The sequence below is a fragment of the Pseudomonas sp. R28(2017) genome (genome assembly GCF_002112505.1).
Lineage (GTDB): Bacteria > Pseudomonadota > Gammaproteobacteria > Pseudomonadales > Pseudomonadaceae > Aquipseudomonas.
The window spans coordinates 172,221-283,741 of the sequence record NZ_NEHW01000007.1 but is presented as its reverse complement, the minus strand read 5'-3'; the positions used below and the strand labels follow the sequence as shown (position 1 = coordinate 283,741).

At 63.8% G+C, this 111,521-nt stretch carries 105 protein-coding genes, 1 tRNA gene and 1 other RNA gene (2 of these 107 cut by a window edge); 74 read left to right on the top strand and 33 right to left on the bottom strand.

What is annotated here, in order from left to right:
• From rho to CAF78_RS14905, 4 genes are all read left to right on the top strand, one after another.
• On the top strand, positions 1 to 838 hold the 3' portion of the coding sequence (rho, locus tag CAF78_RS14920) for a transcription termination factor Rho (protein ID WP_003253661.1). The gene continues 422 nt to the left of window position 1, outside the view; only the last 838 of its 1,260 coding nucleotides appear in the window; its start codon lies beyond the left edge, outside the window; the stop codon is at positions 836 to 838.
• A 204-nt stretch (positions 839 to 1,042) separates the two neighbouring features.
• Entirely contained in the window at positions 1,043 to 2,509 is a 1,467-nt protein-coding gene (ubiD, locus tag CAF78_RS14915; RefSeq protein ID WP_085676409.1) for a 4-hydroxy-3-polyprenylbenzoate decarboxylase, read from the top strand.
• Positions 2,509 to 3,477: a CDP-6-deoxy-delta-3,4-glucoseen reductase gene (locus tag CAF78_RS14910; RefSeq protein ID WP_085676408.1), complete on the top strand. Its 969-nt coding sequence runs from the start codon at positions 2,509 to 2,511 to the stop codon at positions 3,475 to 3,477. Before ubiD ends, CAF78_RS14910 begins: the two co-directional genes overlap by 1 nt.
• A 246-nt stretch (positions 3,478 to 3,723) precedes the next feature.
• Positions 3,724 to 4,383: a gamma-glutamylcyclotransferase gene (locus CAF78_RS14905; protein WP_085676407.1), complete on the top strand. Its 660-nt coding sequence runs from the start codon at positions 3,724 to 3,726 to the stop codon at positions 4,381 to 4,383.
• An 84-nt stretch (positions 4,384 to 4,467) separates the two neighbouring features.
• Here CAF78_RS14905 and CAF78_RS14900 read toward each other — a convergent pair whose 3' ends face one another.
• Positions 4,468 to 5,445 (bottom strand): NADPH:quinone oxidoreductase family protein, encoded by a 978-nt coding sequence (locus CAF78_RS14900; RefSeq protein ID WP_085676406.1) that lies wholly within the window; start codon positions 5,443 to 5,445, stop codon positions 4,468 to 4,470.
• A gap of 169 nt (positions 5,446 to 5,614) precedes the next feature.
• Between CAF78_RS14900 and CAF78_RS14895 the strand changes: the two genes are divergently transcribed.
• Positions 5,615 to 6,019, top strand: coding sequence for a flagellar basal body-associated protein FliL (locus CAF78_RS14895; RefSeq protein WP_085676405.1), 405 nt, complete (start codon positions 5,615 to 5,617; stop codon positions 6,017 to 6,019).
• A 172-nt stretch (positions 6,020 to 6,191) separates the two neighbouring features.
• Here CAF78_RS14895 and CAF78_RS14885 read toward each other — a convergent pair whose 3' ends face one another.
• Positions 6,192 to 6,644 carry an EVE domain-containing protein gene (locus CAF78_RS14885; RefSeq protein ID WP_085676403.1) on the bottom strand — a complete coding sequence of 151 codons (453 nt, stop codon included), beginning with the start codon at positions 6,642 to 6,644 and terminating at the stop codon, positions 6,192 to 6,194.
• A 178-nt stretch (positions 6,645 to 6,822) separates the two neighbouring features.
• Here CAF78_RS14885 and CAF78_RS28580 point away from each other — a divergent pair, with 178 nt between their 5' ends.
• On the top strand, positions 6,823 to 6,972 hold the full coding sequence (locus tag CAF78_RS28580; protein ID WP_177408540.1) for a hypothetical protein: 150 nt from the start codon (positions 6,823 to 6,825) through the stop codon (positions 6,970 to 6,972).
• 20 nt (positions 6,973 to 6,992) lie between these two features.
• On the opposite strand, the gene CAF78_RS14880 is transcribed toward CAF78_RS28580, so the two are convergent.
• The 4 genes from CAF78_RS14880 to CAF78_RS14865 form a co-directional block, all read right to left on the bottom strand.
• Complete coding sequence (locus CAF78_RS14880; protein ID WP_085676402.1) at positions 6,993 to 7,601, bottom strand: 5-formyltetrahydrofolate cyclo-ligase; 609 nt, start codon at positions 7,599 to 7,601, stop codon at positions 6,993 to 6,995.
• Between the two features lie 56 nt (positions 7,602 to 7,657).
• A non-coding RNA gene (gene ssrS / locus CAF78_RS14875) (6S RNA) lies at positions 7,658 to 7,837 on the bottom strand.
• Positions 7,838 to 7,854: 17 nt separating this feature from the next.
• The gene (locus CAF78_RS14870) at positions 7,855 to 8,175 is read right to left on the bottom strand and encodes a cell division protein ZapA (RefSeq protein WP_085676401.1); all 321 of its coding nucleotides are present in this window, start codon (positions 8,173 to 8,175) and stop codon (positions 7,855 to 7,857) included.
• Complete coding sequence (locus CAF78_RS14865; protein WP_029886233.1) at positions 8,172 to 8,354, bottom strand: TIGR02449 family protein; 183 nt, start codon at positions 8,352 to 8,354, stop codon at positions 8,172 to 8,174. The genes CAF78_RS14870 and CAF78_RS14865 overlap by 4 nt, the downstream gene beginning before the upstream one ends.
• 182 nt (positions 8,355 to 8,536) lie before the next feature.
• Here CAF78_RS14865 and CAF78_RS14860 point away from each other — a divergent pair, with 182 nt between their 5' ends.
• The 10 genes from CAF78_RS14860 to gcvP all read left to right on the top strand — a co-directional run bounded on the left by CAF78_RS14860 (position 8,537) and on the right by gcvP (position 20,940).
• On the top strand, positions 8,537 to 9,091 hold the full coding sequence (locus CAF78_RS14860; RefSeq protein WP_027920874.1) for a YecA family protein: 555 nt from the start codon (positions 8,537 to 8,539) through the stop codon (positions 9,089 to 9,091).
• Positions 9,092 to 9,113: 22 nt separating this feature from the next.
• Positions 9,114 to 10,448 carry a Xaa-Pro aminopeptidase gene (gene pepP / locus CAF78_RS14855; RefSeq protein WP_085676400.1) on the top strand — a complete coding sequence of 445 codons (1,335 nt, stop codon included), beginning with the start codon at positions 9,114 to 9,116 and terminating at the stop codon, positions 10,446 to 10,448.
• The gene (gene ubiH / locus CAF78_RS14850; RefSeq protein ID WP_085676399.1) at positions 10,445 to 11,644 is read left to right on the top strand and encodes a 2-octaprenyl-6-methoxyphenyl hydroxylase; all 1,200 of its coding nucleotides are present in this window, start codon (positions 10,445 to 10,447) and stop codon (positions 11,642 to 11,644) included. Before pepP ends, ubiH begins: the two co-directional genes overlap by 4 nt.
• The gene (locus CAF78_RS14845) at positions 11,641 to 12,123 is read left to right on the top strand and encodes a DUF4442 domain-containing protein (RefSeq protein ID WP_085676398.1); all 483 of its coding nucleotides are present in this window, start codon (positions 11,641 to 11,643) and stop codon (positions 12,121 to 12,123) included. The genes ubiH and CAF78_RS14845 overlap by 4 nt, the downstream gene beginning before the upstream one ends.
• Positions 12,124 to 12,132: 9 nt before the next feature.
• Positions 12,133 to 13,350: a 2-octaprenyl-3-methyl-6-methoxy-1,4-benzoquinol hydroxylase gene (locus CAF78_RS14840; RefSeq protein ID WP_177408545.1), complete on the top strand. Its 1,218-nt coding sequence runs from the start codon at positions 12,133 to 12,135 to the stop codon at positions 13,348 to 13,350.
• A 117-nt stretch (positions 13,351 to 13,467) separates the two neighbouring features.
• Positions 13,468 to 14,469, top strand: coding sequence for an extracellular solute-binding protein (locus CAF78_RS14835; protein ID WP_085676396.1), 1,002 nt, complete (start codon positions 13,468 to 13,470; stop codon positions 14,467 to 14,469).
• A gap of 141 nt (positions 14,470 to 14,610) precedes the next feature.
• A complete protein-coding gene (locus CAF78_RS14830; RefSeq protein WP_085676446.1) occupies positions 14,611 to 16,233 on the top strand; it encodes an iron ABC transporter permease in 1,623 nt (540 codons plus the stop codon).
• 123 nt (positions 16,234 to 16,356) lie between these two features.
• Entirely contained in the window at positions 16,357 to 17,439 is a 1,083-nt protein-coding gene (gene gcvT, locus CAF78_RS14825) for a glycine cleavage system aminomethyltransferase GcvT (RefSeq protein ID WP_085676395.1), read from the top strand.
• Positions 17,440 to 17,487: 48 nt separating this feature from the next.
• Positions 17,488 to 17,871: a glycine cleavage system protein GcvH gene (gene gcvH, locus CAF78_RS14820; protein ID WP_085676394.1), complete on the top strand. Its 384-nt coding sequence runs from the start codon at positions 17,488 to 17,490 to the stop codon at positions 17,869 to 17,871.
• A gap of 195 nt (positions 17,872 to 18,066) precedes the next feature.
• Positions 18,067 to 20,940: an aminomethyl-transferring glycine dehydrogenase gene (gene gcvP / locus CAF78_RS14815; RefSeq protein ID WP_085676393.1), complete on the top strand. Its 2,874-nt coding sequence runs from the start codon at positions 18,067 to 18,069 to the stop codon at positions 20,938 to 20,940.
• 118 nt (positions 20,941 to 21,058) lie between these two features.
• On the opposite strand, the gene CAF78_RS14810 is transcribed toward gcvP, so the two are convergent.
• The 3 genes from CAF78_RS14810 to CAF78_RS14800 all read right to left on the bottom strand — a co-directional run bounded on the left by CAF78_RS14810 (position 21,059) and on the right by CAF78_RS14800 (position 23,555).
• Positions 21,059 to 21,373: a DUF2388 domain-containing protein gene (locus CAF78_RS14810; protein WP_085676392.1), complete on the bottom strand. Its 315-nt coding sequence runs from the start codon at positions 21,371 to 21,373 to the stop codon at positions 21,059 to 21,061.
• Between the two features lie 89 nt (positions 21,374 to 21,462).
• Positions 21,463 to 23,139 (bottom strand): GspE/PulE family protein, encoded by a 1,677-nt coding sequence (locus tag CAF78_RS14805; protein WP_085676391.1) that lies wholly within the window; start codon positions 23,137 to 23,139, stop codon positions 21,463 to 21,465.
• 98 nt (positions 23,140 to 23,237) lie between these two features.
• Complete coding sequence (locus CAF78_RS14800) at positions 23,238 to 23,555, bottom strand: hypothetical protein (RefSeq protein WP_085676390.1); 318 nt, start codon at positions 23,553 to 23,555, stop codon at positions 23,238 to 23,240.
• 127 nt (positions 23,556 to 23,682) lie between these two features.
• Between CAF78_RS14800 and CAF78_RS14795 the strand changes: the two genes are divergently transcribed.
• Positions 23,683 to 24,153, top strand: coding sequence for an Lrp/AsnC family transcriptional regulator (locus tag CAF78_RS14795; protein ID WP_079230134.1), 471 nt, complete (start codon positions 23,683 to 23,685; stop codon positions 24,151 to 24,153).
• A 101-nt stretch (positions 24,154 to 24,254) separates the two neighbouring features.
• Here the strand turns inward: CAF78_RS14795 and CAF78_RS14790 are convergent, their stop codons facing one another.
• Positions 24,255 to 25,631, bottom strand: coding sequence for an inorganic triphosphatase (locus CAF78_RS14790; RefSeq protein ID WP_085676389.1), 1,377 nt, complete (start codon positions 25,629 to 25,631; stop codon positions 24,255 to 24,257).
• Between the two features lie 114 nt (positions 25,632 to 25,745).
• Between CAF78_RS14790 and argE the strand changes: the two genes are divergently transcribed.
• Both argE and argA read left to right on the top strand, forming a co-directional pair.
• Positions 25,746 to 26,888 (top strand): acetylornithine deacetylase, encoded by a 1,143-nt coding sequence (gene argE / locus CAF78_RS14785; protein ID WP_085676388.1) that lies wholly within the window; start codon positions 25,746 to 25,748, stop codon positions 26,886 to 26,888.
• A gap of 125 nt (positions 26,889 to 27,013) precedes the next feature.
• Positions 27,014 to 28,312 (top strand): amino-acid N-acetyltransferase, encoded by a 1,299-nt coding sequence (gene argA, locus CAF78_RS14780; protein WP_085676387.1) that lies wholly within the window; start codon positions 27,014 to 27,016, stop codon positions 28,310 to 28,312.
• A gap of 150 nt (positions 28,313 to 28,462) precedes the next feature.
• On the opposite strand, the gene CAF78_RS14775 is transcribed toward argA, so the two are convergent.
• A complete protein-coding gene (locus CAF78_RS14775; protein ID WP_085676386.1) occupies positions 28,463 to 29,839 on the bottom strand; it encodes a glutamine synthetase family protein in 1,377 nt (458 codons plus the stop codon).
• 574 nt (positions 29,840 to 30,413) lie between these two features.
• On the opposite strand from CAF78_RS14775, the gene CAF78_RS14765 reads away from it, so the two are divergent.
• From CAF78_RS14765 to CAF78_RS14735, 7 genes are all read left to right on the top strand, one after another.
• Positions 30,414 to 31,772, top strand: a complete 1,359-nt coding sequence (locus CAF78_RS14765; protein WP_027920892.1) for a glutamine synthetase family protein — start codon at positions 30,414 to 30,416, stop codon at positions 31,770 to 31,772.
• Between the two features lie 46 nt (positions 31,773 to 31,818).
• Positions 31,819 to 33,180 (top strand): aspartate aminotransferase family protein, encoded by a 1,362-nt coding sequence (locus CAF78_RS14760; RefSeq protein WP_085676385.1) that lies wholly within the window; start codon positions 31,819 to 31,821, stop codon positions 33,178 to 33,180.
• A 168-nt stretch (positions 33,181 to 33,348) separates the two neighbouring features.
• Entirely contained in the window at positions 33,349 to 34,446 is a 1,098-nt protein-coding gene (locus tag CAF78_RS14755) for a polyamine ABC transporter substrate-binding protein (RefSeq protein ID WP_085676384.1), read from the top strand.
• A 174-nt stretch (positions 34,447 to 34,620) separates the two neighbouring features.
• Positions 34,621 to 35,715, top strand: a complete 1,095-nt coding sequence (locus CAF78_RS14750; RefSeq protein WP_085676383.1) for a polyamine ABC transporter substrate-binding protein — start codon at positions 34,621 to 34,623, stop codon at positions 35,713 to 35,715.
• A 71-nt stretch (positions 35,716 to 35,786) separates the two neighbouring features.
• A complete protein-coding gene (locus CAF78_RS14745; protein ID WP_085676382.1) occupies positions 35,787 to 36,929 on the top strand; it encodes an ABC transporter ATP-binding protein in 1,143 nt (380 codons plus the stop codon).
• 35 nt (positions 36,930 to 36,964) lie between these two features.
• Positions 36,965 to 37,846: an ABC transporter permease subunit gene (locus tag CAF78_RS14740; protein WP_177408544.1), complete on the top strand. Its 882-nt coding sequence runs from the start codon at positions 36,965 to 36,967 to the stop codon at positions 37,844 to 37,846.
• The gene (locus CAF78_RS14735; protein WP_085676380.1) at positions 37,843 to 38,736 is read left to right on the top strand and encodes an ABC transporter permease subunit; all 894 of its coding nucleotides are present in this window, start codon (positions 37,843 to 37,845) and stop codon (positions 38,734 to 38,736) included. Before CAF78_RS14740 ends, CAF78_RS14735 begins: the two co-directional genes overlap by 4 nt.
• A gap of 106 nt (positions 38,737 to 38,842) precedes the next feature.
• Here the strand turns inward: CAF78_RS14735 and CAF78_RS14730 are convergent, their stop codons facing one another.
• On the bottom strand, positions 38,843 to 39,298 hold the full coding sequence (locus tag CAF78_RS14730) for a transposase (RefSeq protein WP_085676379.1): 456 nt from the start codon (positions 39,296 to 39,298) through the stop codon (positions 38,843 to 38,845).
• A gap of 290 nt (positions 39,299 to 39,588) precedes the next feature.
• Between CAF78_RS14730 and CAF78_RS14725 the strand changes: the two genes are divergently transcribed.
• The 18 genes from CAF78_RS14725 to CAF78_RS14640 all read left to right on the top strand — a co-directional run bounded on the left by CAF78_RS14725 (position 39,589) and on the right by CAF78_RS14640 (position 57,434).
• Positions 39,589 to 40,677 carry an efflux RND transporter periplasmic adaptor subunit gene (locus CAF78_RS14725; RefSeq protein ID WP_085676378.1) on the top strand — a complete coding sequence of 363 codons (1,089 nt, stop codon included), beginning with the start codon at positions 39,589 to 39,591 and terminating at the stop codon, positions 40,675 to 40,677.
• Complete coding sequence (locus CAF78_RS14720; protein ID WP_085676377.1) at positions 40,674 to 41,741, top strand: efflux RND transporter periplasmic adaptor subunit; 1,068 nt, start codon at positions 40,674 to 40,676, stop codon at positions 41,739 to 41,741. Before CAF78_RS14725 ends, CAF78_RS14720 begins: the two co-directional genes overlap by 4 nt.
• Entirely contained in the window at positions 41,738 to 44,803 is a 3,066-nt protein-coding gene (locus tag CAF78_RS14715) for an efflux RND transporter permease subunit (protein WP_085676376.1), read from the top strand. The genes CAF78_RS14720 and CAF78_RS14715 overlap by 4 nt, the downstream gene beginning before the upstream one ends.
• Before the next feature lie 225 nt (positions 44,804 to 45,028).
• Positions 45,029 to 45,211 (top strand): sulfur starvation response protein OscA, encoded by a 183-nt coding sequence (oscA, locus tag CAF78_RS14710; RefSeq protein ID WP_016712582.1) that lies wholly within the window; start codon positions 45,029 to 45,031, stop codon positions 45,209 to 45,211.
• A 50-nt stretch (positions 45,212 to 45,261) separates the two neighbouring features.
• Positions 45,262 to 46,269 (top strand): sulfate ABC transporter substrate-binding protein, encoded by a 1,008-nt coding sequence (locus CAF78_RS14705; RefSeq protein ID WP_085676375.1) that lies wholly within the window; start codon positions 45,262 to 45,264, stop codon positions 46,267 to 46,269.
• Between the two features lie 194 nt (positions 46,270 to 46,463).
• On the top strand, positions 46,464 to 47,282 hold the full coding sequence (gene cysT, locus CAF78_RS14700) for a sulfate ABC transporter permease subunit CysT (protein WP_085676374.1): 819 nt from the start codon (positions 46,464 to 46,466) through the stop codon (positions 47,280 to 47,282).
• A gap of 10 nt (positions 47,283 to 47,292) precedes the next feature.
• A complete protein-coding gene (gene cysW / locus CAF78_RS14695) occupies positions 47,293 to 48,165 on the top strand; it encodes a sulfate ABC transporter permease subunit CysW (protein WP_085676373.1) in 873 nt (290 codons plus the stop codon).
• 3 nt (positions 48,166 to 48,168) lie between these two features.
• Positions 48,169 to 49,158 carry a sulfate/molybdate ABC transporter ATP-binding protein gene (locus CAF78_RS14690; RefSeq protein ID WP_085676372.1) on the top strand — a complete coding sequence of 330 codons (990 nt, stop codon included), beginning with the start codon at positions 48,169 to 48,171 and terminating at the stop codon, positions 49,156 to 49,158.
• 400 nt (positions 49,159 to 49,558) lie between these two features.
• Complete coding sequence (locus tag CAF78_RS14685) at positions 49,559 to 50,347, top strand: energy transducer TonB (RefSeq protein WP_085676371.1); 789 nt, start codon at positions 49,559 to 49,561, stop codon at positions 50,345 to 50,347.
• A gap of 30 nt (positions 50,348 to 50,377) precedes the next feature.
• A complete protein-coding gene (locus CAF78_RS14680) occupies positions 50,378 to 51,097 on the top strand; it encodes a MotA/TolQ/ExbB proton channel family protein (RefSeq protein WP_085676370.1) in 720 nt (239 codons plus the stop codon).
• A gap of 1 nt (position 51,098) precedes the next feature.
• Positions 51,099 to 51,500 (top strand): biopolymer transporter ExbD, encoded by a 402-nt coding sequence (locus tag CAF78_RS14675; RefSeq protein ID WP_063912136.1) that lies wholly within the window; start codon positions 51,099 to 51,101, stop codon positions 51,498 to 51,500.
• 178 nt (positions 51,501 to 51,678) lie between these two features.
• On the top strand, positions 51,679 to 52,260 hold the full coding sequence (locus tag CAF78_RS14670) for an alpha/beta hydrolase (protein WP_085676369.1): 582 nt from the start codon (positions 51,679 to 51,681) through the stop codon (positions 52,258 to 52,260).
• A gap of 65 nt (positions 52,261 to 52,325) precedes the next feature.
• On the top strand, positions 52,326 to 53,156 hold the full coding sequence (locus CAF78_RS14665; protein WP_085676368.1) for a sigma 54-interacting transcriptional regulator: 831 nt from the start codon (positions 52,326 to 52,328) through the stop codon (positions 53,154 to 53,156).
• A gap of 175 nt (positions 53,157 to 53,331) precedes the next feature.
• Positions 53,332 to 54,117 carry a MetQ/NlpA family ABC transporter substrate-binding protein gene (locus tag CAF78_RS14660; RefSeq protein WP_085676367.1) on the top strand — a complete coding sequence of 262 codons (786 nt, stop codon included), beginning with the start codon at positions 53,332 to 53,334 and terminating at the stop codon, positions 54,115 to 54,117.
• A 372-nt stretch (positions 54,118 to 54,489) separates the two neighbouring features.
• A complete protein-coding gene (locus tag CAF78_RS14655) occupies positions 54,490 to 55,155 on the top strand; it encodes an amino acid ABC transporter permease (protein WP_085676366.1) in 666 nt (221 codons plus the stop codon).
• Positions 55,136 to 55,795: an amino acid ABC transporter permease gene (locus CAF78_RS14650; protein ID WP_085676365.1), complete on the top strand. Its 660-nt coding sequence runs from the start codon at positions 55,136 to 55,138 to the stop codon at positions 55,793 to 55,795. The genes CAF78_RS14655 and CAF78_RS14650 overlap by 20 nt, the downstream gene beginning before the upstream one ends.
• Entirely contained in the window at positions 55,792 to 56,565 is a 774-nt protein-coding gene (locus tag CAF78_RS14645) for an amino acid ABC transporter ATP-binding protein (RefSeq protein WP_085676364.1), read from the top strand. The genes CAF78_RS14650 and CAF78_RS14645 overlap by 4 nt, the downstream gene beginning before the upstream one ends.
• Positions 56,562 to 57,434 carry a transporter substrate-binding domain-containing protein gene (locus CAF78_RS14640; protein WP_085676363.1) on the top strand — a complete coding sequence of 291 codons (873 nt, stop codon included), beginning with the start codon at positions 56,562 to 56,564 and terminating at the stop codon, positions 57,432 to 57,434. Before CAF78_RS14645 ends, CAF78_RS14640 begins: the two co-directional genes overlap by 4 nt.
• 165 nt (positions 57,435 to 57,599) lie before the next feature.
• Here CAF78_RS14640 and CAF78_RS14635 read toward each other — a convergent pair whose 3' ends face one another.
• Complete coding sequence (locus CAF78_RS14635; protein WP_085676362.1) at positions 57,600 to 58,418, bottom strand: alpha/beta fold hydrolase; 819 nt, start codon at positions 58,416 to 58,418, stop codon at positions 57,600 to 57,602.
• Positions 58,419 to 58,487: 69 nt separating this feature from the next.
• Positions 58,488 to 60,851: a penicillin acylase family protein gene (locus CAF78_RS14630; protein WP_085676361.1), complete on the bottom strand. Its 2,364-nt coding sequence runs from the start codon at positions 60,849 to 60,851 to the stop codon at positions 58,488 to 58,490.
• 87 nt (positions 60,852 to 60,938) lie between these two features.
• Here CAF78_RS14630 and CAF78_RS14625 point away from each other — a divergent pair, with 87 nt between their 5' ends.
• Positions 60,939 to 61,505 (top strand): sugar O-acetyltransferase, encoded by a 567-nt coding sequence (locus CAF78_RS14625; RefSeq protein WP_085676360.1) that lies wholly within the window; start codon positions 60,939 to 60,941, stop codon positions 61,503 to 61,505.
• On the opposite strand, the gene CAF78_RS14620 is transcribed toward CAF78_RS14625, so the two are convergent.
• The gene (locus CAF78_RS14620; protein WP_085676359.1) at positions 61,484 to 62,053 is read right to left on the bottom strand and encodes a DUF6436 domain-containing protein; all 570 of its coding nucleotides are present in this window, start codon (positions 62,051 to 62,053) and stop codon (positions 61,484 to 61,486) included. The genes CAF78_RS14625 and CAF78_RS14620 overlap by 22 nt on opposite strands.
• 119 nt (positions 62,054 to 62,172) lie before the next feature.
• On the opposite strand from CAF78_RS14620, the gene CAF78_RS14615 reads away from it, so the two are divergent.
• Complete coding sequence (locus tag CAF78_RS14615) at positions 62,173 to 63,099, top strand: alpha/beta hydrolase (protein ID WP_085676445.1); 927 nt, start codon at positions 62,173 to 62,175, stop codon at positions 63,097 to 63,099.
• Here the strand turns inward: CAF78_RS14615 and CAF78_RS14610 are convergent, their stop codons facing one another.
• Positions 63,100 to 63,852, bottom strand: a complete 753-nt coding sequence (locus tag CAF78_RS14610; protein WP_085676358.1) for a DUF2059 domain-containing protein — start codon at positions 63,850 to 63,852, stop codon at positions 63,100 to 63,102.
• Between the two features lie 113 nt (positions 63,853 to 63,965).
• Here CAF78_RS14610 and CAF78_RS14605 point away from each other — a divergent pair, with 113 nt between their 5' ends.
• Positions 63,966 to 64,598: a 2OG-Fe(II) oxygenase gene (locus CAF78_RS14605; RefSeq protein ID WP_085676444.1), complete on the top strand. Its 633-nt coding sequence runs from the start codon at positions 63,966 to 63,968 to the stop codon at positions 64,596 to 64,598.
• Positions 64,585 to 65,094 carry a DUF523 domain-containing protein gene (locus CAF78_RS14600; protein WP_085676357.1) on the top strand — a complete coding sequence of 170 codons (510 nt, stop codon included), beginning with the start codon at positions 64,585 to 64,587 and terminating at the stop codon, positions 65,092 to 65,094. The genes CAF78_RS14605 and CAF78_RS14600 overlap by 14 nt, the downstream gene beginning before the upstream one ends.
• Here CAF78_RS14600 and CAF78_RS14595 read toward each other — a convergent pair.
• The gene (locus CAF78_RS14595; protein WP_085676356.1) at positions 65,033 to 65,548 is read right to left on the bottom strand and encodes an ABC transporter substrate-binding protein; all 516 of its coding nucleotides are present in this window, start codon (positions 65,546 to 65,548) and stop codon (positions 65,033 to 65,035) included. The two genes, CAF78_RS14600 and CAF78_RS14595, sit on opposite strands and share 62 nt — an antisense overlap.
• A 199-nt stretch (positions 65,549 to 65,747) precedes the next feature.
• Here CAF78_RS14595 and CAF78_RS14590 point away from each other — a divergent pair, with 199 nt between their 5' ends.
• Positions 65,748 to 66,224, top strand: a complete 477-nt coding sequence (locus CAF78_RS14590; protein ID WP_085676355.1) for a DUF4399 domain-containing protein — start codon at positions 65,748 to 65,750, stop codon at positions 66,222 to 66,224.
• A 47-nt stretch (positions 66,225 to 66,271) separates the two neighbouring features.
• Here CAF78_RS14590 and serA read toward each other — a convergent pair whose 3' ends face one another.
• The gene (gene serA / locus CAF78_RS14585; protein WP_027920925.1) at positions 66,272 to 67,501 is read right to left on the bottom strand and encodes a phosphoglycerate dehydrogenase; all 1,230 of its coding nucleotides are present in this window, start codon (positions 67,499 to 67,501) and stop codon (positions 66,272 to 66,274) included.
• Between the two features lie 171 nt (positions 67,502 to 67,672).
• Between serA and CAF78_RS14580 the strand changes: the two genes are divergently transcribed.
• From CAF78_RS14580 to CAF78_RS14570, 3 genes are all read left to right on the top strand, one after another.
• On the top strand, positions 67,673 to 69,070 hold the full coding sequence (locus tag CAF78_RS14580; RefSeq protein ID WP_085676354.1) for an FAD-binding oxidoreductase: 1,398 nt from the start codon (positions 67,673 to 67,675) through the stop codon (positions 69,068 to 69,070).
• A gap of 24 nt (positions 69,071 to 69,094) precedes the next feature.
• Entirely contained in the window at positions 69,095 to 69,760 is a 666-nt protein-coding gene (locus CAF78_RS14575; protein WP_085676353.1) for a fumarylacetoacetate hydrolase family protein, read from the top strand.
• Positions 69,761 to 69,942: 182 nt separating this feature from the next.
• On the top strand, positions 69,943 to 70,866 hold the full coding sequence (locus CAF78_RS14570) for an SdiA-regulated domain-containing protein (RefSeq protein WP_085676352.1): 924 nt from the start codon (positions 69,943 to 69,945) through the stop codon (positions 70,864 to 70,866).
• Positions 70,867 to 70,896: 30 nt separating this feature from the next.
• Here CAF78_RS14570 and rpiA read toward each other — a convergent pair whose 3' ends face one another.
• Entirely contained in the window at positions 70,897 to 71,571 is a 675-nt protein-coding gene (rpiA, locus tag CAF78_RS14565) for a ribose-5-phosphate isomerase RpiA (protein ID WP_060498103.1), read from the bottom strand.
• Positions 71,572 to 71,704: 133 nt separating this feature from the next.
• On the opposite strand from rpiA, the gene ilvA reads away from it, so the two are divergent.
• Positions 71,705 to 73,219, top strand: a complete 1,515-nt coding sequence (ilvA, locus tag CAF78_RS14560; protein WP_085676351.1) for a threonine ammonia-lyase, biosynthetic — start codon at positions 71,705 to 71,707, stop codon at positions 73,217 to 73,219.
• Between the two features lie 149 nt (positions 73,220 to 73,368).
• Positions 73,369 to 73,794 (top strand): DUF2269 domain-containing protein, encoded by a 426-nt coding sequence (locus CAF78_RS14555; RefSeq protein ID WP_085676350.1) that lies wholly within the window; start codon positions 73,369 to 73,371, stop codon positions 73,792 to 73,794.
• Between the two features lie 116 nt (positions 73,795 to 73,910).
• Here CAF78_RS14555 and CAF78_RS14550 read toward each other — a convergent pair whose 3' ends face one another.
• A complete protein-coding gene (locus CAF78_RS14550) occupies positions 73,911 to 74,567 on the bottom strand; it encodes an HAD family phosphatase (protein ID WP_085676349.1) in 657 nt (218 codons plus the stop codon).
• Positions 74,568 to 74,708: 141 nt separating this feature from the next.
• Here CAF78_RS14550 and CAF78_RS14545 point away from each other — a divergent pair, with 141 nt between their 5' ends.
• Both CAF78_RS14545 and ptsP read left to right on the top strand, forming a co-directional pair.
• On the top strand, positions 74,709 to 75,188 hold the full coding sequence (locus tag CAF78_RS14545) for an RNA pyrophosphohydrolase (protein WP_003249017.1): 480 nt from the start codon (positions 74,709 to 74,711) through the stop codon (positions 75,186 to 75,188).
• A 22-nt stretch (positions 75,189 to 75,210) separates the two neighbouring features.
• Positions 75,211 to 77,490, top strand: a complete 2,280-nt coding sequence (gene ptsP / locus CAF78_RS14540) for a phosphoenolpyruvate--protein phosphotransferase (RefSeq protein ID WP_085676348.1) — start codon at positions 75,211 to 75,213, stop codon at positions 77,488 to 77,490.
• A gap of 115 nt (positions 77,491 to 77,605) precedes the next feature.
• Here ptsP and CAF78_RS14535 read toward each other — a convergent pair whose 3' ends face one another.
• Positions 77,606 to 78,352 carry an NRDE family protein gene (locus CAF78_RS14535; RefSeq protein ID WP_085676347.1) on the bottom strand — a complete coding sequence of 249 codons (747 nt, stop codon included), beginning with the start codon at positions 78,350 to 78,352 and terminating at the stop codon, positions 77,606 to 77,608.
• 129 nt (positions 78,353 to 78,481) lie between these two features.
• On the opposite strand from CAF78_RS14535, the gene CAF78_RS14530 reads away from it, so the two are divergent.
• Genes CAF78_RS14530 through CAF78_RS14520 form a run of 3 tightly spaced genes read left to right on the top strand, consistent with a single transcriptional unit; the run spans position 78,482 to position 81,110 of the window.
• On the top strand, positions 78,482 to 79,264 hold the full coding sequence (locus tag CAF78_RS14530; RefSeq protein ID WP_085676346.1) for a sulfite exporter TauE/SafE family protein: 783 nt from the start codon (positions 78,482 to 78,484) through the stop codon (positions 79,262 to 79,264).
• Positions 79,265 to 79,280: 16 nt separating this feature from the next.
• The gene (lgt, locus tag CAF78_RS14525) at positions 79,281 to 80,087 is read left to right on the top strand and encodes a prolipoprotein diacylglyceryl transferase (protein ID WP_079230092.1); all 807 of its coding nucleotides are present in this window, start codon (positions 79,281 to 79,283) and stop codon (positions 80,085 to 80,087) included.
• 51 nt (positions 80,088 to 80,138) lie between these two features.
• A complete protein-coding gene (locus tag CAF78_RS14520; RefSeq protein WP_085676345.1) occupies positions 80,139 to 81,110 on the top strand; it encodes a thymidylate synthase in 972 nt (323 codons plus the stop codon).
• A gap of 117 nt (positions 81,111 to 81,227) precedes the next feature.
• Here the strand turns inward: CAF78_RS14520 and cadR are convergent, their stop codons facing one another.
• Positions 81,228 to 81,671 carry a cadmium resistance transcriptional regulator CadR gene (cadR, locus tag CAF78_RS14515; RefSeq protein ID WP_085676344.1) on the bottom strand — a complete coding sequence of 148 codons (444 nt, stop codon included), beginning with the start codon at positions 81,669 to 81,671 and terminating at the stop codon, positions 81,228 to 81,230.
• Between the two features lie 83 nt (positions 81,672 to 81,754).
• Between cadR and CAF78_RS14510 the strand changes: the two genes are divergently transcribed.
• From CAF78_RS14510 to CAF78_RS14485, 6 genes are all read left to right on the top strand, one after another.
• Positions 81,755 to 84,007 (top strand): heavy metal translocating P-type ATPase, encoded by a 2,253-nt coding sequence (locus CAF78_RS14510; protein ID WP_085676343.1) that lies wholly within the window; start codon positions 81,755 to 81,757, stop codon positions 84,005 to 84,007.
• A gap of 9 nt (positions 84,008 to 84,016) precedes the next feature.
• Positions 84,017 to 84,886 carry a LysR family transcriptional regulator gene (locus CAF78_RS14505; protein WP_085676342.1) on the top strand — a complete coding sequence of 290 codons (870 nt, stop codon included), beginning with the start codon at positions 84,017 to 84,019 and terminating at the stop codon, positions 84,884 to 84,886.
• 219 nt (positions 84,887 to 85,105) lie between these two features.
• Positions 85,106 to 86,164 (top strand): putative 2-aminoethylphosphonate ABC transporter ATP-binding protein, encoded by a 1,059-nt coding sequence (locus CAF78_RS14500; RefSeq protein WP_085676341.1) that lies wholly within the window; start codon positions 85,106 to 85,108, stop codon positions 86,162 to 86,164.
• A 1-nt stretch (position 86,165) separates the two neighbouring features.
• Positions 86,166 to 87,890, top strand: coding sequence for a putative 2-aminoethylphosphonate ABC transporter permease subunit (locus tag CAF78_RS14495; RefSeq protein ID WP_085676340.1), 1,725 nt, complete (start codon positions 86,166 to 86,168; stop codon positions 87,888 to 87,890).
• A gap of 30 nt (positions 87,891 to 87,920) precedes the next feature.
• The gene (locus CAF78_RS14490) at positions 87,921 to 88,946 is read left to right on the top strand and encodes a putative 2-aminoethylphosphonate ABC transporter substrate-binding protein (protein WP_085676339.1); all 1,026 of its coding nucleotides are present in this window, start codon (positions 87,921 to 87,923) and stop codon (positions 88,944 to 88,946) included.
• Positions 88,947 to 88,966: 20 nt separating this feature from the next.
• Positions 88,967 to 89,515, top strand: coding sequence for a phosphonate degradation HD-domain oxygenase (locus tag CAF78_RS14485; RefSeq protein WP_085676338.1), 549 nt, complete (start codon positions 88,967 to 88,969; stop codon positions 89,513 to 89,515).
• A 120-nt stretch (positions 89,516 to 89,635) separates the two neighbouring features.
• On the opposite strand, the gene CAF78_RS14480 is transcribed toward CAF78_RS14485, so the two are convergent.
• Complete coding sequence (locus CAF78_RS14480) at positions 89,636 to 91,000, bottom strand: GTPase/DUF3482 domain-containing protein (RefSeq protein WP_085676337.1); 1,365 nt, start codon at positions 90,998 to 91,000, stop codon at positions 89,636 to 89,638.
• Positions 90,993 to 92,384, bottom strand: a complete 1,392-nt coding sequence (locus tag CAF78_RS14475) for a DUF2868 domain-containing protein (RefSeq protein WP_085676336.1) — start codon at positions 92,382 to 92,384, stop codon at positions 90,993 to 90,995. The genes CAF78_RS14480 and CAF78_RS14475 overlap by 8 nt, the downstream gene beginning before the upstream one ends.
• Positions 92,385 to 92,438: 54 nt before the next feature.
• On the opposite strand from CAF78_RS14475, the gene CAF78_RS14470 reads away from it, so the two are divergent.
• Complete coding sequence (locus CAF78_RS14470; RefSeq protein WP_085676335.1) at positions 92,439 to 92,954, top strand: dihydrofolate reductase; 516 nt, start codon at positions 92,439 to 92,441, stop codon at positions 92,952 to 92,954.
• 120 nt (positions 92,955 to 93,074) lie between these two features.
• Here CAF78_RS14470 and CAF78_RS14465 read toward each other — a convergent pair whose 3' ends face one another.
• Complete coding sequence (locus CAF78_RS14465) at positions 93,075 to 94,466, bottom strand: L-cystine transporter (RefSeq protein ID WP_085676334.1); 1,392 nt, start codon at positions 94,464 to 94,466, stop codon at positions 93,075 to 93,077.
• A gap of 242 nt (positions 94,467 to 94,708) precedes the next feature.
• On the opposite strand from CAF78_RS14465, the gene CAF78_RS14460 reads away from it, so the two are divergent.
• Positions 94,709 to 95,764, top strand: a complete 1,056-nt coding sequence (locus CAF78_RS14460) for a phosphorylcholine phosphatase (RefSeq protein WP_085676333.1) — start codon at positions 94,709 to 94,711, stop codon at positions 95,762 to 95,764.
• A gap of 221 nt (positions 95,765 to 95,985) precedes the next feature.
• On the opposite strand, the gene ilvD is transcribed toward CAF78_RS14460, so the two are convergent.
• Entirely contained in the window at positions 95,986 to 97,827 is a 1,842-nt protein-coding gene (ilvD, locus tag CAF78_RS14455; RefSeq protein WP_054885517.1) for a dihydroxy-acid dehydratase, read from the bottom strand.
• A gap of 477 nt (positions 97,828 to 98,304) precedes the next feature.
• On the opposite strand from ilvD, the gene CAF78_RS14450 reads away from it, so the two are divergent.
• Positions 98,305 to 98,979 (top strand): magnesium transporter, encoded by a 675-nt coding sequence (locus CAF78_RS14450; protein WP_256573915.1) that lies wholly within the window; start codon positions 98,305 to 98,307, stop codon positions 98,977 to 98,979.
• 38 nt (positions 98,980 to 99,017) lie between these two features.
• Here CAF78_RS14450 and CAF78_RS14445 read toward each other — a convergent pair whose 3' ends face one another.
• The 6 genes from CAF78_RS14445 to CAF78_RS14420 all read right to left on the bottom strand — a co-directional run bounded on the left by CAF78_RS14445 (position 99,018) and on the right by CAF78_RS14420 (position 105,179).
• Positions 99,018 to 100,214 (bottom strand): class I SAM-dependent rRNA methyltransferase, encoded by a 1,197-nt coding sequence (locus CAF78_RS14445; RefSeq protein WP_085676332.1) that lies wholly within the window; start codon positions 100,212 to 100,214, stop codon positions 99,018 to 99,020.
• A 27-nt stretch (positions 100,215 to 100,241) separates the two neighbouring features.
• Positions 100,242 to 101,249 (bottom strand): polyphosphate kinase 2, encoded by a 1,008-nt coding sequence (gene ppk2 / locus CAF78_RS14440; protein ID WP_085676331.1) that lies wholly within the window; start codon positions 101,247 to 101,249, stop codon positions 100,242 to 100,244.
• Between the two features lie 193 nt (positions 101,250 to 101,442).
• Positions 101,443 to 101,518 (bottom strand) — tRNA-Phe (locus CAF78_RS14435).
• A 90-nt stretch (positions 101,519 to 101,608) separates the two neighbouring features.
• On the bottom strand, positions 101,609 to 101,881 hold the full coding sequence (locus tag CAF78_RS14430; RefSeq protein ID WP_085676330.1) for an oxidative damage protection protein: 273 nt from the start codon (positions 101,879 to 101,881) through the stop codon (positions 101,609 to 101,611).
• Positions 101,878 to 102,945 carry an A/G-specific adenine glycosylase gene (gene mutY, locus CAF78_RS14425; protein WP_085676329.1) on the bottom strand — a complete coding sequence of 356 codons (1,068 nt, stop codon included), beginning with the start codon at positions 102,943 to 102,945 and terminating at the stop codon, positions 101,878 to 101,880. Before mutY ends, CAF78_RS14430 begins: the two co-directional genes overlap by 4 nt.
• Complete coding sequence (locus CAF78_RS14420) at positions 102,942 to 105,179, bottom strand: AsmA family protein (RefSeq protein ID WP_085676328.1); 2,238 nt, start codon at positions 105,177 to 105,179, stop codon at positions 102,942 to 102,944. The genes mutY and CAF78_RS14420 overlap by 4 nt, the downstream gene beginning before the upstream one ends.
• A 466-nt stretch (positions 105,180 to 105,645) precedes the next feature.
• On the opposite strand from CAF78_RS14420, the gene CAF78_RS14415 reads away from it, so the two are divergent.
• The 6 genes from CAF78_RS14415 to hisF all read left to right on the top strand — a co-directional run bounded on the left by CAF78_RS14415 (position 105,646) and on the right by hisF (position 110,517).
• Positions 105,646 to 107,307, top strand: a complete 1,662-nt coding sequence (locus CAF78_RS14415) for an OFA family MFS transporter (protein ID WP_085676327.1) — start codon at positions 105,646 to 105,648, stop codon at positions 107,305 to 107,307.
• 170 nt (positions 107,308 to 107,477) lie between these two features.
• Positions 107,478 to 108,071 (top strand): imidazoleglycerol-phosphate dehydratase HisB, encoded by a 594-nt coding sequence (hisB, locus tag CAF78_RS14410; RefSeq protein ID WP_027917570.1) that lies wholly within the window; start codon positions 107,478 to 107,480, stop codon positions 108,069 to 108,071.
• Complete coding sequence (gene hisH / locus CAF78_RS14405; RefSeq protein WP_060512243.1) at positions 108,072 to 108,710, top strand: imidazole glycerol phosphate synthase subunit HisH; 639 nt, start codon at positions 108,072 to 108,074, stop codon at positions 108,708 to 108,710.
• On the top strand, positions 108,711 to 108,971 hold the full coding sequence (locus CAF78_RS14400; RefSeq protein WP_085676326.1) for a DUF2164 domain-containing protein: 261 nt from the start codon (positions 108,711 to 108,713) through the stop codon (positions 108,969 to 108,971). It abuts the gene before it with no gap.
• Between the two features lie 27 nt (positions 108,972 to 108,998).
• Positions 108,999 to 109,736: a 1-(5-phosphoribosyl)-5-[(5-phosphoribosylamino)methylideneamino]imidazole-4-carboxamide isomerase gene (gene hisA / locus CAF78_RS14395; RefSeq protein WP_023382794.1), complete on the top strand. Its 738-nt coding sequence runs from the start codon at positions 108,999 to 109,001 to the stop codon at positions 109,734 to 109,736.
• Positions 109,737 to 109,746: 10 nt separating this feature from the next.
• Entirely contained in the window at positions 109,747 to 110,517 is a 771-nt protein-coding gene (gene hisF / locus CAF78_RS14390) for an imidazole glycerol phosphate synthase subunit HisF (protein WP_011536177.1), read from the top strand.
• A gap of 135 nt (positions 110,518 to 110,652) precedes the next feature.
• Here the strand turns inward: hisF and choV are convergent, their stop codons facing one another.
• Positions 110,653 to 111,521: the 3' portion of a choline ABC transporter ATP-binding protein gene (gene choV, locus CAF78_RS14385; RefSeq protein ID WP_085676325.1), read on the bottom strand. The gene runs 310 nt beyond the window's last position; 869 of the gene's 1,179 nt are visible here — the last part of the coding sequence; the start codon falls outside the window, past its right edge — the gene reads right to left on this strand; it ends in the stop codon at positions 110,653 to 110,655.

Here is a 111,521-nt window from a genome sequence, read left to right as displayed (position 1 = left end):
GAACAAGCGCCTGAAGATGGAAGCCGGCAACGGCTCCACCGAAGACCTCACTGGTCGCGTCATCGACCTGTGCGCCCCGATCGGCAAAGGCCAGCGTGGCCTGATCGTCGCTCCGCCAAAAGCCGGCAAGACGATCATGCTGCAGAACATCGCGGCGAACATCACCCGTAACAACCCTGAGTGCCACCTGATCGTCCTGCTGATCGACGAGCGCCCGGAAGAAGTGACCGAAATGCAGCGCACCGTGCGCGGCGAAGTGGTTGCCTCGACCTTCGACGAGCCGCCAACCCGCCACGTGCAGGTTGCCGAAATGGTCATCGAGAAGGCCAAGCGCCTGGTCGAGCACAAGAAGGACGTGGTCATCCTGCTGGATTCCATCACCCGTCTGGCACGTGCCTACAACACCGTGATCCCGAGCTCCGGCAAGGTGCTGACCGGTGGTGTCGACGCCCACGCCCTGGAGAAGCCGAAGCGCTTCTTTGGCGCCGCGCGTAACATCGAAGAAGGCGGTTCGCTGACCATCATCGCCACCGCGCTGGTCGAAACCGGCTCGAAGATGGACGAAGTGATCTACGAAGAGTTCAAGGGTACCGGCAACATGGAACTGCCCCTGGACCGTCGTATCGCCGAGAAGCGCGTCTTCCCGGCCATCAACATCAACCGTTCCGGTACTCGCCGCGAAGAGCTGCTGACTGCTGACGACGAACTGCAGCGCATGTGGATCCTGCGCAAGCTGCTGCACCCGATGGACGAGATCGCCGCCATCGAGTTCCTGGTCGACAAGCTCAAGCAGACCAAGACCAACGACGAGTTCTTCCTGTCGATGAAGCGCAAGTAAGCGTTTCTAGCTGGAATTGATTGGGGCCGCTTCGCGCCCCTTCGCGGGCACGCCCGCTCCCACAGGTTCAGTGCGATCCTAATGGGAGCGGGCGTGCCCGCGAAGGGCTGCGAAGCGGCCCCAGTGCATTTTTGCCCCCCAACAAAGCCCGAACGGCGCTACACTCTGCACCCCCGACCGATACGGCCAACACGAGGCTCATGCATGCAGTATCGCGATTTGCGCGACTTCATTCGTGGCCTGGAGCAGCGCGGTGAACTCAAGCGCATCCAGGTTCCGATTTCCCCAGTCCTGGAAATGACCGAGGTCTGCGACCGCACCCTGCGCGCCAAGGGCCCGGCGTTGCTGTTCGAAAAGCCCACGGGCTTCGACATCCCGGTGCTGGGCAACCTGTTCGGCACGCCCGAGCGCGTGGCCATGGGCATGGGCGCCGAGTCGGTCGACGAACTGCGCGAAATCGGCAAGCTGCTGGCCTTCCTCAAGGAGCCCGAGCCGCCGAAAGGCCTGAAGGACGCCTGGTCCAAGCTGCCGATCTTCAAGAAGGTCGTGTCGATGGCGCCGAAGGTGGTCAAGGACGCGGTGTGCCAGGAAGTGGTCATCGAGGGCGATGACGTCGACCTCGGCCAGCTGCCGATCCAGCACTGCTGGCCGGGCGACGTGGCGCCGCTGATCACCTGGGGCCTGACTGTGACCCGCGGCCCGAACAAGGACCGCCAGAACCTGGGCATCTACCGCCAGCAGGTGATCGGCCGCAACAAGGTGATCATGCGTTGGCTGAGCCACCGCGGCGGCGCCCTGGATTATCGCGAGTGGTGCGAGAAGAACCCGGGCCAGCCATTCCCGGTCGCCGTGGCCCTGGGCGCTGACCCGGCCACCATCCTTGGCGCCGTGACGCCAGTGCCGGACACCCTCTCCGAGTACGCCTTCGCCGGCCTGCTGCGCGGCAACCGTACCGAGCTGGTCAAGTGCCGTGGCAGCAACCTGCAGGTGCCGGCAACCGCCGAGATCATCCTCGAAGGGGTGATCCACCCCGGCGAAATGGCCCCGGAAGGCCCGTATGGTGACCATACCGGTTACTACAATGAAGTGGACAGCTTCCCGGTGTTCACCGTCGAGCGCATTACCCACCGGCACAAGCCCATCTACCACAGCACCTACACCGGCCGGCCGCCGGATGAGCCGGCGATTCTCGGTGTGGCGCTGAACGAAGTGTTCGTGCCGATCCTGCAGAAGCAGTTCCCGGAGATCGTCGACTTCTACCTGCCACCGGAAGGCTGCTCGTACCGCATGGCGGTGGTGACCATGAAAAAGCAGTACCCGGGCCACGCCAAGCGCGTGATGCTGGGTGTGTGGTCGTTCCTGCGACAGTTCATGTACACCAAGTTCGTTATTGTCACCGACGACGACATCAACGCCCGCGACTGGAACGATGTGATCTGGGCCATTACCACGCGCATGGACCCCAAGCGTGATACGGTGATGATCGACAACACGCCGATCGATTACCTGGACTTCGCGTCGCCGGTATCGGGGCTGGGGTCGAAGATGGGCCTGGATGCCACGCACAAGTGGCCGGGCGAGACTACACGCGAATGGGGCCGGGTCATCGTCAAGGACGAGGCCGTCACCCGCCGTATCGATGAGCTGTGGGATCAGTTGGGAATAGATTGATGCAGGTAACGTTGCAGCCGTCCGGGGCGGTGCTGGCGCTCGAACCCGGGGAACGGATCCTGGATGGAGCGCGGCGGCTGGGCTATGACTGCCCGAACAGCTGCCGCAATGGCAATTGCCATGTCTGCGCCGCGTTGTTGGTCGAAGGAAGCGTGCGTCAGGACGGTGAAGTCCGTGACCATGGCGAGTTGTTCACCTGCATTGCCGAACCGCTGGAGGACTGTGTGTTGCTCTGGGATGGTGTGCTCGCCCTGGGCGAGCTGCCAGTGCGCAAGCTGGCGTGCAGCGTAAGCGAATGCGTCGAGGTCGGTGGCGACGTCTGGCGCGTGCGCCTGCGTGCGCCGGCCGGCAAACCGCCGCGTTACCACGCCGGGCAATACTTGATGATCGAGCGTGAGGGCGGCAAGCAGGCGGCCTTCTCGCTGGCCTCTGCGCCGCATTCCGGGCGAGATCTCGAGCTGCACGTGCTGGTTCGCGAACCCAGCGCCCAGCAACTGTTGGCACAGTTGCAGCGCGACCGCGTGGCGCGCATCGAAATGCCGTTTGGCGATACCCACCTGGCCGAGTTGCCTGACGGGCCGCTGGTGCTGATTGCCGCTGGTACCGGCATGGGCCAGATGCACAGCCTGGTCGAACATTGCCGCGCCCAAGGCTTCAAGCACCCGGTGCACCTGTACTGGGGTGTGCGTCGTCCGGAAGACTTCTACAGCATCGAGCATTGGGCCGAATGGCAGCGCTTGCCCAACCTGTTCCTGCACAAGGTGGTCAGTGACCTGTGTGGCTGGGAAGGGCGCTGCGGCATGCTGCATGAGGCGGTGTGCGAGGACGTTAAGGACCTCAACAGCGTGCATGTGTATGCCAGTGGCTCGCCGAACATGGTCTATGCCACGCTCGACGCCCTGGTCGAGGCTGGCATGGATGCGCATCGCATGCGTGCCGATGTGTTTGCCTACGCACCACGCGGTTAATAACCGAAGTTTCAACTAGTGGGTATAAGGCGGTAATTGTTACCGCCTGCGCCACTAACTTTCACCGCCCTCGAAACAATACTTCCCAGTCGTCGGAACTGTGCGTGAAACTTGCGCACAGGGGCTTGAGCATTCTCCTGTTTCTATCCTATGGTTAATGCAAGCGCCCCTGGCGCGGCGGCGCAGGCCGCATGGCACACGACTCTCGCTACGTCTGTAGTACACGGGGAATAATGGCGGCAGCTTATGTCGGCACTTGAAAGTTTGTCCTGGGAAGTTGCTTATCCACCGTCGCTCGACTTTGGTCAGCAACTGACCCGTGAGCAATTGCTCAACTCCATGCAAACGACCATGTCTCGCCATGAGGGTGGCCCGGTCTGGTTGTTCGCCTATGGCTCGTTGATCTGGCGCCCGGAATGCAACTCCGTGGAACGCCAGCGGGCGCGAGTGCATGGTTATCACCGCGGGTTGTACCTGTGGTCGCACGAGCACCGGGGCACGCCGGAAACGCCAGGCCTGGTGTTCGGGCTTGATCGCGGCGGCTCGTGCAGCGGTTTTGCCTACCGCCTGGATGAAAGCAACCTCGACGCTTCGCTGATGGCCCTTTGGCAGCGGGAAATGCCTTATCCGGCCTATCGGCCGCACTGGCTCACGTGCCGGCTGGGTGATGGCAGCAAGGTGCAGGCGCTGGGGTTCGTGCTGGAGCGGCACCTGCCGTGCTATGCAGGCAACCTGCCGGACACCTTGCTCAGCCAGATTCTGGCCAGTGCCAAGGGGCGTTATGGCACCACGCGGGATTATGTCGAGCAGACCCTGGATGCGCTGCGCAGCCACCAGATGCCGGATCGCAACCTCGAAGCTCGGTTCAGGCGTTGCCATAACCTGCACGGGCCTCTTCGCGGGTGAACCCGCTCACACGAAAGCACACAACCCTCAAGGCCTGTGCGGTCCATGTGGGAGCGGGCTTGCCCGCGAAGAGGCCGGACCTGCCTACTGGGCCAGTACCACCAACTTACCCACAGCCCGCCGCTGCCCAAGTGCTTCAATTGCAGCCCCGGCTTCAGCCAGTGGATAAGTCCTGGACACCAATGGCTTCAACTTGCCTTCGGCATGCCAGGCAAACAACTGACGGAAGTTCGCGGCATTGTCCTCTGGCTGGCGCTGGGCAAACGCGCCCCAGAACACCCCAAGTACCGCCGCACCTTTGAGCAGCACCAGGTTCGCCGCCATCTGCGGGATCGTCCCGCTGGCAAACCCAACCACCAGCAGCCGGCCCTGCCATGCCAAGCCGCGCACGGCCTGGTCGAACAGCTCGCCACCCACCGGGTCGTAGATCACATCGACGCCCTGGCCGCCGGTCAGGCGCTTGATCTCCTCCTTGAGGCTGGCCTGGCTGTAGTCGATCAGTTCGTCAGCCCCCGCAGCCTTGGCTACGGCGAGTTTCTCGGCGCTGCTGGCTGCGGCGATCACTTTTGCCCCCATGGCCTTGCCGATCTCCACCGCCGCCAGGCCAACCCCACCAGATGCACCGAGCACCAGCAGGGTTTCGCCGGGTTGCAGCTGGCCGCGCTGCTTGAGCGCATGCATCGAGGTGCCATACGTCATGCCGAACGCGGCGGCAGTGGCAAAATCCATGTGCTCGGGAATCGGCATCACGTTGTAGAACGGCACCGCCACCTGCTCGGCGAATGCCCCCCAGCCGGTCAGGGCCATCACCCGGTCGCCCACCTTGAAGGTGCCGGCCCGTTCGCCGACCGCAGCGACCACGCCTGCAGCCTCGCCACCCGGCGAGAATGGCAGGGGTGGCTGGAACTGGTATTTGCCTTCGATGATCAGCGTGTCGGGGAAGTTGACCCCGGCAGCCTGCACGTCGAGCAGGATCTCGTTCTTCTTCGGCACAGGGCTGGCCACGTCTTCCAGCACCAGGTCGCGGGCCGGACCCAGGGTTTTGCACAACACAGCTTTCATCGGGGCTATTCCTTTGCGTGTAGTGGCCGATAAGTGTAGGAGGGGCACCTGCCGGGTCAACGAGCATGCCCCGCCCTGATGTGCTGGTATAAGTGCTGGCACAAGCCCGGGCTTGGGTTTGGCCGGCATGCTGGGTAAGCTGGCGCCAACTGTTTCTAGGAGCGAATTCGTGAAAGCGTGGATCTTGATGGTACTGGCGCTGATGCTGCCAGCGGCGGCCATGGCCGAGGAAGCCAAGGAAGGGGAGCCGAAGGTTTCCTACATCACCCTGAGCCCGCCCTTCGTCGGCAACTATGCCCTCGATGGCAGCCCCAAGCTGCGCGTATACAAGGCTGATGTGGCCCTGCGCGTGACGGGCGATGCCGCAGCAGCTGCGGTCAAGCACCAGGAACCACTGATCCGCAACCAGTTGGTGGCACTGTTCACCCAGCAGACGGTAGATGCCATGAGCAACGTCGATGCCAAGGAGAAGCTGCGCCAGGAAGCGTTGAAGCAAGTGCAGCAGGTGATGGAAGCGGAAGAGGGCAAGCCGATTGTCGAGGATCTGCTGTTCAATAACCTGATCGTGCAGTGAGTCGAACCTCACGGGCTCCTCGGGGGATGTGGTCGAAACGCTGAAGCTAGCGCGATCACTGTGGGAGCGGGTTTACCCGCGAAGAATCCAGCGCAGTTTATGGCACCGGCTCCGCCGGTGTTCGCGGGTAAACCCGCTCCCACAGGAAATGCGTCGGGGCCGGCGAGTGCGTTCAGCGCGCCAGCGCGATGATCGCCGCCCACTGCTCTTCAGTCACCGGCATCACCGACAACCGCGTGCCTTTCTGCACCAGCGGCAACTCCGCCAGCGCACTCTGCTGCTTCAGCAAACCCAGCCCCAGCACCTGGCGGAATGTCTTCACGTGGGCCACGTCCACGGCGCTCCATGGGTTCTTCTCGGCATTGGCCTTGGCGTCGAAGTAGTGGCTTTCCGGGTCCAGTGCCGTCGGGTCCGGGTAGGCCGCTTTCGTGATCCGGGCGATGCCGGCAATACCCGGTTGTGGGCAGCTGGAGTGGTAAAAGAAGAACTCGTCGCCCTCGCTCATGGCCCGCATGAAATTGCGTGCCTGGTAGTTGCGTACGCCATCCCAGCGCGCCTCGCCCAGGCGACCCAGGCCTTCGATCGAGAGCTCGTCGGGCTCGGACTTCATCAGCCAATAGGCCATGGATACTGCTCCTGAAAAGGTTTGAAATAACCTGTTGCACGAAACCGACAGCCGGTTGGCGTCAACGTTTGCGTGACGACTCAGGTTGTCGGAAAATGCGCCGATTTTAAAGCTAGACGCTCCGGCGGCACCTAGAAGGTCGCCGAGCCTGAACGTATGCCTAGGGGGGCATTCTTCGATGAATCAACGCAAACCGGATCTACTGTGGATTCTGGTCTTCATCTTTGGACTTGGTGTGGTCACCACCGGTTATGCCCAGGGCATCTGGGAGAAAAAGCTGGATACTGCCTACCAGACGCCGGTCGACGCCAACCCGCAGCAACGCTGATGCCCCCTCGCTGACGCCGCTCAGTTCGGCGCCAGGTACCAGCCACGGTCGCTGACCGTGCCCTGCAGTGGTACATCCCAACTGGCCTGTGCCAGCCGCTCGACCTTCTGGCATTCATGCGCCAGCCCCAGCAGCAGTGGTTTCTTCCAGGTCTTGCGACGTGCCTGGTAGGCCAGGCTGCGGTCGTAGAAGCCCCCGCCCATGCCCAGGCGCCCCCCCACTTCATCGAAGCCGACCAGCGGCAACAGGATCAGGTCCAGTGACCAGATCGGGCGCTGACGCCGGCGATCGGTCAACGGTTCTGGAATACGGAAGCGGTTGCGCTTGAGTTTTTCGCCCTGTTCGAAACGCTGGAACACCATGCGCGTGCGCGGCCAGGCATGCAGCACCGGCAGGTAGGTGCGTTTGCCCCGGCGCTGGGCCTCGCGTAGCAGCAGGCGTGGGTCGATTTCACCGTCGTTGGGCAGGTACAAGGCGATGTGCCGGGCGCGGCGGAACAAGGGGTGTTGCGCCAGCTGGCGGAACAGGCCGCGTGAGGCCTGGTGTTGCTGGGCGGGTGTAAGGGCGCGGCGGGCGTTGCGAAGCAGACGACGAAGCTGGGGGCGGGTAAGCGGCGCAGTTTCGGTCATGGCACTGGCTATCCCAGGTGTCGGATTGCCCAGCTGAGCGCTGGGCAGGAAGAATCAGGCTCCCCGATAAGACCGCTATCGGTGTAGCCCTTGAACCCGAAAGTTCAAGGTGGAGATTGCAGGGGGCGTTAAGGCTTTCCGTCGGGCGGACATGCACACCGGCCCCAGCGTGCAACCCCCGTGGTTGTGCGTATCGGCTCAGGGACATAACCGACTGGCGCATCCCCCAGGGAGTGGCGCCAGTATACCAATCTCAGCCGTTTTTGGTACCCGCATCGTCGGACAAAGCCTGATCGACCCGCTCCAGCAGGTCACGCACCTGTTCACGGCTGGTGCCACTGACCGGCGCCTCGGTGCGGTCTTCCTGGCGGTGCAGCATCTCGTGCGTGATGTTCAACGCTGCCATGACCGCAATGCGGTCGGCCCCGATCACCTTGCCGCTGCTGCGGATCTCGCGCATCTTGCCGTCCAGGTAGCGCGCGGCGCTGACCAGGTTGTTGCGCTCTTCCGGCGGGCAGATGATCGAATACTCCTTGTCGAGGATCTGCACGGTGACGCTATTGCTTGAACTCATGAGTCTTGCTCCAGGGCCTTCAGGCGTAAAATCATCGACTCGACCTTGCGCTTGGCGATCTCGTTCTTTTCGATGAGGTGGGCGCGCTCCTCGCGCCAGGATTTTTCCTGAGCTACTAGGAGTGCATTTTGCCGTTTTAGTTGCTCGACGCGTTCGATCAGCAACTCGAACCGGCTCATCAGCGCTTGCAGGTCGTTCTCTTGCGTGGGTTGCACTCGATTCGCTCCGTCGTTGAATCACCCTGCGATGATGCCTCTCCCGGCGCAGCGGCGGCCAGTGCCGATGGTCTTGGCGCGCCTGCCGGTGCTAGGATACAAGGTCTTCATTCTAGTCAAATGCGCCGTCTGGCGCCTAGCCGACCATGCCTAATACTCAATCGCCTTATGTTGCCTTCGCCATGCTGCTCTCGAGCAATGGCCACCCTGTAACCCCTGCCGAGCTGCACGGCCTGTTGATCGGGCGCAGCTGTGCCGGTGCAGGCTTCGATGCCGAGGCCTGGCTGGCCGATGCCGCCCAATTGCTGGAAACCGAGCCCGGCGACACCGTGCGCAATGCCCTGATCGGCCTGCAAGAGATGGTCAAGGGCGAGCTGAACAGCGAAGACATGGCCATCGTCCTGCTGCTGCCCAGCGACGATGCCGCACTGGCCGACCGCGCCGAGGCGCTGGGCCAGTGGTGCCAGGGCTTCATCACCGGTTTTGGCCTGAACGCGGGTGGCAAGGACCTGTCTACCGAAGCCAAGGAAGTGCTGCAGGACCTGGTGGCCATTTCCCAGGTGCAGGAAGCACTCGAAGAATCCGAAGACGGCGAGAGCGACTACATGGAAGTCATGGAGTACCTGCGCGTCGCACCGCTGCTGCTGTACACGGAGCTGGCCGCGCCTGCCGCACCTGCGCCAAAACCTTCGCTGCATTGATCAACCGGGGGTAGTTCTGCCCATGAGCCACATACCCAAGGCCGAGTATGCCCGTCGGCGCAAGGCGCTGATGGCGCAGATGGTCCCCAACAGCATTGCCATTTTGCCCGCCGCCGCCGTTGCCATCCGCAACCGCGACGTCGAGCACGTGTACCGCCAGGACAGCGATTTCCAGTACCTCAGCGGCTTCCCTGAGCCGGAGGCGGTGATTGCCCTGATCCCTGGCCGCGAGCATGGCGAGTACGTGTTGTTCTGCCGTGAGCGCAACCCGGAGCGTGAGCAATGGGATGGGCTGCGTGCCGGCCAGGAAGGCGCAGTCCGTGACTTCGGTGCGGACGATGCGTTCCCGATCACCGACATCGACGAGATCCTGCCGGGCCTGATCGAAGGCCGCGAACGGGTCTACAGCGCCATGGGCAGCAATGCGGAGTTCGACCGCCGGCTGATGGACTGGATCAACGTGATCCGCTCCAAGGCACGCCTTGGCGCCCAGCCGCCGAACGAGTTCGTTGCGCTGGATCATCTGCTGCACGACATGCGCCTGTATAAATCGGCAGCGGAAGTGAAGGTGATGCGAGCCGCCGCCGATATCTCCGCGCGTGCCCATGTGCGGGCCATGCAGGCCTGCCGCGCCGGGCTGCACGAGTACAGCCTGGAAGCCGAGCTGGACTACGAGTTCCGCAAGGGTGGGGCAAAGATGCCCGCCTACGGCTCGATCGTCGCCGCCGGGCGCAATGGCTGCATCCTGCATTACCAGCAGAACGATGCCCCGCTCAAGGACGGCGACCTGGTGCTGATCGATGCCGGTTGCGAAATCGACTGCTACGCCAGCGACATCACCCGTACCTTCCCGGTCAGCGGGCGTTTTTCGCCCGAGCAGAAGGCCATCTACGAGCTGGTGCTCAAGGCCCAGGCCGCTGCCTTTGCCGAGATCGCCCCGGGCAAGCACTGGAACCACGCCCACGAGGCGACGGTGCGGGTCATCACCGAAGGCCTGGTGGCGCTCGGCCTGCTCAAGGGCGAGGTGCAGGCGCTGATCGACAGCGAGGCCTACCGAGCCTTCTACATGCACCGCGCCGGGCACTGGCTGGGCATGGATGTGCACGATGTCGGCGAGTACAAGGTGGGGGGCGAGTGGCGGGTACTGGAGCCCGGCATGGCGCTGACTGTCGAGCCCGGCATCTACATTGCCGCCGACAACCAGGAGGTCGCGAAGAAATGGCGCGGCATCGGCATCAGGATCGAGGATGACGTGGTAGTGACCAAGCAAGGTTGTGAAATCCTGACGTCGGGTGTGCCCCGTACGGTTACCGAAATCGAGGCGCTGATGCAGGCTGCACGTAAGGACGCGGCATGAGCCGGGTCAACCTGGCGATCATCGGCGGTGGCCTGGTCGGTGCGAGCCTGGCCCTGGCCCTGCAGGCCGGCGCCAAGGCGCGCGGCTGGAAGATCCTGCTGATCGAGCCGTTCGCCCCGGGTGACAGCTTCCAGCCCAGCTACGATGCGCGTTCTTCGGCGCTGTCGTTCGGCACCCGGCAGATCTACCAGCACCTTGGCCTGTGGCAAACCATCAGCCCGCGTGCCGAGCCGATCCGGCAAATCCAGGTGTCCGACCGTGGCCGCTTCGGCGCCACCCGCCTGGACGCCCTGGAAGAAGGGGTGCCGGCGCTGGGCTACGTGGTGGAAAACGCCTGGCTCGGCCAATGCCTGTGGCAGGGGCTGGACAGCGAGGTGGTGAGCTGGCGCTGCCCGGCCGAGGTGAAGGCGATGCAGGCCATCGAGGGTGGCTACCGCCTGCTGCTGGACGACGACACCAGCCTGGAATGCGACCTCGCCGTGCTGGCCGATGGCGGCCGTTCCGGCCTGCGCGAGCAACTGGGCATTCATGTGCGCCGCACACCGTATGAGCAGAGCGCGCTGATCGCCAACATCACCCCGGGCGAGGCCCACGGCGGCCAGGCCTTCGAGCGCTTCACCGAGCAGGGCCCGATGGCCTTGCTGCCTCTGCCGGAAAACCGCTGCGCGCTGGTCTGGACCCGGCAGGGGATGGATGCCCGGCGCCTGGCCGAGATCGACGAGCGCAGCTTCCTGCGCGAGCTGCAGGATGCCTTCGGCTATCGCCTCGGCGCCCTGCGCCAGGTCGGTGCCCGGCATCTGTACCCGCTGGCGCTGATCGAGGCCGAAGAGCAGGTGCGGCCACACCTGGTGGTGCTGGGCAACGCAGCGCACAGCCTGCACCCGATCGCCGGCCAAGGCTTCAACCTGTCGCTGCGTGACGTGCAGTCGCTGGCCGATGCCTTGTTGGCAGGCCCACAGCATCCAGGCGACCTGGCGAGCCTGCAGGGCTATCGCCAGCGCCAGCGACTCGACCAGGCCCTGACCATCGGCTTCTCCGACCAGGTGACCCGCCTGTTCGGCAGCAACCAGCCGTTGCTGGCGGCCGGGCGCAACATCGGCCTGCTCGGGCTCGACCTGCTGCCACCGGCAAAAAGCTGGTTCGCCCGCCAGGCCATGGGCCTCGGTACCCGGCCCGATCCGCGGGGCCAGGCATGAGCAACCCGCGCAGGCTGGCGCGCCGGGCGCGCATGTTGCGCTGGCTGCTGAACTTCTACCCGCCCTACATCGGCGCCGGTATCCACATCCAGCACATCAGCCCCGACATGCGCAGCGTCAAGGTGCGCATGAAGCTGACCCGCTGGAACCGCAACTACGTCGGCACCCAGTTTGGCGGCAGCCTGTACTCGATGGTCGACCCGTTCTACATGCTGCTGCTGATCGAGCAGCTGGGGCGCGAGTACATCGTCTGGGACAAGGCCGCGAGCATCGACTTCATCGCCCCGGGCAAGGGCACGGTGTACGCCGAATTTCACGTCGATGACGCGCTGCTGGACGAGATCCGCCAGCAGACCGCCAGCGGCAAGAAGTACCTGCCACGTGTGCAGGTCGATATCCGTGACCAAGCCGGCGAGCTGGTGGCACGGGTCGATAAAACCCTATACGTGCGGCTCAAGCCGCAAGCGAGGCAGGCGTAAGGCATGGAAATGCGCGCAGATCTGTTGATTGTCGGTGCCGGTATGGTCGGCAGCGCCCTGGCCCTGGCGCTTCGCCACAGCGGCCTGGAAATTCTCCTGCTCGATGGCGGCCCGCTGTCGGTCAAACCGTTCGACGGCGCCGCACCGTTCGAGCCACGGGTGAGTGCCCTGTCGGCGGCCAGCCAGCGCATCCTCGAACGCCTGGGTGCCTGGGACGGTATCGCCAGTCGGCGCGTGTCGCCGTATTCCGACATGCATGTATGGGATGGCAGCGGCACCGGTCAGATTCATTTCTCGGCAGGCAGCGTGCACGCCCAGGTGCTCGGCCACATCGTCGAGAACCGGGTGGTACAGGACGGTCTGCTGGAGCGCCTGCACGACAGCGACATCGGCCTGTTGCCCAATGCCCGCCTGGAGCAGCTGCGCCGTTCCGGTGACGAATGGCTGCTGACCCTCGCCGACGGCCGCCAGCTACGCACACCGCTGGTGGTCGCCGCCGACGGCGCCAACTCGGCGGTGCGCCGCCTGGCCGGCTGCGAGACCCGCGAATGGGATTACCTGCACCACGCGATCGTTACCAGCGTGCGCTGCAGCGCCGCGCACCAGGCCACTGCCTGGCAGCGGTTCACCGATGAGGGGCCGCTGGCGTTCCTGCCGTTGTCGCGTGACGGCAAGCAGGACTGGTGCTCGATCGTCTGGTCGACGACGCCGGAGCAGGCCGAGCAGATCATGGCGCTGGATGACGAAGCCTTCCTCAAGGCTCTGGAACGCGCCTTCGAAGGTCGCCTGGGCAATGTGCTGGAGGCCGACCCACGCGTCTGCGTGCCGTTGCGCCAGCGCCACGCCAAGCGCTACGTGGACGAAGGGCTGGTGCTGATCGGGGATGCCGCGCACACCATTCACCCGTTGGCCGGGCAGGGTGTCAACCTGGGCTTCCTGGATGCCGCCGTGCTGGCCGAGGTGCTGGAGCATGCCTGCGAGCGCGGTGAGCGGTTGGCGGATGTGAAGGTGCTCAGCCGTTATGAGCGCCGGCGCATGCCGCACAACCTGGCGTTGATGGCGGCGATGGAAGGCTTCGAGCGGCTGTTCCAGGCCAACCCGCTGCCGTTGCGCTGGTTGCGCAACAGCGGGTTGAAGCTGGTGGAGCAGATGCCGGAAGCCAAGGCGATGTTCGTGCGCCAGGCCTTGGGGTTGACCGGGGACCTGCCGGAGCTGGCCAAGGCTTGAGATGGCTGGGGGCTGCTTTGCAGTCCTCTGCAACATCCGGTAACTGCTCGGATGATGAGCTGGAAAATGGGATTCACTACCATTTGCACCTCTCATACGATCCGAGGAGCGCTTTCCATGTTGCCACGCAAGCCCCTATTGGCCGCCCTGGCCCTGACCCTGTTCGGCGGCACCGCCCAGGCGGCGGACGAAGTGGTGGTGTACTCCTCGCGCATCGACGAGCTGATCAAGCCGGTCTTCGACGCCTACACCGCCAAGACCGGAGTCAAGGTCAAGTTCATCACCGACAAGGAAGCCCCGCTGATGCAGCGCATCAAGGCCGAGGGCGAGAACGGTGTGGCCGACCTGCTGCTCACCGTCGATGCCGGCAACCTCTGGCAGGCCGAGCAAATGGGCATCCTGCAGCCGATCAAGTCGGACATCATCGACCAGAACATCCCGCCGCAGTACCGCGCTTCGTCCCATGACTGGACCGGCCTCAGCCTGCGTGCGCGGACCATCGTCTACTCCACCGAGCGGGTCAAGCCGGCCGAGCTGACCACCTACGAGGCCCTCGCCGACAAGCACTGGGAAGGCCGCCTGTGCCTGCGCACGGCGAAGAAGGTGTACAACCAGTCGCTGACCGCCACGCTGATCGAGAACCACGGCGAGGCCAAGACCGAACAGATCGTCAAAGGCTGGGTCGGCAACCTGGCCACCGATGTGTTCTCCGACGACAACTCGGTGATCCAGGCCATCGAGGCCGGCCAGTGCGATGTGGGCGTGGTCAACACCTACTACTACGGTCGCCTGCACGCGCAGAACCCGAAGCTGCCAGTGAAGATCTTCTGGCCCAACCAGGGTGACCGTGGCGTGCACGTCAACCTGTCGGGCATCGGCCTGACCAAGCATGCGCCGCACCCGGAAGCCGCCAAGAAGCTGGTCGAGTGGATGACCGGCGAGGAGGCGCAGAAGCTGTTCGCCGACATCAACCAGGAGTTCCCGGCCAATCCGAAGGTCAAACCGTCGGATGAAGTGGCGGCCTGGGGCAGCTTCAAGGCCGACAGCATTCCGGTGGAAGTGGCCGGCAAGCGCCAGGCCGAGGCCATTCGCCTGATGGATCGCGCTGGCTGGAACTAAGCAACAGGCTTTACTCTTCCGGGGCCTTCACGGGCCTCTTCGCGGGCATGCCCGCTCCCGCAGGAATACTCGATCCCTGTGGGAGCGGGCATGCCCGCGAACGACCGCAAAGCGGTCGCAATCAGCCACAGAGACATTCACTTGCCCCATACCGCCCAACGCCGCTGGTACCTCCCGGTCACCCTGACCGCCGCCTTGGTCCTCCTGCCCCTGAGCGTGCTGCTGCTGTCCTGGCAGTCCATCGACCTGCAGATCTGGTCGCACCTGCTCGACACCCAGATGGGCCGCCTGCTGGGCAATACCGCGACCCTGGTGGTCGGCGTCGGTATCGGCGTCACCCTGCTCGGCGTCAGCCTGGCTTGGCTCACCAGCCTCTGTGAGTTCCCCGGCCGGCGCTGGCTCGACTGGGCGCTCATGCTGCCGTTCGCCATCCCGGCCTATGTGCTGGCCTTCGTCTTCGTCGGCCTGCTCGACTTTGCCGGCCCCGTACAGAGCGCCCTGCGCGAGGTGTTCGGGCCCATGCGCCTGCCACGGGTACGCTCTACCGGTGGGGTGATTATCGTGCTGGTGCTGGTGTTCTACCCCTATGTCTACCTGCTGGCGCGCACGGCGTTCCTGGCCCAGGGCAAGGGCTTGATGGAGGCTGCGCGGGTACTTGGCCTGTCACCCCTGCAAGCCTTCTGGCGGGTAGCCCTGCCGATGGCGCGGCCAGCGATTGGTGCCGGCATCGCCCTGGCGCTGATGGAGACCCTGGCCGATTTCGGCGCAGTGGCGGTGTTCAACTTCGATACCTTCACCACGGCCATCTACAAGACCTGGTACGGCTTCTTCAGCCTGTCCAGCGCGGCCCAGCTGGCCAGCCTGCTGCTGTTGGCGGTGATGCTGGTGCTGTACGGCGAGCGCCGCGCCCGTGGCGCGACCCGCAGCGGCAACGAGCGCCCGCGCGGGCAGGCGCTTTACCACTTGCGCGGGGTCAAGGCGCTGCTGGCCAGCGGCTGGTGCCTGCTGGTGTTCGCCTGCGCATTCGTCATCCCGCTGCTGCAGCTGCTGGTGTGGTTCTGGCAACGCGGTCGGCATGATCTGGACGAGCGGTATGTCGGCCTGGTGCTGCACACCTTGTACCTGGGCGGCATGGCCGCTCTGATCACCGTTTGCGTGGCCCTGCTGCTGGCTTTCGCCCGCCGGCAGGCACCAACCGGCGGCATCCGCGCCGGCGTCGGCCTGGCCAACCTGGGCTATGCCTTGCCGGGCTCGGTGCTGGCGGTGTCGATCATGCTGGCCTTCAGCTACCTGGACAATCAGTTGGTCATACCGCTGTCGACCTGGTTGGGTGGCGCGGGCAAGCCGCTGTTGCTGGGCAGCCTGGCCGCCTTGTTGCTGGCCTACCTGGTGCGCTTCATCGCCGTGGCCTATGGGCCGTTGGAGAGCAGCCTGGAGCGTATCCGCCCATCATTGCCGGAGGCCTCGCGCAGCCTCGGCGTCGGTGGTGTGGGTTTGTTTTTCAAGGTGTATCTGCCGCTGCTGGTGCCGGGTGCCCTGAGCGCCGCGTTGCTGGTGTTCGTCGATGTGCTCAAGGAAATGCCGGCCACCTTGCTGATGCGCCCGTTCGGCTGGGACACCTTGGCGGTCAGGGTGTTCGAGATGACCAGCGAAGGCGAATGGGCGCGTGCCTCGCTGCCAGCACTGACTTTGGTGCTGGTAGGGCTGTTGCCGGTCATCGGGCTGATCCGCCGTTCCGCTCGTCGCCCTGGTCACAGTCACTGAGGATGCCAGCTTGCGCCCTTGCGGCTACAATGCGCGGCATTCGCGCGGCGGGTCCTACAAGAAGAGCTGACGATTAAACGTCATCGACCGCTGCCGCTTCGCCACGCCCGGAAGGAGAAACCCATGGGACAGCGCACGCTTTTGTACGACTTGCACCTGGCGCTTGGCGCCAAGACGGTCGATTTCGGTGGCTGGGACATGCCGCTGCACTATGGCTCGCAGGTCGAGGAGCACCATCAGGTGCGTAGCGACTGCGGAGTCTTCGATGTTTCCCACATGACGGTCATCGACGTCGCTGGCGACGACTCCACGCCCTGGCTGCAACGTCTGCTGGCCAACGACGTGGCCCGCCTCGACGGCACCGGCAAGGCGCTGTATAGCCCGTTGCTCAACGAAGACGGCGGGGTCATCGACGACCTGATCGTCTACCGTACCCAAAGCGGCTACCGCCTGGTCACCAACGCGGCCACGCGGGCGAAGGTCCTCGATTGGCTGGAACATCAGAGCGCAGGGTTCAGCGTCTCGTTCGACGTTCGCCCGGACCTTGCCATTCTCGCCATTCAGGGGCCGCACGCCCGCGAGAAAGTCGCCGCGCTGCTGAGCCCGGCTCGCGCCGCGCTGATCCGTGAACTGCGCCCGTTCGAAGGTGTTGCCGAAGGCGACTGGTTCATCGCCCGCACCGGCTACACCGGTGAAGACGGCCTGGAAATCATCCTGCCGGGCGATGAGGCCGTAGCGTTCTTCAACGACCTGGTCGGCGCCGGCATCGCGCCGAGCGGCCTGGGGGCGCGTGACACCCTGCGCCTGGAAGCCGGCATGAACCTGTACGGCCAGGACATCGATGAAAGCCACACCCCGCTGACCTCCAACCTGGGTTGGTGCATCGCCTGGGAGCCCGCCGAGCGCAACTTCGTCGGCCGTACCGGGCTGTTGGCGGAAATCGAGCGCGGCGTGCAGGAAAAACTGGTTGGCCTGGTGCTGGAAGAGCGCGGCGTGCTGCGTGCCCACCAGGTGGTTCGTGTAGCCGGGATTGGCGAAGGGGAGATCACCAGTGGTAGTTTCTCGCCTACGCTGAGCAAGTCCATTGCCCTGGCGCGTGTGCCCATGGCTACCGGTGACCGTGCCGAGGTCGAGATCCGCGGCAAGTGGTACCCGGTGCGGGTGGTCAAACCGACCTTCGTGCGCCAAGGCAAGATTCTGATCTGAACATTCAACGGCGGGCCGAACCGCTGACCCAAACGAGGAATTCAAGACATGAGCAATATCCCCGCCGATCTGCGTTTCGCCGAAAGCCACGAGTGGGCGCGCCTGGAAGCTGACGGCAGCGTCACCGTAGGCATCAGCGACCACGCCCAGCAAGCCCTGGGTGACGTGGTGTTCGTCGAGCTGGCCGAAGTCGGCAAGGTGTTCTCTGCTGGCGACGCTGCAGGCGTGGTCGAATCGGTCAAGGCCGCTTCCGACATCTACGCCCCGGTTGCCGGTGAAGTGATCGCGGTCAACGAAGAGCTGGCCGACAGCCCGGAGCTGCTCAACGAAGAGCCTTACGAGTCGTGGATCTTCAAGCTCAAGCCAAGCAACCCGGCCGAGCTCGACAACTTGCTGGATGCCGCTGGCTACAAGGCCTTGATCGGCGAGTAAAACCGCGTCGCCTGCTTCGCGGGCAAGCCCGCTCCCACAGGTTAACCGCAGGCCGTGAGCCGGGTGCTGTCCCTGTGGGAGCGGGCTTGCCCGCGAAGAGGCCGGCCCTGCCAGCGCAAGATTCCCCGCAGAATCGGCAATCCTTCCTAGACTTATAAGTCTCCATGAGACCTGGTCTAGGAAGAGAGCGTCGACATGTCCCAGTCGCCATCCCTGCATCAACTGCAAGAGCTCAACCCTTTCCTGCGTCGCCACCTGGGGCCCGATGCCTCGGAGCAGCAGGCAATGCTCAGCGCCCTCGGCCTCGACAGCCGCAGCGAGCTGATCGAGCAGACCGTGCCGCCAGGCATCCGCTTCAACCGTGCCCTCGACCTGCCACCGGCTTTGGATGAACAGGCTGCGCTAGCCAGGCTCGCAGGCTTCGCCGAGCAGAACCAGGTGTGGACCAGCCTCATCGGCATGGGCTACCACGGCACCGTCACGCCCACCGTCATCCTGCGCAACGTGCTGGAAAACCCCGGCTGGTACACCGCCTACACGCCCTACCAGCCCGAAATCGCCCAAGGCCGGCTGGAGGCGCTGCTCAATTTCCAGCAGATGGTCATCGACCTTACCGGGCTGGCGCTGGCCAACGCGTCATTGCTCGACGAAGCCACGGCGGCAGCCGAAGCCATGGCCCTGGCCAAGCGGGTGGCGCGCAACAAGAGCAATGCGTTCTTTGCCGACGAGCACTGCCATCCACAGACCTTGTCGGTGCTGAAAACCCGCGCCGAAGGGTTTGGTTTCCAACTGATCGTCGATGCTGTGGATAACCTTTCAAAGCACCAGGTTTTCGGCGCTTTGCTGCAGTACCCGGACACCCATGGCGAGGTGCGCGACCTGCGCCCGCTCATCGACCAGTTGCACAGCCAGCAGGCCCTGGCCTGCGTGGCCGCCGACCTGCTCAGCCTGGTGGTGCTGACTCCACCTGGCGAGCTCGGCGCCGATGTGGTACTGGGTTCGACCCAGCGCTTCGGCGTACCCATGGGCTACGGCGGCCCGCACGCCGCCTATTTCGCTTGTCGTGACGACTACAAGCGGGCGATGCCCGGGCGCATCATCGGTGTGTCCCGCGATGCCCGTGGCAATACCGCGCTGCGCATGGCCCTGCAGACCCGCGAGCAGCATATCCGCCGCGAAAAGGCCAACTCCAACATCTGCACAGCCCAGGTGCTGTTGGCCAACATCGCCGGCTTCTACGCGGTGTATCACGGCCCCGAGGGCCTGCAGCGCATTGCCCAGCGCGTGCATCGGCTGACCTTCGTGCTGGCAGCAGGCCTTGAGGCCAAAGGCATCAAGCGCCTCAACCAGCACTTTTTCGACACCTTGACCCTGGACGTCGGTGGTGCCCAGGCAGCGATCATTGAAAGCGCCGAAGCCGCGCGCATCAACCTGCGCATTCTGGGGCGCGGCCATCTGGGCGTGAGCCTGGACGAAACCTGTAACGAGGCCACCGTGCTGCGGCTGCTGGATATTTTCCTGGGCGTCGATCACGGCCTGGATATCGCCACGCTCGACCAGCACGCGCTGCCCGAAGGCATCCCCGCAGCGCTGGTGCGGCGTACGCCGTTCCTCAGCCACCCGGTATTCAACCTGCACCACAGCGAAACCGAGATGCTGCGCTACCTCAAACAGCTGGAGAACAAGGACCTGGCGCTGAACCAGTCGATGATCCCGCTTGGCTCCTGCACCATGAAGCTCAATGCCACCAGCGAGATGATCCCCATCACCTGGCCCGCATTCGCCCAGCTTCACCCCTTTGCGCCCGCCGCACAGGCCACGGGCTACAAGGCGATGATCGACGAGCTGGAAAGCTGGTTGTGCGCCATTACCGGCTTCGATGCCATTTGCATGCAGCCCAACTCCGGCGCCCAGGGCGAATACGCCGGGCTCATGGCCATCACCCGCTATCACCGCAGCCGTCATCAGCCCCAGCGCACGCTGTGCCTGATCCCGTCGTCGGCCCACGGCACCAACCCGGCATCGGCGCAGATGGCAGGCATGGAAGTGGTGATCGTCGATTGTGACGAGGCTGGCAACGTCGACCTCGAAGACCTCAAGGCCAAGGCCCATGCCGCTGGCGACAAGCTGTCATGCCTGATGGTCACCTATCCCTCGACCCATGGCGTATACGAAGAGGGCATCCGCGAGATCTGCGAGGTGGTCCACCAGCACGGTGGCCAGGTGTACATGGACGGCGCCAACCTCAACGCTCAGGTCGGCCTGACGCGGCCGGCGGATATCGGCGCCGATGTGTCGCACATGAACCTGCACAAGACTTTCTGCATTCCCCATGGCGGTGGCGGCCCGGGCATGGGGCCGATCGGCATCCGTGCTCACCTCAAGCCGTTCGTCGCCAGCCACCCGGTGGTGCCGGTGCCGGGGCTGGACCCGAACAACAGTGCAGTCAGCGCCGCGCCTTGGGGAAGCGCAAGCATCCTGCCGATCAGCTGGATGTACATTGCCATGATGGGCCCGCAGCTTGCCGACGCGAGCGAAGTGGCGATCCTCTCGGCCAACTACCTGGCCAGCCAGCTCGGCGGTGCGTTCCCGGTGCTGTACCGCGGGCGCAACCAGCGCGTGGCCCATGAGTGCATCCTCGACCTGCGGCCGCTCAAGGCGCAGACCGGCATTACCGAGGAGGACGTTGCCAAACGCCTGATGGACTATGGCTTCCATGCCCCGACCATGTCGTTCCCGGTGCCGGGGACCCTGATGGTCGAGCCCACGGAAAGCGAGTCGAAGGCCGAGCTTGACCGCTTCGTCGAAGCGATGCTGGCGATACGCGCGGAAATTGCCGAGGTGCAGGAAGGTCATTGGCCGGCGGAGGACAACCCGCTCAAGCATGCGCCGCATACCTTGGCTGACGTGCTGGCGCCGTGGACCCGGCCTTACAGCCTGGAGCAGGCGATTGCACCCAGTACCCATGTGCGGCTGCACAAGTACTGGCCTGCGGTGAACCGGGTCGACAATGTGTATGGTGACAGGAATCTGTTCTGTTCCTGTGTGCCGGTGGAGGCTTACCGGTAAGGCCTGGGGGCGGTGCTGGATTCTTCGCGGGCCAGCCCGCTCCCACAGGTATTGCGCAGCGTTTGAGAGCGGTGCGGTCCTTGTGGGAGCGGGCTCGCCCGCGAAGCAGGAGACGCGGTTATTCGGCTACCGCGTTCTTGGCCAGGATGGCGTTGGCCAGGTCCATGTCCGAAGCTTGCATCCCTGGGTTCTCGGCACGCACCTGCTGCAGCGCCTGCTCAAGGAACGGCCCGCGAATCGCCCCCTCACTGGCGACGAAGCTGCCGGCGTCATCCTGCGCCGCCAGTACCAGCTTGTGGTCATGCGAAGTGATGTAGCTCGACGCCGTGGTCGCGCCGGAAGTCATTACGTTACGCCAGAAGGTATCGGCCATGGCGGAGCCAACAGGCAGCGAAAGCAGGGCAGCCGCTGCAATGGCGGTTTTGAGACGCATGATGAAACACCTCGAAGGGTGAGGGTTGGAGATGGCCGGTTTGATCCGGAAAAACAGCCGCAAGTTCCTTGAATACAAGGGTTTTTTGCTCAGGAACAAACCCTCAGCACCTCCTCGGAACGGGTCAGCCCACGGGCCACTTTTGCCTCCCCGCAGCTGCGCAGATCCTGCAACCCTTCAGCTAGAGCCTGCCGTTGCAGTTCAGCCAGATCGCTGCTGGCGCCTATCCGGGCACGCAGGCTTTCGCTCGGTATCAGCAGTTCGAACAACCCCGTACGGCCACGGTAGCCGGTGCCCCGGCAAACCTGGCAAGGATCGCGCGATGGGCGGCCCTGGCACGCGTGGCAGAGCAGGCGCACCAGGCGTTGGGCCATGACGCCGCCCAGGGTCGCCCTGATCAGGTAATCGGCCACGCCCAGCTCCAGCAGGCGGGTAATGGCGCTGCAGGTGTCATTGGTGTGCAGGGTCGAAAGCACCAGGTGCCCGGTGAGCGCCGCCTGAACCGCCACCAGTGCGGTCTCGCGGTCGCGGATCTCGCCGATCATGATGATGTCCGGGTCCTGGCGCAGCAGGGCGCGCACGCCATCGGCAAAGCCCAGGCCCAGGGCAGGCTGCACCTGCAACTGGTTGAACGCTGGCTCCAGCCGCTCGATCGGGTCTTCGATGGTGCACAGGTTGACCTGCGGCGTGGCCAGCAGCTTGAGGCTGGCGTAGAGCGTGCTGGTCTTGCCGGAGCCGGTTGGCCCGGTCACCAGCAAAATGCCCTGGCGGCGCTGCAACAGCGTTTGCCACTGGCGCAACTGCTCGCCTTCCAGGCCCAGCTGGTCGAAGCCTTCCTGCCGTTGGCGCGGGTCGAACAGGCGCAGCACCAGTTTTTCACCAAAGGGCGTTGGCAGCGTCGAGAGGCGCAGCTCCACTTCGCTGCCGCCTGGCAGGCTGCTCTTCACCCGGCCGTCCTGCGGGCGGCGCTTTTCCGCTACATCCATGCGCCCCAGGTGCTTCAGGCGGCTGACCACGGCCAGGGTGACGCTGGCGGGGAAGGCGTAGACCGTGTGTAGCAGCCCGTCGATGCGGTAGCGCAGGTGGCCTTGTTCGCGGCGCGGCTCCAGGTGGATATCGCTGGCGCGCTGCTCGATCGCGTACTGCAGCAACCAGTCGACGATATGCACGATGTGCGCATCGTCGGCAGTGTCCTGCGCCTGGCGCTTGCCCAGCTCGAGCAACTGCTCGAGCTCGCCCAGGCTGGTCGCTTGCTGGTGCTGCGCACCTTGGACCGAGTGGGCCAGGCGAAACAGCGACTGGCCCAGCTGGCGGATCTGCAGCGGGCTGGCCAGCACCCGGCGGATCGGTTTGCCCAGGCTGCGCGCCAGGTCGGCCTGCCACAGCTGTTGATAGGGCTCGGCGCTGGCTACGGTGATGGCGTTGGCGTCGTTGGCCACGATCAGGATGCCGTGGCGTTGTGCGAAGGCAGGGGAGATCAGGCCATTGACCTGGGCTAGGTCGAGTTGCATGGGGTCGATGCGCAGGTAAGGCTGGCCGACTTTTTGCGCCAGCCATTGGCAAAGGGTGTCCAGGTTCAGCCGCTGGCCGGGCTGGCTGCGGTCCTCCAGGCCCAGCGCCGCGATGGTTTCAAGTGGGTGCTGAGCACCGTATCGGGACGCTTGTTCGCGAACCTGGCATGAATCGTTGGCGCTCAGGTGCTGGTCGGCTTGCAAGGCGTCCAGCAGGCTTTTGAGCTCGAGGGGTTGCTCGTCGGAAGTGAACATCGGCGGCGTCCGTGCCTTGAGGGAGTCATTGTTCAAGGCTAGCCGTGCCTGGCCCAGCGAGGCCCGGGAAAGGATTTCGGGATTTTGCGCCCCAGGCTTCAGCCCACCGCCAGTTCCAGGCGCGCCAGGTTTTCCAGGCTCACTTCCCCGACACACACCAGATTGCGCAGTTTTTGCGCAATCACTTGCGCCCGGTGCCAGCTCAAGCCGCCGATACCGACCTCGATATCGAGCCAGTCTTCCTGCTGGCTGACCTGTACGCTATGCGGCGTGAGGAACTGCAGGGCAAACAGGTTGAGCACCCGGCACAGGGTGTCCGGCTCGGCTTCGGCCTGCAGGTGATAGCGCACGGTGCTGTGGCTGGCGCTGGCGGCCCAGGCATCGCTGCGGGGCAAGGGGCGTTCGAGTGCGTTCATGCTGGGTCTCCGCGAATGTGGGAGAAATTCTTGCACGTTGAAGCGGGTATTTTTTCGCTATGATTCCATTGAATTCCTGGTACTACAGATTATTCAATTCGGATAAGCGAACTTTGGAGAATTATTCATGCAAGGCGAACTGGATGCCTATGACCGGCGCATTCTCGAGCTGCTGCAAGAGGACGCGTCGCTGTCCAGTGCGCAGATCGCCGAGCGTGTGGGGCTGTCACAATCGCCCTGCTGGCGCAGGATCCAGCGGCTGAAAGAGGAAGGGGTGATTCGTGGGCAGGTGACCCTGTTGGACCGCAAGAAGGTCGGCCTGAACACGCAGATCTTCGCCGAGGTGAAACTCAACGCCCACGGCCGTTCCAACTTCACCGAATTCACCGAGGCGATCCGCGGCTTTCCGGAAGTGCTGGAGTGCTATGTGCTGATGGGGGCGGTGGACTTTCTGCTGCGCATCGTCACCTCGGATATTGAGGCTTATGAGCGCTTCTTCTTCGAAAAACTCTCGAACGTGCCGGGGATTCAGGAAGTGAACTCGATTGTGGCGCTGTCTGAGATCAAATCCACCACCAGCCTGCCACTGTCGAGGTAGAGCCATTCGCGGGCAAGCCCGCTCCCACATGACCTTCCACAGGCCTCAGGCCTGTTGTCATCTGTGGGAGCGGGCTTGCCCGCGAAGAAGCAGACGCGTTATCAAGCCTTGAGCAGGTGCTTCCAGCCCCGGCTCTGATCCACCGCCCGAGCTTGCTCGATACGTGCTTCCAGCAGTTCGCCAGGCGCTTCGCCCAACGGCAGTTCCGCCAGTTCATGCAGCTTCTTCAGGTCGCCGTACAGGCGGTCCATCTGTGGCGCTTCGAGGACCTGGCGGGCATGGTGCAGCCAGGCCAGCAGCTGTTCGATACGCGGCAGCTGTTCGGCCAGGTCTTCCGGGCGCTGGGTGTACAGCGGCAGCTTCAGCGAGCGGCCTTCCTCACCCAGCAGGTGCGCCAGCCAGCTGGCCAGCTGCGCCTTGCCCTGGCGCTCGCCACGGCCCTTGCGTTCCACGGTCCAGGCGCGAGCCAGCAGCCAGCGCGAGGTTTCCAGGGAGAACTGGCCCCAGCGCACGTCTTCAAGCTCTTCGATGAACTGCTCCGGCGCGGCACGGCGGATGTCTTCGTCGTCATTGCCGGCCTGCACCAGCGGGCGCCAGTCTTCCAGCAGCGCGTCCAGGCTGGCGCGCAGCTCGCGGGTGGTCGCGCGTGGCGCGGCCTGGCCCAGGCTGGCAACCAGTGCGCGCAGTTCGGCCAGGCATTGCACCCAGTCCTGCAGCAAGCGCCAGTGGCCATTGTGGCGGTATTGCTCGGCCAGGCGCTGGCTGCTGCCCAGCAGTTGCCAGGCGAGGGCGCTGAAGGCGTCGTCCACGGCCATTTCGGCGTCCAGCTCGGTGCTTGGCAGGCCCAGCTCGTAGCTGTCCGGCTCCAGCAGGCGGTAGCCGCGTTCGGCCTTGCTGATGTCGCATGGCATCAGCGGCAGGCTGGCGGCCAGCTCGGCAGCCAGTTCCAGCAGCGCTTCAGGGGCGCCTTCGCGCAGCTCCAGTTCGAGCTCGCAGATCGCTTCCTTTTGCTTGCCGGCGATCACGAAGCCCTGGTCCAGCGCGGCCTCGATCACCACCTTGCTCTTGCCACGGCCCCAGGCGATTTCGGCGAACTCGCGGGTGAAGTCGGTGGTGAACAGCGGCTTGATGGTTTTCTTGTCCAGTTCGGCCAGTTGCTCGGGCCAGCAGGTGGCGTCGAGCTTTTTCAGGTCGAGCTTGACCTTGTCCAGGTGCCATTCGTATTCGTTGCGCTCGGACAGCCCGGCGACGCTCTGGCCGCGGCACTTCAGGGTCTGGATGACCTGGTCGCCGTCACGGCGCAGGCGCAGGGCGACACGGGCGGCGGAGAGCTCGCGCGCAGGCGTGTCAAAGTACTGGTTGAGCAGCTCGCGGGTCTGCCAGCCGGACTTGTTGCGCTTTTTCAGCAGGGGGTGCTCGCGCAGGGCAGCCAGGGTCTCGCGACTGGCGCGGAGCTTGAGTTCGGTTTCTTTGTGCATCGCAGGCTCGAAGGAGGGCGTGTTTGCCGTGCAGTCTACAGGACTGGGCCGGCAACGGTTTATTCCTTGCGCCGGATGGCCCTATGATGGGCAACGCTTCCGAGGAGTACGCGCATGCCGTTGCCAACGCTGAAAGACCAGTTTGCCGCCTTGATCGCCGCGCCCTCGGTCAGTTGCACCCAGCCAGCATTGGACCAGTCCAACCGCCAGGTCATCGACCTGCTGGCCGGCTGGCTGGGCGATCTGGGTTTCAGCTGCGACATCCGCCAGGTCAGCCCCGGCAAGTTCAACCTGCTGGCCAGCCGCGGCAGCGGCCCCGGTGGCCTGGTGCTGGCCGGCCACAGCGACACCGTGCCCTACGACGAACAACTGTGGGCCAGCGACCCGCTCAAGCTGACCGAAGCCGATGGCCGTTGGGTCGGCCTGGGCAGCTGCGACATGAAAGGCTTTTTCGCCTTGATCATCGAAGCAGTGATTCCGCTGCTTGAGCATGATTTCAAGCAGCCGTTGCTGATCCTCGCCACCTGCGACGAAGAAAGCTCCATGTCCGGCGCCCGCGCCCTGGCTGCCGCCGGCCAGCCGCTCGGCCGCGCGGCGGTGATCGGCGAGCCCACGGGCCTGCGGCCAATCCGCATGCACAAGGGCATCCTCATGGACCGCATCGACATCCTCGGGCGCAGCGGCCATTCGTCCGACCCGAGCCTGGGCCACAGCGCGATGGAGGCCATGCACGAGGTGATGGGTGAGCTGATGGGCCTGCGCCGGCAGTGGCAGGCAACCTTCCGCAACCCGCAATTTACCGTGCCCACGCCCACCATGAACTTCGGCTGCATCCATGGTGGTGACAACCCCAATCGCATCTGTGGCCAGTGCGCGCTGGAGTTCGACCTGCGCCCGCTGCCCGGCATGGACGTCGAACAGTTGCGCGCTGCCATTCGCGGCAAGCTGCAGCCGGTAGCCGAGCGCCATGAGGTGCGGATCGACTACGCACCGCTGTTCCCAGAGGTGCCGCCCTTCGAGCAGGCTGCCGATGCCGAGCTGGTGCAAGTGGCCGAGCGCCTTACCGGCCATCGCGCCGAAGCGGTGGCGTTCGGTACCGAAGCGCCTTATCTTCAGCAGCTGGGTTGCCAGACCATCGTGCTGGGCCCCGGCGACATCGCCTGCGCCCACCAGCCTGGCGAATACCTTGAAATGTCACGAATCGAGCCTACCGTGCGTCTATTGCGTGACCTGATCCGGCACTACTGCCTGAATTAAACGTCCACCCTGTTGATTCGTTCTTGCCTAGAGGAGACCGCGCGTGACCGCAAGCCTGTTCCGACGATGATCCTGAACGCCGTGTGATTCACCGTTCTCCGTCCACTTTATCCACAGGCCCCGTCATGCCCGAATACGTCAACTGGCTACGTCATGCCTCCCCGTACATCAATGCCCATCGCGACTGCACCTTCGTGGTCATGCTCCCCGGCGATGGGGTTGAACACCCGAATTTCGGCAATATCGTCCACGACCTGGTGCTGCTGCACAGCCTGGGGGTGCGCCTGGTGCTGGTGCATGGTTCGCGCCCACAGATCGAAAGCCGCCTGGCTGATCGCGGCCTGACGCCGCACTACCACCGGGGCATGCGCATCACCGATGCCGCCACCCTGGACTGCGTGATCGATGCCGTCGGCGCCCTGCGCCTGGCCATCGAGGCGCGCCTGTCGATGGACATCGCCGCCTCGCCGATGCAGGGTTCGCGCCTGCGTGTGGCTTCCGGCAACCTGGTCACCGCACGGCCGATCGGCGTGCTGGAAGGGGTGGACTACCACCACACCGGCGAAGTGCGCCGGGTCGATCGCAAGGGCATCAGCCGCCTGCTCGACGAGCGCTCCATCGTGCTGCTGTCGCCGCTGGGCTACTCGCCCACTGGTGAAATCTTCAACCTGGCCTGCGAAGACGTCGCCACCCGTGCGGCCATCGAACTGGGTGCCGACAAGCTGCTGCTGTTCGGTGCCGAGCCTGGCCTGCTGGATGAAAGCGGCAAGCTGGTGCGTGAACTGCGCCCGCAACAGATCGCCCCGCACCTGGCGCGCCTGGGCAGCGATTATCAGGCCGAGCTGCTGGATGCCGCTGCCGAGGCCTGCAAAGGCGGTGTGGCGCGTAGTCATATCGTCAGTTATGCCGAAGACGGTGCGCTGCTGACCGAACTGTTCACCCGCGAAGGTGGCGGTACGCTGGTGTCGCAGGAGCAGTTCGAGGTGGTGCGCGAGGCAACCATCGAGGATGTCGGTGGCTTGCTGGAGCTGATCAGCCCGCTGGAAGAGCAGGGCATTCTGGTGCGTCGTTCGCGCGAGGTGCTGGAGCGCGAGATCGAGCAGTTCAGCGTGGTCGAGCGTGAGGGGATGATCATTGCCTGCGCGGCGCTGTACCCGATTGCCGATTCGCAGGCGGGTGAATTGGCGTGCCTGGCGGTGAACCCGGAATACCGCCACGGCGGGCGCGGGGATGAGCTGCTGGAGCGGATCGAGGGGCGGGCGCGGCAGATGGGGTTGAATACCTTGTTCGTGCTTACCACGCGCACGGCGCACTGGTTCCGGGAGCGCGGGTTTGCGCCTAGCGGCGTCGAGCGGCTGCCGGCGGCGCGGGCTTCGCTGTACAACTACCAGCGCAATTCGAAGATTTTCGAGAAATCGCTGTAAACCTGCAGCGGCCTCTTCGCGGGCGCGCCCGCTCCCACAGGATACTCACAATGCTTGAGCCTGTGATGTACCTGTGAGAGCGGGCAAGCCCGCGAAGCAGGCGGCGCGGTCCCGAATGAAAAACGCCGCCCTTGTGGGCGGCGTTTTCGTTTACACGGTATGCAGGTACCAGTTGTACTCGAGGTCGGAGATCGAGTGCTCGAACTCCTCCAGCTCGCTCTCCTTGCACGCGACGAAGATGTCGATGTACTTCGGATCGATGTACTTGTTCAGGATCTCGCTGTCGTCCAGCTCGCGCAGGGCATCGCGCAGGTTGTTCGGCAGGCTTTGCTCCAGCTGCTCGTACGAGTTGCCTTCAATTGGCGTGCCTGGCTCGATCTTGTTGGTCAGGCCGTGGTGCACGCCTGCCAGCACGGCAGCCATCATCAGGTACGGGTTGGCGTCGGCGCCGGCAACGCGGTGCTCGATACGCACGGCATCTGCAGAGCCGGTTGGCACGCGCAGGGCCACGGTACGGTTGTCCAGGCCCCAGCTCGGCGCGTTCGGTACGTAGAACTGCGCGCCAAAGCGGCGGTACGAGTTGACGTTCGGGCAGAGGAACGCCATGGACGCAGGCAGGGTCTCGAGCACACCGCCGACAGCGTGACGTAGCGCGGCGTTCTGCTCGGGATCCTCGCTGGTGAAGATGTTGTTGCCATCTTTGTCCAGCACGGAGATGTGTACATGCAGGCCGTTGCCTGCCTGGCCCGGGTAGGGCTTGGCCATGAAGGTGGTGTCCATTTCATGGTCGTAGGCGATGTTCTTGATCAACCGCTTGAGCAGCACCGCGTAGTCGCAGGCCTTGAGCGGGTCGGCAACGTGGTGCAGGTTGACTTCGAACTGCGCCGGGGCGCTTTCCTTGACGATGGCGTCAGCCGGGATGCCTTGCTCTTTCGCGCCTTCGAGGATGTCCTGCAGGCAGTCGGCATATTCGTCGAGGTCGTCGATCAGGTACACCTGGGTCGATTGTGGGCGCTTGCCCGAGATAGGCGAGCGTGGCGGCTGCGGACGGCCGTTCACGTTCTCCTGGTCGATCAGGTAGAACTCCAGCTCGAACGCGGCGCAGATGGTCAGGCCCATTTCGGTGAACTTGCTCACCACCTGACGCAGCACTTCGCGCGGGTCGGCGAAGAACGGCTCGCCTTCCAGTTCGTGCATGGTCATCAGCAGCTGCGCGGTCGGGCGCTTTTGCCATGGCTCATTACAGAGCGTGTCGGGGATTGGATAGCAGATGCGGTCAGCATCGCCGATATCCAGGCCCAGCCCAGTGCTTTCGACGGTGGAACCGTTGATGTCCAGGGCGAAGAGGGAGGCAGGCAGGTTGATGCCTTTCTCGTAAACCTTGTGGAGGCTGGTGCGCTCAATGCGCTTGCCACGCACCACACCATTCATATCTGCAATCAGAAGGTCAACGTAGAGAACCTCAGGATGTTCCTTAAGGAACGCGTTCGCTTCGTTAAGCTGAACGGCACGCGGGGGTACCGACATGATGCAACACCTTTGTTGTTAAAAATATCAATCAAGGGGGGCTTGCAGGACCAGTCAATCGAAAAGACAAACTGATGTCAAGCCAACCCCATGATGCCCTGAAATGGCACATCGACGGCAGATTTGCTGCATATCGGGGCGTGCCATTATCCGCTATTTCCCTCGCAAAGGGCTATCTCCGACATGCCGTGTTTTATTTTTTACGGAGGTGTTGTGTAAAAAAATTAACAAGGCTAAGCTCGGACTCAACCCAGAACACAATAATACGAGGGTCACATGGTCCGCTTGTCGCGACCTGAACGCGCTGCCTGCGCAGTGCAGTCGGGTATCCCTGCCGTTCCCGCACGCATCAGTCGAGCTGTGGCCTGCATGGCCGCAATAATTGACGCTTTGCGCACCTGGACCACACCTCGTAACGCTTTTTCGTTGCTCTTCTCGTATTCCTGCCCTTTGATGCCACTACGGACACGCTTGGTTTCAGTGTATCCACAGTGCGCCTGCGCGTGGGTTTTTGCTTTAGCAATCTACTCCATCCAGAATCAGGGCGCGGACCACCTTACCTCCTGAGGTATTTATGAGTAACAACCTCGACCAGCTCACCGATTGGTTGAAAGAGCACAAGATCACCGAAGTCGAATGCCTGATCAGCGACCTGACCGGCATCACCCGCGGCAAGATCTCGCCGACCAACAAATTCATCGCCGAAAAAGGCATGCGCCTGCCCGAGAGCGTGCTGCTGCAGACCGTGACCGGCGACTATGTCGACGATGACATCTATTACGACCTGCTCGACCCGGCCGACATCGACATGATCTGCCGCCCCGACCAGGACGCCGTGTTCCTGGTGCCATGGGCCATCGAGCCGACCGCCCAGGTGATCCACGACACCTACGACAAGAAGGGCAACCCGGTCGAACTGTCGCCGCGCAACGTGCTGAAGAAAGTGCTCAAACTCTACGCCGACAAGGGTTGGCAGCCGATCGTCGCGCCGGAGATGGAGTTCTACCTCACCAAGCGCAGCGAAGACCCGGACTTCCCGCTGCAGCCGCCGGTCGGCCGCTCTGGCCGCCCGGAAACCGGCCGCCAGTCGTTCTCGATCGAGGCCGCCAACGAGTTCGACCCGCTGTTCGAAGACGTCTACGACTGGTGTGAACTGCAGCGCCTGGACCTCGACACGCTGATCCACGAAGACGGCACGGCGCAGATGGAAATCAACTTCCGTCACGGCGACGCCCTGCACCTGGCCGACCAGATCCTGGTGTTCAAACGCACCATGCGCGAGGCCGCGCTCAAGCACAACGTGGCCGCCACCTTCATGGCCAAGCCGATGACCGGCGAGCCGGGCAGCGCCATGCACCTGCACCAGAGCGTAGTCGACGTGGCCACCGGCAAGAACATCTTCAGCAACGAAGACGGCAGCATGAGCGAGCTGTTCCTGCACCACATCGGTGGCCTGCAGAAGTTCATCCCCGAAGCGCTGCCGCTGTTCGCCCCCAACGTCAACTCGTTCCGCCGCTTCCTGCCCGACACCTCGGCGCCGGTGAACGTCGAGTGGGGCGAGGAAAACCGCACCGTCGGCCTGCGCGTACCGGATGCCGGCCCGCAGAACCGCCGTGTCGAGAACCGCCTGCCGGGCGCCGATGCCAACCCTTACCTGGCCATCGCCGCCAGCCTGCTGTGCGGCTATATCGGCATGGTCGAGGGCATCGAAGCCAGCGCGCCGGTCCAGGGCCGTGGCTACGAACGCCGCAACCTGCGCCTGCCGCTGACCATCGAGGACGCCCTCGAGCGCATGGAAATCAGCCGTGCGCTGGTGCAGTACCTGGGCAAGAAGTTCATCACCGGCTACGTCGCCACCAAGCGCGCCGAGCACGAGAACTTCAAGCGCGTCATCAGCTCCTGGGAACGTGAATTCCTGCTGTTCGCTGTCTGATCAACCCTGAGGCCGCTGGTGCGGCCGCCGGAAAATGGAGAGGCACATGAGCGTCAACAACCCGCAAACCCGTGAATGGCAAAACCTGAGCGGCGAGCACCACCTTGCACCCTTCTCTGACTACAAGCAGTTGAAGGAGAAGGGGCCGCGCATCATCACCAAGGCGCAGGGTGTGCATTTGTGGGACAGCGAGGGGCACAAGATCCTCGACGGCATGGCCGGCCTGTGGTGCGTGGCGGTCGGCTATGGCCGTGAAGAACTGGTGCAGGCGGCAGAAAAGCAGATGCGCGAGCTGCCGTACTACAACCTGTTCTTCCAGACCGCTCACCCGCCCGCCCTGGAACTGGCCAAGGCGATCACCGAGGTGGCGCCCGAGGGCATGACCCATGTGTTCTTCACCGGCTCCGGCTCCGAAGGCAACGACACCGTGCTGCGCATGGTTCGCCACTACTGGGCGCTGAAGGGCAAGCCGCACAAGCAGACCATCATCAGCCGCATCAACGGCTACCACGGCTCCACCTTCGCCGGTGCGTGCCTGGGCGGCATGAGCGGCATGCACGAGCAAGGTGGGCTGCCGATCCCGGGCATCGTGCACATTCCTCAGCCGTACTGGTTCGGTGAGGGCGGCGACATGAGCCCTGACGATTTCGGCGTGTGGGCTGCCGAACAGCTTGAGAAAAAGATCCTGGAAGTCGGCGAAGACAACGTCGCCGCCTTTATCGCCGAGCCGATCCAGGGGGCCGGCGGGGTCATCATTCCGCCGGAAACCTACTGGCCGAAGGTCAAGGAGATCCTGGCCAAGTACGACATCCTCTTCGTCGCCGACGAAGTGATCTGTGGCTTCGGGCGCACAGGCGAGTGGTTCGGCTCCGACTACTACGACCTCAAGCCCGACCTGATGACCATCGCCAAAGGCCTGACCTCCGGTTACATCCCCATGGGTGGTGTGATCGTGCGTGACAAGGTGGCCAAGGTGATCAGCGAAGGTGGCGACTTCAACCACGGCTTCACCTATTCCGGCCACCCGGTGGCGGCCGCGGTGGGGCTGGAGAACCTGCGCATCCTGCGCGACGAGAAGATTGTCGAGAAGGCACGCACGGAAGTGGCACCCTACTTGCAAAAACGTCTGCGCGAGCTGCAGGACCATCCGCTGGTGGGCGAGGTGCGCGGCCTGGGCATGCTCGGCGCGATCGAGCTGGTCAAGGACAAGGCCACCCGCAGCCGTTACGAAGGCAAGGGCGTGGGCATGGTGTGCCGCAACTTCTGCTTTGAAAACGGCCTGATCATGCGCGCGGTGGGCGACACCATGATCATCGCGCCGCCGCTGGTGATCAGCCATGCCGAAGTGGATGAATTGGTGGAAAAGGCGCGCAAATGCCTCGATTTGACCCTTGAGGCGATTCGATAAGCGTTTGCTAGGCTAGCGATGTGACATTAAGTCGTTACAAGGCCCTGCTTTCCTTGAAACAGAGCCTTGTAACTTGCCAGACTAGCGGCTGTTTCAGTGGCCGCGCGCTCTGCACCATGGGTCCTGGCTTCTGGACAGTTGCTAAATAAAAATTCTGGAGCATTACGCATGAATAAAATGGGCAAGACGTTGCTGGCCGCCGCCCTGATGGGTGCCATGGCTACCGCTGTTCAGGCTGAAGACAAAGTGTTGAACGTCTACAACTGGTCGGACTACATCGCTCCGGACACCATCGCCAAGTTCGAGAAGCAGACCGGTATCAAGGTCAAGTACGACGTCTTCGACAGCAACGAAACCCTGGAAGCCAAGCTGCTGGCCGGCAAGTCGGGCTACGACATCGTCGTGCCGTCCAACAACTTCCTGGCCAAGCAGATCAAGGCTGGCGTCTACGAGGAGCTGGACCGCTCCAAGCTGACCAACTGGAAGAACCTCGACGAAGACCTGCTCAAGGCCGTTGGCGATGCCAGCGACCCGGGCAACAAGCACGCCTTCCCGTACATGTGGGGCTCGATCGGCATCGGCTACAACCCGGAGAAGGTCAAGGCCGCGCTGGGCGTGGACAAGATCGATTCGTGGGACGTGGTGTTCAAGCCTGAGAACATCGCCAAGCTCAAGAGCTGCGGCGTGAGCTTCCTGGATGCCCCGACCGAGATGATCCCGGCCGCACTGCATTACCTGGGCAAGCCGACCAACAGCACCAGCAAGGAAGACCTGAAGGCCGCCGAAGATCTGTTCCTCAAGATCCGTCCTTCGATCACCTACTTCCACTCGTCCAAGTACATTGGCGACATGGCCAACGGCAACATTTGCGTGGCTGTCGGCTATTCGGGTGACCTGGAGCAGTCCAAGGCCCGTGCCCACGAAGCCGGCGACAAGGTCAAGGTGGACTACGTGATTCCCAAAGAAGGTGCCGGCACCTTCTACGACATGGTCGCCATCCCGAAAGATGCCGAGCATAAAGACGCCGCCTACCAGTTCATGAACTTCCTGCTGCAGCCGGAAGTCATGGCCGAAATCACCAACGCTGTGCGCTTCCCGAATGGCAACGCCGCTGCCACCCAGTTCGTGGACAAGGCAATCACCAGCGATCCAAGCATCTATCCACCGGCTGAAGTGAAGAAACAGCTGTATGCCATCGCTGCACCTGAAGCCAAGGTCCAGCGTGACATCACCCGTAGCTGGACCAAGATCAAATCGGGCAAGTAACCCCGATGCGTGACCTCTGGGCCGGGGTTTTCCGGCCCAGAGCCAGTGAATGGCAATTGATGATTGCGGCATCGAAGCTGCGCAGGTAAGTTGCGCGCCGGTTTTGCGTGTGCGGCAGCGCTTGTACCCAATAAGTACGCCGTCACCAAGGCACTGATTGTGAGGACCACCCACTTGTCTATTTCTGTATTACGCAAGGCCTTGATGGCTGGAGCGGGCCTGACGCTGGCATGCAGCGTCCAAGCGGCGCCTACGGTGCACTTCTACAACTGGTCGGACTATATCGGCCCGAACACCCTCGCGGACTTCGAGAAAGCAACGGGCATCAAACCCGTGCAGGACGTGTTCGATTCCAACGAAACCCTGGAAGGCAAACTGCTGGCCGGCAACACCGGCTATGACGTGGTGGTGCCGTCCAACCATTTCCTCGGCAAGCAGATCAAGGCGGGCGCGTTCCAGAAGCTCGACAAGAGCCTGCTGCCCAATTATTCCAACCTGGACCCGGCGCTGATGAAGCGCCTGGAAAAGAACGACCCGGGCAACCAGTACGCCGTGCCTTACCTGTGGGGCACCAACGGCATCGGTTACAACGTCGACAAGGTCAAGGCCGCGCTGGGCGTGGACACCATCGACTCGTGGGCCGTGCTGTTCGAACCCGAGAACATGAAGAAGCTCTCCAAGTGCGGTGTGGCCTTCCTCGACTCGGCGGACGAAATGCTCCCGGCGGTGCTCAACTACATGGGCCTCAACCCCAACAGCACCGACCCCAAGGACTATGCAAAGGCCGAGCAGAAGTTGCTGGCGGTACGCCCGTACGTGACCTACTTCCACTCGTCCAAGTACATCACCGACCTGGCCAACGGCGACATCTGCGTCGCGGCAGGTTTTTCGGGTGATGTGTTCCAGGCCAAGGCCCGCGCTGAGGAAGCGAAGAAGGGCGTGAACCTGGCCTACGCCATTCCCAAGGAAGGCGGCAACCTCTGGTTCGACGTGCTGGCGATCCCCAAGGACGCCAAGAACGTGAAAGAGGCGCACGCCTTCATCAACTATTTGCTGAAACCTGAGGTTATCGCCCAGGTCAGTGATTACGTCGGTTACGCCAACCCGAACCCCAAGGCTGGCGACCTGATGGACCAGGCCGTGAGGACTGACGCTGCGGTTTACCCACCGCAGGAAGTGCTGGACAAGATGTTCGTGAACTCAGAGTTGCCGCCCAAGGTGCAGCGTCTGATGACCCGTAGCTGGACCAAGGTCAAGTCGGGCAAGTAATTATCCAGACCCGTTGCGGTACCTGGAACACAGGCCGCGCGGGCACAAAAATCTTGTTGGGAGTTTCACTCATGGCAGTTGCCTCCGGTGCCTATAAGAAAGCCCTCGAGGGTGGCCAGCAACCCAAGCAGGTGCTGGTCAAGATCGACCGGGTTACAAAAAAATTCGACGAAACGGTCGCCGTGGACGATGTGTCCCTGGAAATCCGCAAAGGCGAGATCTTCGCCCTGCTGGGTGGCTCCGGTTCCGGCAAGTCGACCTTGCTACGCATGCTGGCCGGCTTCGAGCGCCCGACTGAAGGGCGGATCTTCCTCGACGGCGTCGACATCACCGACATGCCGCCGTACGAGCGGCCGATCAACATGATGTTCCAGTCCTACGCGCTGTTCCCGCACATGACCGTGGCGCAGAACATCGCCTTCGGTCTGCAGCAGGACAAGATGCCCAAGGCCGAGATCGACGCCCGCGTGGCCGAGATGCTCAAGCTGGTGCACATGACCCAGTACGCCAAGCGCAAGCCGCACCAGCTTTCCGGTGGCCAGCGCCAACGTGTGGCCCTGGCCCGTTCCCTGGCCAAGCGCCCCAAGCTGTTGCTGCTCGACGAGCCGATGGGCGCGCTGGACAAGAAACTGCGTTCGCAGATGCAGCTGGAGCTGGTGGAAATCATCGAGCGCGTGGGCGTGACCTGCGTGATGGTGACCCACGACCAGGAAGAGGCCATGACCATGGCCCAGCGCATCGCCATCATGCACCTGGGCTGGATCGCCCAGATCGGCTCGCCGGTGGATATCTACGAGACCCCGACCAGCCGCCTGGTGTGCGAATTCATCGGTAACGTCAACCTGTTCGACGGCGAAGTGGTCGACGACGCCGAAGGCCACGCGATCATTGCCAGCCCGGAGCTGGAGCGCAAGATCTACGTCGGCCACGGCATCACCACTTCGGTTGAAGACAAGCACATCACCTACGCCCTGCGCCCGGAGAAGCTGCTGGTCACCACCAGCCAGCCGGAATTCGAGCACAACTGGTCGCGCGGCAAGGTCCACGACATCGCCTACCTGGGTGGCCACTCGGTGTTCTACGTCGAGCTGCCGAGCGGCAAGGTGGTCCAGTCGTTCGTCGCCAACACCGAGCGCCAGGGCGCCCGCCCGACCTGGGGCGATGAGGTGTACGTGTGGTGGGAAGACGACAGCGGCGTGGTACTGCGGTCATGAAACCACGCAAGCTCAAGCGAGCCTTCCAGCGTTTGATTCCGGAGGGGCGGCACGTGGTGATCGGGATTCCGTTCATCTGGCTGTTCCTGTTCTTCATGCTGCCGTTCTTCATCGTGCTGAAGATCAGCTTCGCCGAAGCCGACGTGGCGATCCCGCCGTATACCGAGATCTACAGCTACGTCGAAGACAAGATCCAGTTGGTGCTCAACATGGCCAACTACGGCCTGTTGACCGAGGATGAGCTGTACATCTCGGCCTACCTGGGCTCGTTGAAGATGGCTTTCTTCAGCACCTTGCTGTGCCTGCTGATCGGCTACCCGATGGCCTACGCCATCGCCAACGCCAAGAAGGAGACCCAGACGGTCCTGCTGCTGCTGATCATGATGCCGACCTGGACCGCGATCCTGATCCGCGTCTATGCCTGGATGGGCATCCTCAGCAACAACGGGCTGCTCAACGGCTTCCTGCTGTGGATCGGCTTGATCGATCAGCCGTTGCAGATCCTCAACACCAACCTGGCGGTGTATATCGGCGTGGTCTATTCGTACCTGCCGTTCATGATCCTGCCGCTGTTCGCCAACCTGGTGAAGCACGACCCGAGCCTGCTCGAAGCTGCTTCGGACCTGGGCTCGAGCACCTTCAACAGCTTCTGGAAGATCACCGTGCCGCTGTCGAAGAACGGCATCATCGCCGGCTGCATGCTGGTGTTCATCCCGGTGGTGGGCGAGTTCGTCATTCCTGAGCTGCTGGGCGGCCCGGAAACCCTGATGATCGGTAAAGTGCTGTGGCAGGAGTTCTTCAACAACCGTGACTGGCCGGTGGCATCCGCCCTGGCGGTAGTGATGCTGGCGATCCTGATCGTGCCGATCCTGCTGTTCAACCGCAGCCAGGCCAAAGAAATGGAGGGCAGAGCATGAAACGCTTCAGTTTTTCCAAGCTGATGCTGGTGCTCGGCTTGCTGTTCATCTACCTGCCGATGCTGATCCTGGTGATCTACTCGTTCAACGCCTCCAAGCTGGTGACGGTGTGGGGTGGCTGGTCGGTGAAATGGTACGTCGGCCTGCTCGACAATACCCAGCTGATGGGTTCGGTGATGCGCTCGCTGGAAATCGCCTGCTACACGGCGGTGGCGGCAGTGGCGCTGGGTACCCTGGCGGCCTTCGTGCTGACCCGGGTCACCCGCTTCAAGGGCCGCACGCTGTTCGGCGGCCTGGTCACCGCGCCGCTGGTGATGCCTGAGGTGATCACCGGTCTGTCGCTGTTGCTGCTGTTCGTGGCCATGGCGCAGATGATCGGCTGGCCGCAGGAGCGTGGCATCGTCACCATCTGGATCGCCCACACCACGTTCTGTGCGGCGTATGTGGCGGTGGTGGTGTCGGCACGCCTGCGTGAGCTGGACCTGTCGATCGAGGAAGCGGCGATGGACCTGGGTGCCAAGCCGTGGAAGGTGTTCTTCCTGATCACCATCCCGATGATCGCACCGTCGTTGGCGGCGGGCGGCATGATGTCGTTCGCGCTGTCGCTGGACGACCTGGTGCTGGCCAGCTTCGTGTCCGGCCCGGGTTCGACCACCTTGCCGATGGAAGTGTTCTCGGCGGTACGCCTGGGCGTGAAGCCTGAGATCAACGCCGTGGCCAGCCTGATCCTGCTGTCGGTGTCGCTGGTGACCTTCTTTGTCTGGTACTTCAGCCGCCGTGCCGAAGAGCGTCGTCGCAAGGCGATCCAGCAGGCGATCGAGGAAGGCGCGGCGGCCAACGCCTCGCAGCCGCAGGTCAAGCGCCCGACTCAGGTTGCTGCGTCGGCCTGACCCGGCCCTTTCGCGGGCAAGCCCGCTCCCACAGGTTATGTGCAATCCTGAAGGCATGCACAGTAACTGTGGGAGCGGGCTTGCCCGCGAAGGCCCCAACATGGATTTACAGCCATACCGCATCCCAATATGGGTATTCCCTGACACTCTTGACCAATCCGGCTCTTAAAGGATTGGCAACAATGTACCGGGCCACATGCACCACATTCTCCTCCCTGCGCAGAGCATGGTCCTGATAACCCGGCTGCCATATCGGCTTGTTCCTGACTCCCGCCTTGCGCAATGCAATGGCTGTGCGTGATTTGAACCGGCGCATCAGTGTTCCCAATGCCACTTCCCTCAGCTCGATCAGCCAATGCAGATGGTCCGGCATCACTACCCAGGCCAGAGAACGGCAATCCTGAATGTCATTTGAGAACCGCAGATGTTTGACCACCAGGCGAGCGTGGTGGAAGTCGTGGAACAGTGGCTGTCGCTGGTATGTGATGGTGGTCAGCATGTAGAGCCTGCCAGGCTCGGAGATGCGCTCACGACGCAGTCGGTGGGATTCGGCTAACGGCATTGTGATCTTCCTTGAAGTTGTACCTCCCTTTGAAGGTAGCGGCTGAAGTGGGGTTTGGCGGGTGGCTGAGAGTTTCTGGATATGGCAGAAGCAGAAGGGTGGCTGTACCGGCCCTTTCGCGGGCATGCCCGCTCCCACAAGTCCAGCATGGACTTCAAGGCGGGCGCTTAGCCTGTGGGAGCGGGTTCACCCGCGAAGAGGCCTGTCCCCCACCAGTGATGTTTATCGAACCCTGAACTACGCTGACAGTCGCATCCCACAAATCATTTGTGCGCAAGCAAGGAGCCAGCATGGCGTTGATGCGTCCGCTGTCGGTCGTTTGCCTGGGGCTGCTGTACATGCTCACCGGCTGTAGCAAGGAAGAGGTACCCGAGACACTGCCTCGGGTGGGTGTGCAGCAGGTCCAGCCCACCGATTTCGCTGCCAGGGTAACCCTGACCGGCGACGTGCAGGCGCGGGTGCAGACCGACCTGTCATTCCGTGTGGGCGGCAAGATCATTGCCCGTAGCGTCGATGTAGGCGACCACGTCAAGGCCAACCAGGTATTGGCGCGGCTCGACCCCAAAGACCTGCAGAACAACGTCGATTCGGCCAAGGCCGAGGTGTTCGCCGCCCAGGCGCGGGTCACCCAGACCAGCGCCGCCTTCGTGCGCCAGCAGAAACTGCTGCCCAAGGGCTACACCAGCCAGAGCGAATACGACTCTGCCGAAGCCGCGCTGCGCAGCAACCAGAGCGCGCTCAAGGCCGCCCAGGCACAGCTGGCCAACGCCAATGAGCAACTGAGCTACACCGCGCTGGTGTCCGAGGCCGATGGCGTGATCACCGAGCGCCAGGCCGAGGTCGGCCAGGTGGTGCAGGCGACCATGCCAATCTTCAGCCTGGCCCGTGACGGCGACCGCGATGCCGTGTTCAACGTCTATGAATCCCTGCTGGTGGCGCCACCCAGCGACGCCGGCGTGATCGTCAGCCTGCTGGATGACCCCAAGGTCCAGGCCCATGGCTTTGTCCGTGAAATCACCCCCACCGTGTCGGCGCAAAGCGGCACGGTGCAAGTCAAGGTGGCGCTGAAGGACGTGCCTCCGGGCATGCAGCTGGGCGCGCCGGTCACTGCCAGCACCAATGCGGTGGGGCGGCCGAGCATCGAGTTGCCGTGGTCGGCGTTGACCAAGGCGCTGCATGAACCGGCAGTCTGGGTGGTGGGCGAGGGCGACAAGGTCGAACTGCGCAAGGTCGAGGTCAGCCGCTACCTGACCGGCAAGATCGTTGTCGCCAGCGGCCTGAAGGGTGGCGAGACCGTGGTGGTCAACGGTAGCCAGCTGCTGCACCCCGGCATGCAGGTAGAAAAGGTCGATGCCAAGGCCCAAGGGGGTGAGCTATGAGGCGCCTGCTGCTGATACTGTCAGCCGGCCTGCTGCTGGCCGCCTGCGGTAGCGAGGAGGAAGCGCCCGAGCCGATCCGGCCGGTGCTGTCGGTGAAGGTGGAGCCGCAGGTGCAGTCGCAGCTGGGTCGCTTCGCCGGCCTGATCGAGGCGCGCTTCGAAAGCACCTTGGGCTTCCGGGTTGGCGGGCGCATTGCCCGGCGTTGGCTGGATGTGGGCGCCCAGGTCAAACCGGGTGACACCCTGGCCACGCTCGACCCCACCGACCAGCAGAACCAGTTGCGCGCCGCCGAGGGCGACCTGGCCAAGGTGCAGGCACAGTGGATCAACGCCCAGGCCGATGCCCGTCGCCAGCAGCAGCTGTACGACCGCGGCGTCGGTGCCCAGGCGCAACTGGACATCGCCCAGACCAACCTGAAAACCACCAGCGCCGCGCTGGAGCAGGCACGCTCGGCGCTGAGCCAGGCCCAGGACCAGCTCGACTACAGCACCCTGCGCACCGACCACGCAGCCGTGATCACCGCCTGGCAGGCCGAAGCCGGGCAGACCGTCACCGCCGGCCAGGCGGTGGTGACCCTGGCGCGGCCGGATGTGAAGGAGGCGGTGATCGACCTGCCGATCGGCCTGGCCGAGCAACTGAACAAGGACCTGACCTTCACTGTCGCCTCGCAGCTCGACCCGACCATCAACACCACCGCCACCCTGCGCGAGCTGGAGCCGCAGGCCGACGCGACGACCCGGACCCGCCGCGCACGCCTGACCTTGGCCAGCACCCCGGCGGCCTTCCACCTGGGCACTGCGATCAGCGTGACCCTGAGCTCGGACGTGAGCCCGCGCAGCGAGCTGCCGCTGAGTGCCCTGCTCGAACGTGACGGCAAGACGCAGGTCTGGGTGATCGATACCCAGCAGAAAACCGTGGGTACCCGCGACGTCACCCTGATCGACCGCACTGCCGACAGCATCGTCCTGGCTTCGGGCGTGCAGCCGGGCGAGCGCGTGGTGACGGCGGGCGTGAACAGCCTCAAGCCTGGCCAGAAGGTCACCTTCGACGAGGATGCGCAATGAAAGGAAGCTTCAACCTGTCCGAATGGGCGCTCAAGCATCAATCCTTCGTCTGGTACCTGATGTTCGTCGGCCTGCTGATGGGCATTTTCTCGTACTTCAACCTCGGCCGTGAGGAAGACCCTTCGTTCACCATCAAGACCATGGTGATCCAGACCCGCTGGCCTGGCGCGACCCAGGACGAAACCCTCTACCAGGTCACCGACCGCATCGAGAAGAAGCTCGAGGAACTCGACTCCCTCGACTACACCAAGAGCTACACCCGCCCAGGCGAATCCACGGTGTACGTGTACCTGCGCGACACCACCAAGGCCAAGGACATCCCGGAAATCTGGTACCAGGTGCGCAAGAAGATCCAGGACATCCGTGGCCAGTTCCCTGCCGGCATCCAGGGGCCGGGGTTCAACGATGAGTTCGGCGACGTGTTCGGCTCGATCTATGCGTTTACCGCCGACGGCCTGACCCTGCGCCAGTTGCGTGACTACGTGGAACAGGCGCGGGCCGAGGTGCGCGATGTGCCCAACATCGGCAAGATCGAGCTGATCGGTACCCAGGACGAAGTGCTGTACCTGAACTTCTCGACCCGCAAGCTGGCCGCCCTGGGCATCGACCAGCGCCAGGTCATGCAGGCCCTGCAATCGCAGAACGCGGTGACCCCGGCCGGGGTGATCGAGGCTGGCCCCGAGCGCATTTCGGTACGCACCACTGGGCAGTTCGCCTCGGAAAAGGACCTGCAGACCGTCAACCTGAAGATCAACGACCGCTTCTTCCGCCTGGCTGACATCGCCGATATCCAGCGCGGCTACGTCGACCCGCCGTCACCGATGTTCCGCTACAACGGCCAGACCGCCATCGGCCTGGCCATCGGCATGAAGGCCGGCGGCAACATGCAGGTGTTTGGCGCGGCGCTGAAAAAACGCATGGACCGGGTGATCGAAGACCTGCCGGTGGGCGTCGGGGTGCACACCGTGTCGGACCAGGCCGTAGTGGTCAAGCAGGCGGTTGGCGGCTTCACCAGCGCGCTGTTCGAAGCGGTGGTGATCGTGCTGGCGGTGAGCTTTGTCAGCCTGGGCATGCGCGCCGGCCTGGTGGTGGCCTGTTCGATCCCGCTGGTGCTGGCGATGGTGTTCGTGTTCATGGAATACAGCGGCATCACCATGCAGCGGATTTCGCTGGGTGCGCTGATCATTGCCCTGGGCCTGCTGGTGGATGACGCGATGATCACCGTCGAGGTGATGGTCACGCGCCTGGAAATGGGCGAGAGCAAGGAGCAGGCGGCCACGTTCGCCTATACCTCCACGGCGTTCCCTATGCTGACCGGTACCTTGGTGACGGTGGCCGGCTTCGTGCCCATCGGCCTCAACGCCAGCTCGGCGGGTGAGTACACCTACACTTTGTTCGCAGTGATCGCTGTGGCGCTGATGGTATCGTGGGTGGTGGCGGTGTTCTTCGCCCCGGTGCTGGGCGTGCATATCCTCAGCAGCTCCAAGCTCAAGGCCCATGAAGCAGAGCCAGGGCGCGTCGGCCGGGCCTTCGAGCATGGCCTGCTGTGGTGCATGCGCAACCGTTGGCTGACCATCATCGGCACCGTGCTGCTGTTTGCCCTGGCGATCTTCTGCGAGCGCTTCGTGCAGAACCAGTTCTTCCCTTCATCGGACCGCCCGGAAATCCTCGTCGACCTCAACTTGCCGCAGAACGCCTCGATCGAGGAAACCCGCAAGGTGGTGGACCGCTTCGAGGCGCGGATCAAGGACGACCCGGACCTGGTGCACTGGAGCACCTACATCGGCCAAGGTGCGATCCGCTTCTACCTGCCCCTCGACCAGCAGCTGCAGAACCCGTACTACGCGCAGTTGGTGATCGTCAGCAAAGGGTTCGAAGAGCGTCAGGGCATGATGGACCGCCTGCAGAAGATCCTGCGTGAAGAGTTCGTCGGCATCGGCGTCAACGTGCAATCGCTGGAGATGGGCCCGCCGGTCGGCCGACCGATCCAGTACCGGGTCAGCGGCGCCAATATCGACGAGGTGCGCAAGCACGCCATCGACCTGGCCACCTTGCTCGACCAGAACGAGCACATCGGCGAGATGATCTACGACTGGAACGAGCCCGGTAAGGTGCTGCGCGTGGAAATCGCCCAGGACAAGGCACGCCAGTTGGGGCTGTCGTCGGAAGACGTGGCCAACGTGATGAACAGTATCGTCAGCGGCGTGCAGATCACCCAGGTCAACGACAACATCTACCTGGTCAATGTGGTCGCCCGCGCCGAGGACAGCGAGCGCGGTTCACCCGATACCCTGCAGAACCTGCAGATCCTGACCCCCAACGGCACCTCGATCCCGCTGCTGTCGTTCGCCACTGTGCGTTACGAGCTGGAGCAGCCACTGGTGTGGCGCCGCGACCGCAAGCCGACCATCACCATCAAGGCCTCGGTCAACGGCGACATCCAGCCCACCGACCTGGTGGCCCAGCTGAAACCGAAGATCGACGAATTCGCCAGCAAGCTGCCTGCGGGCTTCGAAGTGGCCACCGGCGGTACCGTGGAGGAGAGCGCCAAGGCACAAGGGCCGATCCGCAAGGTCATCCCGTTGATGCTGTTCCTGATGGCGACCTTCCTGATGATCCAGCTGCACAGCGTGCAGAAGCTGTTCCTGGTGGTCAGCGTGGCGCCGCTGGGGCTGATCGGCGTGGTGCTGGCGCTGGTGCCGACGGGCACGCCCATGGGCTTCGTGGCGATCCTCGGCATCCTCGCGCTGGCGGGCATCATCATTCGTAACTCGGTGATCCTGGTGACCCAGATCGACGAGTTCGAGGCCCAGGGCTTCTCGCCGTGGGATGCGGTGGTGGAGGCCACCAACCACCGGCGCCGGCCGATCCTGCTGACGGCAGCGGCAGCGAGCCTGGGCATGATCCCGATTGCCCGCGAGGTGTTCTGGGGGCCGATGGCCTACGCCATGATCGGCGGGATCATCGTCGCCACCCTGCTGACGCTGTTGTTTTTGCCGGCACTGTATGTGGCCTGGTACAAGATCCGCGAGCCTGAGCACAAGGCCAGCCCTCAACACTGAACCCTGTGGGAGCGGGCTTGCCCGCGAATGCGATGGTGAACTCACTGCCGCATTCGCGGGCAAGCCCGCTCCCACAAGGGGGGCGGTGTCGTATTTTAAAAATGGTTATATAAACATTCTTAAACAGTATTTTTAAGAATATCCGCGCCTCACTAGTATTGCCTCAAGCCAGGCGCAAATTCCCCTTCAAACCTCAGCCCGGCACCTACTCCAAGGAGAACGAGCATGAGTGCATCGCTGCGTAGCATCGACGGTCAGGACGAAGCCACCATTCTGCGGGAAATCCAGAGCGCCCTGCGCGACCTGCGATTCGGTGCGGTGGAGATCACCGTGCACAACGCTCAGGTCGTACAGATCGAGCGCAAGGAGAAGTTCCGCCTGCAACAGCCCGGCAACAAGGCCGGCTGATTCGCGCCTCAACATCCAAAACTAGAAAAATGCCAATCGGGAGCTTCACCATGTCCATCCGCCGTTATGCGCTCGCCGCTCTGGCCAGTGCTGTTTTTGCCGGTTCCGCCATCGCCAAGGACTACGAACTGCTGAACGTGTCCTATGACCCGACCCGTGAGCTGTATCAGCAGTACAACGCCGAATTCATCAAGCACTGGCAACAGGCCCATCCGGGCGACAAGGTGAAGATCCAGCAATCCCATGGCGGCTCGGGCAAGCAGGCCCGCGCGGTGATCGACGGCCTGCGCGCCGACGTGGTGACGTTGGCCCTGGCCGGCGATATCGACGAAGTCGCCAAGCTCGGCAAGACCTTGCCGGACAACTGGCAGACCCGCCTGCCGGACGCCAGTACCCCGTACACCTCGACCATCGTGTTCCTGGTGCGCAAGGGCAACCCGAAAGGCATCAAGGACTGGGGCGACCTGATCAAGAAGGACGTCTCGGTGATCACCCCCAACCCGAAAACCTCTGGTGGCGCCCGCTGGAACTTCCTTGCCGCCTGGGCCTACGGCCTGAAGGCCGGCGGTAGCGAAGACAAGGCCAAGGCCTACGTGCAGGAGTTGTTCAAGCACGTGCCGGTACTGGACACTGGCGCCCGCGGCTCGACCATCACCTTCGTCAACAACGGCCAGGGCGACGTGCTGCTGGCCTGGGAGAACGAAGCCTTCCTGGCGCTGAAGGAGGACGGTGGCGCCGACAAGTTCGACATCGTCGTGCCGTCGCTGTCGATCCTCGCCGAACCGCCAGTGGCGGTGGTCGACAAGAACGCCGAGAAGAAGGGCAATACCGAGATTGCCGCTGAATACCTCAAGCACCTGTACAGCCCGGCCGGGCAGAAGATCGCTGCCGAGAACTTCTACCGCCCGCGTGACGAGAAAGTCGCTGCCGAATTTGGCAAGCAGTTCCCGAAACTGGACCTGGTGACCATCGACAAGGACTTCGGCGGCTGGAAGACTGCACAGCCTAAGTTCTTCAATGATGGCGGTGTGTTCGACCAGATCTATCAGGCACAGTAAGGCCACGGAAAAGCGGGGCCGCTCTGCGGCCCATCGCAGGCAAGCCAGCTCCCACAGGGACCGAGCAGCCCTCAGGCCTGTGGTGATCCTGTGGGAGCTGGCTTGCTGCGATGGGCTGCAAAGCAGCCCCAAGATTGAGAGTCCTGCACCGCCCCGGCATAACCGGGGCTTCGTGCGTTCAACCAGGGATATTTATGTCACGTCGCATTTCCCCCGTCATACCCGGCTTCGGGCTGACGCTGGGCTACACCTTGGTGTACCTCAGCCTGATCGTGCTGATACCGCTGGCCGCCATGTTCGTGCATGCCGCGCAGCTCACCTGGGAACAGTTCTGGAACGTCATCAGTGCGCCGCGGGTGATCGCCGCGCTGCAACTGAGTTTCGGCACCGCCCTGTTCGCCGCCATCATCAACGGTGTGATCGGTACCCTGCTGGCTTGGGTACTGGTGCGCTACACCTTCCCCGGGCGCAAGATCATCGACGCGATGATCGACCTGCCGTTCGCCCTGCCCACCGCCGTTGCCGGTATTGCCCTGACCGCCCTGTACGCACCTGCGGGCTGGGTCGGCCAGTTCGCCACCGACCTGGGCTTCAAGATCGCCTACACGCCGCTGGGCATCACCCTGGCGCTGACCTTCGTCACCCTGCCGTTCGTGGTGCGCACGGTACAGCCGGTGCTGGCGGATATCCCGCGTGAGGTCGAGGAGGCCGCAGCATGCCTGGGCGCGAAACCGTTGCAGGTGTTCCGTCATATCCTCGCGCCAGCGTTGCTGCCCGCCTGGCTCACCGGTTTTGCCCTGGCCTTTGCCCGTGGCGTTGGCGAGTACGGTTCGGTGATCTTCATCGCCGGCAACATGCCGATGAAGACCGAGATCCTGCCGTTGCTGATCATGGTCAAGCTCGACCAGTACGACTACACCGGCGCCACGGCCATCGGCGTGCTGATGCTGGTGGTTTCCTTCATCCTGCTGCTGCTGATCAACCTGCTGCAGCGCCGCATCGAAACCCCTTGAAGGAGGCCGCATGTCCAGTTCAACCCTGAGTGCAAGCGCCGCCGCCAACGCCGCCCGGCGTGGCAGCGCCACCTCGCGGCGCGTCCTGATCGGCCTTGGCTGGCTGGTGTTCGCGCTGTTCCTGCTGCTGCCGCTGGTGATCGTGGTGTCGCAGGCGCTGAAGAACGGCTTCGGCACCTTCTTCGAGGCGATCTTCGAGCCTGATGCGTTGTCGGCGCTCAAGCTGACCTTGCTCGCCGTGGTCATCTCGGTGCCGCTGAACCTGGTGTTCGGTGTCAGCGCCGCCTGGTGCGTGAGCAAGTACAGCTTCCGCGGCAAGAGCATCCTGGTGACGCTGATCGACTTGCCGTTCTCGGTGTCGCCGGTGATCGCCGGCCTGGTCTATGTGCTGATGTTCGGTGCGCAAGGCCTGTTCGGCCCGTGGCTGCAGGACCATGACATCCAGATCGTGTTCGCCCTGCCGGGCATTGTCCTGGCGACCATCTTCGTCACCGTGCCGTTCGTGGCCCGTGAGCTGATCCCGCTGATGCAGGAGCAGGGCACGCAGGAGGAGGAGGCCGCGCGCCTGCTCGGCGCCAACGGCTGGCAGATGTTCTGGCACGTGACCCTGCCGAACATCAAATGGGGCCTGATCTACGGCGTGGTGCTGTGTACCGCGCGGGCCATGGGCGAGTTTGGCGCGGTGTCGGTGGTGTCGGGCCATATCCGTGGCGTGACCAACACCTTGCCGCTGCACGTGGAGATCCTCTACAACGAGTACAACCACGTCGCGGCCTTCAGCGTGGCCAGCCTGTTGCTGATCCTGGCGCTCTTCATCCTGCTGCTCAAGCAGTGGAGCGAGAACCGTATTAACCGCCTGCGCCACAGCGCCGCGGAGGAATGATTCATGTCGATCGAAGTTCGTAACGTCAGCAAGCGCTTCAACAGCTTCCAGGCCTTGAACGCTATCAACCTGGACATCAACAGCGGCGAGCTGGTGGCCTTGCTCGGCCCGTCCGGCTGCGGCAAGACCACCCTGCTGCGCATCATCGCCGGCCTGGAAACGCCGGACCAGGGCAACATCGTGTTCCATGGCGAAGACGTGTCGGGCCATGACGTGCGTGATCGCAACGTCGGCTTCGTGTTCCAGCACTATGCGCTGTTCCGCCACATGAGCGTGTTCGACAACGTCGCCTTTGGCCTGCGCATGAAGCCCAAGGGCGAGCGCCCGAGCGAAAGCAAGATTGCCGAGAAGGTCCATGAACTGCTGAACATGGTGCAACTGGACTGGTTGTCCGACCGCTACCCCGAGCAGCTGTCCGGTGGCCAGCGCCAGCGTATCGCCCTGGCCCGCGCCCTGGCGGTGGAGCCCAAGGTGCTTTTGCTGGACGAGCCGTTCGGTGCGCTCGACGCCAAGGTGCGCAAGGAGCTGCGCCGCTGGCTGGCGCGGTTGCACGAGGACATCAACCTGACTTCGGTGTTCGTCACCCACGACCAGGAAGAAGCCATGGAAGTGGCCGACCGCATCGTGGTGATGAACAAGGGCGTGATCGAGCAGATCGGCTCGCCGGGCGAGGTATACGAGCATCCGGCCAACGATTTCGTCTACCACTTCCTCGGCGACTCCAACCGCCTGGCCGTGAGCGAGGGGCAGCATGTGCTGTTCCGCCCGCACGAGGTGTCGTTGTCGCGGCATGAGACCGAGGGGCACCATGCGGCCGAGGTTCGCGACATCCGCCCGCTGGGCGCGACAACCCGGGTAACCTTGAAGGTGGAAGGGCAGAGCGAGTTGATCGAGGCCGAGGTGGTCAAGGACCACGACAGCCTGACCGGGCTGGCGCGTGGGGAGACGCTGTTCTTCCGGCCGAAGGTCTGGCAGAAGGTGGCGGATATTTGAGCCGAATCGAGTGATGAAAAGCCCGGGCATGATCCCGGGCTTTTTTATGGCCTGACAGAGTGCTGGGGCTGCTTTGCAGCCCTTCGCGGGCAAGCCCGCTCCCACAGGTTTGGTGCATCCCTGAGATTGACGCGGTCCCTGTGGGAGCGGGCTTGCCCGCGAACGAGGGCGCAGCCCTCGCAATTTTCAGATGCCTTGCGCGAATATTTAATATGCCCGCAAAGCATCAGCCAACCTCTCTAGTGCCACACCCCACGAACCTCGCGGCCTGGGGCTATTCCCACCAAATATATATTCCTGAAAGATCTAACTTTAATTTTAAACATTACTTTAAGAGATAAGCCCCTGCCCCCGATGATTCAGCCACACACCTGAATCAAGAACCCCAGGAGTTTGATCAATGGGTAATGTCCAGTCGGCCGTCAGGGCCTACGACCAGCCATGGCGCCCGAGCCCGGGTGACCTGGTCGAGCTTGGACGGACGCTTCGCCTGCCACTGGGCCAGCTGCGCCTGCAACGTACGCCGGTCAGCGGCCTCAAACGCCGTGACAAGCTGGCACTGGGCCTGCTGGTGCTGGCCCTGCACGGCGCTGCCGCCTATTGGGTCAGCCAGGCCCCCACGCCCGCGCTGCCCGTGGTGCCGCCACAGATTCCGCCCATGACCATCGAGTTCGCCGCGCCTGCGCCGCCCGTCGTGCAACCGCCGCCACCAGCGCCTGCACCGCCGGTGGTCGAGCCGCCGCCCCCGGTGGTCGACGAGCTGGCCGCCAAGCCCAAGCCAAAGCCTAAACCCGTGCCCAAGCCGGTGGCCAAGCAACCGCCCAAGCCACAGCCCAAACCGATCAAGGCGCCGCCGCCTGCTCCGGTTGCTGCTCCGGCACCCCCTGCACCGCCTGCGCCGGCCCCGGTCACGCCACCGTCGGCCAGCGCCGCGTACCTGAAGAACCCGGCGCCGGAGTACCCGCAGATGGCCCAGCGCCGTGGCTGGGAAGGCACCGTGCTGCTGCGGGTCGAGGTGCTGCCCAACGGCAAGCCTGGGCAGATCCAGATCCAGCAGAGCAGCGGCCGCGATGCCCTCGACGCCGCCGCACTGGCTGCGGTCAAGCGCTGGAGCTTCGTCCCCGCCAAGCAGGGTGACGTGGCCCAGGCCGGCTGGGTCAGCGTGCCGATCGATTTCAAGCTTCGCTAACTTTTTCGCAGAACACAGGAAGACATCATCATGAGCCTGCTGGCATCCCCCCTCGAATCCGTTGAAAGCGCAGTCATCTGGCTGCTGGTCGGTTTTTCCGTCGTCACCTGGGGCCTGGCCCTGGTCAAGGTCGCGCAGTTCGTACGGCTGAAGAACCAGGACAAGCGCTTTCACCAGCAATTCTGGGCCGCATCGAGCCTCGACTCGGCGGCGCAAATCAGCCACGAGCTGCCCGGCCCGGCCGCCCGTGTCGCCCAGTCCGGCTATGCCGCAATTGCAGTGGGTGACTCCCAAACCGGTGACCTGAGCCACGCCATCAACCACCAGGACCGCCTTGAGCGCGCCCTGCGCCAGCAGATCGTGCGTGAGCGCCGTTCGCTGGAGACTGGCCTGGCGGTGGTCGCCAGTATCGGCAGTACCTCGCCCTTCATCGGCCTGTTCGGCACCGTGTGGGGCATCATGGAAGCGCTCAAGGGCATCAGCGCGGCCGGCTCCGCCAGCCTGGAAACCGTGGCCGGGCCGATCGGCGCGGCGCTGGTCGCCACGGGTGTGGGTATCGCCGTCGCGGTGCCGGCGGTACTGGTCTACAACTACTTCCTGCGCCGCCTCAAGCTGACCGCGGCCGACCTCGATGACTTCGCCCACGACTTCTACAGCCTGGCGCAGAAGAGTGCCTTCCGCGTGTTGGTGCACCCTGCGGTGCACAAGGCTCAGGCCGGCTTCACCCAGCCGGTGAAGGAGGCGTCCTGATATGGCTTTTTCGACCCAGGACAGCGACGAAGTCCTCAGTGAAATCAACGTCACGCCCCTGGTGGACGTCATGCTGGTGCTGCTGGTGGTGTTCATCGTCACCGCGCCGCTGCTGACCAATGCCATCCCGATCAACCTGCCCAAGACCGAGGCCGTGGCCCCGGTGGAACAGAAAGACCCGCTGGTGGTGAGCATCGACGGTGGTGGCAAGCTGTTCATCAACAAGGACGAGATCCAGCCGGACTTGCTGGAGACCAGCCTCAAGGCAGCCAAGGACAAGGACGCCGACGTACGTGTGCAGCTGCAGGCCGACGATGGCGTGAACTATGGCGAAGTGGCGCGGGCCATGGCCGCGATCGAGCGCGCCGGGATCAGCAAACTGGCGGTAATAACTGCCCGGTAATCTTCATTCTTCAGGCAAGTGCTTATGGGCCATATCTCTTGGCAGGGGTTGGCCCTTTTTTTTTGCCTGTCATCTGTATGCAATTTCGGTTATTAATAAATAGCTTCTTATTCCTTTACGAATATAACTCCCTCCCTATACTGGTCTCCAAGCACGCAAACTTACTGGAGGCGTCCCCATGCGCAATGAGTCGATTCGTTACCTGATTGTGCCGGGCTGGCAAGGATCGCCAGACAACCATTGGCAGAGTCACTGGCAGCGCACACTGCCCAACAGCGCCCGGGTCGAGCAGCAGGACTGGCTCACACCCCAGCGTCGCGACTGGGTGCAAGCGCTGGAGCAGGCGGTTGCCGCCGAGCGTTCGCCGGTGATTCTCATCGCCCACAGCCTGGGCTGCGTCACCGTTGCCCACTGGGCCGCACAGGCCAGCCCGGCCCTGCTGCGCCGGGTGCGTGGCGCATTGCTGGTGGCCCCGGCAGATGTCGAACGGCCCACGTGCGCGCCAGCCCTGCGCAACTTCGCGCCGATCCCGCTGCAGGCGCTGCCATTTCCCAGCCAGGTGGTCAGCTCCGACAACGACCCGGCGGTTAGCGTACCGCGAGCCTTGTACCTGGCCCAGGCCTGGGGCGCGGAGGCGGGCCTGCTGAGCAATGCCGGGCATATCAACGTCAAGTCCGGCCATGAGCGCTGGGAACAAGGTTTCGCCTACCTGTATCGCCTGCAAAGCCGGGTCGAGCAGCGCGCATTGCGCCGCGCCTGATCGACCCCGACCGTTTACCGTTTGCCTGACGCCCGGCCACCCACGGCCTGGGGCGGGAGTTCGTCATGACTTTTCAAAACCCGTTCGGCCAGCCGCTGCTGACCTTCCCTGAACTGGACAAGAGCCCCTTGAGCATCCGTGCCAAGGCGCTGGTGTTCATCGACCCGCGCTCGCAGCAGTTGCGCCAGGCCCTGGAGCAACTGGCGCCACAACCGGTACCGGTGCTGATCCATGGCGAGACCGGTACCGGCAAGGAATTGCTGGCACGGCAGATCCACCGGGCCAGTGACCGCCCCGGCCTGTTCGTCTCGGTCAACTGCGCCGCCATCAGCCCGACCTATGCCGATGCCGAGCTGTTCGGCTACAGCGCCGGCAGCCAGGGCGGCACGGCCAGCAGCCGCGCCGGCTGGTTCGGCTCGGCCAATGGCGGCACCTTGTACCTGGACGAGATCGCCGACTTGCCGTTGGCGATCCAGGGCAAGTTGCTGGCGGCCCTGGAAAACCGCGAGGTCACCCGGGTCGGCGCGCAGCAACCCCAGCCGGTGGATGTACGCCTGGTGGCTGCGACCAGCATCGACCTGGCGCGGGTGGTGAAGGCCGGGCGTTTCAACGAGCGCCTGTACCAGTACCTGCGCGAGGGCGCGCTGGAGTTGCCGCCGCTGCGTGAGCGCCCGGGCGATATCCTGCCACTGGCCGAGTATTTCGTGGGCATCTACAGCGTGCGCCTGCAGCGGCCGCTGGCGTTGATCAGCGAGGCTGCGCAGCAGGTGCTGGAGGCGCATGCCTGGCCGGGCAACACCCGCGAGCTGGAGAACGTCATCCACTTTGCCCTGCTGGTCAATGACGGGGACGAGCTGCTGCCGGAGGACCTCGACCTGCCCAACCCCGTGCGCTAGACGCGCTAATAAGCAAACGGGATGATGGCAGTTTGTTTTTGGAATAAGCAGCGAATTAAAAGATATTGTTACGGAATAAAAAATCTCGGTATCGTCCGCCTCACGCCCGCCAGTGAAACGGTTGGGCACCCGACTTCGCCATCCGCGATGGCCCAGATCCAGAACAAGGAACACCATGAAGAAGACCCTGCTGACCACTGCCCTGGCCGCCGCCCTGTCGTTCGCTGGCCTGGCATCCGCCGCCGAGAAACTGGTCGTTGCCGCGACCCCGGTGCCCCACGCCGAAATCCTCGAGCTGATCAAGCCGACCCTGGCCAAGGAAGGTGTGGACCTGCAGATCAAGGTCTTCACCGACTACGTGCAGCCGAACGTGCAGGTTGACCAGAAGCGCCTGGACGCCAACTACTTCCAGACCCTGCCGTACCTGCAGAACTTCAACGAAGGCAAAGGTACCCACCTGGAAACCGTGGTCGGCGTGCACGTCGAGCCGTTCGGTGGCTACTCGAAGAAGGTCAAGAGCCTGAGCGAGCTGAAAGAAGGCGCCAGCGTTGCCATCCCTAACGAGGGCAGCAACAGCGGCCGCGCCCTGCTGCTGCTGCAGAAGGCTGGCCTGATCACCCTGAAAGACCCGAAGAACGCCCTGGCGACCCCGAAAGACATCGCCGAGAACCCGAAGAAGCTGAAGTTCCGCGAGCTTGAGTCGGCCATGCTGCCGCGTGTGCTGGACCAGGTCGACCTGGACATGATCAACACCAACTACGCCCTGGAAGCCGGCCTGAACCCGGCCAAGGATGCGCTGGTGATCGAGGGCAGCGACTCGCCGTACGTGAACTTCCTGGTAGCCCGCCCGGACAACAAGGACAGCGAGGCCATCCAGAAGCTGGCCAAGGCGCTGACCAGCCCTGAGGTGAAGGAATTCATCGCCAAGAAGTACCAGGGTGCGGTGCTGCCTGCGTTCTGATTGCTTGTTCGTGATGTGAAAACGCCGACGCATTTGCGTCGGCGTTTTTGTGTGTGGCTGACAACCGGTCAGCGCGGGTTGCCCAGCGCCCGGCGCAGTGCCAGCAGCCACAGCAGTTGTTCGTTCGATTCAGTCGAGCAGGCGCTATTCATCATTATCGTCCTTGTCGGTGATGGCCTTGCAAGTCACGGTCTGAAGCTGTTTGAGAGGATTGCTGCAGAAAAGTTTCGATAGCCCGGCCAGTGATATAAATATGCAATAAAGGTATTTATAAAAAGTTTTTTATACCTTTAGAGTCTACTGATCGCGCTTGGCGCATCGTTCAGACTTTCCCATGTCGCACTCTGCAAACCGGGTGTCGAGGCAACATCCATGACCTTCGACACCGCTTTCATTCTCAGCACACTGCCTGCGTTCTTCAAGGCCGTCGGCGTGACCCTGCAGGTCGGCCTGATCGCCATCGCCACCTCGCTGCTGGTGGGGCTGCTCAATGCCACGGTCCTGGTGCTGCGTACGCCTTACCTGCGTCACCTGGTCAAAGGCTACGTGGAGCTGGCACGCAACACCCCGCTGCTGATCCAGCTGTTCTTCGTCTATTTCGCCTTGCCCAGCCTGGGCCTGAAGATCTCCGGCTTTGCCGCAGCAATCATCACCATGACTTTCATGGGCGGTGCTTACCTCACCGAGGTGCTGCGCGCCGGTGTCGAAGCCGTGCCGCGTGCGCAGCTGGAATCGGGGCGCTCCATCGGCCTGTCGGAGGGCCAGTTGCTGCGCCATGTGATCCTGCCCCAGGCCAGCATCCTCAGCCTGCCGGCACTGTTCGCCAACTTCATCTTCCTGCTCAAGGAAACCACCGTGGTCTCGGCCGTGGCGGTGCCTGAAATCCTCTACACCACCAAGAACTACATCGCCCTGTACTACAAGACCTACGAGATGCTCGCGGTGCTGACGCTGCTCTGTGTGCTGCTGTTCCTGCCGCTGTCGCTGCTGCTGCGGTACCTGGAAAGGAGGCTGCAACATGGCCAGTTCGGTCGCTGAACTGCTCCTGACGTCTTTGCCGCTGCTGGCCAAGGGCGCGGCGCAGACACTGGCCATCTCGGCACTGGGGATTGTCTTGGCAACCCTCGGCGGGGTGCTTTACGGCACGTTGGCGACACTGGGCAACCGGCTGCTGAACATGGCCTTGCAGGTGTACCTGGAGTTGTTTCGCGCCATCCCGGTGCTGGTCTGGCTGTACCTGGTGTTCTTCGGCTTGCCGATCTTCTTCGCCCTGAACATCCAAGGTTTCTGGTGCGCAGTGCTGGTGCTGGGCCTGTGGGGTGCCAGTGAGGTCGGCGAGGTGGTGCGTGGGGCGTTGCAATCGCTACCGCGTGGGCAGCGTGAGGCCGGGCTGTCGATCGGCCTGTCCGCTGGCCAGCTTTACGGCTACGTGTTGCTGCCCCAGGCCCTCAAGCGCATGACGCCACCGACCATCAATATTTACACGCGGATCATCAAGACCAGCTCGCTGGCGGTGCTGATCGGCGTGGTCGAAGTGATCAAGGCCGGCCAGCAGATCATCGAGCGCACCTACGAATCGCTGCTGATCTACGCCGTGCTGTTCCTGTTCTTCTTCATCGTCTGCTATCCGCTGTCCGCCGCCTCGCGCGTGCTGGAGCGCCGCTGGGCTCACCCATGACCGCACTGATCGAATTCCAGGGTTTCAACAAGTATTTCGGCGCACACCAGGTGCTGAACAACGTCGACCTCAAGGTCCGCACCGGCGAGGTGGTGGTGATCCTTGGCCCCAGTGGCTGCGGCAAGAGCACCTTGCTGCGTTGCCTCAATGGCCTGGAAGAGGCGCACAGCGGGCACCTGCGCCTGGAGGGCGAAGATTTGCTGAGCGCCGATACCGACTGGCGGCGGGTGCGCCAGCGGGTGGGCATGGTGTTCCAGAGCTATCACCTGTTCGGCCACATGAGCGTGATGGACAACCTGCTGCTCGGCCCGCTCAAGGTGCAGAAACGCGAACGCGCCGAGGCCCAGGCCCAAGCCGAAGCGCTGCTGGCGCGGGTGGGCCTGCTGGACAAGCGCGACGCCTACCCGCGGCAGCTTTCCGGTGGCCAGCAGCAGCGCATCGCCATCGTCCGTTCGCTGTGCATGAACCCGCAGGTGATGCTGTTCGACGAAGTCACCGCAGCGCTCGACCCGGAAATGGTCAAGGAGGTGCTGCAAGTGATCCAGGGCCTGGCCCGCGACGGCATGACCTTGCTCATCGTTACCCACGAAATGGCCTTCGCTCGCGCGGTGGCCGACCGCATCGTGTTCATGGAGGCCGGCAGGATCCTTGAACAGAGCGACCCCGAGAGCTTCTTCAGCCAACCGCGGACCGCACGCGCGCAGCAGTTCCTGGACAAATTCTCCTTTGTCGAAAGCCTGCCGAAGACAACGCAAAAGGAACTGTCATGAAAACTGCCCCGCTTACCAAACTGCTGGCACCGTTGTTCGGCCTGGCCCTGCTGGCCGGCTGCAACAAGGCCGAGGAGCCGCCCAAGCCGGCCGCTGCCTCGCCGGCCACCAGCTACCTGGAAACCATCAAGGCCCGCGACAAATTGATTGTCGGCGTGTTCACCGACAAGCCGCCGTTCGGCTTCGTCGACGCCAGCGGCCGCTACGTGGGCTTTGACACCGACATTGGCCGGCGCCTGGCCCAGGACCTGCTTGGCGACGAAAACAAGGTGGAATTCGTTGCCGTGGAGCCGGCCAGCCGTATCCCGTTCCTGCAAAGCGACAAGGTCGACCTGATCCTCGCCAACATGACCGTGACCCCGGAGCGCAAGGAGGTGGTGGACTTCACCAACCCCAACCTGCGCGTGGCCGTACAGGCCATCGTGGCCGACGGAAGCCCGGTGCAGAAGCTCGATGACCTGGCGGACAAGACCATCATCGTCACCACCGGTACCACGGCCGATATCTGGCTGACCAAGAACCACCCGGACTGGAAGCTGCTCAAGTTCGAGAAGAACAGCGAGTCGTTGCAGGCGCTGGCCAACGGCCGTGGCGATGCCTATGCCCAGGACAACCTGATCCTGTTCAGCTGGGCCAAGCAGAACCCTGGGTACCGCGTGCTGCCGCAGTTGCTGGGTGAGGAAGCACCGATCGCGCCGGCGGTGAAGAAGGGCAATACCGAACTGCGCGACTGGGTGAATGCCGAACTGGCCAAGCTGGGGGAAGAGCAGTTTTTGCTGAAGCTGTATGACCAGTATGTGCGCAAGGAGCTGAGCGATGACACCAAGCCGGAGAGCGTGATCGTCGAAGGGGGCAAGTGGCAGGGTTGACCGGGCAATTGCGGCCGTTGTGGGAGCGGGCGCGCCCGCGAAGCCGGCGACGCGGTGTATGGCACCGGCTTCGCCGGTGTTCGCGGGCAAGCCCGCTCCCACAGGGATCGCGCCAGATTCTAGAAATCGAGCAAGACAGTTGCTCCCACAACCGCCCCAGCAATATCAAGCCTTGCGCGGCAGCCAGTTCAACAGGAACTCATTGACCACCTTGGGGTTTTCCAGGCTGGAGATATGCCCCGCAAGCGGAATCTGCGCCGCCAGGCAGCCAATGATCCGCGCCATCTCGTTGGACTCTTCAGGCGGCCGCGGAGTGTCCTGGTCACCACAGACCACGATGGTCTTGTCGCCCTTCAGTTCACCCAGCCGCCCCAGCAGGTCCGGCCGCCCGAAGATCACCCGCCCCATCGGGTCGAGGCTGTTGCGAATCACCTCGGCGCTGCTTGCCTTCAACGCCGTCCGGAAGCGGTCGCGCACCTCGGGCACGGTCTGCCCGCCGGCATGGAAGAAGATCGGCACGACGATGTCCAGCAGTGGCTCCGGGAACAAGCCCGCCGCACTCGCAGCGTCCAGCAAACCGAAGTACTTCAGCCGGGTCGCCTCGGGTTCTGCGCCGAGGTAGGTGTCCATCAGCACCAGGCGGTCGACCCGCTCGGGGTGCTCGATGGCCAGCTGCGCACCCCACATGCCGCCGACCGACAGGCCGACCAGGTGGCACTGGGGGATGTCCAGCGCGTCCAGCAGTGCCAGGTGCTGCCGGGCCAGGGCGCTCATGTCGGTGGTGGTGGCGGGCGGGGCATCGGAGTCGCCGTGGCCCCAGAGTTCAGGGACGATGACACGAAAGTGCTGTGACAGGGCCTCGATCTGTGGCTGCCACATGTCTGCCGACCACAGGTAGCTGTGGCCGAGCAGTACCGGGAAGCCCTGGCCCTGGTCGACATAGCTCATGCGCGCGCCGTCGATTTCGATGAAGTGTTTTTGCATTGAAAGGGTCTCGGTTGAGGGCGTTGTAGAGTATTCGAAATCGTTGGGGCTGCTTTGCAGCCCCGGGGATCATCCGCCAGGCACCAATCTCAAAGTGCTCTGCGCCGGAATCATTCCCATCTGTGCCCGCTGATACTTACCGTCTGCATACCCCTCGGCCTGATCCGAGAAGTGTCGGTCGAACGGCACGCCGCTCTGCCCGACCGGGTTGCTGGTCAGCGCCTGGCCGGCATCGGCAAAGTCGATCAGGCGCCGGGTTGACGGCCCATAGGTCACCGGCCACGGCGCCGGGCCGATCTTCGCCGACAAGTTGTTGGGCACCTCATGGGTGCCGGGAGCGGCAAACGGGCCGACATTGAACAAAAGGTTCAGTGGCTTTTTCGACCCCAGTGGATGGTTGTGGGTCAGGGTATGGGCCTTGCCCCATTGCCAGCTGGCCGGGTCGCGGCCCAGGGTGTCGCGCAGGTGTTTCAGGCTGCTTTGCCAAGCCGTGCGTACGACGGCGGTGCGGTCAGTGCGCAGGTTGCCGCCGCGGGTGTTCCACCAGGGCGAATCGGCGTCGGCGGCCAGGCGCGGCAGCGCGGCATCGATGACGCGGGTGCTCAACAGTACCGGGAACCAGGTGTCGCCCAGTTCGTCATGCAACGCGGCATGGGCCAGTTCGTAGAGGAACTGGTTGAACAACGTGGCGCTGGTGGAATCCAGCGGATAGTCGCCGCGCCAGGCGGCCAGCTGCTCGACCAGTTCCTTTTCCTCGTCACCCTGGGCGATCTGGCGCAGGGTCGCCAGCAATGGGGCCAAGGTGCGCGGGCCGTAATCGCTGGCCGTATCGAGTTGCAGCGCCTGGCTGTTCTGGGTGTCCCATTTGACCTCTGGGTTGGCCAGCTGGCGATCGAGCTGGCGCCCGCGGTCGGCGAGGTTGTAGTAGCCGGGTATCGGCACCACGGCCGGCGGCTGGTAGTTGGCCGAGACGATATAGCCGCTGGCCGGGTTCTCCTGCTGTGGGTTGACGCTGAACGGGTAGAAACCAGGTTTGTCGGCCTGGCGGCTGGCGCCATCGAGGATGAACGCCGGGTTCACCCCGTCGGGGCGAATCGGCAGCTTCGCCGCCGCCCACCAGCCGATATCGCCACGGGCATTGGCCCAGACGAAGTTCAGCCCCGGTGCCTGCACCTTGGCAGCCGCTTCGCGCATCTTGCCCAGGGTGTCGGCGCGGTTCAGCTGGTAGAACCCTTCGAGGATCGGGTTCTCGGTTTCGAGGAACGCCCACCACATGGCAATCGGCGTGGTCCCGGCTGTTGCGCCTAGCACCTCGTTGACGATTGGCCCGTGGGCTGAGCGGCGCAGGCTGATGGTGACCGGTTGCTCGCCTTTGACTGCAATCGTCTGCTCGGTTTTTTCCAGCGTCTGCCACTGGCCGTCGATCATCACCTGGTCGGCATTGGCAGGGTTGGTCTTTTCGGCGATCAGGTCGACGTCATCGTTCTGGAACATGGTCAGGCTCCAGCCGAAATCACGGTTGTGCCCCAGCATCGCGAACGGGTTCAGCGCCTGGAAATAGCCGTACAGGTTGAAATCCGGGGCTGACAGCTCAGCTTCGTACCACACGGCGGGTACGGCAAAACTGATGTGCGGGTCACCGGCCAGCAAGGGTTTGCCGCTGCGGGTGCGGCTGCCGGAAACGGCCCAGGCATTGCTGCCTTCGAACTGCGGGATGCCGGCTTCGAGCAGGGCTTGGTGGCTGGCGCGGGCCACGGCTTCGAGGCTTTGCCAGTCGGCCGCCGCCAGGGGTGTGCCCAGGGCGCCCTGCGGCTGCCACTCGAGGTCGAAGATCTTCAGGTATTGCGGGCCAAGCTGGTCGCGGATGTAGGTCAGCGCAGGTTCGGTACGAAAGGCCGCAGCGAAGCTGTAGGCGAGGTAACCGGCGATGCTCAGGGTGTCTTCGGCCGTGAACGGCCGCGGCGTGATGCCGATCAGGTCGAACTCCATCGGTTTGGGGTGGCTGGCCTGCCAGGCGTTGACGCCCTCGAGGTAGGCCTGCAGGGCTTGCCAGGCGGGTGACTGGTGGTTTTGGCGCTGGGCCATCAGGGCGGCCTGTTCACGGATACGCAGGCTGCGGAACAGGGTATCGGTGGGCAGCAACTTGTCGCCCAGTACTTCGGCCAGCTCGCCACGGGCCAGGCGGCGCATGATCTCCATCTGGAACAGCCGATCCTGGGCATGCACGTAGCCCAGGGCGCGGTACAGGTCCGCCTCGCTCTGCGCTTGCAGGTGGGGCACGCCACGGGCGTCGTAGCGGACGCTGACCGGCGCCTGCAGCCCGGCCATGGCCACCTCGCCCTCGCGCTGCGGCAGCTTGCCGTGCACGTACCAGTAACCGGCGCCAGCGGCCACGGCAACGACCACGGCCAACAGGGTCAGGCTGCGCTTCATCGGGACTCCTTGTGCAATCGAGCGAAAACTGTGGTCCGATCATCGACGGATTCGCGAACAGAGCATAGCCCCCTGAAAGGAGTTTCCATGTCCCTCAGCGAAAAACAGAAAATGCTGACTGGTCAGCTCTATCACGCTGGTTGCCCCGAACTGCAGGCCGAGCAGATCGCCAACAAGCACTGGATGCACCGTTACAACAACAGCGTCGAGTTGCTCAACGAGGCGCGCAACGGCCTGCTGGCCGAGCACTTTGCCCATGTCGGCGAGGGCACGGTGATCCGCCCGCCGTTCTACTGCGACTACGGCTACAACATCAGCGTCGGGCGCAATACGTTCATGAACTTCAACTGCGTGATCCTCGACGTGGTGCCGGTGCGCATCGGCGATGACTGCCAGATCGGCCCCAATGTACAGATCTACGCGGCCGACCATCCGCTCGACCCTGAGGTCCGTCGCAGCGGGCTGGAAAGCGGTCGGCCGGTGACCATCGGCAACAACGTGTGGATCGGTGGGGCGGCGGTCATCCTGCCGGGGGTGACCATTGGTGACAACGCCATCGTCGGTGCCGGCAGTGTGGTGACCCGCGATGTGCCGGCGGGTGCGACCGTCATGGGTAACCCGGCGCGGGTGCGTCAGCCGGCCCAGGGGCAATAGCAACCAACCGCCAGCGTATTCGAGGCGGTGACCCTGCGACCGGCCAGCAGGGCCTGGAGGATTGGCTCGATGAAACTGTTGCTGGCGTTGCACACCGCGCCTTCGCTGTAAGGGCCGAAGTAGGCCAGGTTGCCCTGGCGGTCCCAGATGGCCACGGCCGGGGAGGCGGGCAGCTGCTCACTGCCGGGCAGGTTGGCGATGGGTTGCAGGCTGGCGAGGTTGGCGGGCAGCTGGCCGTGGCTGCCGGCCTTTTGCACGACGTGGAAGGTCACGCCCTGGCCGGCGAACTGGCTGATCAGGTCGCCAAGGTGCTGCTGGTTGCCGACGTTGCACGGGCAGGCCGGGTCCCAGAAGTGCACCACGCGGATCGGCCCGGGGCCGGCCAGCTCGGCAGGCAGGCGCAGCTGGCTGCCGTCGAACAGCGTGGCCTGGTTGTCGAACGGGCGCAGGTAGCGGGACTGGAAGGTGGAGTAGGCCTGCCAGAGCACGGCGACGCCAATTACCAAGGCGATTACGATGCACATCTGTTTGATGAATCGAGTTTTCATGGGTTTTCCGCGGTCCCTTGTAGGAGCGGTGGTGTTGATCAGTGGCGAGCAAGCTTGCCACGACGCCAGCCAGAGCTGAATATCGCAGATCAATACTCGCTCCGCCGTGGATGTACCTGATGCCTGCTGCCTTTCACCCCGATCTCCTGCGTGCCAGCCTCGCCCCATTGGGCAAACGCCAGCCGTTGTCCACGCAGGCGCAGGCCTATCAACGTTTCTATGGCTTGAACCTGCCGGCGCAGAGCTGGCTGGGCGGCTTCCAGGCGGCGGGTTACGAGCTGGTCGGGCAAGTCTGGCTACCCGAAAAGCCGGTTGCGACGTTGTTCCTGCTGCACGGCTACTACGACCACATGGGCTTGTATCGGCACCTGATCGAATGGGCGCTCAAGCTTGGCTATGCGGTGATCAGCTGCGACCTGCCAGGCCACGGCCTGTCCAGTGGCGAGCGCGCCAGCATTGGTGATTTCGCGGTGTACCAGCAGGTGCTGGAGGCCGTGTTCGAACAGGCTGGCGGGCTTGGGTTGCCACGCCCCTGGCACCTCTGCGGGCAGAGCACCGGTGGCGCCATTGCCGTCGATCACCTGCTGCACCAGGGCGCGCACAGCCCGATCGATGGCGAGGTGATCCTGTTGGCACCGCTGGTAAGGCCACGCGCCTGGCGCTGGTCGAAGTTCAGCTATCGGGTACTACGCCACTTCGTCAACGGCATCGAGCGGCGCTTCAGCGAGAACACCAACGACCCGACGTTCCTGCCCTTCCTCGAAGCCGACCCATTGCAGCCGCGGCGCTTGCCCACGGCCTGGGTCGGCGCCTTGATCGCCTGGGTCAAGCGCATCGAGGCGGCGCCGCACTGCGCAAGGCGGCCGCTGATCGTGCAGGGGGAGGCGGATGGTACGGTGGATTGGCCGCACAACCTCGAAGTGCTAAAGGCCAAGTTCAGCGAGCCGCAGATCCTGATGTTGCCCGAAGCCCGCCATCACCTGGCCAACGAGCTGCCGGACATTCGTCGGCGCTACTTCGATTTCATCCAGCAGCGCCTGGGTTGATCACTTGAGGTCGGCGCTGTTCTGGCCCACCGCCAGGCCAGCACGCACCGCAGCCACCGCGGCCTGGTAATAGGCCTTGCCGTCCGTCGACTCGGCGAATGATGCGAACTCTTCGAGCTCGTCGTCGGAGAGGTCGCGGTAGACGTACAGCAGGGTGTTGTTCAGGTCTTCGCCGATCTGCCCCATAAGGCGCTGGCGCTGGCCGTCGAGCAGGCCCTGGGCCTGGCCGGCACCAAACAGGCCGGGGATCATCGAGCTCAGGCTGTCGGCGGCCACCCCGGCGATCGCCAGGCTGACTTCGGCGCCGGCTTCCCGGGCTGGCAGGGCCTGGGCCAGGTGGCCGATGACCAGCAGGCGGTTATCGCTGGCCTGCATCTTCGGCAGGCCCTTGGCATTCTTGGCCAACTGGTCCTTGCGTGTGGCCAGCAGTTCGGCTGCGACGATCTTGCGCCCCAGGGGGGACTGGAAGAAGGCCAGTGCCGGTGCCGGGTTGGGCAGCGAGCTGCGCAGTTTGGCCAAGGCACGGTTGTCCATTGCCTGGGCCTGGAAGCGCTGGTTGCTGTTGTTGACCAGCGCCTGGTAAACCGCAGGCGGCAGGCTGCTGCGGTAGCGCTGCTGGGCGGCGCTCACGGCATCGGAAAAATGGGCGCGCTGGTCGGGCCAGCCGGCGGCCTTGTACAGTTGATCGAGGCTGTCTGCCCAGACAGGCATGGTGCAGATCATCAGCAGAAGCAGGGAAAACAGACGGCGCATTCAGGACTCCTGTCGGCAGGTGGCTATTGTCCTTGGCCCGGCGCCATTTTGTCGAGCAATCCGAACGCTTCTCAGCCAAGTGGCGCTGTGCGCCGACAAGGTGAATGGATATGATGCGCGCCATGCACATCTCCCCTGAAAACCCGATGTTCGCGGCCGTCGTCGACGATCTGGCCACCCATGGCTGGTCGCAGCAGGCTCTCTTTCTGCCTAGCGAGCTGGTGCGCGCGCTGGCGGCCGAATGCCGGCGCCGTGATGCCGAAGGCGAACTCAACCCGGCCGGCGTTGGGCGCGGTGATGCCCAGGAGGTGCGCGAGAGCATTCGCGGCGACCAGATCCAGTGGATCGACCCAGGCCAGGCCGAGGCCTGCGACCAGTATCTGGCGGCCATGGACCAGTTGCGTCAGGCCATCAACCAGGGGTTGTTCCTGGGCCTGGAAGACTTCGAGTGCCACTTCGCCCTGTACCCACCGGGGGCGTTCTACCGCCGGCACCTTGACCGCTTCCGCGACGATGACCGACGCATGGTTTCGGCGGTGCTCTATCTCAATGAAGACTGGCAACCGGAGGACGGCGGGCAACTGCGCATGTTCCTGGCGGATGATGTCGAGCACGATGTGCAGCCGGTGGCGGGTTGCCTGGCGATTTTCCTGTCCGGTGAGGTGCCGCACGAGGTGCTGCCGGCCAGGCGCGAGCGCCTGTCGTTGACCGGCTGGTTCCGGCGCCGCGGCAATGACCCGTTCTGATCTGCCCAAGGTCTTGGTGAGCGCCTGCCTGCTGGGGCAGCCGGTGCGCTATGACGGCCGGGCCAGCGGGCATCCTGATGTGCTGCGGCAGTGGCAGGCCGAAGGGCGTGTCGTGCCATTGTGCCCCGAGGTGGCTGGCGGCTTGCCAACACCACGCCCGCCGGCGGAGATCCCTGGTGGGCAGGGCGCGCAGGTGCTCGATGGCGGGGGGCAGGTGCTGACGGTGACCGGCGAGGATGTCAGTGCCGCGTTTCTGGCAGGGGCGCAGCAGGCCCTGGCGCTGGTGCGACAGCACGGCATTCGGGTGGCGGTGCTGAAGGCGGGCAGCCCATCGTGTGGCAACCGCCTGACCTACGATGGCACCTTCAGCGGGGTGAAGGTGCCGGGTGAAGGCGTGACCGCAGCCTTGCTGCGGCGTGAGGGGGTGCAGGTGTTCAGTGAGCTGGAGCTGGAGCAAGCGCGGCAGGCGCTGGCTGGCCCGCCTGCATGGCCTTGAACCACTTCTGTTCCAGTTCTGCTGTGCGGCCACTGTCCTTGAGGCGCTGAAGCGCGTTGTTCACCGCGCTTTCGAACGCCGGGTTGTCTTTCTGGAATGGAATCACCAGTTTCTTTTCACCGAATGCCTGGCTTACATCGAACGGGCCGTCGGTCTTCAGCGACTCGCTCGACGGTGTCAGGGCAATGTCGTACTTGCCACTTTCAACGCCTGGCAGCACGTCTTCTGCAGTGGCTTCGACGAACTCGGCACGCAGGTCGAGTTCGCGGGCCAGGTCCTGGCCAAATTCGATTTCAAAGCCGGTCAGGCGGTCGTCTTTCTTGAACGAATAGGGCGCGTTATCGGCCTGTACGGCAATGCGTAATTCGCCCCGGTCGGCGATTTCGTCTATCAGCTCGGCCTGAGCCAATGGAGTGATCAGTACTGCCAGCAGTACGCCTATGGTCGAACGCATGTAATGCCCCTTTTTCTTCAGCAGATGAGTAACTTTCGCCGCGACTTTCTTCCCCGTCGCGGTCGAGCGCAGCCTATGACCTTGAAGCCTTGGCGAGGTTTAACCCTAACTGAAAAATTTCTCTTTGTGGGCTATGGTGAACTATCGCCGCCGTTCGTCATACCGGCAGCGGTCAAAAAGTGAATCACAGGAGAAGTGAATGAACAGCCTATTTTCGCGTGCTGCCGTTGCCGGCCTGCTGATGGGGGCCTCGGTCTTTGCCGGCGCCGCGGATGCCCTGAAGAGCCAGGAACCGCCCAAGGATGCCAAGGTGGTCATCGTTTCCCCCGCCGATGGCGCCACGGTCGACAAGACCTTCACCGTCAAGTTCGGTATCGAGGGCATGGAACTCAAGCCGGCGGGTGACCAGACGCCGCATACGGGCCATCACCATTTGCTGGTGGATGTGGATAAAGAACCCGTGGCCGACATGCCACTGCCGACCAGCCTGATGCCGGCCGCCGGCACGGCGTTGCCAGCGGGGCCGCAGGTGCTGCACTTCGGCAAGGCACAGACCGAAGCGACCATCACCCTGACACCGGGCAAGCACACCCTGCAGCTGGTGCTGGGTGACCAGTATCATGTGCCGTTCAAGCCGAGTGTCGAATCGAAGAAGATCACGGTTGAAGTGAAATAAAAAAAGGGAGGCCACCAGGGCCTCCCTTTTTCATGCCGCCAGCGACCTTAGAACAGGACGCGCGAACGGATGGTGCCTTTGACTTGTTGCAGTTTCTCTTGCGCCAGGTCGGAGTACTCGGCGTCAACGTCGATTACCACGTAACCCACTTTCTCGTTGGTCTGCAGGAACTGACCAGAGATGTTGATGCCGTTCTCGGCGAAGACTTTGTTGATCTCGCTGAGCACGCCCGGGATGTTTTCGTGGATGTGCAGCAGGCGGTGCTTGCCTGGGTGTGCCGGCAGGGCAACTTCCGGGAAGTTGACCGACGATACCGACGTACCGTTGTCGCTGTACTTGACCAGCTTCTCGGCCACTTCCAGGCCGATGTTGGCCTGGGCTTCGGCAGTGGAACCACCGATGTGCGGGGTCAGGATCACGTTGTCCAGGCCGCGCAGCGGGCTTTCGAACTCTTCGTCGTTGGAGCGCGGCTCGACCGGGAACACGTCGATGGCGGCGCCGATCAGGTGCTTGTCCTTGATCGCGGCGGCCAGGTGGTCCAGCTCGACCACGGTGCCACGGGCGGCGTTGATCAGGATCGAGCCCTTCTTCATCGCACGGATTTCCTTCTCGCCGATCATCCACTGGGTGGATGGCAGCTCAGGCACGTGCAGCGAAACGATGTCGGCCAGGCCCAGCAGCTCGGTAAGGCTGGTGACCTGCACGGCGTTGCCCAGCGGCAGCTTGGTCAGCGGGTCGTAGAAGTACACCTGCATGCCCAGGTTTTCTGCCAGGACCGACAGTTGGGTACCGATCGAGCCGTAGCCGACGATGCCCAGCTTCTTGCCGCGGATTTCGAACGAGTTGGCCGCGCTCTTGATCCAGCCGCCACGGTGGCAGGATGCGTTCTTCTCCGGGATGCCGCGCAGCAGCAGGATGGCTTCGGCCAGCACCAGCTCGGCCACCGAACGGGTGTTGGAGTACGGGGCGTTGAAGACGGCGATACCGCGCTCGCGGGCCGCAGCCAGGTCGACCTGGTTGGTGCCGATGCAGAAGCAGCCGACGGCGACCAGCTTCTTGGCGCAGTCGAAGATTTCTTCGGTCAGTTGGGTGCGCGAGCGAATGCCGATGAAGTGGGCATCGGCGATCTTTTCCTTCAGCTCGGCATCCGGCAATGAACCGGTGAGGTATTCGATGTTGGTGTAGCCGGCGGCCTTGAGGGTATCGACCGCGTTCTGGTGCACACCTTCAAGAAGAAGGAACCGGATCTTGCTCTTGTCGAGAGAAGTCTTGCTCATCTGCGTAAACCTGTATCCCGGAGAAAAAATGGCGAGGACTGATGCCAGGCGTTAGGGCAGCCTTAGCATGAACAGCGGGAGCGCTATGCTAGCATACGCGACACAATCTGAGCTTATCCCGACAGGTGAAGAGTGCTCAGGGTGACTATGAATAAGTCGAGAGTTCCTGCGATGACCCACCCCGCAGTAATTGATGAACTGATGACCCTTGTCGACCCTGGCAAGGTCCTGACCGACCCCGCTTCCCTGGAAACCTACGGCAAGGACTGGACCAAGCATTACCCGCCAGCGCCCACGGCCATCGTGTTCCCCAAAACAGTAGAACAGGTGCAGGCCATCGTCCGCTGGGCCAACCAGCATCAGGTTGCACTGGTACCGTCCGGCGGGCGCACCGGGCTGTCCGCCGGGGCCGTGGCGGCCAATGGCGAAGTCGTCGTCGCCTTCGACTACATGAACCAGATTCTCGACTTCAATGCCTTCGACCGCAGCGTGGTGTGCCAGCCGGGCGTGATCACCCGCCAACTGCAGGCCTTTGCCGAAGAACAGGGCCTTTATTACCCGGTGGACTTCGCCTCCAGCGGGTCCAGCCAGATTGGCGGCAACATCGGCACCAATGCCGGTGGTATCAAGGTCATCCGTTACGGCATGACCCGCAACTGGGTGGCCGGCCTGAAAGTGGTCACCGGCAAGGGCGAGCTGCTGGAGCTGAACAGGGACCTGATCAAGAACGCCACCGGCTATGATCTGCGCCAGCTGTTCATCGGCGCCGAAGGCACCTTGGGTTTCGTGGTCGAAGCGACCATGCGCCTGGACCGCGCCCCGCGCAACCTCACGGCCATGGTGCTGGGCACGCCGGATTTCGACTCGATCATGCCGGTGCTGCATGCGTTCCAGGGCAAGCTCGACCTGACCGCTTTCGAGTTCTTCTCCGACAAGGGCCTGGCCAAGATCATGGCCCGCGGGGATGTGCCGGCCCCGTTCGAGACCGACTGCCCGTTCTATGCCTTGCTGGAGTTCGAAGCCAGCACCGAGGAGGTGGCCAACGAAGCGCTGGCCACCTTCGAGCACTGCGTCGAGCAGGGCTGGGTGCTGGATGGGGTGATGAGCCAGAGCGAAACCCAGCTGAAGAACCTGTGGAAGCTGCGCGAGTACCTGTCCGAGACCATCTCCCACTGGACTCCGTACAAGAACGACATTTCCGTCACCATTTCCAAGGTGCCGGCGTTCCTGCGCGATATCGATGCCATCGTCAGCGAGCATTACCCGGACTATGAAGTGGTCTGGTACGGCCACATCGGCGACGGCAACCTGCACCTGAACATCCTCAAGCCCGAGCACATGAGCAAGGATGACTTCTTTGCCTCGTGCACCAAGGTCAACAAGTGGGTGTTCGAGATCGTCGAACGCTACAACGGCTCGATCTCGGCCGAGCACGGCGTGGGCATGACCAAGCGCGACTACCTGGGTTACAGCCGTTCGCCTGAGGAAATTGCCTGCATGAAGGCAATAAAGGCCGTCTTCGACCCTAACGGCATCATGAATCCGGGTAAGATCTTCGCTCCTGAATAAAAGCAGTAATCAAAGGAGTCGGCCATGAGTTACCAGCACCAGTACGTAGACGGCACGCGCATCCATTTCCCGCTGGGCAAGGTGGTGTGCATCGGCCGCAACTATGCCGAACATGCCAAGGAACTGGACAACCCCATTCCTTCCGAGCCGCTGCTGTTCATAAAGCCGGGCAGTTGCGTGGTGCCGCTGGAAGGTGGGTTCAAGATCCCGACCGACCGTGGCTCGGTACATTACGAGGCCGAAATTGCCGTGCTGCTGGGCAAGCCGCTGTCGTCCAGTGCCTCCGAGGAAGAAGTGCTGGATGCCATCTCCGGTTACGCCCCGGCCCTGGACCTGACCCTGCGCGACGTGCAGGCCAAGCTCAAGGAAAAGGGCCTGCCGTGGGAACTGTGCAAGAGCTTTGACGGTGCTTGCGTGCTGCCACCGTTCGTTTCCGCAGCGTCCTTTGAAGATGTGACCGATATTCCGGTGCGCCTGACCATCAATGGTGAAGTGCGCCAGGACGGCAACAGCGCGATGATGCTCAACCCGATCGTGCCGATCATCCAGTACATGGCGGCGCATTTCTCGCTGCAGGCGGGGGATGTGATCCTGACCGGCACCCCGGCCGGTGTCGGGCCGTTCACTGTCGGTGACGAACTGGTGCTGGAGCTGCCGGGCGTCTGCCGCTTCGAGAGCCGGGTGCTCTGAGCCGATACCGCGGCGCTTTCTTCGCGGACAAGCCCGCTCCCTCAAGTGATGCACAAGCCTCAGTTAAAGTGCGATCCCTGTGGGAGCGGGCGTGCCCGCGAAGATGCCCGTGCGGTTTACCGATTTTTCACACTTCATCCGGATAATGCGCGAATCTTCGCCCATTTCCCCAGGACTTTTGCATGCCAGCATCCACCAGCGCCCCCGCATCCTCCAAGCGCCGCTTCTACCTGCGCTGGCCCTTCGGCCTGGCCGTTGCAGCGGTGATCGGTTACGGCGTGGCGGTGGCCATGCATTGGGATGACCGCGGCGTGCTGTGGGTCAAGGAAGGCTTCGAAACCAGCGCCGAGCGCAGCGAGAGCGTGTGGCTGCCGGACTATCAGGCCGACATCGATGCCAAGGTGTTGCCGGGCATGGAGGATGACGAAGCCTCGGACATCGCTTTCAACCCGCGTACCCGCACATTGTTCGCGGTGATGGGCAAAAACCCGTTCCTGGTCGAGCTCAGCCTCGACGGCGACGTGCTGCGCAAGATTCCGTTGGTAGGCTGGAGCAACCCGGAAGGCGTCGCCGTGATGGAAGATGGCAATGTGGCGATCACCGATGAGCGCCTGCACGACCTGACCGTGGTCAAGGTGGATGCGCAAACCACCTCGCTGAACCACGCGGATTTCCAGAGTTATGACCTGGGCGAATCGGTGAAGCGCAACAAGGGTTTCGAGGGCGTGGCCTGGGACCCGATGCGCCAGCGACTGGTGATCGGCGAGGAGCGGCCACCGAAGCTGTACAGCTGGAGCAGCGACGGGCGCAGCCCGCTCAAGGGTGACAAGCAGGCACTGGCCAGCGACGAACTCGACCTGCGCAACCTGTCGGCGCTGGGGGTCGACCCGCGCACAGGGCATCTGCTGGCACTGTCGGCCGATTCCAACATGCTGCTGGAGCTTGACGAGCAAGGCCAGCAGGTCAGCTTCATGACCTTGCTGGGTGGCTTCAACGGTCTGCAGCACACCATCCCGCGTGCCGAAGGCGTTGCCATGGACGATCAAGGCAACCTGTACATGGTCAGCGAGCCGAACCTGTTCTATCGCTTCAAGAAGAACGACTGACCGGAGGGTTCGGCTCGCTCGCGAATGCCGTTACTCGGCCTTGAGGGCCTTCACGCCTTCGGCGGTACCCAGCAACAGCAGGTCGGCAGGGCGCGCTGCGAACAGGCCGTTGGTCACCACGCCGACGATGGCGTTGATCTGTGCTTCGAGCTCCACCGGGTTGGTGATCTGCAGGTTGTGCACATCGAGGATCACGTTGCCGTTGTCGGTCACCACGCCCTCACGGTACACCGGGTCGCCGCCCAGCTTGACCAGCTGACGTGCCACGTGGCTGCGGGCCATCGGAATGACCTCGACCGGCAGCGGGAAGGCGCCCAGCACGGGCACCAGCTTGCTGCCGTCGGCGATGCAGATGAAGGTCTTGGCCACGGCCGCGACGATCTTCTCGCGGGTCAGGGCCGCGCCGCCGCCCTTGATCAGGTTCAGGTGCGCGTCGCTTTCGTCGGCGCCGTCGACATAGAACTCCAGCTCGCTGACGCTGTTCAGCTCGTAGACCGGGATGCCGTGGCCCTTCAGACGCTGGGCAGTGGCTTCGGAGCTGGCGACTGCGCCATCGAAGGCGGTCTTGTGCTGGGCCAGGGCGTCAATGAAGAAGTTGGCGGTCGAACCGGTGCCGACGCCGACGACGCTCTTTTCATCCAGCTTCGGCAGAATGAAGTCGACAGCGGCCTGGGCGACGGCCTGTTTGAGTTGGTCCTGGGTCATGCGGGCTCCGGAAAGGGGCAGGGCGGTAATGAAAGGAGCCTAGTATAACGGCTCGGGCGGCTTTGCTGTGGTCGCCCGACGTAGCGCTGGGGTAGACTCGCAGCCCTTGTCCCGCGGCCAGTGATGCTTTCCGATGCTCGAACAGTACGTCAAGAAGATCCTCACCTCGCGCGTCTACGACGTCGCTGTCGAAACCCCGTTGCAGAGCGCCGGGCAGCTGAGCAAGCGCCTGGGCAACCAGATCCTGCTCAAGCGCGAAGACCTGCAGCCGGTGTTCTCGTTCAAGATCCGTGGGGCGTACAACAAGCTGGCGCAGCTGACCCAGGAAGAGCTGGCCCGTGGCGTGGTCACCGCCTCGGCCGGCAACCATGCCCAGGGCGTGGCGCTGGCGGCCCGCGAGCTGGGCATCAAGGCCACCATCGTGATGCCCAAGACCACCCCGGAGATCAAGGTCGAAGGCGTGCGCTCGCGCGGCGGCAAGGTGGTGCTGCATGGTGATTCGTTCCCGGAAGCACTGGCCTACTCGCTGAAACTGGTCGACGAAAAAGGCTTCGTCTATATCCACCCCTACGACGACCCGCACACCATCGCCGGCCAGGGCACCGTGGCGATGGAAATCCTCCGCCAGCACCCGGGCCAGCTGGACGCGATTTTCGTTCCGGTAGGCGGTGGCGGCCTGATTGCCGGCATCGCGGCCTATGTGAAATACCTGCGCCCGGAAATCAAGGTGATCGGTGTCGAACCGGACGACTCCAACTGCCTGCAGGCTGCGATGGCTGCTGGCGAGCGCGTGGTGCTGCCGCAGGTCGGGCTGTTCGCCGACGGCGTGGCGGTGGCGCAGATCGGCCAGCACACCTTCGACATCTGCCGCCACCATGTGGACGAGGTGGTGACGGTGAGTACCGACGAGATCTGTGCGGCGATCAAGGATATCTACGACGATACCCGCTCGATCACCGAACCTGCTGGCGCATTGGGTGTTGCGGGCATCAAGAAGTACGTCGAGCTCAAGGGCGTGACCGGGCAAACCCTGGTCGCCATCGACTCGGGCGCCAACGTCAACTTCGACCGCCTGCGCCATGTCGCCGAGCGCGCCGAACTGGGCGAGAAGCGCGAAGCCATCATCGCCGTGACCATCCCCGAGCGCCCGGGGAGCTTCAAGGCCTTCTGCGAGGCGATCGGCAAGCGCCAGATCACCGAGTTCAACTACCGCAAGCACACGTCCGATGAGGCGCACATCTTCGTCGGCGTGCAGACCCACCCGGAAAACGACCCGCGGGCGGCGCTGGTGCAGCACCTGATCGACCAGGGCTTCCCGGTGACCGACCTGACCGACAACGAACTGGCCAAGCTGCACATCCGCCATATGGTCGGTGGCCATTCGGCGGGTGCCAGCGACGAGATCGTGCTGCGCTTCGAGTTCCCCGAGCGGCCGGGTGCGTTGTTCAACTTCCTCACCAAGCTGGGCGGGCGCTGGAACATCTCGATGTTCCACTACCGTAACCACGGCGCGGCTGACGGGCGTGTGGTGGCTGGCCTGCAGGTGCCGGAAGACGAGCGCCACCTGGTGCCGGCGGCGCTGGCCAAGATCGGTTACCCGTACTGGGACGAGACCGATAACCCGGCGTACAAGCTGTTCCTGGGTTGAGAAGCTAAGCTAGGGCTGATGGCCTTTTCGCGGGCAAGCCCGCTCCCACAGGATCTCCGAGCGATTCAGAGCCTGCGCAGTACCTGTGGGAGCGGGCTTGCCCGCGAAGAAGCTAACGGAAAAATGGCCTGCTGAAGGACTACTGGGAAATGGAACACCTGACCACCCTCAAGACCCTGCACATCATCGCCACCGCGCTGTTGCTGCTGGGCGCCCTGGGCTTGACGGCCTGGACCGTGCGGGCCCGCCGCCAGGGCGATGCCGAAGCCTACGCCAAGCTGCTGCGCCGGCCACTGGTGTTTGTTTGGCTGGTGATGGGGGTGTGCCTGGTGAGCATGCCGTTCACTGGCTGGCGGCTGGTGCACTTGGTTGGCTGGCCGCTGGGGCAGACCTGGGTGCTGGCTTCCAGTGTCATCTATACGCTGGGTGCGTTTGCCGGGTGGTGGCTGCTGGTGCGGCTGAACCGGCTGCGCAAGGCCGAAGCGGTCGGGTTGCGGTTTACCCTGGCCCTGGCAGTGTTCAGCGGGGTGTGCTTCCTGTCCATCGCCGGGCTGATGGGTGCCAAGCCGGTCTGACAGTCTTGTACTGCCGGTACTGGCCACTTCGCGGGCATGCCCGCTCCCACAGGGTCCTGCATACACCGACCATGTGGGAGCGGGCGTGCCCGCGAAGTGGCCGAAACAGGAAAACCTCAATCCCTCAACGAAATCACCGGCCAACCACGCTTCTGGGCCTCGGCCCGCAAGTTCGGGTCCGGGTCCACTGCCACCGCATGGGTCACCCGCTCCAGCAACGGCAGGTCATTCATCGAGTCACTATAGAAATAGCTGTCCTCAAGATCAAAGCCGTTCTCCAGCATCCAGCGCTCCAGCCGCGTCACCTTGCCTTCACGGAAACACGCTATATCGGTACTACGCCCGGTAAAGCGGCCGTCGTGCGTCTCGCATTCGGTTGCCAGCAGCACGCGCACACCCAGGCGCCGGGCGATGGGCGCGGTGACGAAGCGGTTGGTGGCGGTGATGATCACCAGCTGGTCGCCGGCTTCGCGGTGCTGCTGCAGTAATGCCAAGGCCTTGGGCAGGATGATCGGCTCGATGCAGTCGCGCATGAAGTCGCGGTGCCATTCGTCGAGCTGGGCCGGCTCGGTGGCGGCCAGGATTTCCATGGAGAAGGCCAGGTAGGCCTGCAGGTCGAGGGTGCCGTTCAGGTAGTCCTGGTAGAAGGCGTCGTTGCGTTTCTTGTACGCGACCGGGTCGAGAATGCCCCGCTCGCACAGGTAGTCACCCCAGGCGTGGTCACTGTCACCACCGAGGAGGGTATTGTCCAGGTCGAATAAAGCCAGGCGCATCGCGGTCACTCGTGTCAGCCACAGGGTAGGCCCGCAGAATACGGAGTTTTCACCGCGCTGCACATAAGCTTGGCGGGCGCGTTGCTGCGCTCGCAGGCTTTGTGGAACAATGCGGTGACATGCGTTTGCGAGGTTGCTGCCGTGATCGACCCGGATGGTTTTCGCCCCAATGTTGGGATCATTCTGACGAATGATGCCGGGCAGGTGCTATGGGCTCGACGGATCAACCAGGATGCCTGGCAATTCCCGCAGGGTGGCATCAACCCTGACGAGACGCCAGAAGATGCCCTGTACCGCGAGCTGAACGAAGAAGTTGGCCTTGAACGCGACGATGTGGAAATTCTTGCCTGCACCCGCGGCTGGTTGCGTTATCGTTTACCCCAGCGGCTGGTCCGCACCCACAGCCAACCGCTGTGCATCGGCCAGAAGCAAAAGTGGTTTTTACTGCGCCTGGTGAGCAACGAACAACGGGTGCGGATGGACCTGACCGGCAAACCGGAATTCGACGGTTGGCGCTGGGTCAGCTATTGGTACCCGCTGGGCCAGGTGGTGACATTCAAGCGTGAAGTCTACCGCCGCGCCCTGAAAGAGCTTGCACCGCGTCTGCTGACGCGCGACTGACGACGGAGTTCGACCCCGAGCCATGCTCAATACGCTGCGCAAGATCGTCCAGGAAGTGAACTCCGCCAAAGATCTCAAGACGGCGTTGGGGATCATTGTCTTGCGCGTCAAGGAGGCCATGGGCAGCCAGGTCTGCTCGGTGTACCTGCTCGACCCGGAAACCAACCGCTTCGTGCTGATGGCTACCGAAGGCCTGAACAAGCGCTCCATCGGCAAGGTCAGCATGGCCCCCAACGAGGGCCTGGTCGGCCTGGTCGGTACCCGGGAAGAGCCGCTGAACCTGGAAAACGCCGCCGATCACCCGCGTTATCGCTACTTTGCCGAAACCGGTGAAGAGAAATTCGCCTCTTTCCTCGGTGCGCCGATCATCCACCACCGTCGCGTGGTTGGTGTACTGGTCATCCAGCAGAAGGAGCGCCGCCAGTTCGATGAGGGCGAAGAAGCCTTCCTTGTCACCATGAGCGCCCAGCTCGCCGGGGTTATCGCCCACGCCGAAGCCACCGGTTCGATCCGTGGCCTGGGCCGCCAAGGTAAAGGTATCCAGGAAGCACGCTTCGTCGGCGTGCCGGGCTCGCCGGGCGCTGCGGTCGGGCGCGCCGTGGTCATGCTGCCGCCGGCCGACCTGGAAGTGGTGCCAGACAAGGCTGTCGATGACATCGACGCCGAGCTGAAACTGTTCCAGAACGCCCTCGAAGGCGTGCGCGAAGACATGCGCAAGCTGTCGGCCAAACTGGCCACCCAGCTGCGCCCGGAAGAGCGCGCGTTGTTCGACGTGTACCTGATGATGCTCGAAGACGCCGCCCTCGGCGGTGAAGTGATCGAAGTCATCAAGACCGGCCAATGGGCCCAGGGCGCCTTGCGCCAGGTGGTTGGCGAGCACGTCAACCGCTTCGAACTGATGGACGACGATTACCTGCGCGAGCGCGCCTCGGATGTGAAGGACCTTGGCCGGCGTCTGCTGGCCTACCTGCAGGAAGCCCGCTCGCAGTCGCTAGTGTATGCCGACAACACCATCCTGGTCAGTGAAGAACTGACCCCGGCGATGCTCGGTGAGGTGCCGGAAGGCAAGCTGGTGGGCCTGGTCTCGGTACTGGGCTCGGGCAACTCCCACGTCGCCATCCTCGCCCGCGCCATGGGTATTCCGACGGTGATGGGCCTGGTCGACCTGCCGTATTCCAAGGTCGACGGCATCGAGATGATCGTCGACGGCTACAAGGGCGAGGTGTTCACCAACCCCAGTGACGTACTGCGCAAGCAGTACAGCGACGTGGTCGAAGAGGAACGCCAGCTGGCCCAGGGCCTCGACGCCCTGCGCGAGCTGCCGTGCGTCACCCCTGACGGCCACCGCATGCCGCTGTGGGTCAACACCGGCCTGCTCGCCGATGTGGCGCGTGCCCAGCAGCGCGGCGCCGAAGGCGTTGGCCTGTACCGCACCGAAGTACCGTTCATGATCAACCAGCGCTTCCCCAGCGAGAAGGAGCAGCTGGCGATCTACCGCGAGCAGCTGGCGGCCTTCCACCCGCTGCCGGTGACCATGCGTACCCTGGACATCGGGGGGGACAAGGCGCTGTCGTACTTCCCGATCAAGGAAGAAAACCCGTTCCTCGGCTGGCGCGGCATCCGCGTCACCCTCGATCACCCGGAAATCTTCCTGGTGCAGACCCGCGCCATGCTCAAGGCCAGCGAGGGCCTGAACAACCTGCGCATTCTGCTGCCGATGATTTCCGGCATCCACGAACTGGAAGAAGCACTGCACCTGATCCACCGCGCCTGGGGCGAGGTGCGCGACGAAGGCACCGACGTACCGATGCCGCCGGTGGGCGTGATGGTGGAAATCCCGGCGGCGGTTTACCAGACCAAGGAGCTGGCGCGGCAGGTGGACTTCCTCTCGGTCGGTTCCAATGACCTGACCCAGTACCTGCTGGCGGTGGACCGCAACAACCCGCGGGTCGCCGACCTGTACGATTACCTGCACCCGGCAGTGCTGCAGGCGCTCAATACCGTGGTGCGGGATGCCCATGGCGAAGGCAAGCCGGTGAGCATCTGCGGCGAGATGGCCGGTGACCCGGCGGCGGCAATCCTGTTGATGGCCATGGGCTTCGACAGCTTGTCGATGAACGCCACCAACCTGCCGAAGGTGAAGTGGATGCTGCGCCAGGTGAACATGAGCAAGGCCAAGGAGTTGCTGGTCGAAGCCTTGAGCCATGACAACCCGCAGGTTATCCACAGCTCACTGCAACTGGCCCTGAAGAACCTCGGGCTGGCGCGGATGATCGGGCCAGGGGCGAACAAAACCCTTTGATCAGTGTTGGCTTCTTCGCGGGCAAGCCCGCTCCCACAGGTCACACACTACCCTCAGGACCGGTGTAATACTTGTGGGAGCGGGCTTGCCCGCGAAGAGGCCGGTGCAAACAACATCACACTTCCAGGCTGACTTCCCCCAGATGCCCGCCAAAGGGCCCGAAACTGCGCTCCACCAGCCGCCTTCTCCCTCGATCATCCACGATCAACACGGTGCTCGCCCGCGTACCATAGTTCTGGCTGGCAATGAACACGCTCGACAGCAACTTCTCGGTCGCCACCCCCACGCCGGTCTCTGGTAGCTCAGCGTCGGCCGCTGTCTCGTTATCCGCCAGCAACGCCAGCAATTGCTGGGGGTCGGCCGTGTCCAGCAGCCCCTCCAACCCCGTGCGTGCTTTCACCAGCTTCGGCCATGGCGTATCCAGCCCGGCATTGGAAAGCCCGTAGACGCCGGCCTCCAGCAAACGCGGCGCCACGTCCCGGGCGTGCAGGTAGCCCAGCTGACGGCTATCACCCACCAGCAGGTTGAACCCCGAGTACTGCCCGCTGCGGCTGGCCACCTGGTCGAGGTAGGCCTCCACCCCCAGTTCGCCCTGCAGATACGCCGCCACCAACTCGCCCCGCGAGCGTGGCCCCAGCACCTGGCCTGGGTCGCGAATGTTGGTCAGCGCTGCAAAGCGCCCCTGTGGGCCGACGCCCAGCCAGGTGCCACCGGCCTCCAGGTCACGCCCGGCATGCACCCCGGGCGCATCGTCCCAGGCTGCCAGGGCCTGGGTCGGCCGGGCATAGAACTCGTCACGGTTGGCCGCGACGATCAGCGGCAGGGCATGCCCGGGCCGCCAGGCGAATACGATCAGGCACATCGGTTGGGCCTCTGTGTTTTTGCCCACTCTACCCACTGCATGGGTGTCGATCCATCCTGTCACAGAGTTCACTAGAGCCACGAGCCCGGCTTCCGTTACCATGCCGGATTGTTTTCTCGGGGAAGACGAATGGAATTCGTGCTCTATCTGCTGTTGGGCGCCTGCGCCGGTGTGCTGGCCGGGCTGTTCGGCGTGGGTGGCGGCATCATCATCGTGCCGGTGCTGGTGTTCAGCTTCACCCTGCAAGGCTTCGACGCGTCGGTGCTGACTCACCTGGCCGTCGGTACCTCGCTGGCGACCATTGTCTTCACCTCGATCAACGCCGTGCTCGAACACCATCGCAAGGGTGCGGTGCAATGGCCGATCTTCGCCTGGATGACCCTCGGTATCCTCATGGGGGCCGGTATCGGCGCCAAGACCGCTTCGCTGATCCAGGGCCCGCAGTTGCAGAAGATCATCGGCGTGTTCGCCCTGATCATCGCCGCGCAGATGGCCCTGGACCTCAAGCCCAAAGCCAGCCATGACATCCCTGGCAAGCCGGCATTGATTGGCGCCGGCGGGGTGATCGGCTGGGCCTCGGCCATCTTCGGCATCGGTGGCGGCTCGCTGACCGTGCCGTTCCTGACCTGGCGCGGCCTGCCGATGCAAAAGGCCGTGGCGACCTCATCGGCCTGTGGCCTGCCGATCGCCCTGGCCAGTGCCTTGAGCTTCATGCTGCTGGGCTGGCACGAGCAACACCTGCCGCCCCACAGCCTGGGGTTCGTCTACCTGCCGGCGCTGGTCGGCATTGCCGTGACCAGCATGTTTTTCGCGCGCTTTGGCGCGCGCCTGGCGCACAAGCTGTCGCCACGCCTGTTGAAACGCCTGTTCGCAGCCTTGCTGTTCTGCGTCGGCCTCAGCTTTCTGATTTGAATCAAGAGGAAGTTCCATGCTGCCTTACCCGCAGATAGACCCCGTGGCCGTAGCCCTCGGGCCACTGAAAATCCACTGGTACGGCCTGATGTACCTGGTCGGCATCGGCGGTGCCTGGCTGCTGGCCTCGCGCCGGCTCAACCGCTTCGACCCGACCTGGACCCGCGAGAAACTCTCAGACCTGGTGTTCTGGCTGTCGATGGGCGTGATCGTCGGTGGGCGCCTGGGTTACGTGCTGTTCTACGACCTGCATGCCTACCTGGCCAACCCGACGCTGATCTTCGAGGTGTGGAAGGGCGGCATGTCGTTCCACGGCGGCTTCATCGGTGTGATGCTGGCCGCGCTGTGGTTCGGCAAGCGCAACAACAAGTCGTTCTTCGAGCTGATGGACTTTGTCGCGCCGCTGGTGCCGATCGGTCTGGGCGCCGGGCGTATCGGCAACTTCATCAACGCCGAGCTGTGGGGCAAGCCCACCGACGTGCCATGGGCGATGATCTTCCCGCCGTTCAGCGACCCGGCCCAGCTGCCGCGCCACCCCTCGCAGCTGTACCAGTTCGCCCTGGAAGGCGTGGCGCTGTTCGTCATCCTCTGGCTGTTCTCGCGCAAGCCGCGGCCAACCATGGCGGTTTCCGGCATGTTTGCGCTGTTCTACGGCATCTTCCGCTTCATCGTGGAATTCGTCCGTGTGCCCGACGCGCAGCTCGGTTACATCGCCTGGGGCTGGCTGACCATGGGTCAGATTCTCTGCGTGCCGATGATCCTGGCTGGCCTTGGCCTGATCTGGTGGGCTTATAATCGCAAACCCACGGCGAAACCCGCCTGATTATTCCCACGGCAGGGGTGATCCCCCTGCCGTTCTTGTTACAGGTAAGCCATGAAACAGTATCTGGACCTGGTCCGCGACGTCATCGAGAACGGCACGCTGCAGGGCAACCGCACCGGCATCCGCACCATCAGCCTGCCGGGCGCCATGCTGCGTTTCGACCTGCAGAAGGGCTTTCCGGCCATCACCACGCGCAAGCTGGCATTCAAGTCGGCGATCGGCGAGATGGTCGGCTTCCTGCGGGGCGTGAAGAACGCCGGCGAATTCCGCGAGCTGGGCTGCAAGGTCTGGGACCAGAACGCCAACGAGAACGCCCAGTGGCTGGCCAACCCGTTCCGCCAGGGCCATGACGACCTGGGCGAGATCTACGGCGTGCAGTGGCGCCAGTGGCCGGGCTACAAGCGCATCCCGCTGAGCAACCCGGCGGCCATCGAAATGGCCGAGAAGGCGGGTTTCCGCCGCATCGCCCAGGACCAGGAGGACGGCGTGGCGTTCGCCATCCTGTACAAGGCCATCGACCAGGTGCGCCAGTGCCTGGACACCATCGCCAACGACCCGGGCAGCCGGCGCATCCTGTTCCATGGCTGGAACTGCGCCCAGCTCGACGAAATGGCCCTGCCGCCCTGCCACCTGCTGTACCAGTTCCACCCGAATGTCGAGACCAGGGAAATTTCCCTGACCCTCTACATCCGCTCCAACGACCTGGGCCTGGGCACGCCGTTCAACCTCACCGAGGGCGCGGCGCTGCTGTCGCTGTTCGGCCGCTTGACCGGTTACACCCCGCGCTGGTTCACCTACTTCATCGGTGATGCCCATGTGTATGAAAACCACCTGGACATGCTCAACGAGCAGCTCAAGCGCGAGCCGCTGGAAGCGCCGAAGCTGGTGATCAGTGACCGTGTGCCGGAGTTTGCCAAGACCGGCAAGTACGAGCCGGAGTGGCTGGAGAAGATCGAGCCGAGCGACTTCAGCCTGGAAGGGTATGAACACCATGCGCCGATGACGGCGCCGATGGCGGTCTGATAGTTTTGTTTGCCTGAGCTGGCCTATTCGCGGGCAAGCCCGCTCCCACAGGGATCACCAGAAGCCTGAGATTGTGATGTACCTGTGGGAGCGGGCTTGCCCGCGAATGATTCAGGCTCAATGCCCGTGGCTTCGGCCGACATGGGAATGCTCGGTTTCCGGCACCGATACCGCCCCGTTCGTCTCCAGTTGCTGCAAGATCGCGCATTCCGCCCCCTGCGCACTGCAGCGCCGCCGCAGCTCCACCAGCTGCTCCTGCAACGCCACCAAGCCATCGATCCGTGCCTGCACATGCTCGATATGCTCGTCGATCAGCGCATTGACGCTGCCGCACGCGTCGTCGGGGCTGTCGCGCAGGCGTAGCAGGCTGCGGATCTCGTCCAGGGTCATGTCCAGCGTTCGGCAGTTGCGGATGAAGGTCAGCCGCTCGACGTGGGCCTGGGTGTACTGCCGGTAGTTGCCCTCGCTGCGCGCAGGCGCCGGCAGCAGTTGTTCACGCTCGTAATAGCGGATGGTCTCCACGGCGCAATCGGTGGCTTTGGCCAGTTCTCCGATCTTCATCACGAAATCTCCAGCAAGTGGCTTGACCCTATAGTGGCTACAGGGTGTTCACTTGGCAACAGGCTCTATTTAAGGATGACCCCATGAACCAGCCTGTCAGCCACGAACACAAGCATTCTCACGATCATGCCCATGGCGATGATGACCATGGCCATGCCGCCCACGGTCACAGCTGCTGTGGCGCCAGCGCCGCGCCCGCTTTGCTGCAACTGAGCGAGAAGGCCAGCAGCCATGCCCAGCTCAGCCGCTTTCGCATCGACGCCATGGACTGCCCCACCGAGCAAACCCTGATCCAGGACAAGCTGGGCAAGCTGGCCGGCATCGAGCAGCTTGAATTCAACCTGATCAACCGCGTGCTTGGTGTGCGCCATACCTTGAACGGTACCGGTGAGATCGAACGCGCCATCGGCAGCCTGGGCATGAAGGCCGAGCCGTTGGCCGCTGAAGACGACGGCAGCGCCGCCGCGGCGCAGCCGCACACGACCCGTTGGTGGCCGCTGGCTCTGTCGGGTACTGCCGCGATCGCCGCCGAAATCGTGCACTTCGCCAGCCTCGCGCCGCAATGGCTGGTTGCCGTGCTGGCGCTGGCGGCCATCCTCGGCTGTGGCCTGGGCACCTACAAGAAGGGCTGGATCGCCCTGAAGAACCGCAACCTCAACATCAACGCGCTGATGAGCATTGCCGTGACCGGCGCCGTGCTGATCGGCCAGTGGCCGGAAGCGGCCATGGTCATGGTGCTGTTCACCATCGCCGAGCTGATAGAGGCGCGCTCGCTCGACCGCGCGCGCAATGCCATTGGCGGGCTGATGCAGCTGGCCCCGGACATGGCCACGGTGCAGCAGGCCGACGGCCAGTGGCATGAGGTGGACGTACGTGAGGTAGCTATCGGTGCCTTGGTACGGGTGCGCCCGGGCGAACGCATCGGCCTGGATGGCGAAGTGATCAGCGGGCAGTCCAGCGTCGATCAGGCGCCCATCACCGGCGAAAGCCTGCCTGTGGAAAAGGCCGCCGGCGACAAGTTGTTCGCCGGTACCATCAACCAGGCCGGTGCCTTGGAGTACCGCGTGACGGCGGCCGCCGGGCAGTCGACCCTGGCGCGCATCATCAAGGCCGTCGAAGAAGCACAGGGCGCGCGTGCACCTACCCAGCGTTTCGTCGACCAGTTCTCGCGTATCTACACCCCTGCGGTGTTTGCCGTGGCCTTGGCGGTGGCAGTGATTCCGCCGTTGTTCATGGCCGGTGCCTGGTTCGACTGGGTGTACCGTGCGCTGGTACTGCTGGTGGTGGCTTGCCCGTGCGCGCTGGTCATCTCTACCCCGGTGACCATCGTCAGTGGTTTGGCCGCTGCGGCGCGCAAAGGCATCCTGATCAAGGGCGGGGTCTACCTCGAAGGTGGCCGCAAGCTGGACTTCCTGGCCCTGGACAAGACCGGCACCATCACCCACGGCAAGCCGGTACAAACTGATGCCCAGGTTCTCGACCCCCTGTTCGAGGGCCGTGCCCAGGCGTTGGCGGCGAGCCTGGCCGACCGTTCCGATCACCCGGTGTCGGGCGCCATTGCCCAGTTCGCCAAGGCGCAGAACCTGCCGCTGAGCGAGGTCAGCGAATTCGCGGCCCTGGCCGGCCGTGGCGTGCGCGGTGATATCGACGGCGAAACCTACCACCTGGGCAACCACCGGCTGGTCGAGGAGTTGGGCCTGTGTTCGCCGGAGCTGGAAGCCCAGCTGGATACGCTGGAGCGCCAGGGCAAGACCGTGGTGCTGCTGCTCGACCGCTCCGGGCCGCTGGCCTTGTTCGCCGTGGCCGACACGGTCAAGGACAGCAGCCGCCAGGCCATCGCCGAACTGCATGCGCTGGGCATCAAGACCGTCATGTTGACCGGCGACAATCCGCACACCGCCCAGGCCATCGCCGCACAGGTGGGTATTGACCGTGCCGAGGGCAACCTGCTGCCCGCCGACAAGCTGCACAGCATCGAGCAGCTGTACGCCGAAGGGCACCGGGTGGGCATGGTCGGCGATGGCATCAACGACGCGCCGGCCCTGGCCCGTGCCGAAATCGGCTTCGCCATGGCAGCGGCCGGTACCGACACGGCGATCGAAACCGCCGATGTGGCGCTGATGGATGACGACTTGCGCAAAATCCCGGCGTTCGTCAGGCTGTCGCGCCAAAGTGCGGCGATCCTGACGCAGAACATCGTTCTGGCGTTGGGCATCAAGGCGATATTCCTGGCGATCACCTTTGCCGGCATGGCCACCATGTGGATGGCGGTGTTCGCCGACATGGGCGTGAGCCTGCTGGTGGTGTTCAACGGTCTGCGCCTGCTGCGCAAATGAGGTCCTGCAATGCTGAGTGCCGAGCTCAAAGCCTTCTACATGGTGGCCCGCCAGGGCAGCATCACCCAGGCGGCGAAAAAGCTCGGGCTCAGCCAGCCGACGGTGACCACGCAGATCCGCAACCTGGAAAGCCACTATGCGGTGGAGCTGTTCTACCGCGGTGGCCGGCGCCTGGTGTTGAGCGAGGAGGGCGCGCGCCTGTTGCCGATGGTCAAGGCACTGCTGCAGCAGGAGGCCGACATCGAGTTCGAATTGCGCAACAGCGGCCAGGCCCAAGGCAGCTTGCGTATTGCCGCCACTGCGCCGTACTACATCCTCGACCTGGTGAAGATCTTCCGCGAGCGCCTGCCCCAGGTCGAAGTGGCGGTGGAGATCGGCAACTCGCAGCAGGTGCTGGAGATGCTCGAGGACTATCGGGTGGATATCGCCGCTTCGTCGCAGCTGCTGGAGGATGCGCGGCTGGTACGGCGGGTGCTCGGCACCGACCCGCTGGTGGTGGCGGTACACCGCAATCATCCGTTGGCCCATCGCCAGGCGGTAACCATCGATGTGGTGGCAGGGCATTGCCTGCTGATGCGCGAACAGGGTTCGACCACGCGCAAGCTGACCGAACAGATGATGCTGGATGCCGGGGTCAGGGCCGGCGCGTTGCTGGAGATCGGCAGCCGCGAGTCGATCCGCGAGGCGGTGCTGCGCAACATCGGCATCAGCGTGATTGCCCGGCACGAGGTGCCGCACAACCCGGAGCTTCGGGTACTGGCGCTGGAGAATGCGCCGGTGATGCATGAATACCTGTATTGCCTGAAGGAGCGGCGCCAGGCCCGGCTGCCGGCGGCCTTCCTGGGTGTGGCGCAGGAAGTGGTGGGTTCGCAGTTCTAGATTTTGCGCTGGTTTCTTCGCGGGCAAGCCCGCTCCCACAGGATCTCCACAGCCTTCAGATGATGTGCAGTACCTGTGGGAGCGGGCTTGCCCGCGAAGGGGGCCTCAAGGCCACTACAAAATCTGCCTATACCACTATCACCCGCTTTTGCCAGAAAGCCACAGAACCTTCGCAGAGCCCACCTAGCATGGCCCTCACTTGTTCGATGAGGCCTTGCCATGAACCACGTCACCCCAGGCGCACAGATGAAAGTGCGCGGTATCCACAAGCGTTTCGGCGCCTTCACGGCGCTCAACGACGTGTCCCTGGACATCGCCGCTGGCGAGCTGGTCTGCCTGCTCGGCCCGTCCGGCTGCGGCAAGACCACCCTGCTGCGCTGCATCGCCGGCCTCGAGCGCCAGGACTGCGGGGCGCTGTACATCGGTGAGCGCGACATCTCTGAACTGCCGCCCCAGGCCCGTGACTACGGCATCCTGTTCCAGTCCTATGCGCTGTTCCCCAACCTGACCGTCGAAGCCAACATCGCCTACGGCCTGGCCGGCAGCAGCCGCGATGAGAGCCGTCAACGTGTGGCAGAAATGCTCGATCTGGTTGGCCTGTCAGGTAGCGAAAAGAAGTATCCCGGCCAGCTGTCCGGTGGCCAGCAGCAACGCGTGGCCCTGGCCCGTGCGCTGGCACCATCGCCGTCGCTGCTGCTGCTCGACGAGCCGATGTCGGCGCTGGATGCCCGGGTGCGTGAGCACCTGTGTACCGAGCTGCGCCAGCTGCAGCGCCAGCTGGGCATCACCACACTGATGGTCACCCACAACCAGGACGAGGCCATGCTCATGGCCGACCGAATCGCGGTGATGAACAACGGCCAGGTCGAGCAATATGCGACCCCTCAGGAAATCTACGACCAGCCCGCCACGCCATTCGTCGCCGAGTTCGTCGGCCAGGGCAACTGGCTGCCGTTTCAGCGCAGCAGCGAGAGCCATGCCCAGGTCGGCGCCATGAGCATGCGCCTGGCGACCAACGCGGGTACCGCCCGCAGTGGCCGGCTGTTCTGCCGCCCGGAAGCGATCACGGTGAACCCGGTCGTGCATGAGGAAAACCTGTTCCCGGCCAAGGTGCGTGAAATCACCTTCCTTGGCAACCGCTGCCGCATGAGCTTCGAGCTCAAGGCCCTGCCTGGCCATGCCCTGCTCGCCGAACTGGCGCCTGAAGCCATGCCGCGCCTGGGCTCGCAGGATATCTGGGTGGCCTTGCCGCCGCAGAGCCTGCAGGTGTTTGCCTGAGATGGCCGCGCCCATGTCCCTGCCGCTGACCCAGGCCAAGCTTGCACGACGCGCTGACGTTGCCCTGGGTGACCGCCTGTTCGTCGTCGGTGGCAAGAGCCTGCTGCTGGTCCTTCTGCTGCTGGCCGTGGTGATGCCGCTGCTGGCCATTTTCTGGAAAGGCTTCAGCGGTGAAGCCGGCCAGGGCGGTGGCCTGCTGGCCGCCCGCGAACTGTTCGTCAGCGAAAACTTCCACTGGCTGCTCGGCAACAGCTTATCGGTGGCCTGCACCGTGGCGGTGATCGTGGTGCCGCTGGCTTACCTGTTCGCCTACGCCTTGCAGCGCACGCTGATCCCGGCCAAGGGCCTTTGGCGTGGCATTTCACTGCTGCCGCTGCTGGCGCCGTCGATGCTGCCGGCGATTGCCCTGGTCTATCTGTTCGGCAACCAGGGCCTGCTGCGCAGCCTGCTCAGCGACAACATCTATGGCTTCTGGGGCATTGTGCTCGGCGAGGCCATCTACACCTTCCCCCATGCACTGATGATCCTGCTCTCGGCGCTGTCGCTGGCTGACGCGCGGTTGTTCGACGCCGCATCGAGCATGGGGGCCGGGCCGTGGCGGGCATTTTGCAGCATCACCTGGCCAGCTACGCGTCAGGCGGTGTTCGCTGCGTTCTGCCTGGTATTCACCTTGACCATCACCGACTTCGGCGTACCGGTGGTGGTGGGCGGTGATTATCAGGTGCTGGCGCTGGAAGCCTACAAGGCGGTGGTCGGGCAGCAGCAGTTCGGCCGTGGTGCGCTGATCGGCATGGTCCTGCTTGTGCCGGCGCTGCTCAGCTTCGGCGTCGATGCATGGCTTCGGCGGCGCCAGGGCGAGGCGATGAGTGGCCGAGCCCAGGTGTTCGAGCCCAAGCCGTCGCGCTGCCGTGATGCCTGCTTTTTGGCCATCGTCCTGCTGGTCTGCGCGGCGCTGCTGGTAGTGGTCGGCATGGCAGTGTACTCGTCCCTGGTCACGTTCTGGCCGTACAACCTGACCCTGTCGTTCAAGCACTACCAGTTCGACGACACCGCCGGTGGCGGCTGGCTGGCCTACCGCAACAGCGTGACCATGGCCCTGTGCACGGCACTGATCGGCAGCATCGTGATCTTCACTGGCGCGTATTTGATGGAGAAAACCCAGGGTCAGCGCCTGCTCAACCAGGCCCTGCGCCTGCTCAGCTTCATCCCCATGGCGGTGCCCGGGTTGGTGCTGGGCCTGGGCTACGTGTTCTTCTTCAACCTCGGTGGCAACCCGCTGCACGTGTTCTATGGCGGCATGGCGCTGCTGGTGCTGTGCACCATCGCGCACTACCTGACCACCGCGCAGATGACCGCCGCCACCGCGCTGCGCCAGCTCGACGGCGAGTTCGAGGCTGCCGCGCTGTCGCTCAAGGCGCCGCTGTACAAGCACTTCGTGCGGGTCACCGTGCCGATCTGCCTGCCGGCGCTGCTGGACATCATCCGTTACCTGTTCGTTTCGGCGATGACCACGGTGTCGGCGGCGATCTTCCTCTACAGCCCCGACACCCTCCTTGCCGCTGTCGCCGTGCTGAACATGGACGATGCCGGCAACGTTGGCGGCGCCGCCGCCATGTCGACCCTGATCCTGCTGACCAGCGCCGCCGCCTCGCTGCTGCTGGCCGCTGCTTCCCGCGGCCTGCTGCGCCGCTCCCAGGCCTGGCGCCAGCGCGCCTCTGGCCATTGACCGACTGCCCACACTGATAGGAAACGCATCATGTTCAAGCCCCTTGCACTTGCCGCTGCCGTATCCGCCGTCTTCAGCCTGCAGGCTTCGGCCGCCGCCACCCAGCTGACCGTATACACCGCCCTGGAAGCCGAGCAGCTCAAGAGCTACAAGCAGGCCTTCGAAAAGGCCAACCCGGACATCGAGATCAAGTGGGTGCGTGATTCCACCGGTATCATCACCGCCAAGCTGCTGGCCGAGAAAGACCGCCCGCAAGCCGACGCGGTCTGGGGCCTGGCTGCCTCCAGCCTGGCCATCCTCGACCAGAACGGCATGCTCGAAGCCTACGCGCCGAAAGACCTGGGCAAGATCTCCGCGAACTACCGCGACGCCGCCAACCCACCCGCCTGGGTCGGCATGGACGTGTGGGCCGCGACTATCTGCTTCAACACCGTCGAAGCCGAGAAACAGGGCCTGAGCAAGCCGGTGAGCTGGCAGGACCTGACCAAGCCGGAATACAAAGGCAAGATCGTCATGCCTAACCCGGCCTCGTCCGGCACCGGCTTCCTCGACGTCAGCGCCTGGCTGCAGACCTTCGGCGAGCCTCAAGGCTGGGCCTACATGGACGCTTTGCACCAGAACATCGGCCAGTACGTGCACTCAGGCTCCAAGCCGTGCAAGCTGGCGGCGGCGGGTGAGTTCCCGATCGGGATCTCGTTCGAGTACCCGGCCGTGCAGCTCAAGCGCCAGGGTGCGCCGCTGGAGATCGTGCTGCCGAAGGAAGGCCTGGGCTGGGAGATCGAGGCGACCGCCGTGATCAAGGGCTCGCCGAAGGCTGACGCGGCCAAGCGCCTGGCTGACTTCTCGGCAAGCCCGGCGGCCATGGAACTGTACAAGGACAACTTTGCCGTACTGGCCGCGCCAGGTATCGCCAAGCCGCAGACCGAGCTGCCGGCCGACTATGAACAGCGCCTGATCAAGAACGACTTTGCCTGGGCCTCGAAGCACCGCGACGAGATCCTGACCGAATGGCGCAAGCGCTATGACGGCAAGTCGGAGAAAGTGGCACAACAATAACAAGCCCAGGAGTGAAGCCCATGCCTACGCCAACCCAGACCATCGACACGCTGTTCTCCTTGTATGAGCAGCATGGCAGCGATGACTACATCGGCGAAGCCATCAATCAGCTCGAACACATGTCCCAGGCTGCGCAGCTGGCCATGGCTGAGGGTTTCGACGACGAGGTGGTGCTGGCGGCGTTTTTCCACGACATCGGCCACCTGTGCGGCGGTGACGCCAGCATGGGGGGCTATGGCGTGGTCAGCCATGAGCGCATCGGTGCCGAGTACCTGCGCCGTTGTGGCTTCGGTGAGCGCATGGCGCGGCTGGTGCAGTATCACGTGGAGGCCAAGCGTTACCTGACCTTGCGCCAGCCGGGCTACTACCAGCGGTTGAGCGAGGCGAGCCGGCGGACCCTGGAGTTTCAGGGGGGCGTGATGAGCGCGGACGAGGCGGATGTGTTCGAGCGGGATCCGCTGTTCGTGGTGAGCTTGCGGATGCGCGAATGGGACGAGATGGCCAAGGAGGTCGGGGTGCCGGTGATGGATCTCAGGGTGCTGAAGGGCAAGGCACTGGCCTTGCTCTGAGTATTGCCTGTACTGGCCCTTTCGCGGGCAAGCCCGCTCCCACAGGAACTGCGCAGCTTTCGAATTCTGCGAGATCCCTGTGGGAGCGGGCTTGCCCGCGAAAGGGCCAGACCTGCTGAATCAGATCTGTGAAACCAGCGCTTCCAGCTGCTCCTGCCGCTCAGCCTGATTCAGCTTCGCCCCGGGGTTAAGGGTTGACCACTGTGGATGCGCCCGCGCCTTGCTCAACGCCTCCGGCAGCTTGCCTTCTCGCCAAGCCTTTTCATCCACGGCCCCCAGCTTGATGCTGTCCTGCGCCGCATGCCCCCTGCCTTCCAGCGCCACCATCAGTTGCTGCTGACGCAATGCCAGCAGCCGCAGCACCGTGTCATCCACCGTCAGCTCACGCTGCCCCTTCAGCTTGCCCATGAGCCGTGACCCATAGTTGCGCGCTGTCTGCAGCGCACCACCGGCGATCGCGCCGGCCAACGCTGCCGCGCCGAGGGTCAGGCCACCAACCAACAGGTCAATGCCGGCCCCGGCCGCCGCCCCGGCTGCCACCCCGCTGCCCAGGCGCACCCCCAGCAATTTCAGGGTCTCGGGATTGAACAAGTCATCGCCCCAACGGCCATCCAGCAACGGCAAGTCACCGGCATTGGCATCCTCGCGGCGGAAGGCATACAGCTTGAGCAGTGCCTCGACGCAACGCTGCTCACGCTGGCGTACATCCTGGCGCAAGGCCTCGATGGCTCGCGCCTCTGCGGCAGGTTCGGCCTCGACGCTGCGTCGGCAGGCGGCGCAATCGAGCAGCAGTTCGGCGATCAGCCGCTTGCCGCTGTGCTGGCGCGCCAGGCGCTGGGCCTGCTGGTCTTCGATAAGCCGTTGCAGGGCCGGTCGGGCCTCCTCGAGCAGCAGCGCCAGGCTCTCGTACAGCCGCCGTTCGCCATCTTCCGGCGGCGCCACGCTGTCGAACCGCACCAATGCGTGAAGCCCAAGCCGGGCAAGGGCTTCACGCCATTCCGGCTCGCGGTGCTGGCTGCTGGCGACGAAGTTGAGCACCGGCAACAGTGGTTTGCCGCAGCTGGCCAGCACTTCCAGCTCGTCACGGTACTTGGCCAGCACCGGCTCGCGGGCGTCGATCACGTACAGGCCGGCATTGCTCGCCAGCAACTGGCGCAGCACCTTGGCTTCCTGCTCGAAGCGCTGGCGCGCCTCGCTGCCCTGCAGGAAGCGTGCGAGGCGGGCCGGGCCGTCCAGGCGTTCACCGGGGCGTTCCAGGCGCTCGAGGTAGTCGAGCAGGGCGATGGCGTCTTCCAGGCCGGGGGTATCGTAGAGCTCGAGCAGTGGTTCGCCGTCCACCGACAGCCGCGCACCTTCGACGTGGCGGGTGGTGCTGGGGCGGTGCGAGACCTCGCCGAAGCCGACGTCGCGGGTGAGGGTGCGCAGCAGCGAGGTCTTGCCGACGTTGGTGTGGCCGACCACGGCCAGTTTCAGCGGCTCAGTCATGGCCATGCTCCAGCCAGGTCAGGGGCGAGGTGTCGGCATGGGGCAGGCCGAGGCGATCGAGGGCGTCGTGCCAGTCGCCCAGGCGCTCGGCGTCCAGGGCTTGGCCGGGGGCTGCCTGCAGCAGCCAGATGCGGGTGGCGCCGGCATGGCGAGCCAGCTCGGCGAGCAGCGCCAGGCTGCCGCGGTCGGGCGAGCGGCGTGGGTCGCAGGCGATGGCCAGGCGTGCCGGCGGAAAACGGCTGAGCTGCTCGAGCAACTTGTTGCGTGATTCGCGGTTGTCGAGCACGCCAGCGTCGGTCACCGCCTTCGGCAGGGCGGGTGGCCAGGGGCGCTGGTCGTCCAGCTCCAGGCCCACCAGCAGCGCGCCGCTGCTGCCGCTTTCCAGCTGGCCAGCCTGGAATTGCGGCAGCGCATCGGGGGCGGCATCCTGCACGCCGATGCGTTCGCTGCGCGGCATCAGTGCATCGCGCAGTTGCGCGTAGCCGGGCAGGCTGAGGTCCAACGCCAGATGAGCACGGCCCTTACGCCAGCGCCACAGGCACAACCCGGCCAGCAGCAGTCGCGGCAGCAGGCCGTAAACCAGCACCACGCCGAGCAGCCAGCTGGCCCAGGCCTGGCGGGCGGCATCCAGGGCGGGGAAGGTATCGCCACTGGCGCGGATCATGGCTTCGTCTGGCACGGCGAAGCCGAGCAGCGAGGGCAGGGCGCCGAGGGCTTGGGTCAGGTGAATGAAGGGGGCGGGGGCAAGCAGCGTGGTTTCCCAAACGAAGCCGTAGCGGCGGGTCGCCAGCAAGGCCACGAGCATGATCAGGGCGGTGAGCATCGCCAGCAGCCACAGGCTATGCACAAGGGCGCCAAGCAGCCAGCGGTTCAGGCGCTGGCGTTGCAGCAGCACCAGCAGTGCCGGTGCCAGGTGCGCGGCCTTGGCATCGCGGGCGAAGCGTTCACTCAGCCATAACCACAGGCGGCCGAGGCTGGCGCCGTGTTCGCCGCTCAAGGCAAAACCCACGGCCCAGCCCAGCAGCATCAACAGGTTCAGCCCGAGCAGGCTGCCCAGGGCCCAGAACACGTTGACCGGGCGCTGCCCATCGCCCAAGGCGGCGAAGGCCAGGCCTGCGCCGCTGAAAACGGCCAGCAACATCAAGGCCAGCAGCGCCAGGCGTGCGCCCTGCTTCCAGTGGCGCAAGGCCGTAGTCATGCCATCGCGCTCGGCCAGCCACAGCGCGCGGGTTTCGAGGCGTGCCGCCAGGTCGCCGCCCTGCTGGCGGGCGTGGCGGTTGGCCTCCTGGTCGTCCAGGAGGCCGGCGTGTTCCTCGCGCAGGCGTACCGCTTCGGTGAGCCAGCGCTTGTCCAGTGCAGTCGGTGCAGTCACAAGGTCTTCCATTGCGTGGTTCAGGGCAGAAGCATAACCCACACGCCCGGTGCTATCCTCGCTGGCATGAATACATCACTCCCCCTCAGCCTGATTGCGGCTCACGCAGAGAACCGCGTGATCGGCATCGACAACTCCATGCCCTGGCACCTGCCGGGGGACTTCAAGTACTTCAAGGCCACCACCCTGGGCAAGCCGATCATCATGGGTCGCAAGACCTGGGATTCACTGGGCCGGCCGTTGCCGGGGCGGTTGAATATCGTGGTCAGCCGGCAGGCGGGCCTGGAGCTGGCGGGGGCCGAGGTGTTCGCCTCGCTGGAGGCAGCACTGGCGCGGGCCGAGCAGTGGGCGCGTGAGCAGGGCGTTGGCGAGCTGATGCTGATTGGCGGGGCGCAGCTGTATGGGCAGGCGCTGGAGAAGGGGCTGGTGAGCCGGATGTACCTGACGCGGGTCGAGTTGACGCCGGAGGGGGATGCGTGGTTCCCAGCGTTCGATGAGGGCCAGTGGACGTTGGTGTCGAGCGAGGCTCAGGCTGAAGAAGGCAAGCCGGCTTACCACTTCGAGGTTTGGGACAAGATCTGAAATTGCCGGGGCTGCTTCGCAGCCCTTCGCGGGCAAGCCCGCTCCCACATTGAACGGTGTAAGCAGGGACTTGTGGGAGCGGGCATGCCCGCGAAGGGCCGCGCAGCGGCCCCAGTGCAATCAGGTGTGGCTCAGCTCGGCATGCTCATCGCCGGCCAGCACATCCTTGTCGGTCTCTTTCAGCAGCTGGCTGGTCACCACGCCTGCGGTCATCGAGCCGTTCACGTTCAGCGCCGTGCGGCCCATGTCGATCAGTGGCTCCACCGAAATCAGCAGTGCCACCAGCTCGACCGGCAGGCCCATGGCCGGCAACACGATCAGCGCGGCGAAGGTCGCACCACCCCCCACGCCGGCAACTCCCGCCGAACTCAGCGTCACGATTGCCACCAGGGTCGCAATCCACAGTGGGTCGAAGGTATCGATGCCCACCGCTGGCGCCACCATCACGGCCAACATGGCCGGATACAGGCCCGCGCAGCCGTTCTGGCCAATGGTGGTGCCGAACGATGCACTGAAGCTGGCGATCGACTGCGGCACGCCCAGGCGGCGGGTTTGCGCTTCGATGTTCAGCGGGATGCTGGCGGCGCTGGAGCGGCTGGTGAAGGCAAAGGTCAGCACCGGCCAGACCTTGCGGAAGAAGCGCAGCGGGCTCACGCCGGTGGCGGCGAGGATGATGCCGTGGACCACGAACATCAGCGCCAGGCCCAGGTACGACACCACCACGAAACTGCCAAGCTTGAGGATGTCCTCCATGTTCGAGCTGGCTACCACCTTGGTCATCAGCGCCAGCACGCCATAGGGGGTGAGCTTCATCACCACGCGCACCAGGCGCATCACCCAGGCTTGCAGGGTATCGATGGCCGACAGCGCGCGCTCGCCCTTCTCGGCGTCGTCCTTGATCAGTTGCAGCGCGGCCAGGCCGACGAACACGGCAAAGATCACCACGCTGATGATCGAAGTCGGCTTGGCCCGGGCCAGGTCGCCTACCGGGTTGCTCGGGATGAACGACAGCAGCAGCTGCGGGATGTTCAGGTCGGCGACCTTGCCCACGTAGTCGCTGTGGATGACCTGCATGCGTGCGCTTTCCTGGGCGCCGGCCACCAGGCCTTCGGCGCTCAGGCCGAACAGGTTGGTCAGGACAATGCCGATCAGCGCGGCAATGGCGGTGGTCAGCAGCAGCGTGCCGATGCTCAGCACGCTGATCCGGCCCAGCGACGAGGCGTTGTGCAGGCGGGCGACGGCGCTGAGGATCGAGGCGAAGATCAGCGGCATGACGATCATCTGCAGCAGCCCGACGTAGCCGTTGCCGACCAGGTCGAGCCAGCTGATGGTGGCTTTGAGTACCGGGTGGCCAGCGCCGTAAAGGGTGTGCAGGGCCAGGCCGAACGCCACGCCCAGTGCCAGGCCCAGCAAGACCTTCTTGGCCAGGCTCCAGTCGGTGCGGCGGGTTTGCGCCAGGCCCAGCAGCAAGGCCAGGAACGCCAGCAGGTTGAGAGACAACGGCAGGTTCATTGAAGCTCCAGGAAAAAGCAGAAGAGGCATCGCCTCTGGTGAGCGATTGCGAACGGAAATGCTAACAGCCTGAAAACAAACGAATTTATACCCAAAGGTAATTTGCTTAGTCGTTTATGGAATAACAAGTTGTCGCAGATAGCAATGAACAAGACGTTTACTGCTGCATGCAGGTCGTTGTGAGGGCCTGCAGGCGGCGAATGTTGCACTAGCGTTTCCTGGTCATTTCAGGAGATCCGCACATGAAGTTCGCACCGAAAGCCCTCGCCCTCGGCTTGTCGTTGTTGTTCAGTGTCGAAAGCTTCGCTACCGAGCTCAAGCACTGGCCCACCGAAGCAGCCAGGCAGCTCGACGCCATGATTGCCGCCAATGCCCACAAAGGTAACTACGCCGTTTTCGACATGGACAACACCAGCTACCGCTACGACCTCGAAGAAGCGCTGCTGCCGTTCATGGAAAACAAGGGCCTGCTGACCCGCGACAAGCTCGACCCGTCGCTCAAGCTGATCCCGTTCAAGGACACGGCCGGGCACAAGGAGAGCCTGTTCAGCTACTACTACCGGCTGTGCGAAATCGATGACATGGTCTGCTACCCGTGGGTGGCACAGGTGTTTGCCGGCTTCACGCTCAAGGAGCTCAAGGCTCAGGTCGATGAGCTGATGGCCTCCGCCAAGCCGATCCCCAGCACCTATTTCGAAGGCGACCAGGTCAAGACCATCGAGGTGCAGCCGCCGAAGGTCTTCACGGGCCAGGCCGAGCTGTACAACAAGCTGATGGAAAATGGTATCGAGGTCTATGTGATCTCGGCGGCTTCCGAAGAGCTGGTGCGCATGGTCGCTTCCGACCCCAAGTACGGCTACAACGTCAAACCGCAGAACGTGATTGGGGTCAGCCTGTTGCTCAAGGACCGCGACAATGGCCAGCTGACCACGGCGCGCAAGCAGATCAGCGCCGGGCAGTATGACGCCAAGGCCAACGAAGGGCTGGAGCTGACGCCATACCTGTGGACCCCGGCCACCTGGATGGCCGGCAAGCAGGCGGCGATCCTGACCTATATCGATGAATGGAAGAAGCCGGTGCTGGTGGGTGGCGATACGCCGACCAGTGATGGCTACATGCAGTTCCATGGCGTGGATGTGAACAAGGGCGGCATCCACCTGTGGATCAACCGCAAGGCCAAGTACATGGACCAGCTGAACGGGATGATCGCGAAGAACGCGGCGGCCCAGGCCAAGGAAGGGTTACCGGTGACGGCGGACAAGAACTGGGTGATCGTGACGCCGGAGCAGATCCAGTAAGCCTGGTGATATCTGTACCGGCCCTTTCGCGGGCAAGCCCGCTCCCACAGGTCATGCACAGGTGCTGAATTCTGTGCAAAACCTGTGGGAGCAACTGTCTTGCTCAATTTCTAGAGTCTGGCGCGGTCCCTGTGGGAGCGGGCTTGCCCGCGAAAGGGCCGGTAAATGCATAAAAAAACCGGCGCCCAAGGCGCCGGTTCTTCGTTCATGCTTTCAGAGCCTCAAAGCCCTTCCAGCATCGCCTTGTTACGCACAGCACCTTTGTCGGCACTGGTCGCCAGCAAGGCATAGGCCTTCAGCGCAGTCGTTACCTTGCGCGGGCGCACTTCAGCCGGTTTCCAGCCTTTTTTGTCCTGCTCGATGCGCCGGTGTGCCAGCTCTTCGTCGCTGACCAGCAGGTTGATCGAACGGTTGGGGATGTCGATCAGCACCTTGTCGCCGTCGCGCACCAGGCCGATGGCGCCGCCAGCAGCGGCTTCCGGCGAGGCGTGGCCGATCGACAGGCCCGAGGTGCCGCCCGAGAAGCGGCCGTCGGTGAGCAGGGCGCAGGCCTTGCCCAGGCCCTTGGACTTCAGGTACGAGGTCGGGTAGAGCATCTCTTGCATGCCCGGGCCGCCTTTCGGGCCTTCGTAACGGATGATCACGATGTCGCCGGCCTTCACTTCGTCGGCGAGGATGCCGCGCACGGCGCTGTCCTGGCTCTCGAAGATCTTCGCGGTGCCTTCGAACACGTGGATCGACTCGTCGACGCCGGCGGTTTTCACCACGCAGCCGTCCAGGGCGATGTTGCCGTACAGCACAGCCAGGCCGCCTTCTTGCGAGTAGGCGTGCTCGAAGCTGCGGATGCAGCCGTTTTCACGGTCGTCGTCGAGGGTTTCCCAGCGGGTCGACTGGCTGAACGCGGTCTGGGTCGGGATACCGGCCGGGCCTGCCTTGAAGAAGGTGTGCACGGCTTCGTCATCGGTCTGGGTGATATCCCACTTGGCGATGGCCTCTTCCATGCTGCGGCTGTGCACGGTCGGCAGGTCGGTGTGCAGCAGGCCGCCACGGGCCAGCGAACCGAGGATGCTGAAGATGCCGCCAGCGCGGTGCACGTCTTCCATGTGGTACTTCTGGATGTTCGGCGCCACCTTGCACAGTTGCGGCACCTTGCGCGACAGGCGATCGATGTCGCGCAGGTCGAACTCGACTTCACCTTCCTGGGCTGCAGCCAGCAGGTGCAGGATGGTGTTGGTCGAACCGCCCATGGCGATGTCGAGCATCATGGCGTTCTCGAACGCCTTGAAATTGGCGATGCTGCGCGGCAGCACCGACTCGTCGTTTTCCTGGTAGTAGCGCTTGCACAGCTCGACGATGGTGCGGCCGGCGGTGAGGAACAGCTGCTCGCGGTCGGCGTGCGTGGCCAGGGTCGAGCCGTTGCCTGGCAGGGCGAGGCCCAAGGCTTCGGTCAGGCAGTTCATCGAGTTGGCGGTGAACATGCCGGAGCACGAACCGCAGGTCGGGCAGGCGCTGCGCTCGTACTCGGCGACTTTCTCATCGGAGGCGGTGGAGTCAGCGGCGATGACCATGGCGTCGACCAGGTCCAGGCCGTGGCTGGCCAGCTTGGTCTTGCCGGCTTCCATCGGGCCGCCGGAAACGAAGATCACCGGGATGTTCAGGCGCAGGGCAGCCATCAGCATGCCGGGGGTGATCTTGTCGCAGTTGGAGATGCAGACGATGGCATCGGCGCAGTGGGCGTTGACCATGTACTCGACGGCGTCGGCGATGATCTCGCGGCTTGGCAGCGAGTACAGCATGCCGTCGTGGCCCATGGCGATGCCGTCGTCGACCGCGATGGTGTTGAATTCCTTGGCCACGCCACCGGCGCGTTCGATTTCGCGGGCGACCAGCTGGCCCAGGTCCTTCAGGTGCACATGGCCTGGGACGAACTGGGTGAACGAGTTGGCGATGGCGATGATCGGTTTCTTGAAGTCTTCGTCCTTCATCCCGGTGGCGCGCCACAGGGCACGAGCGCCGGCCATGTTGCGGCCTTGGGTGGAAGTCTTGGAACGATAATCAGGCATGAAACACTCCTGGCGGCTTAATCAGGTCACAAAAAGGGGAGTGAGCTTCTCTTGTCCTTTGTACCGCAGGCCGGTTGCCACTGGCACGGATGGGGCCGAAGACTGCGCGGGATCGCCGCGTGCTTGGCCAGAGCTCATAAACCCGCCGGGGATGACTGGCGATGAATAGCCCGATTCTACACCGCTGGCGCGGCGAGGGAATGAAGATGTGTCTGGACGGTGGTCAGAGAGGGTTTTTCGACTGTTTGTAGGACGCGTCTGAAATGCTGCCTGAGGGGCAGACCTTGCCAGCTGTGATGGCTATCATCCGTCGCGCCGCATGTGCGGTTTTACGAGAATCACTTCAATGGACCTTCCCAGTTTCAGTTCACCGCGAACTTGTAAATTGGCACTGAGCGCGCTGTCGCCAGGGCTTGCGAAGGCTTGAACCCCTGAGTTCGAGGTTTGCAGGTGCCTGCTCGGCGCCTGGAGACTTGTATGCAATCTGTCTGCGCAAACTGCATCCGCTGTAAAGAACCGCTCGCGCCCGACCTGGCCAGCGAGGCACTGGACAAGCTACGCCAGGAGGCGACTGAAGACTTCCACAAAGGCGCGTCGATCACCAATCATGTCGGCAACCTGCGTCATGCCACGGTCGGTCTGTTGTACCGAAAGCGGGTACTGTGGTTGGTACTGCTGGTGTTCGGCAACCTGTTTTCCGGTGCCGGTATCGCCGCTTTCGAAGAAACCATCGCCGCGCATATCGTGCTGGTGTTCTTCCTGCCCTTGTTGGTGGACAGCGGGGGGAACGCCGGGGCGCAATCGGCCACCTTGATGGTGCGGGCGCTGGCGACGGGAGAAGTGGTCATGCGCGACTGGGTGCGCATGCTGGGCCGCGAATGCGGGGTGGCGTTGGCGCTCGGCGGCACCATGGCCCTGGCGGTGGCATCGCTTGGCGCGTTGCGAGGTGGTACTGAGATCGCCGTGATCGTGGCCAGCAGCATGCTGGTGATCGTGTTGATCGGCAGCCTGATCGGCATGAGCCTGCCGTTTCTGTTCACGCGCATGAAGCTCGACCCGGCTACCGCCAGTGGTCCGCTGGTGACCTCGATTGCCGATGCGGCGGGGGTGCTTGTGTACTTCGGGATCGCGTCGCAGGTGCTGGACATCTGATACCGGCCTGGGGCGCATCGCGCCCCAGGCCGTGCGGATCAGCTGTTTGGCAGCAACCGGCAGGTGATGCTCTTGATGTAGCGGGTTTCGGCGATGGCCGGGTGCACCGGGTGGTCCGGGCCCTGGCCGCCGCGCTCGAGCAGTTGCAGGTTGCGGTCCAGGTGACGGGCACTGGTCAGCAGGATGTTGTGCAGGTCGTCCTCGGGCAGGTGCATCGAGCACGAGGCGCTGACCAGGATGCCGTCCTTGCTGAGCATGCGCATGGCCTGTTCGTTGAGGCGGCGGTAGGCCGCTTCGCCGTTTTTCAGGTCCTTCTTGCGCTTGATGAAGGCGGGTGGGTCGGCAATGATCACGTCGAAGCGCTCTTCGGCGGCCTTCAGCTCGCGCAGGGCCTCGAACACATCGCCTTCGATGCAGGTCAGCTTTTCGCTGATGCCGTTCAGTGCCGCGTTGCGCTCGACACCATCCAGGGCAAAGCCCGAAGCATCCACGCAGAATACTTCGCTGGCGCCGAACGCGCCGGCCTGCACGCCCCAGCCACCGATGTAGCTGAACAGGTCGAGCACGCGCTTGCCTTTGACGTAGGGGGCCAGGCGCGCACGGTTCATGCGGTGGTCGTAGAACCAGCCGGTCTTCTGGCCTTCGCGCACCGGGGCTTCGAACTTGACGCCGTTCTCTTCCAGCGGTACCCAGTCCGGCACTTCGCCGTAGACGGTTTCGACATAGCGCTGCAGGCCTTCGGCGTCGCGGGCGGCGGAGTCGTTCTTGAACAGGATGCCGCTGGGCTTGAGCACCTGGATCAGGGCGGCAATCACGTCATCCTTGTGCGCTTCCATCGTGGCCGAGGCCAGCTGCACCACGAGGATGTCGTAGAAACGATCGACCACCAGGCCCGGCAGCAGGTCGGAATCACCGTAGACCAGGCGGTAGCACGGTCGCTCGAACAGGCGCTCACGCAGGGATAGGGCAACGTTCAGGCGGTGTACCAGCAGCGACTTGTCCAGTGGCAGCTTGATGTCACGCGACAGCAGACGGGCGCAGATCAGGTTGTTCGGGCTTAGTGCGACGATACCCAGCGGCTTGCCGTTGGCAGCTTCGAGCACTGCCTGCTGGCCGGCCTGGAAGCCTTGCAGCGGGGTCGCGGAAACGTCGACTTCGTTGCTGTAGACCCACAGGTGGCCGGCGCGCAGGCGGCGGTCGGCATTGGCTTTGAGGCGAAGGCTGGGCAGGGACATGACGTCGCTCCGGGAAAAAGAGCGGGATTATAGCGTGTCTGCCCTGTTTTCGCCTTCCACCGCCGGCTCATCCTCCTCGAACCCCAGCGATGCCCGGCCCACCAGCAGCTCGTCCGGCGCATGAGCCACGCGGTGGTCCTTGCCCGGGTAATCCAGCGAATGCAGGAAATGCCGGATGCAGTTGATCCGTGCACGCTTCTTGTCATCCGACTTGATCACCGTCCACGGCGCATCGGCAGTATCGGTATGGAAGAACATCGCCTCCTTGGCCGCGGTGTAGTCCTCCCACTTGTCCAGCGACTTGATGTCGATGGGCGACAGCTTCCAGTGCTTGAGCGGGTCGTCCCGGCGCGAGATGAAGCGGCGCAGCTGTTCTTCGCGGTTCACCGAGAACCAGTACTTGAACAGCAGGATACCGCTGTTGCACAGCATCCGTTCCAGGTCTGGCGCCTGGCGCATGAACTCCAGGTACTGCAGCGGCGAGCAGAACCCCATCACCTTCTCGACCCCGGCGCGGTTGTACCAGGAGCGGTCGAAGAAGACCATTTCTCCCGCCGTGGGCAGGTGCTGGATATAACGCTGGAAGTACCACTGCCCCAGCTCCTGTTCGGAAGGCTTCTCCAGCGCAACGATCCGCGCGCCCCGCGGGTTCAGGTGTTCCATGAAGCGCTTGATGGTGCCGCCTTTGCCCGCCGCATCACGCCCCTCGAACAGGATGACCACACGCTGGCCGGTTTCCTTCACCCAGCTTTGCACCTTCAGCAGCTCGATCTGCAGCGCGTGCTTGGCCTTTTCATAATCCTGGCGACGCAGGCGGGTGCGGTACGGGTAGCTGGCCGGCAGCCGCGCCGAAGTGCTGTCTTCATTGCTGCCCTTTGGTGCGCTGGCCACTTCCAGCGCGGCCGGGGCCTGGCTGACCTGAGTGATTGTGGGCTCAGGTTTGCGTTGGCGAGGGCGGCGCGTGCGTGGTGCGGCAGAGGCGCGGGTCGAGGAGTCGCCGGGGGCGGGGAGCAGGAGGGTGGCTTCTTCGCTCATGGAGGTCCTTGCTAGGTCGGGTCGAATGTCCACCTGCAATTTTGTGTTTGAGCGAAAGGGGGCTTGTTGATGCGAGTCAATGACAGAAGGGAACAGGCAAGGAAAGCAAAAACTACAGACAACAAAAAACCCGCGCTAGGCGGGTTTCTTGTTGTCGCTTCGGGTAACTTTGCAACCACCAGAAGCTTGAAGGTGGTGCCCAGAGACGGAGTCGAACCGCCGACACGAGGATTTTCAATCCTCTGCTCTACCGACTGAGCTATCTGGGCGACGAGGTGAATTAAATAGATTTTCTGACGGCCCGTCAACGACTTTTTGAAAAAATTTTAAATTAATTCCGTCGCTTACGATTCGTGGGGTCATTCGGAGGGTGGAACGTAGCCTTCCGCCTGGGCGTATTCCTCGCCGGCGAAAAACTTGTCCATCTCGCCCTGGAGGAACTTGCGGTCCTCGCCGTTCATCATGTTCAGGCGCTTTTCGTTGATCAGCATGGTCTGGTGCTTCTTCCAGTCTTCCCAGGCTTTCTCCGAGATGTGGTCGAAGATGTCCTGGCCCTTGGCGCCAGGGTAGGGCGGGCGCTCCAGGCCTGGGAGTTCTTCTTTGTACTTGCGGCACATCACGGTGCGGGTCATCGGGCTTCTCCTGCAATCAGTTCGTCGGCCGCGCGTTTGAGCAGCTTCTTGACCGGGGCGGCGAGGCCCAGGCGCGGCGGGGTGGCGAGGTTATACCAGAGCCAGTCGGCCTCGGCCACGTGCTGGCCGACCGGGTCGACGCGCACCAGCCAGGGCTCGATCGCCAGCTGGAAGTGGCTGAAGGTGTGGGTCAGGCCGCCCAGCGCGCGGCTGTCGGCCAGGCGCAGGCCGTGCTGGTAGGCGAGGTCGTCGAGTTGGGCGATATCGTCCAGCTCCGGCAGGCTCCACAGGCCGCCCCACAGGCCGCTGGAAGGGCGGCGGTAAAGCAGGATGGCGCCTTCGTGGTTGGCCAGCAGCGGCATCAGCGTGCGCCGTTGGGGCAGCGCCTTGCGTGGCTTGGGTTCGGGGTAGCGGGTTTCTTCGCCGTGCAGGTGCGCTTCGCAGCCGCGCTGCAACGGGCAGATCAGGCAGCTGGGCTTGCTGCGCGTGCACAGCGTTGCGCCCATGTCCATCATCGCCTGGGTGTAGTGGTTGGCGCGTTGCTGCGGGGTGAACCGCTCGGCCGTGGCCCACAGCTGGTTGGCCACCTTGGGCTCGCCGGGGTAGCCGGCCTGGGCGGTGTAGCGGGCCAGCACGCGCTTGACGTTGCCATCCAGAATCGGTGCGCGGATGCCCATGCTGATGCTGGCAATGGCGCCGGCGGTGGAGCGGCCGATGCCGGGCAGTTCGGTGAGCTGCTCGACGCTGCGCGGAAATTCACCGCCATGCTGCTCGACGACGATCTTCGCCGCCTTCTGCAGGTTGCGTGCGCGGGTGTAGTAGCCAAGGCCGGTCCACAGGTGCAGCACTTCGTCCTCCGGCGCGTCAGCCAGGGCCTGCACGGTCGGCAGGGCCTGCATGAAGCGGTCGAAGTAGTTGAGTACGGTGCTGACCTGGGTCTGCTGCAGCATGATTTCCGACACCCATACCCGGTATGGGTTGATGCCCTGTTGCCAGGGCAGGTCGTGGCGACCGTGCTGGTCGTACCAGTCCAGCACGGCGCTGGAGAACTGCGTGGGGGTCATCGCTTGAACAGCCCCTTGAGCGCGTCTTTCAATTCTGGGCTCACTTTGTCTCCGAGTTTTTCATCGATCTTGTCTTTGAGGCGGTTGCCGGCCAGCTTGGCCGCGACCTTGCCCAGGCCATCCTGGTCCAGGCGGCAGGCCTTGGCGCCCAGCTCCAGCGGGCCACGGCAGCGCAGCGGCACTTCCACACCCACGAAGCGTTCGTTGACCTGGCAGGCCGGGTCGGGCATCGCCCGCTGGTCACCCTCGACGATCACGCCGACGTTGTAGTCCATGCCCAGCACACGCAGGTCGAGGTCGCCATGGCCGTTGACGGTCAGGCCCGGGATACGTGCCTTGAGGTCCGGGTTGCTGGCCACACCATTGCGAATCACCAGGCTGCCGCGCAGTTCTTCGAACGGGGTGTCCTTGCCGCGTGGCTCGCCACTCAAGGTCTTGCGGTTGAGGGTGGCGATGGCCTGGCAGAGTTGCTGCTCCAGGTTGGCGTTGACCAGCACACCGTCATTGATGGTGAAGTTTGCGCTGCCATTGAGGGTGTCGACCAGTGCCTTCTGGCTGTTGCCGGTGGCGGTCAGATCACTGGTCAGGGTCAGCAGGCCCTTCACTGGCGGCGTCTGCTCCTTGCCTTCGGTTTTGATGAAGTGCTCGACCGGCACCCGGTTGATCCTGGTGTTGATACCGATCTGCGGCACGGCAGGGCGCACGTCGACGTTGCCCTTGGCTTCGAAGGTGCCGTTGTAGAGGCCGCCACGCAGGGCCTGCAAGGTCAGCAGGCCGCCCTGGCCGGTGGCCTGCAGCTGGGCGTCGCTGATCGGCAGTTTGTCCAGGGTCAGCGAGCCGAAGGCCAGGTCGGCCTGCAGGTCGAGCACGCGCAGGCGGTCGACCGGCAACAGCTTGTCGTCGCTCCAGGCCACCTGGGTCGGGGCGTTGGGCAGCGGCGAGCTGCCGGCACCGGCCACGGCGGTGGTTTCCTGTTGCTGGACCTCGGCCTGGCGGGCGGCAGTGGCGCCCTTGGCCTGTTCGCTCTTGGCTGGCATGTAGCGGTCAGCGTCGAACGTGTCGCCTTTGAGCTGCAGGCGCAGGGCCTGTTTGGCGAAGTTTTCGATGGCCACACGGCCGGTGAAGGTGCTGTCGTCCAGTTTCACGGCCAGGTCGGCCAAGGTCAGGCTGGTCGGCGTGCCTTGCAGGCGGGTCACCAGCTCCAGCTTGTCGAACGCGGCCGGGTCCTGGGTGGCGGGCAGCGGGTGGCCGATACCGTCGAGGAAGGTGCGCAGGTTGAACTGGGCGATGGACAGGCCGCCGCTCAGTTGCGGTGCCTTGTCGAGGTCACGCAGGTTCAGCTCGCCGAGGGCGCGCAGCTGGTTGGCCGACACTTTCAGGCCACTCCACGAGGCCACATTGGCGCCCAGGTCGACCAGCAACTGGCCCTGGGCGCCGAAGGTGACGGTCTTGCCAGCGGTAGGTTCGCCCGATGTTTCGCCACTCAGGCGCATGTCTTCGAAGTTGTAGCGCTTGAGCTTGCGGTCGAAGCGCAGTTCGCCTGCCAGCTCGGTGCGGGCCTTGATGGCCGGCTGGCTGGCGCTGAGGAAGGCGCTGGCCTTGAGGGCGATGTTGGTGCCTTCGTGAACCGGGCCGGTGCTCAGCTGGATGCTTTCGGCGCTGTAGCTCTGGCCGCTCTTGGCGTCGGTGTAGTAAACCCTGGCGTTGTTCACGGTCAGGCTGTCGATGTCCAGTTTGACCGCGCGTTCACTGCTGCTATCAGCAGGTTTTGCGGGTGGCTCGGCAGGTGCCTGGGCCGGCGCATTGGCAGCGCCTTCGGTTGTAGCCGGTAGCGGCTTGCCGATGTCTTCCCAGTTGCCGTGGCCGTTTTCATCACGCGCCAGGGTCAGGTTGAGGCCTTCGACGCGCACGTCGCTCATCTGCACTTCGCGGCGCAGCAGTGGCAGCACACGTACCGAGAGGCCGAGCATCTGCAGGTCGGCGAAGGGTTCCTTGGGTTTGGCCAGGGTGGCGATGCTGGCTTCGTGCAGCTCCAGGCCCAGCCAGGGGAACAGGCTCCAGCCGATGTCGCCGTTGAGGGTCAGCTCGACGTGGGCCTTGTCGCGCGCCAACTGGCGGATCTCGTCTTTGTAGTCGTTGGGATCGAAGAGGTGGGTCAGGGCGAAGCCCAGCGCCACGATGATCAGCAGCAACCCGAGAAGCCCCAGTCCCAGGATTTTGCCGAACGCTTTCATGGGCGAGTCCTTGTAGTCCGTAGTGTGAATTCCGAACGGCTGAGTATAGCGCCGCAGGGGTGGGCCCTGCTTGTTCGACTGGCGATGCAGGGCATTTCCGATGATTGCGGGATTCGACCGTTGTGGTTTCGGCAGTTCCTTTTGTGCTGGATTCTTCGCGGGCAAGCCCGCTCCCACAGGATCTGCACAGCTCTCGAACGCTGTGCTGTACCTGTGGGAGCGGGCTTGCCCGCGAAGAGGCCGGTGCAGACGGAACAGAAATACCGTTTCAGCTGCGCGAAAAATAACGATATCAAATTGCTTTCATGTCATCTTCGAGCTGGTACCCTTGTGCCGCTTTGCGGAGCGGCCGCGACCCATTGTCGCGGGCCGTTACCCAGGGAAAAGGCCAATTCGCCCTGCGTGCGAGAACAAGAGCCCGGGACGCCATCCGCCAGCACTGTCTACCTATAAAAGGATCGAATCCATGAGCAGTACAATCGCGGCAGGGGGGCTGGCCAGCGCGCCGAGCTTCCTGTCCAAGGAGCGCATCATCGCCCGCCCGGGCTTCAACCGCTGGCTGGTCCCGCCAGCTGCCCTGGCCATCCACCTGTGCATCGGCATGGCCTACGGCTTCTCGGTATTCTGGCTGCCACTGTCGCAAGCCATCGGCATTACCGCGCCTGTCGCCTGTTCGGCAGACATGGGCTTCATCGCCCGCATGTTCAGCGCCGAATGTGACTGGCCGATCTCGATGCTGAGCTGGATCTACACCCTGTTCTTCGTCTTCCTCGGCTGCTCGGCAGCGGTGCTGGGCGGCTGGCTGGAACACGCCGGCCCACGCAAGGCCGGGCTTGTTTCGGCGCTGTGCTGGTGCGGCGGCATGCTGATTTCGGCGATCGGCGTGAAAACCCACCAGCTGTGGCTGATGTGGCTGGGTTCCGGCGTTATCGGCGGTATCGGTTTGGGCCTGGGCTACATTTCGCCGGTCTCGACCCTGATCAAATGGTTCCCGGACAAGCGCGGCATGGCCACCGGCATGGCGATCATGGGCTTCGGTGGTGGCGCCATGGTTGGCGCACCGCTGGCCACCGCGCTGATGGGCCACTTCGGCAACGAACATGAAGTGGGCGTGTGGCAGAGCTTCGTCGCCATGGCCGCGATCTATTTCGTGTTCATGACGGCCGGTGCCCTGGCTTACCGTGTACCGCCAACCGGCTGGAAGCCTGAAGGCTGGACTGCCCCGGTGAAGAAAGCCGGCAATGGCATGGTCACCGACCGCCACGTACACGTCAGCGTCGCCTGGAAGACCCCGCAGTTCGCCCTGGTCTGGCTGGTGTTGTGCCTGAACGTCTCGGCCGGTATCGGCATCCTCGGCATGGCGTCGCCGCTGCTGCAGGAAGTGTTCGCTGGCAAGTTGCTGGGCAACGAGCTGAGCTTCAGCGAGCTGAACGCCGCGCAATTGGCGCAGATCGCCGCCATTGCCGCCGGCTTCACCGGCCTGTTGAGCCTGTTCAACATCGGTGGCCGCTTCTTCTGGGCGTCGTTCTCCGACTACATCGGCCGCAAGAACACCTACTTCGCCTTCTTCGCCCTGGGCGTCGGCCTCTACAGCCTGGTGCCGAACATGGGCCACCTGGGCAACGTGGCGCTGTTCGTGGCGGCCTTCTGCATCATCCTGTCGATGTACGGCGGTGGCTTCTCCACTGTGCCGGCGTACCTGGCCGACCTGTTCGGCACGCAGATGGTCGGCGCCATCCACGGTCGCCTGCTGACCGCCTGGGCTGCTGCCGGCGTGCTGGGCCCGGTGCTGATCACCTACCTGCGCGAGTACCAGCTGGCGGCGGGCGTGGAGCGTGCAGCGGCTTACGACATGACCCTGTACATCCTCGCGGGCCTGCTGGTGCTGGGCTTCATCTGCAACCTGCTGATCCGCCCGGTGGCCGACAAGTACTTCATGACCGATGCCGAACTGGCTGCCGAACGTGCGCTGAGCCACGACAAAGGCGCTGACGGTGCCCGTTCGCTGGAGTGGCACGCCGCGCCGGGCAGCCTGCCGCTGGTGCTGCTGGCCTGGGCCGTAGTGGTTGTGCCGCTGGCTTGGGGCGTGTGGGTTACCCTGCAGAAAACCGCCGTACTGTTCCATTGATGTAGCTGTCTGGGGGTTGCCTGGCAGCCCCCATGAACTAGTTGTATAGACCTGTAGGGCCGTCCGGCCCAGCAATTCCTTGCCATGCCATATGTCATCCGCGTTTCAAGCTGGCGCGTTCTGGGCCTATAATGGAGCCCTTTTCGCCTAATGATTTTGCGGAGCTGGTGATGGTCGAACGTAAGGCTTCCGTCGAGCGCAATACCCTGGAAACCCAGGTCAAGTGCTCGATCAACCTCGATGGCAGTGGCAAGGCCCGATTCGATATCGGTGTGCCTTTCCTTGAACACATGCTGGACCAGATCGCCCGTCACGGGCTGATCGATCTGGATATCGAGTGCAAGGGTGACCTGCATATCGACGATCACCATACCGTCGAAGACGTCGGTATCACCCTGGGCATGGCATTCGCCCAGGCCATCGGCGACAAGAAAGGCATCTTCCGCTACGGCCACGCCTATGTGCCGCTGGACGAAGCGCTGTCGCGCGTGGTCATCGACTTCTCCGGCCGCCCAGGCCTGCAGATGCATGTGCCCTACACCCGCGCCACCGTGGGCGGCTTCGATGTCGACCTGTTCCAGGAATTCTTCCAGGGCTTCGTCAACCACGCCCTGGTGACCCTGCACATCGACAACCTGCGTGGCCACAACACCCACCACCAGATCGAAACCGTGTTCAAGGCTTTCGGCCGCGCCCTGCGCATGGCCGTGACCCTCGATGAGCGCATGGCCGGGCAGATGCCGTCGACCAAAGGGTGCCTGTAAATGCAGACGGTAGCCGTAATCGACTATGGCATGGGCAACCTGCACTCGGTGGCCAAGGCGCTCGAGCACGTCGGCGCCGGCAAGGTGCTGGTCACCAGCGACGCCGCGGTAATCCGCGAGGCTGACCGCGTGGTGTTCCCCGGTGTGGGCGCCATCCGCGACTGCATGGCCGAAATCCGCCGCCTGGGCTTCGACAGCCTGGTGCGTGAAGTGAGCCAGGACCGCCCGTTCCTCGGCATCTGTGTCGGCATGCAGGCGCTGCTCGACCATAGCGAAGAAAACGACGGTGTCGACTGCATCGGCCTGTTCCCTGGCCAGGTGCGCTTCTTCGGCAAAGACCTGAAAGAAGACGGCGAGCACCTGAAGGTGCCGCACATGGGCTGGAACGAGGTCAGCCAGACCATCGACCACCCGCTGTGGCACGACATTTCCGACCGTGCGCGCTTCTACTTCGTGCACAGCTACTACATCAATGCCGGCAAGCCAGGCCAGGTGGTCGGCCGTGGCCACTATGGCGTCGACTTCGCCGCCGCGCTGGCCGATGGCTCGCGCTTTGCGGTGCAGTTCCACCCGGAGAAGAGCCATACCCATGGCCTGCAGCTGCTGCAGAACTTCGTCGCCTGGGACGGGCGCTGGTAAATGAGCCGTTCGAAGACCAAGGCCCCGGTCATCACCTTGGCCCCCGAAGAGGAACGCGAGGCGCTCGACACGCTCAAGCGCTTTCTCGAAGACCGCTTCGAACTGGAGCTCGGGTCATTCGAGGTGGCCGAGGTCCTCGAACTGTTCAGCAAAGAAATTGCACCCCATTACTACAACAGGGCGATTGCCGATGTTCAGCTGCACCTCAAGGAGCGGTTCGAGAGCATCGAAAGCGATCTGTGGGCGCTCGAGAAGCCCTGAAACCCTAAGAACAGACAGGTTCCCAAGATGCTGATTATCCCCGCTATCGATCTGAAGGACGGTGCCTGCGTGCGCCTGCGCCAGGGCCGCATGGAAGACTCCACGGTATTCTCCGACGACCCGGTGAGCATGGCCGCCAAGTGGGTCGAGGGTGGCTGCCGCCGCCTGCACCTGGTCGACCTCAACGGCGCCTTCGAGGGCCAGCCGGTCAACGGTGAAGTGGTCACCGCCATCGCCAAGCGCTACCCGAACCTGCCGATCCAGATCGGCGGCGGCATCCGCTCGCTGGAAACCATCGAGCACTACGTCAAGGCCGGCGTCAGCTACGTGATCATCGGCACCAAGGCGGTCAAGCAGCCTGAGTTCGTCGCCGAAGCGTGCAAGGCCTTCCCGGGCAAGGTCATCGTCGGCCTGGACGCGAAAGACGGCTTCGTTGCCACCGACGGCTGGGCCGAGGTCAGCTCGGTGCAGGTCATCGACCTGGCCAAGCGTTTCGAGGCCGATGGCGTCTCGGCGATCGTCTACACCGACATCGCCAAGGACGGCATGATGCAGGGCTGCAACGTGCCGTTCACCAAGGCATTGGCAGAAGCCACCTCGATCCCGGTGATCGCCTCGGGTGGTATCCACAACCTGGGCGACATCAAGGCCCTGCTGGACGCCAAGGCCCCGGGCATCATCGGCGCCATCACCGGCCGTGCCATCTACGAAGGCACCCTCGATGTCGCCGAGGCCCAGGCCTTCTGCGACAACTACCAAGGCTGAGGACTGAACCATGGCACTGGCCAAGCGCATCATCCCTTGCCTGGACGTGGACAACGGCCGGGTGGTCAAGGGCGTCAAGTTCGAGAACATTCGTGATGCCGGCGACCCGGTGGAAATCGCCCGTCGCTACAATGAGCAGGGTGCCGATGAAATCACCTTCCTCGACATCACCGCCAGCGTCGACGGCCGCGACACCACCCTGCATACCGTCGAGCGCATGGCCAGCCAGGTGTTCATCCCGCTGACCGTGGGTGGTGGCGTGCGCACCGTGCAGGACATCCGCAACCTGCTCAATGCCGGTGCCGACAAGGTGTCGATCAACACCGCCGCGGTGTTCAACCCGGAGTTCGTCGGCGAAGCGGCGGACCGTTTCGGTTCGCAGTGCATCGTCGTCGCCATCGACGCCAAGAAGGTGTCCGGGCCTGGTGAAGCGCCGCGCTGGGAGATTTTTACCCACGGCGGGCGCAAGCCGACCGGGCTGGACGCCGTTGAATGGGCGAAGAAGATGGAAGGGTTGGGGGCGGGGGAGATCCTGCTGACCAGCATGGACCAGGACGGCATGAAGAACGGCTTCGACCTGGGCGTGACCCGTGCCATCAGCGATGCGCTGGGGATTCCGGTGATTGCCTCGGGTGGTGTGGGTAACCTGCAGCACCTGGCTGACGGGATTCTGGAAGGGCATGCCAGCGCGGTGCTGGCGGCCAGCATCTTCCACTTTGGCGAGTACACGGTGCCGGAGGCCAAGGCCTACATGGCTTCGCGCGGGATCGTCGTTCGCTGAAACATTGATTGGGGCTGCTTTGCAGCCCTTCGCGGGCACGCCCGCTCCCACAGGGAAAACACATAGCTCAGAGCTTGTGCTGTACCTGTGGGAGCGGGCGTGCCCGCGAAGGGCCGCAACGCGGCCCCAATTGCTTCAACCGTGATTCTTGCCCAGCAAGGCGTGGTAGAGCTCGGTATCCCCAAGAATCCCCACCACCTTGTCATTCTCCTGCAGCACCAGCTTGTTGCCTGTCTGATAACGAATTTGCAGCGCCTCACGCATGCCAATGTCGGCATGCACCAGCGTCGGCTTGCGCCCAAGCCCTTCCACAGCCTGCCCCGGCGCCCAGTTCTGCATGTCCAGGCCGTTCTGGCCCTGGCGTGCGCGCTTGAGCGAGCCACCTTCGCCCAGGTCCAGCCACGAATCGATACCCGGGTCGAGGCACACCGAGCCGTTGACCCGCTTGCAGTTGTCCAGGCTGCGCATCAGGCTGCGCCCGCACAGCACGTTCAGCGGGTTGGTGTGGGCGACGAAGGTACGCACGTACTCGTCGGCCGGGTTCAGCACGATCTCTTCCGGCTTGCTGTACTGGATGATCCGCCCGTCTTTCATGATGGCGATGCGGCTACCCAGCTTCAGGGCCTCGTCGAGGTCGTGGCTGACGAACACGATGGTCTTGCTCAGCTTGGCCTGCAGCCCCAGCAACTCGTCTTGCAGACCCTGGCGGATCAGCGGGTCGAGGGCCGAGAACGGTTCGTCCATCAGCAGGATGTCGGCATCCATCGCCAGCGCCCGGGCCAGGCCCACGCGCTGCTGCATGCCGCCAGAGAGTTCGTCCGGCTTCTTGTTGCGCCACTGGGTCAGGCCGACCAGCTCGAGCTTTTCGTCGACCAGCTTGCGCCGTTCCTTCTCCGGGCGGCCCTGCATTTCCAGGCCGAAGCTGATGTTCTCGCGCACCGTCAGCCACGGCATCAGGGCGAACTTCTGGAACACCATGGCAATGCGCTTGGTGCGCATCATCT

Coding starts and splice junctions, on each gene's coding strand:
- hisH (WP_060512243.1), top strand. CDS start 108,072: ATGCAGACGGTAGCCGTAATCGACTATGGCATGGGCAACCTGCACTCG.
- ubiD (WP_085676409.1), top strand. CDS start 1,043: ATGCAGTATCGCGATTTGCGCGACTTCATTCGTGGCCTGGAGCAGCGC.
- CAF78_RS14900 (WP_085676406.1), bottom strand. CDS start 5,445: ATGAAAGCTGTGTTGTGCAAAACCCTGGGTCCGGCCCGCGACCTGGTG.
- CAF78_RS14485 (WP_085676338.1), top strand. CDS start 88,967: ATGCCTACGCCAACCCAGACCATCGACACGCTGTTCTCCTTGTATGAG.
- CAF78_RS14760 (WP_085676385.1), top strand. CDS start 31,819: ATGAGCGTCAACAACCCGCAAACCCGTGAATGGCAAAACCTGAGCGGC.
- CAF78_RS14640 (WP_085676363.1), top strand. CDS start 56,562: ATGAAAACTGCCCCGCTTACCAAACTGCTGGCACCGTTGTTCGGCCTG.
- lgt (WP_079230092.1), top strand. CDS start 79,281: ATGCTGCCTTACCCGCAGATAGACCCCGTGGCCGTAGCCCTCGGGCCA.
- CAF78_RS14885 (WP_085676403.1), bottom strand. CDS start 6,644: ATGGCCTATTGGCTGATGAAGTCCGAGCCCGACGAGCTCTCGATCGAA.
- CAF78_RS14600 (WP_085676357.1), top strand. CDS start 64,585: ATGACCCGTTCTGATCTGCCCAAGGTCTTGGTGAGCGCCTGCCTGCTG.
- cysT (WP_085676374.1), top strand. CDS start 46,464: ATGTCACGTCGCATTTCCCCCGTCATACCCGGCTTCGGGCTGACGCTG.
- CAF78_RS14535 (WP_085676347.1), bottom strand. CDS start 78,352: ATGTGCCTGATCGTATTCGCCTGGCGGCCCGGGCATGCCCTGCCGCTG.
- CAF78_RS14465 (WP_085676334.1), bottom strand. CDS start 94,466: ATGAACCTGCCGTTGTCTCTCAACCTGCTGGCGTTCCTGGCCTTGCTG.
- CAF78_RS14400 (WP_085676326.1), top strand. CDS start 108,711: ATGAGCCGTTCGAAGACCAAGGCCCCGGTCATCACCTTGGCCCCCGAA.
- argE (WP_085676388.1), top strand. CDS start 25,746: ATGCCGTTGCCAACGCTGAAAGACCAGTTTGCCGCCTTGATCGCCGCG.
- CAF78_RS14800 (WP_085676390.1), bottom strand. CDS start 23,555: ATGAACGCACTCGAACGCCCCTTGCCCCGCAGCGATGCCTGGGCCGCC.
- ilvA (WP_085676351.1), top strand. CDS start 71,705: ATGCTCGAACAGTACGTCAAGAAGATCCTCACCTCGCGCGTCTACGAC.
- CAF78_RS14845 (WP_085676398.1), top strand. CDS start 11,641: ATGAGCAACCCGCGCAGGCTGGCGCGCCGGGCGCGCATGTTGCGCTGG.
- hisF (WP_011536177.1), top strand. CDS start 109,747: ATGGCACTGGCCAAGCGCATCATCCCTTGCCTGGACGTGGACAACGGC.
- cysW (WP_085676373.1), top strand. CDS start 47,293: ATGTCCAGTTCAACCCTGAGTGCAAGCGCCGCCGCCAACGCCGCCCGG.
- CAF78_RS14635 (WP_085676362.1), bottom strand. CDS start 58,418: ATGCAAAAACACTTCATCGAAATCGACGGCGCGCGCATGAGCTATGTC.
- CAF78_RS14755 (WP_085676384.1), top strand. CDS start 33,349: ATGAATAAAATGGGCAAGACGTTGCTGGCCGCCGCCCTGATGGGTGCC.
- CAF78_RS14835 (WP_085676396.1), top strand. CDS start 13,468: ATGTTGCCACGCAAGCCCCTATTGGCCGCCCTGGCCCTGACCCTGTTC.
- CAF78_RS14705 (WP_085676375.1), top strand. CDS start 45,262: ATGTCCATCCGCCGTTATGCGCTCGCCGCTCTGGCCAGTGCTGTTTTT.
- oscA (WP_016712582.1), top strand. CDS start 45,029: ATGAGTGCATCGCTGCGTAGCATCGACGGTCAGGACGAAGCCACCATT.
- CAF78_RS14460 (WP_085676333.1), top strand. CDS start 94,709: ATGAAGTTCGCACCGAAAGCCCTCGCCCTCGGCTTGTCGTTGTTGTTC.
- CAF78_RS14790 (WP_085676389.1), bottom strand. CDS start 25,631: ATGCACAAAGAAACCGAACTCAAGCTCCGCGCCAGTCGCGAGACCCTG.
- CAF78_RS14660 (WP_085676367.1), top strand. CDS start 53,332: ATGAAGAAGACCCTGCTGACCACTGCCCTGGCCGCCGCCCTGTCGTTC.
- cadR (WP_085676344.1), bottom strand. CDS start 81,671: ATGAAGATCGGAGAACTGGCCAAAGCCACCGATTGCGCCGTGGAGACC.
- CAF78_RS14655 (WP_085676366.1), top strand. CDS start 54,490: ATGACCTTCGACACCGCTTTCATTCTCAGCACACTGCCTGCGTTCTTC.
- CAF78_RS14670 (WP_085676369.1), top strand. CDS start 51,679: ATGCGCAATGAGTCGATTCGTTACCTGATTGTGCCGGGCTGGCAAGGA.
- CAF78_RS14730 (WP_085676379.1), bottom strand. CDS start 39,298: ATGCCGTTAGCCGAATCCCACCGACTGCGTCGTGAGCGCATCTCCGAG.
- CAF78_RS14595 (WP_085676356.1), bottom strand. CDS start 65,548: ATGCGTTCGACCATAGGCGTACTGCTGGCAGTACTGATCACTCCATTG.
- CAF78_RS14500 (WP_085676341.1), top strand. CDS start 85,106: ATGAACCACGTCACCCCAGGCGCACAGATGAAAGTGCGCGGTATCCAC.
- CAF78_RS14430 (WP_085676330.1), bottom strand. CDS start 101,881: ATGACCCGCACCGTGATGTGCCGCAAGTACAAAGAAGAACTCCCAGGC.
- CAF78_RS14530 (WP_085676346.1), top strand. CDS start 78,482: ATGGAATTCGTGCTCTATCTGCTGTTGGGCGCCTGCGCCGGTGTGCTG.
- ppk2 (WP_085676331.1), bottom strand. CDS start 101,249: ATGAGCGAAGAAGCCACCCTCCTGCTCCCCGCCCCCGGCGACTCCTCG.
- CAF78_RS14795 (WP_079230134.1), top strand. CDS start 23,683: ATGCAAGGCGAACTGGATGCCTATGACCGGCGCATTCTCGAGCTGCTG.
- CAF78_RS14475 (WP_085676336.1), bottom strand. CDS start 92,384: ATGGAAGACCTTGTGACTGCACCGACTGCACTGGACAAGCGCTGGCTC.
- CAF78_RS14620 (WP_085676359.1), bottom strand. CDS start 62,053: ATGAAAACTCGATTCATCAAACAGATGTGCATCGTAATCGCCTTGGTA.
- CAF78_RS14725 (WP_085676378.1), top strand. CDS start 39,589: ATGGCGTTGATGCGTCCGCTGTCGGTCGTTTGCCTGGGGCTGCTGTAC.
- CAF78_RS14880 (WP_085676402.1), bottom strand. CDS start 7,601: ATGACCGAAACTGCGCCGCTTACCCGCCCCCAGCTTCGTCGTCTGCTT.
- CAF78_RS14630 (WP_085676361.1), bottom strand. CDS start 60,851: ATGAAGCGCAGCCTGACCCTGTTGGCCGTGGTCGTTGCCGTGGCCGCT.
- CAF78_RS14735 (WP_085676380.1), top strand. CDS start 37,843: ATGAAACGCTTCAGTTTTTCCAAGCTGATGCTGGTGCTCGGCTTGCTG.
- CAF78_RS14625 (WP_085676360.1), top strand. CDS start 60,939: ATGTCCCTCAGCGAAAAACAGAAAATGCTGACTGGTCAGCTCTATCAC.
- CAF78_RS14450 (WP_256573915.1), top strand. CDS start 98,305: ATGCAATCTGTCTGCGCAAACTGCATCCGCTGTAAAGAACCGCTCGCG.
- CAF78_RS14715 (WP_085676376.1), top strand. CDS start 41,738: ATGAAAGGAAGCTTCAACCTGTCCGAATGGGCGCTCAAGCATCAATCC.
- CAF78_RS14865 (WP_029886233.1), bottom strand. CDS start 8,354: ATGAGCCGGTTCGAGTTGCTGATCGAACGCGTCGAGCAACTAAAACGG.
- CAF78_RS14480 (WP_085676337.1), bottom strand. CDS start 91,000: ATGACTGAGCCGCTGAAACTGGCCGTGGTCGGCCACACCAACGTCGGC.
- CAF78_RS14675 (WP_063912136.1), top strand. CDS start 51,099: ATGGCTTTTTCGACCCAGGACAGCGACGAAGTCCTCAGTGAAATCAAC.
- CAF78_RS14520 (WP_085676345.1), top strand. CDS start 80,139: ATGAAACAGTATCTGGACCTGGTCCGCGACGTCATCGAGAACGGCACG.
- ubiH (WP_085676399.1), top strand. CDS start 10,445: ATGAGCCGGGTCAACCTGGCGATCATCGGCGGTGGCCTGGTCGGTGCG.
- CAF78_RS14810 (WP_085676392.1), bottom strand. CDS start 21,373: ATGCGTCTCAAAACCGCCATTGCAGCGGCTGCCCTGCTTTCGCTGCCT.
- CAF78_RS14870 (WP_085676401.1), bottom strand. CDS start 8,175: ATGAGTTCAAGCAATAGCGTCACCGTGCAGATCCTCGACAAGGAGTAT.
- CAF78_RS14580 (WP_085676354.1), top strand. CDS start 67,673: ATGACCCACCCCGCAGTAATTGATGAACTGATGACCCTTGTCGACCCT.
- gcvT (WP_085676395.1), top strand. CDS start 16,357: ATGGGACAGCGCACGCTTTTGTACGACTTGCACCTGGCGCTTGGCGCC.
- ilvD (WP_054885517.1), bottom strand. CDS start 97,827: ATGCCTGATTATCGTTCCAAGACTTCCACCCAAGGCCGCAACATGGCC.
- CAF78_RS14510 (WP_085676343.1), top strand. CDS start 81,755: ATGAACCAGCCTGTCAGCCACGAACACAAGCATTCTCACGATCATGCC.
- CAF78_RS14910 (WP_085676408.1), top strand. CDS start 2,509: ATGCAGGTAACGTTGCAGCCGTCCGGGGCGGTGCTGGCGCTCGAACCC.
- CAF78_RS14840 (WP_177408545.1), top strand. CDS start 12,133: ATGCGCGCAGATCTGTTGATTGTCGGTGCCGGTATGGTCGGCAGCGCC.
- CAF78_RS14775 (WP_085676386.1), bottom strand. CDS start 29,839: ATGTCGGTACCCCCGCGTGCCGTTCAGCTTAACGAAGCGAACGCGTTC.
- CAF78_RS14615 (WP_085676445.1), top strand. CDS start 62,173: ATGCCTGCTGCCTTTCACCCCGATCTCCTGCGTGCCAGCCTCGCCCCA.
- CAF78_RS14745 (WP_085676382.1), top strand. CDS start 35,787: ATGGCAGTTGCCTCCGGTGCCTATAAGAAAGCCCTCGAGGGTGGCCAG.
- CAF78_RS14605 (WP_085676444.1), top strand. CDS start 63,966: ATGCGCGCCATGCACATCTCCCCTGAAAACCCGATGTTCGCGGCCGTC.
- hisB (WP_027917570.1), top strand. CDS start 107,478: ATGGTCGAACGTAAGGCTTCCGTCGAGCGCAATACCCTGGAAACCCAG.
- CAF78_RS14690 (WP_085676372.1), top strand. CDS start 48,169: ATGTCGATCGAAGTTCGTAACGTCAGCAAGCGCTTCAACAGCTTCCAG.
- CAF78_RS14665 (WP_085676368.1), top strand. CDS start 52,326: ATGACTTTTCAAAACCCGTTCGGCCAGCCGCTGCTGACCTTCCCTGAA.
- CAF78_RS14720 (WP_085676377.1), top strand. CDS start 40,674: ATGAGGCGCCTGCTGCTGATACTGTCAGCCGGCCTGCTGCTGGCCGCC.
- hisA (WP_023382794.1), top strand. CDS start 108,999: ATGCTGATTATCCCCGCTATCGATCTGAAGGACGGTGCCTGCGTGCGC.
- CAF78_RS14680 (WP_085676370.1), top strand. CDS start 50,378: ATGAGCCTGCTGGCATCCCCCCTCGAATCCGTTGAAAGCGCAGTCATC.
- mutY (WP_085676329.1), bottom strand. CDS start 102,945: ATGACCCCCACGCAGTTCTCCAGCGCCGTGCTGGACTGGTACGACCAG.
- CAF78_RS14445 (WP_085676332.1), bottom strand. CDS start 100,214: ATGTCCCTGCCCAGCCTTCGCCTCAAAGCCAATGCCGACCGCCGCCTG.
- serA (WP_027920925.1), bottom strand. CDS start 67,501: ATGAGCAAGACTTCTCTCGACAAGAGCAAGATCCGGTTCCTTCTTCTT.
- CAF78_RS14420 (WP_085676328.1), bottom strand. CDS start 105,179: ATGAAAGCGTTCGGCAAAATCCTGGGACTGGGGCTTCTCGGGTTGCTG.
- gcvP (WP_085676393.1), top strand. CDS start 18,067: ATGTCCCAGTCGCCATCCCTGCATCAACTGCAAGAGCTCAACCCTTTC.
- CAF78_RS14610 (WP_085676358.1), bottom strand. CDS start 63,852: ATGCGCCGTCTGTTTTCCCTGCTTCTGCTGATGATCTGCACCATGCCT.
- CAF78_RS14860 (WP_027920874.1), top strand. CDS start 8,537: ATGCCTAATACTCAATCGCCTTATGTTGCCTTCGCCATGCTGCTCTCG.
- rpiA (WP_060498103.1), bottom strand. CDS start 71,571: ATGACCCAGGACCAACTCAAACAGGCCGTCGCCCAGGCCGCTGTCGAC.
- CAF78_RS14555 (WP_085676350.1), top strand. CDS start 73,369: ATGGAACACCTGACCACCCTCAAGACCCTGCACATCATCGCCACCGCG.
- CAF78_RS14805 (WP_085676391.1), bottom strand. CDS start 23,139: ATGTTCACTTCCGACGAGCAACCCCTCGAGCTCAAAAGCCTGCTGGAC.
- CAF78_RS14415 (WP_085676327.1), top strand. CDS start 105,646: ATGAGCAGTACAATCGCGGCAGGGGGGCTGGCCAGCGCGCCGAGCTTC.
- CAF78_RS14765 (WP_027920892.1), top strand. CDS start 30,414: ATGAGTAACAACCTCGACCAGCTCACCGATTGGTTGAAAGAGCACAAG.
- CAF78_RS14470 (WP_085676335.1), top strand. CDS start 92,439: ATGAATACATCACTCCCCCTCAGCCTGATTGCGGCTCACGCAGAGAAC.
- CAF78_RS14590 (WP_085676355.1), top strand. CDS start 65,748: ATGAACAGCCTATTTTCGCGTGCTGCCGTTGCCGGCCTGCTGATGGGG.
- CAF78_RS14685 (WP_085676371.1), top strand. CDS start 49,559: ATGGGTAATGTCCAGTCGGCCGTCAGGGCCTACGACCAGCCATGGCGC.
- CAF78_RS14575 (WP_085676353.1), top strand. CDS start 69,095: ATGAGTTACCAGCACCAGTACGTAGACGGCACGCGCATCCATTTCCCG.
- CAF78_RS14495 (WP_085676340.1), top strand. CDS start 86,166: ATGGCCGCGCCCATGTCCCTGCCGCTGACCCAGGCCAAGCTTGCACGA.
- CAF78_RS14905 (WP_085676407.1), top strand. CDS start 3,724: ATGTCGGCACTTGAAAGTTTGTCCTGGGAAGTTGCTTATCCACCGTCG.
- CAF78_RS14505 (WP_085676342.1), top strand. CDS start 84,017: ATGCTGAGTGCCGAGCTCAAAGCCTTCTACATGGTGGCCCGCCAGGGC.
- pepP (WP_085676400.1), top strand. CDS start 9,114: ATGAGCCACATACCCAAGGCCGAGTATGCCCGTCGGCGCAAGGCGCTG.
- CAF78_RS14570 (WP_085676352.1), top strand. CDS start 69,943: ATGCCAGCATCCACCAGCGCCCCCGCATCCTCCAAGCGCCGCTTCTAC.
- gcvH (WP_085676394.1), top strand. CDS start 17,488: ATGAGCAATATCCCCGCCGATCTGCGTTTCGCCGAAAGCCACGAGTGG.
- ptsP (WP_085676348.1), top strand. CDS start 75,211: ATGCTCAATACGCTGCGCAAGATCGTCCAGGAAGTGAACTCCGCCAAA.
- CAF78_RS14645 (WP_085676364.1), top strand. CDS start 55,792: ATGACCGCACTGATCGAATTCCAGGGTTTCAACAAGTATTTCGGCGCA.
- CAF78_RS14490 (WP_085676339.1), top strand. CDS start 87,921: ATGTTCAAGCCCCTTGCACTTGCCGCTGCCGTATCCGCCGTCTTCAGC.
- CAF78_RS28580 (WP_177408540.1), top strand. CDS start 6,823: ATGAATCAACGCAAACCGGATCTACTGTGGATTCTGGTCTTCATCTTT.
- CAF78_RS14650 (WP_085676365.1), top strand. CDS start 55,136: ATGGCCAGTTCGGTCGCTGAACTGCTCCTGACGTCTTTGCCGCTGCTG.
- CAF78_RS14550 (WP_085676349.1), bottom strand. CDS start 74,567: ATGCGCCTGGCTTTATTCGACCTGGACAATACCCTCCTCGGTGGTGAC.
- argA (WP_085676387.1), top strand. CDS start 27,014: ATGCCCGAATACGTCAACTGGCTACGTCATGCCTCCCCGTACATCAAT.